We start from the raw sequence: 98,727 nt of genomic DNA, 5'->3' as shown, positions 1-98,727 counted from the left end.
GGTGTCCCGGCCGGGTGTGGTGTCCCCGTCGGTCGCCCCGGGACTTCGGCTACATGGCACTCACGGCGGTGCTCCTCTGCACGCTCTACTTCGCGTTCCCCGCCGTCCTGGGCATCGGCGGGTTCGGCTCGCGGGACGTGCTCAACCCGTTCACGCTGCTGCTGTTCTTCGTCGCGCTGTTCGTCGCGCGGTGGCTCGGGCAGTTCGAGAAGCTCCGGATGAGCTGGGCGGACCCGCGACCGATCCGGCCGGTGGACTGGACGCCCCGCTGGCAGCAGAACTGGTGGACGCGCACCGGGTCGGCGGTCGCGAACCCGCACTACTGGCTGTACCTGCTGCACGCGGTCGTCGTCTACCCGATGGCCGCGGTGGTGACGGTCGGTGCCGGGCTGCTCCTGGCGGTCGGGTTCCTCTGGCCGGTCGTCGCGGTCCTCGCCTACGTCGTGGCCGGGACGTACCTGGTCGACCCGAACGGGATCGGGTCGATCGCCGGCCTCGGCACCCTGGCGCTGCTCTCGATGGCCGCGAGCGTCCTGCTGTTCCCGCTGTGGCTGCGCGGCTCCGTGCTCGCCCACTACTGGATCGACCACGGCCTGCTCGGCGGGTTCCGGGCCGAGGTCCTCGAGCAGCGCGTTGCGGGCCTCCAGGCGTCCCGCGCCGGTGCCGTCACCGCGGAGGGGCAGGCGCTCCGCCAGATCGAGCGCGACCTGCACGACGGCCCGCAGCAGCGACTTGTCCGACTCCGCATGGACCTGGCCTCGGCCGAGCGGTCGTTCGAGAAGGACCCGGAGCGCGCGAAGCGGCTCATCGCCGAGGCCTCGGGGCACGCGCAGGACGCGCTCGACGAACTCCGGGCGCTGTCCCGCGGGTTCGCGCCGCCGATCCTGCTCGACCGCGGGCTCGTCGCGGCCCTCGAAGCACTGTGCGCGCGGTCGCCGATCCCCGTCGGGCTCGACGTCCGTCTGCCGGACGGGCTCGAGCTCGCGTCCGAGATCCAGCGGAACGTGTACTTCACCGTGAGTGAGCTCCTGACGAACACGGCGAAGCACGCCGGCGCCTCCGCCGCGGGGGTCTACCTCGGGCTGCTCGTCGACGCGTCCGGTACCTGGTTCCTCACAGTCAGCGTCACCGACGACGGCCGCGGCGGCGCCAGCCCGCGCGAGGGGCACGGCATCCAGGGGCTGATGGGCCGGATGCGCGCCCTCGACGGCGAGCTGACGGTGAACAGCCCCGCCGGCGGCCCGACCGAGGCGACGGCGCGGATCCCGCTCGGCGCACTGAACGGCGTCCCCACGCACCGCGCGTGACCGGCGTCCGGTCGCCACTAGGCTGACCGCATGACCGACGGCCCGGATGCAGCGCGCATCCGGGCCGTCGTCGTCGACGACGCCGTGCTGCTGCGCGAGGGGCTGGCCCGTGTGCTCGACGAAGCCGGCATCGACGTCGTCGGGCAGTTCGGCGACCCGGCCTCGTTCCTGGCGGCGCTCCCCGCACTCGCGCCAGACGTCGTCGTCATGGACGTCCGGATGCCACCGACGTTCACCGACGAGGGCGTCCGCGCCGCCGTCCAGGCCCGTCGGATCGCACCCCGGACCGGGATCCTGCTGCTCTCGCAGTACGTCGAGGCCACCTACGCCGAGGACGTCCTCGCCGCGGGCAGCTCGGGCATCGGCTACCTGCTGAAGGACCGCGTCACCCGGCTCGACGAGATCGACGACGCCGTCCGCCGCGTGGCCTCCGGCGGGACGGTGCTCGACCCCGAGGTCGTCACACAGCTCATGAGCCGTCGCCGCGACCCCCTCGCGGCCCTGACCCCCCGCGAGCGCGAGGTCCTCGGGCTGATGGCCGAGGGTCGCACGAACGCCGCCATCGCCCGCGCCCTGGTGATCGGGACCGGCGCGGTCGAGAAGCACGTCTCGAGCATCTTCGCGAAGCTCGCGCTCGAGGACACGGGTGAGGACCACCGCCGCGTCCTGGCCGTCCTGGCGTACCTCGGATGACCCGCGTCCCGGCACCGCTGCTGGCGCTCGCCGCGATGGTGTCGGTCCAGATCGGGGCCGCGGTCGCGAAGACCCGCTTCGAGGAGGTCGGCTCGCTCGGCGCGGTCATGCTCCGCCTGGTCATCGGTGCGCTCGTCCTGGCGCTGCTCGTCCGCCCGCGCGTGCGGCACTGGACCCGGCTGCAGTGGCGCGGAGCCGTCGTGCTCGGCCTCGCCCTCGGCGGCATGAACGTCTTCATCTACCTCGCGTTCGCGACGATCCCGATCGGCGTCGCCGTGACCATCGAGTTCCTCGGCCCGCTGGCGCTCTCCCTCGTGCACACCCGGCGGTGGCGGGACGCGTTCTGGGCCGTCCTGGCGCTGGTCGGGGTGGTGCTCCTCGGCGTCGGGCCGTCCGTGGTCGGTGACCTCGGGGGAGTCGCCGCGGCGGTGCTCGCAGCCGGGTGCTGGGCGGCGTACATCGTCATGAACCGGCACGTCGGTGCGGCCATCCCGGGCATCGACGGCCTGAGCGTCTCGATGCTCGTCGCGATGGTCGTGGCGCTGCCGTTCGGGCTCCGTCCTGCGGCCGAGGGCGTCGTCGCGGACCCGGTGCTCCTGCTCGTCTTCGGCGCCGTGGCGGTCCTGTCGAGCGTGCTGCCCTACTCCCTCGAGATGGCGGCCCTCCGACGCATGCCCACCCGGGTCTTCGGCGTGCTGCAGAGTCTCGGCCCGGCGCTCGCCGCGCTCGCCGGGCTCGTCGTCCTCCGCGAGGCCCTGTCACCCGTCGAGGTCGTCGCCCTCGCGTGCGTCACGGCGGCGAGTGCCGGCGTGACGCTGACCGCTCGCCGCGGAGCGGCGCCGCGCTGACCCCCGGTGGGGCACGACGCGCGCTCGGCGGTGCTGGGACGCGCGGCGGGCCTCCCGGCCGGCCAGGAGGCCCGCCACACGTCCGCCGTGCGACCGTCGTCGGTCGCGCCGGACGATCCGTCTACTCGCCGCGGAGGAAGTCCGCGTACGTGGGTTCCGCCTGCACGTCCGACAGGAGTGCCGGGTCGTTGACCCGCCGGTCGACGTAGGCCGCGATGACCTCGGGAGGGGTGAGCAGGTGGGCGACCCAGGACGGCACCTCGGTCTTCTTCACGGTGCCTCCTTCCGATCTCCGGTCCGGGCGGATGTCTCGAATCTCGAGCATCTTCTCGAACCGGTGTGTCGGAAACGATCCTCGTGCTCGTCCGCGAAGTCAACGCAGTGCGCCATGCGGACTCCACTCAGCGCTGTCGGACCGGCCGCGGATCGGAGCGCGCCCCGTTCGTCGGCGCGTGCCCGGTCCGTGGATCGGCAGCGCGCAGGGTGCGGTGCTTGACCGCCGACCGCCAGATCCAGGCGTCGGCCTGCTGCCCGAACTGCGCCCACTCGACGAGCACCGCGTCCCGCGTCCAGCTCCGGGCGAACGCCTTCACCCGGACGTGGAACGTCGGGAACTGCACCCACGCCCAGACCGGCATCGGGGTGACGGCGTGGCACACGTCCCCGCCGCGGGCCTCCTCGGACAGGGAGAAGGCGCGCGGGCGTTCGACCTCCGGGTGTTCCGGGGGCTGCCACCGGTTCTCGCGACGCCGTCCCACTCCCGTATTCGAACGTGCGTTCGAATCCCGCGTCAAGTCCGAGGCATGGCCCGGCGTGTCCGGGGCGGGGACGGCGGACGACCATTAGCACGCTGGCTGCTCCTCGTCCACCCCCATGACGCGGGCCGGTCCCGCTCGTACCCTGGCATGACTGGCCCAGCCCCTGCCAGCCGCGTCGCGCACTCCCGGATCTGACTCCGGTCCGACGCGGACACCGCCTCAGGAAGGCAACCATGCAGCACGTCACAGCCGCCCCCCGACTCCGCACCGGAACGTCGACCCGATCGCAGCACCTCCGGCAGCGCTCCGTCCGCCTCCACCGCCACTGCGTCGCTCCCTCACTCACCTCAGCGGCGCTCAGTCAGGACCTCGGCGGGTCGTGGGCGCCAGGAGCGGACAAGTGGGGTCTCCCGACGATCGGTGAGTGGGCGTAGCCGTGGGCGAGAACGCGATCAGTGCCCGGTTCACCGGGGCGCAGTGGTTGTTGTCGGTCGGCCGGACCCCGCTGGTCCGTGTCGACACGCGAGCGGAAGCCGAGGCCTCCGGGCGACAGCTCGCGACGGCGCTCGGTCTCCGGTTCGAGCCGTCCGGGGTCGTCGACTGACCGGCATGTGACTCCGAGCGGCGGACGACGCTCCGGCACAGCACCTACCCTGAACGGATGCTCTCCCGACGTGACGCCGCCATCCGGCTCGACATCCCCCTGGAGATGGCGACCCACCACGGGATCCCGTCCCGCCTCAGCGAAGCCGAACTCACCGCGATCGAGCAGGACCCGCCCGCGTGGCTGGTGCAGTCGCGGGCGAACCGCACGGGCAAGAAGGTGTGGGTGCACCTCGAGTGCGTCGTCTGCGGGTACGCGGAAGCGGCCCGGCCGAAGAAGTGGTGGCCCGACTGGGACCACCTGATGTGCGACTACCACGCGCCGTACCAGGCGCCGGAAGCCCCGGCGGGCTTCACCCGGCGCGAGGTCGAGGGCATCGGCAGCCGGTTCGTCGCCCTCGTCGACGAGCGGTCGTAGTCCGCGTCGTCAGTCGGCGTCGTCAGTCGGCGACGCGGGCCGTGGACTCGCGCACGCTCAGCGTCAACTCCGGCCCCGGCCGTGACGGCAGGGGAGCGTCGGCCTCGATCTGCTCGCGGAGCAGGACCGCCGCCCGCTGCCCGAGTTCGACGGTGTCGCGCGTCAGCGAGGTGATCGCGGGGCGGACGAGCCGGATCATCGCGGAGTCGTCGAACGACACGATGGAGACGTCCTGCGGCACGCGGACGCCCATCTCGCTCGCGACGCCGAGTCCCGCGACGGCGAGCACGTCGTTGTCGAACACGATCGCGGTGGGGCGTCGGGCGCCGGACAGCAGGCGTCGGGCGGCTGCGGACCCGGCCTCGGCGGAGTAGTCGGTGGGGATGGACTCCGTGCGGTCGTCCTCGGTGGCGTCGGGGAACGTGCCCCCGAACGCCCGGACACGCTCGATCCGCAGCGCGGTGTGCTCGAACTCGGGCGGCCCGGACACGTGCGCGATGCGGCGGTGCCCGAGTGCGCGGAGGTACCGGAGGACGGTGTCGGTCGCGTCCGAGTCGTCGATCCAGACGCTCGGGGCCGACCCGGCGGGGCTGGGGTGTGATCCCACGACGACCGACGGCATGCCGAGCTGGGCGAGCAGGCGGAGGCGGTCGTCGTCCCGCCGCGGGTCGATCACGATGACACCGTCGACCCGGTGCCCGCGCCACCAGTCGCGGTAGGTCGCGAGCTCCTCGTCGGCATCGCGGGCGACGAGCAGGGTCATGCCGATGTGCGTACCGGTGAGGCCGAGCTGGATCCCCGAGATGAGGTCGCCGAAGAACGACTCGGTCCCGAGTGTGCGTGCCGGACGGTTCAGCACGAAACCGATCGACCCGGCCTTCGCACCGCCGAGGGCACGCGCCGCGGTGTGCGGTTGCCAGTCGAGTTCGCGCGCCGCCTGTCGCACACGTTCGCGGGTCGCCTCCGACACGCCGGGGCGCCCGTTGAGGGCGAACGAGACGGCGCTGATCGACACGCCGGCGCGCGCTGCGATGTCGGCGATCGTCGTCCGGCGTCCTGTGGCCACGGGGTTGACTATAGCGCTTTAGTCGGGCATCGTCGCCGTCACGCAGCGGTTCAGCGCAGACGACTGAACCGGTTCAGTAGCTCGACGAAGGAGTCAGCAACGATGAGAACCACCCCACGCAAGACGTCGGGCCGAGTGGCCGCGATCCTCGCCGGTGCTGCCGCCGCAGCGCTCGTCCTCACCGGGTGCTCGAGCGGCAGCGGGGCGGCCACCGGTGGAGGTGGCGACGGAGAGGTCAGCGGGTCGATCACCCTGCAGACCTGGGCCCTCACGCCGACGTACACGGACTACCTCAACGGCGTCGTGAAGGCGTTCGAGAAGAAGTACCCGGACGCGGAGGTCGAGCTCGTCGACCAGCCCGGCGACGGCTACGCCGAGAAGGTGCTCAGCCAGGCGTCGTCGAACTCCCTGCCCGACGTCGTCAACCTGCCGCCGGACATCGCGCTGCCCCTCGCGAAGCGCGGGTTCCTGCAGGACGTCGCGAAGGACGACTCCACGCTCGGGAAGACCTACGTCGAGGGCGCACTCGCGGCGTACCGGTACAAGGGCGTCGACGGGACGTTCGGCTACCCCTGGTACCTCAACACCGACATCGACTACTGGAACAAGACGATGTTCGAGGAGTGCGGCCTCGACCCGGAGAACCCGCCGGCGACCACCGACGAGCTCTTCGACCAGGCCGCGACCATGCACGAGCAGTGCCCGGACGACTACCTGATGAGCCGCAAGCCCGGCCTGTCCGACTTCTCGCTGGCCGGCGTGAAGATCCTCAACGCGGACGGCACGAAGTTCACGTTCGCGGACTCCTCGAAGGCCGCGGACCTGATCAGCAAGTACGCGAAGGCCTACCAGGACGGGCTCATGCCGTCGTCGGTCCTCAACACCGACTACCTCGGCAACTCCACCCTGTTCACGCAGGGCAAGGTCGCCTGGACCACCGGTGGTGCGACCGCGATCAGCGACTTCGAGAAGAACAACCCGTCGCTCAAGGGCAACATCATCGTGTCGCCGGCCCTGGACAACCCGCCGCTGTACGTGCAGGGCCTCAGCGTCTCGGCGAAGAGCAAGCACCTCGCCACCGCCGAAGCGCTCGCCGCGTTCATGACGAACGCCGAGAACCAGGAGGAGTTCGCCCACCTCGTGAACATCTTCCCGTCGACGAAGTCCTCGCAGTCCGACCCGTTCTTCTCGGAGGACGACGGCACCGTGCAGGCGAAGGCCCGCGTCCTCGCGAACGACGCCCTGAAGACCGCGAAGAACCTCAACCCGGTCGAGGCGAACTCGGCGATGACGGACTTCCTCGACCAGCAGATCGCGCTGGCGATGAAGGGCGGCACGACGCCCGAGAAGGCGCTGCAGACCGCCCAGACCAAGATGAACACCCTGCTCGCCAACGGCTGATCCAGCCCGGTACCCGAAGGAAGAGGGAGGATCGTCATGCGTGCGAACCGCTGGTTCACGCCCTGGCTGCTGGTGCTGCCCGCACTGGTCTGGCTGCTCGCGTTCAGTCTCTGGCCGTCGATCAACACCGTGCGGCTGTCGTTCACGAACGCCAGCCCGCTCGGCGGGGTCAGCGCCTGGGTGGGGACGGCGAACTTCCGGACCCTGCTCGCCGACCCGCAGGTGTGGGAGGCGCTGCTCAACAGCGTCATCTACATGGTGGTGTGCCTGCCGCTGCTGACGGTCCTCCCGCTCCTGATGGCCGTGCTCGTGCAGCACAAGATGCCCGGCATCGCGTTCTTCCGGACCGCGTACTACACGCCGGTGATCGCGAGCGCGGTCGTCGTCGGGCTCATCTGGAACTGGATCCTCGACGACCGCGGTGTCGTCAACGAGATGGCGCAGTCGCTCGGCGTCGTGCAGGGCGCGATCCCGTTCCTGTCCGACCGGTGGCTGCTGCTGTTCAGCGCGATCAGCCTGACCGTGTGGAAGGGCCTCGGCTACTACATGATCATCTTCCTGGCGGCCCTCGGGAACGTCGGCAAGGACCTGCACGAGGCGGCCGCACTCGACGGCGCCGGGGCGGTGCGCCGGTTCTGGTCGGTCACGATGCCCGGTGTGCGGGGCACCATGACGCTCGTCGGCATCCTGGTGTGCGTCAGCGCCCTCCGGGTCTTCAGCGAGCTCTACATCCTGACGAACGGGACGGGTGGCCCCGGCGGCCAGGACAACTCCCTCGTCATGCTCATCCAGCAGTACGCCCGCGGCTTCACCGGCAACCTCGGCTACGCATCCGCCCTGAGCCTCCTGCTCTTCGCCGTGACGCTGATCCCGATGCTCGCCCTCGCGCGGATGAACAGCAAGGCGGACAAGTGACGAACACGACCAGCACCAGCGAACCGGTCATCGGCGGCAACGCCGGCGTGGCCGCACCGGCACCGGACGTGGCCGGCGCGACCGCCGGGAGCCGCGCCTCCAGGCAGTCCCCGCCCGGCGGACGCAAGCGCCGTCGCGCCGTGTGGGGCGTCATGTCGACCCGCGAGAAGGTGCTCCGCTACGTCCTGCTCGTCGTGGTCCTCTTCATCACGATCGGCCCGTTCCTGTGGCAGCTCTCGACCTCGCTGAAGGGCACGGGCGAGGACATCTACACCGCGAACCCGTCGTTCATCCCGGCGCAGCCGACGTTCGGCAACTACCTCCGCGTGGGCGACGCCATCCCGGTGTTCGGGTACATCGGGAACTCGCTCATCGTCGCCGCGATCGACGTGATCGGGAACATCGTGTTCGCCACACTCGCGGGCTTCGCGATCGCCCGACTGCAGTGGAAGGGTCGCAAGGTCGTCCTCGGCCTGTTCCTCGCCACCCTCGTGCTGCCGGGCGAGGCGACGATCATCTCCCAGTTCGTCACGATCAAGGACCTCGGGCTCGCCGACTCCCTGGTCGGTGTCGCCCTGCCCGGCATGATCGCCGCGCTCAACGTGCTGCTCATGTACAACGCCTTCCGGCAGGTGCCCGAGGAGATCGACCAGGCGGCCGTCATGGACGGTGCGAACGCGATGCAGCGCCTCCGCTACATCTCCCTGCCCGCGGTGCAGGGGACGATCGCCGTGATCGCGATCTTCTCGTTCATCGGCGCATGGGACGACTTCCTCTGGCCGCTCATCGTGCTGCAGTCGCCGGACAAACTCACCCTGACGGTGGGCCTGCAGTACCTGCAGGGCACGTTCGCGACCGACCAGCGGATGATCGCGGCCGGCACGATGATCGCGTTCATCCCGATCGCCGTGATCTTCGCCGTGCTGCAGCGCTTCTTCTTCAAGGGCGTGGAAGAGGGCGGGGTGAAGGGCTGATGCGCTTCGGTGTCAACCACACGCCGTCGAACGGCTGGTTCCACTCCTGGCTCGACTTCTCGCCGTCGGACACGGCGCGGGACCTCGAGGCGATCGCCGGCCTCGGCGCCGACCACGTCCGGGTGTTCCCGCTCTGGCCGGTCGTGCAGCCGAACCGGACGCTCATCCGGCAGCGGGCGCTCGACGACGTCGCCACCGTCGTGGACATCGCCGGGTCGTTCGGGCTCGACGTCACGGTCGACGCACTCCAGGGACACCTGTCGAGCTTCGACTTCCTGCCGTCGTGGCTCGACTCGTGGCACCGCCGGAACATGTTCACCGACCCGGACGTCGTCACCTCGACCGCGGACTACGTCCGGGCGCTCGCCGCCGCCGTCGGGGACCGCCCGAACCTGCTCGGCGTCACGGTGGGCAACGAGGTCAACCAGTTCGCGCACGCCCCGCACCCGTCGCCCTTCCCGACGACGCCCGAGCAGGGGCACGCCTGGACTGCGGCGATGGTCGCGGCGGCGCGCGAGGGGCTCGCCGGCACGGAGGCGCGGCCGGGCCCCCACACGCAGCCCGCCCCCGCCGTCGGCCGGCGTCCGGCACCCCTCGTGACCCTCGCCCAGTACGACGCGGCCTGGTACGACGACGCGCAACCGTTCGGCCCGGAGCACGCGGCCGAGCACGGGGACGCGACCATCACGCACTCGTGGGTCTTCAACGGCTCGGCGCGGCTGCACGGTGCGCTCGGGCCCGGGTCGGTCCGGCACGGCGAGTACCTGCTCCAGCTCGCGGCCGCCTGGAACACCCGGGCGGACCGGCCGAACTGGTTGCAGGAGGTCGGCGCACCGACCAACGTGGTGGACGTGGCCGACGCCCCGACGTTCACCGAGCAGACCATCCGGCACGCCCTCGACGTGCAGGGCCTGTTCGGCATCACGTGGTGGTGCTCGCACGACGTGTCCCGGTCGCTCGCCGACTTCCCCGAGCTCGAGTACGACCTCGGCCTGCTCACCAACGACGGTCGGGTGAAGCCGACGGGGGAGCGGTTCCGCGAGCTGGCCCTGGCGTTCGGCGACGGCCGGTACCAGGCCCCGACCCCGCCGTCGACGGCGCTCGTGCTCGACGACGTGGCCCCGGACGGGACGCCGCTCGGCGGGACCCGGGCGGACTCGGCGCCGGGCGGTCGCTTCGCCGCGGCCTGGCTCGCGATCGCCGAGCAGGACGGCCGCGGCCCCCAGGTCGTGCTGCGCTCCCGCCTCGGTGATCCCGCGCTCCTCGCCGCGCGCGGGATCACCGCCTGCGTCGACGTCCCGAACGACACGGCGTCCGCCACCGTCTCCGTCGCACACCCCGCGACGATGCCCTGACCCCCGATCAGCACCTCCGAACGACCAGCACGACCCGCACCACGCCCCACGCCCCGACGACCCGGACGGACACCGCCGTCCCGGAGGACCCATGCACGACGACATCCCGCTCACCATCGGCCGCGCACGCCGCGTCCTCGACGAGCGCATCCTGCCCGCGGTGCACGCCACCGCCGTCCCGCTCGACACCGCCTGGCACGAGCTGCCCGGCGAGCCGATCGCCCCCACCGAGGGGCTCGCGCTGACGTTCGAGCCGTACGAGGTCGGGACGCCGTGGGGCGCTGCCTGGGGCACGACGTGGTTCCGCCTGTCCGGGACGGTCCCGACGGCGTGGGCCGGCCAGCGGGTGGAGGCTGTCGTCGACCTCGGCTTCGACAAGAACATGCCCGGGTTCCAGTGCGAGGGGCTCGTGTACCTGGCGGACGGCACCCCGGTGAAGTCGATCAACCCGCGCAACCAGTGGGTGCTCATCGCGGAGGCAGCCGTCGGCGGCGAGACCGTCGAGTTCTTCGTCGAGGCAGCGTCGAACCCGGTGCTGCTCGACTACCACCCCTTCCTCGTCACGCAGGAGGGCGACATCCGCACGTCCTCCCCGAAGCGGCTCTACACGAGCCGACGGATGGACCTCGCGGTGTTCGCGTCCGAGGTGCACGAGCTCGCGCTCGACATCGACGTCCTGCTCGAACTGCAGGAGGAGCTGCCGCAGGGCCCCCGCCGGATGCGGATCCTGCAGGCGCTCGACGACGCCCTCGACGCGCTCGACCTGCAGCACATCCCGGAGACCGCCCCCGACGCCCGGGCGGCGCTCGCCGAGGTGCTCGCCGCGCCCGCCGAGGCCTCCGCGCACCGGATATCCGCCGTCGGCCACGCCCACATCGACTCCGCCTGGCTCTGGCCGGTGCGCGAGACGATCCGGAAGGTCGCCCGCACCACGTCGAGCATGACCGAGCTCATCGGCCAGACCGACGACTTCCTCTACGGCATGTCCAGCGCCCAGCAGTACGCGTGGATCAAGGAGCACCGCCCCGAGGTCTACGCGAAGGTCAAGGACGCCGTCGCCGCCGGCCGGTTCCTGCCCCTCGGCGGCATGTGGGTCGAGTCCGACACCGTGATGCCGACCGGCGAGAGCATCGTCCGGCAGTTCTCGCAGGGCCAGCGGTTCTTCGAGCGCGAGTTCGGCATCCGGCCGAAGGGCGTCTGGCTGCCGGACAGCTTCGGGTACTCGCCGGCGCTCCCGCAGCTCATGCGCCGCGCGGGCTTCGAGTGGTTCTTCACGCAGAAGATCTCGTGGAACCAGGTGAACAAGTTCCCGCACCACACGTTCCTCTGGGAGGGCATCGACGGGTCGCGGGTCTTCTCGCACTTCCCGTCGATGGACACCTACAACTCGCGGCTGTCCGGGTCCGAGGTCGCGAAGGCCTCCCGCCAGTTCCGGGAGAACCGGCTCGCGACCGGGTCGATCGCGCCGGTCGGCTGGGGCGACGGCGGCGGCGGCACCACCCGCGAGATGACCGGCACGGCGGCACGTCTGGCCGACCTCGAGGGCAGCGCCCGCGTCACGTGGGAGCACCCCGACGCGTTCTTCGACCGGGCCAAGAGCGAGTTGGCGAACCCGCCCGTGTGGGTCGGCGAGCTGTACCTGGAGCTGCACCGCGCGACGCTGACGAGCCAGCACCAGACGAAGCAGGGCAACCGCCGCAGCGAGCACCTGCTCGTCGAGGCCGAGCTGTGGTGCGCCACGGCCGCCGCCCGCACCGACTTCGCCTACCCCTACGACGAGCTCGACGCGCTCTGGCAGCAGGTGCTCCTGCAGCAGTTCCACGACATCCTGCCGGGCACGTCGATCGCGTGGGTGCACCGCGAGGCCGTCGAGCGGTACGCGGAGATCGCGGCCCGCCTGGAGGCCCTCATCGCCGCCGCCCTGTCGGCGCTCGCCGGTGACGGGGACGCGACGGTCGTCGTGAACCCGGCCCCGAGCCTCCAGGGCGGCGCCCTCGCGCAGAGCGCGATCCTCACCACCGACGTCGAGGCGACCACCCCGGTCCGCCTCGAGGAGGCCGACGGCGGCTTCGTGCTCACGAACGACCTCGTCCGGGTCGTCGTCGACGGCCGCGGGCTCGTTCCGAGCGCCGTCGACCTGGCCACCGGCCGTGATGCCATCGCCCCGGGCCAGGTCGCGAACCTGCTCCAACTGCACCAGGACTTCCCGAACATGTGGGATGCGTGGGACGTCGACCGGTACTACCGGAACCGCGTCGACGACCTGGTCGACGTGACCGTCCTGCGCGGGGCGGTCGACGAGGACGGCACCGCCCGCGTGACGGTGTCCCGGTCGTTCAGCGAGTCGACCGTGACGCAGGAGGTCACCCTCGCGCCCGGCGCCCGCACGCTCGAGTTCGCCCAGGTGACGGACTGGCACGAGACCGAGAAGTTCCTCAAGGTCGCGTTCCCGCTCGACGTCCGCGCCGAGCACACCATCGCGGAGACGCAGTTCGGCGCGCAGAAGCGGGTGACGCACACGAACACCTCGTGGGAGGCCGCGAAGTTCGAGACGTCCATGCACCGGTACGTGCTCGTCGAGGAGCCCGGGTTCGGCGTGGCGCTCGTCAACGACTCGATCCACGGGTTCGACGTCACGCGCGACGCGGTCGACGGGCACGTCACGACGACGGTCCGGCTCTCGCTGCTCCGCGCACCGCGGTTCCCCGACCCCGAGACGGACCAGGGCGTGCAGACGCACCGGTACGGCCTGGTGATCGGGACGGACGTCGTCGGGGCCACCGCCGCCGGCACCGTGATGAACACCGCGGCACGGACGGTCACCGGTGCCCACGGGTTCGGATCGCTCGTGCAGGCGTCCGGCGACGTGGTCGTGTCGGCCGTGAAGCTCGCCGACGACCGCTCCGGCGACCTCGTCGTCCGCGTGTACGAGCCGGCGGGCCGACGCGGGACCGGGGGCCTGGCGGTCGACGGACCGTTCGGCGAGCCGTCCGAGGTCACGCTGCTCGAGGAGTCGGACCCGGCGCTGCCCGGCGTCACTGCGGTCACCGACGGGGTGGCGGCCTTCCCGGTCGACGCCTTCGAGGTCCGCACCTTCCGCTTCCCGCGAACGAGCGAGGAGCGCTGACGGCGGTGCACTCAGACCCCCGCCGCCGGGACTTCGGGTGTCCCGGCGGCGGGTCCCACGGCCGATCGGTCGTGGGCCCGCGGCGGCACCTCGTCGCCGCGGACACCACTCGAAGAGGAGTGTCATGCAGAAGACCATGAAGATCGGGATCGTGGCGGCGCTCGCCGCCATGGTGGCCGCACCGATGGTGCCCGCAGCCGCGTCGGCAGCACCGGGCGGGCCGGCAGCGGCATCGCAGGGCCACGGACACGGACACGGACACGGCAACGGGCACGGCCACGGGCGGCCGGGGCACGCCGCCCCGACGAAGTCCGGACCGACGAGCATCGCGTACGTCGAGGTGAACAACGACGAACTCCGGAACGTCGGCCGCTACACGCTCGAGAACGGCGCGAACGCCTTCGACGTGGCGATCATCTTCGCCGCGAACATCAACCGCGACGCGGACGGCGACGCGGTCCTGTACGCCAACGAGAACGTGCAGCGCACGCTCGACCAGGCGGCCACGCAGATCCGGCCGCTCCAGGCCAAGGGCATCAAGGTGACGCTCTCCGTGCTCGGCAACCACAAGGGCACGGGCCTGGCCAACTTCACGTCGAAGGCGGACGCGCGGGACTTCGCGGCGCAGGTGTCGGCGACGGTGGAGAAGTACGGGCTCGACGGCGTCGACCTCGACGACGAGTACTCGGACTACGGCGTGGACGGCACGCCGCAGCCGAACGACCAGTCGATCGGGTGGCTCATCTCGGCGCTCCGGGCGGACATGCCGGGCAAGATCATCTCGTTCTACGACATCGGCCCGTCGTCGACGTCCCTGCAGCACGAGAAGCCGTCGATCGGCAAGAAGCTCGACTACGCCTGGAACCCCTACTACGGCACCTACACGGCGCCGAGCATCCCCGGCGTGCCGAAGTCGAAGCTCTCGGCCGCGGCGGTCGACATCCAGAACACCCCGGTGGACCTGGCCGTCACGCTCGCACAGCGCACCAAGGCCGACGGGTACGGCGTCTTCATGACGTACAACCTGCCGGACGGCGACGTCAGCCCGTACGTGTCGCAGTTCACGAAGGTGCTCTACGGCCAGTCGGCCGTCTACCAGTAGGAGGACGATCCATCCATGAGTGACGTGCGCCGTGGTGGCCCGACCACTGACAGCCCGACGAGCACCGGTCCCGTGACCGCGGTCGCGGCCCGGAACGGGGTCGGGTTCGTCTCGCAGGAGGCCACCCTGATCGAACAGACCGACCCGAGGGGCACCGTGCAGGTCCTCCCCGGGTCCGCCGGGCGGGAGGTCGGTCCCACCGACGTCCTGACCTGGGTCTGGTTCCCGGAGCGGTCCCTCCCCGAGGGGCAGACCGAACCGGCCGTCGACGACCTCGACGGGTTCTGGGCCGCCACGGCTTTCGCACTCGACATCGTCTTCACCGACGGCACCCGACTCAGCGACGGCGGCGCTCGCGACCAGTACGGGGACGCCGTCACTCCGGCCGCGCAGGACGACGCGCGCAAGCAGTGGGTCGACCAGTGGAACCGGCGCGCGGTCGACCTGTCGACGCACGCCGGCAGAGTGGTGGACCGCCTGGAGGCCCGGCTCGGCCGGGCAGATCGGTTCACCGCCGACGACGGGCTCAGCCCGAGGGCGGACGCGCCCGCCGCGGCCCTCGGCGAGTCGGTTCCGGTCGCCTCTGACACCGCGCCGGACGCCGACCCGCCGGCCGGCCACGGGAGGGCGGACACGCCGACCCGCGCCGTACGCGGCTGGCTGGACGACGTGCGGATCGAGCCGGCCGGTCTCAGGACCGGTGCCGTGCCTCCCGGCGGTCGCCCACTCGACCACGTCCGCACGACCCGCGGTACGCACTCGTCGGGTACGTTCTCGCGCGGGAACAACGCCCCGCTCGTCGGACTCCCGCACGGGGGCGTGTTCGGGCTGCCGATGACGAACGCGTCCGACAACCGGTGGCCGTACGCCTACCAGGAGCACAACCGGCCGAGCGACAACCGGCCCGCGATCCAGGCGTTCGCGACGAGCCACCTGCCCTCGCCGTGGATGGCCGACCGCGGGGTGTTCCAGGTCATGCCCTCCCCGCTCGCCGCGCCCGACGTCGACCGGACCGCCCGCGCGCTCGGGTTCGACCACGTCGACGAGCTCGACGGCCCGCACCGCTACCGGGTCGCCCTCGACGAGGGCGTCACCGCCGAGATGACCGCGGGTGAGTTCGCCCTGGCGTGGCGCTTCACCGGCACCCGGAGCGTCGTGCTCGACCACCACGGAGTGCTCCGCTCGTGTTCGGTCCGGCTCGAGGACGGCGCGGTGGTCGTCGACGCCCTGCTCGACGACCGCCCCGAGACCCCGCCGCACCACGTCCACCTCCGGATCGCGAACGCGGTCGCGGAGCACACCACGGTCGTCGACGGGGAGCTCCGCGGCTGGGTCGAGGTCACCGGGGACACCGACGTGCTGCTCGGTATCTCCACCGTCTCCGCCGAGGACGCCGTCGCGAACCTGCGTGCAGCGGGCGACTTCACCGCGATGCGCGAGCACGCCGAGGACCGGTGGGTCGCCGAACTCGACGTGCTCCAGGTCGAGGGTGCCACCGAGGACCAGCTCGTCTCGGTGTACTCCGGGCTGTACCGGGCGTTCCTCTACCCGACGCGCGCGGGGGAGACCGCCTTGGACGGGACACCACGCCACCGTTCCCCGTACGGCGACGTCCTGTCCGAGCCGATCCGCGACGAGCCCGGCCCCGAGGTCGTCGACGGCCCGCTCACCACCACGAACGGGTTCTGGGACACCTACCGCACGGCCTGGCCACTCCTCGCGCTCCTCACCCCGGACACGGCGGCCGACCTCGCCGAGGGCGTCGTCGGACACTTCGCCGACGGCGGCTGGACCCCGCGCTGGAGTGCCCCCGGCGCCGAGGACGTCATGACCGGCACCACGAGCGACACGGTCTTCGCCGACCTCGTCGCGAAGGGCGTCGACGGGTTCGACGTCGAGCATGCCTACCGGTCGGCGCTGCGGAACGCGACCGTCCCGGCGCGGGACCGGCGGGTGGGACGGAAGGGGAGCCTCCCGGGCCTGTTCCGCGGGTACGTCGACACGGCGACCGGCGAGGGGATGTCGTGGACGCTCGACGCGGCCATCAACGACTGGGGTGTCGCCGTCCTGGCGCGGACCCTGGCGGCGCGCGCCGCGGCCGACGGCGAGGCGGCCGCCGAGGCGCGGTACCGGGCCGAGCACGAGTGGTTCGCCCGTCGGTCCCTGCAGTACCGGAACGTCTTCGACCGGGAGCGCGGGTTCTTCATCGGCCGGACGCCCGACGGCGGCTGGCGCGGGGACTTCGACCCCGACGTGTGGGGGAGCGACTACACCGAGACGAACGCCTGGGGCACGATGTTCACCGCGCCGCACGACGGTGCCGGGGTCGTCGACCTGCACGGTGGACCGGCCGCGTTCGACGAGGCCTTCGCCCGCTTCTCCGAGCGCCGCGAGACCGGTGCCACCGACCGCTCCGGGTCGTACGGGTTCGCGATCCACGAGATGACCGAGGCCCGCGACATCCGGATGGGCATGCTCGGACTGTCGAACCAGCCCGCGCACCACATCCCGTTCTTCCCCATGTTCGCCGGCCGACACGACGACGCGCACCGCATCGTCCGGGAGTGCCTCGACCGGCTGTTCGTCGGCTCCGACCTCGGCCAGGGGTACCCCGGCGACGAGGACAACGGCGAGATGAGCGCCTGGTACGTCTTCGCGACGGTCGGCCTCTACCCGCTGGCACCGTCGACCGGCACCTACGTGCTCGTGCCGCCGGCGGTCCGGCGGACGGTGCTGCGTCCGCCGGGGAGTGGTTCGCCCACCGTCATCGAGACCACCGGTACCGGCCGGTTCATCGGCGCCGTCACGGTCGACGACGAGCCGTGGGGGTCGATCAGCATCCCGCATGCGGTCGTGGTCGGGGCGTCGCGGATCGTCGTCGCACTGTCGGAGACGCCGGTCGGGTGGGCTGCGGACACGCGCCCGGCCTCGGCGTCCGAGCAGCACGGGTACCGGGACACCCCGGACGACGTCCTGCCCGTGGATGCGTCGCCGCTGACCGACGACACCGGGCTGACCCGGGTGGCGCTCGGCGTGGGGGAGTCCGTCGTGGTGCCGGTCACGGTCGCGGCGACCTCGCTCGTCACGGTGACGGCGGCCGAGGCCGGACGGTCGTCGTGGCGGATCACCCTGCGGGACGCCGACGATCGCGTGGTCCATCAGTTGGACGCGCAGGACGAGGAGTTCGTGTGGGCCGGCCAGACGCGGGTCTTCCCGTTCGCCGGCGGGGTCAGGGCGGGGACGCTCTCGTTCGAGGCCGTGACGCCCGTCACCCTGACGCAGCTGCAGCTCGTCGCCGCCGACGGGAGTGCGCCCTGACCGGGCATCGACCAAGAGCGTGCGATTCCTACCGGGGCGGTACCGGCCGTAGATTCCCGCCGTCGGCAACGTGCCGGCTCCGGCGAGGAAGGAGAACCATGCGGTCGGGAATCAGGAAGGCAACGACCATCATCGCGGCGGCGATCGTGATGATGGCGACGTTCGGCGCGGCGCCTGTGCCGGGTGCCACGATCAATGGCCCGCTGACGGACACGCCCCCTGCTGCGAAGGTCCTCGTGTGGTCGCCGTACGACGGGTCCCGCATCACATCAGCCGCCAACTGCAGCCGTCGCATGACCTACCTCAAGGCGAAGCGTCCGGACATCCGGCACTGGCGCTGCAGCAGGTACACCTACAACCAGTGCCCGGTCAGGTACTACTGGCTCGTCGAGGTGGCCACGAACGGCGTCCGCGCCGCAGCAGAAGGTGGGGCGCGTCGCGACCGAGACGGCTTCGGAGCAACGGCGTCACGGTGTGGATGATCATCGACGGACAGGTAGTGCACTCCGGCGACCACGTCGAAGCCTTTGGTGTGCTTTCTGCTGTTGGGGATGCCTGGTTCCTCGGTCTGTCCGTCGACGCTGCCTCCGCTCGGCCCGACGGATCGGTCCCGATGTCCGTCCGCCTCCGTCCGAAGGTCGGTCAGACGCTCGCTGACCAGACCGCGGTCCGCATTGCGGGTCGGTGGCGGGACGGAACGGTCGTGGACGCTGTGCTGGCTCCCCTCCCTGCCTCTGAGGCTCCGCCTGCCCGGGCGACGGCATCGGCGGAGCCGCCGAGCGGTCCCCAGGCGGACCTCACTCCGGTGCTGCTGGACCTGGTACAGGGTGGCGTCGTCGTCTCATGGTGGGTGGACAGCGGCTCGGGAGTCCTGTGGGTCACCGGGAGTGCCGAACGGCAGGTCCGGCTCCGTCTGGCAGCGGTGTTCTCGGGGGTCATCCGCTTCACGCCCTCCCGGTGGTCGAGCCCTGCGGTCTCCTCCGCCCGCAGGGCCATCCTCGCGTTGCCGGACGAACTGCTCCTGTCGTTCGAGGAGGAACACACATCCGATCACCAGCTCCGTCTGACGGTCATGGTCAGTGTCGTCACTCCGGAGGTGGCGGCCGTGCTGCGGGACGTCGATCCGGCGCTCGTCGAGGTCCGACCACTCATCCGGCGCGTCGACGTCGGGGGGAGCGACCTTCCTCACTGAGAGCAACTCGTTGACACTTCCGGCTACGGGTATTAGCTTGTAGCTAACACTCGTAGCCAGGAGGCGCTCATGCTCGAACACATCGAACTCGACGGCGGCACCATCGCCGTCGACGTCAGCGGCACCGGTCCGCTCGTCGTCCTCGCCCACGGCATGGGTGACAGCCGCCACTCGTACCGGTTCCTCGTCCCGGAGCTCGTCGCCGCCGGCCACCGGGTCGCGAACGTCGACATCCGCGGCTGCGGGGACTCGAGCACCGGTTGGTCCGGTTACGAGCGCGGCGACATCGCCGCGGACCTCGTGGCCGTCGTGCGGCACCTCGGTGGCCCCGCCGTCATCGTCGGGCAGTCGATCAGCGGCGGTGCCGCGACCATCGCGGCCGCGGACGCACCCGACGTCATCGCCGGCATCGTCGAGCTCGCCCCCTTCACCCGCGCGCAGTCGTTCGACCTCGGCGGCTTCCTCCGCAACCGGAACCAGCACCGGTCCGGGACCGTCCAGCTCGCCAAGGTGATGACGACGGGGAGCCTGACCGGCTGGCTCGCCTACCTCGACATCGCCGTGCCCACCAAGCCCAAGGACTGGACGGCGGAGCGTCGTCGCATCGAGGACGCTCTCCGACAGCCCGAGCGCATGGCTGTCCTCCGCGCCATGACGAAGACCTCGCCCGCCGACGCCGGCGCGCGGCTCGCCGACCTCCGGTGCCCGGTCCTCGTCGTCGAGGGCAGCGCCGACCCGGACTGGGCCGACCCCGTGGCGGAGGGTCGTCGGGTCCTCGCCGACCTGCCGACCGGACTCGGCGAGCTCGCCGTGATCGAGGGAGCCGGGCACTACCCGCACACCGAGACCCCGGCCGAGGTCCTGGCGCTCCTGCTCCCGTTCCTCCGCCGCACCCTCGCCGCGATGCCGATCGGGGACGATCGTGCCTAGGGCCGGACTCGACGCGACGGTCGTCACCGAGGCCGCCGCCGCGCTCGCCGACGAGAACGGGCTCGCGCAGGTGAGCATGAGCACCGTCGCAGAACGGCTCGGCGTCAAGGCGCCGTCGCTCTACAAGCACGTCGACGGTCTCACCGACCTCACCCGACGGATCGCGGTCGTCGCGGTCGCGGAACTCAGCGAAGCGCTGCGGGACGCGACGCAGGGGCGGGCCGGGAGGGACGCCCTGGCCGCCGCCGCCGGTGCGGTCCGCCGGTACGTGCGTGAGCACCCCGGTCGCTACGCGGCCACGACCGGCGCCCGTCCCGCGGACGCCGACGACCCGCTCACCCTCGCGCTCGACCGGACGCTGTCGTCGTTCTCCGCGGTCCTCCGCGACTACGGGCTCGACCCGGCGGACGAGGTCCACGCGCTCCGGATGCTCCGGAGCGTGCTGCACGGCTTCGCGACGCTCGAGGTGTCGGGCGGATTCCAGATGGGGACCGACGTCGACGAAAGCTTCGCCTGGTTGATCGACTTCCTCGATCGCGGCCTGCGCGCCGGCCCACGATGAGCGTCGGACACGACCCCGTCCGCGGCGGCCTTCGCGCCGGCGCGGAACTCGTCGCCTGGGTGGTCGTACCGTGGGCACTCTGGCCGCACTCGATCCCGCTCGCGATCGGGGCCGTGCTCCTGCTGCTCGTCCCGCCCGCCGTGTTCTCGACGCCCGGTGACCGGCCGGGAGGCGATGCACCGATCGCGTCGCACGGCGTCGTCACGATCGTGTCGGTCCTGGCGCACCTCGTCGGCGCGGTCATCGCCGCATGGGCGATCTGGCCCTCCTCGCTGGCCGTCGTCGTCACCGCCCTGTGCGTGACCGTCGTGGGCACCGAGAACCCGCGATGGCGGTCCCTGCTCACCTGGCGACGGACACCGCGTCCCGCTGCGTCCTGACCGTCGTGCCCCGTCCCCGGTAGCCTTCTCGCGGAGGGGGATCATGAGCGACACGATCGACACCTGGGGTGGGAAGCCCGCGGCCGCGACGACGGAGCCGCTGTTCACCACGAGTCGTCCGACCTGGCAGTGGGCCGCGGTGGCTGTGTTCGGCTGGGCCGTCGTCCTCATGGGCGTCGTGGCGGCGCTGGAGGAAGGACTGTCCGGGGAACCGGATGCACTGACGATGGCAGGGCTCTCCGTCTTCTTCTTCTGCGGCTTCGGGTTGCTGTGTGTCCTCGCCGCCGCCGCGATCCGTCGATCCGGCGTCCGTGGCTTCGACGACCACCTCGAAGTCCGCTTCGGCTTCCGCAAGCCACGGCTCGTGCAGCCGGCCGACATCGGACGGCTGCGGCTCGAGGTCCAGTCCCGGAACAGCGTCACGCTGCGGACCCTCGTGGCACTCGACCAGCGGGGGAAGAAGCGGCTGTTCTGGGCCATCCTGGGGTACCCGGGTTCCAGCGACCTCGACACGTGGCTCGCGGAGCACTGCCCGAAGGAGTGGGCCGCCTACACGACCGCTCCGACTGGACCGCGGCCCTGACGTGATGCGCGCCCCACTCGTGCCGTGCGGGATGGCTCCGAGGTCGTGATCGAGCCGCGCTCGCCCGACTCCGCCGTCTTCGTCGCGCCCGACGGTGACGTCTACGTGGACCGCGACGGCCCAGGGGTCACCACCCTCCGGCGATGGCGTGACCAGTACGACCCCGTGGCCGTCCGTCGGCGACAGCGACGGGCGGCATGGGGATGGACGCTGCTCGCACTCCTGACTGTGGGAACGGTGGCGGCAGCGGGCTTCGGGGTCGGGCTCCTGGTGTCGGGCTCGTTCCTGCGCGGCACGGTGTTCGGTGGAGGTGGGGCCGTGATCGGGATCTGGGTCTGTTACGGGGCTGCGTCGGTGCTCACTTCGGGTGACCGGCCGAGCGCGGCCGTCCCCGTCGTGCCCGTGCCGGCCGAGGTGCTCGCCGCAGCGCCAGCAGCCGCGAGCGCTGCTGATGTGTGGCGGTGGAGCGTCGCCGTGGCGACCGAGGCGGACCGACGTCGGACGATCGGGTACGAGACGTACGTCGAGCGTCCGCACATGCAGAAGCAGGCCGACGATGCTCGGGAGCGGTACGCGGCGGTGTACCGGGCGTACCTCGAGGCTGCGCGGGAGTTGGGCATCCCGCCCCGCGAACCGGACATCCCGCTCGACGTCGCCGGCTGATGCGGAACGGGCTCTCCGGACGACTCGGGGTCGCCGTGGCACCGGTACCGTGACGGCATGAGCACAGTGTTCTCGATCCGCCGGACCGTCGAGGACGACTGGCCGCTCGTCCACGAACTCAGGATCGAGAACGCGACCGACAACCCGATCTCGTACGGAGCGACCCTCGAGACGACCCTCGCCATGACGGAGGACGACTGGCGCCTCCGCGCTCGCCGCGGCCAGGGCGTCGACACGACCAGCCTCGCTGCGGTCGACGACCGGTCCGGACGGTGGGTCGGGATGATGAGCGCCCAGATCGGGGACGAGGACGGTCCTGGTCCGGTCCTGACCGGGGTCTTCGTCTCGCCGACGTTCCGCGGACGGACGCACGGTGTCGCTGATGCCCTCCTCGGGGGCATCGTGGACTGGGCGAGTCGCCACGCGGACCACCTCCGGTTGTACGTGTACGAGCAGGGGGTGCCGGCGCGACGCTTCTACGCCCGCCACGGGTTCGTCGAGACCGGCCGGAGCCGACCGGTGGGCTTCACGGACGGGTCGACGCTGGAGATGGTCCGGGCACTCGAGCAGGCCGGTCGGCCGGAAGGCGTTGCCCGTTGAGCCCGATCCGACTCGTCACGCCCGAGGACAGCACGGCGCTCGCCGACCTGCTCGTCCGCAACCGGGAGTTCCTGGCACCGTGGAGCCCGATCCGTGCCGACGGTCACGAGACCGTCGAGGGCCAGCGCTCGGACATCGCGTCCGTGCTCGACCGGCATCAGCGGGGCGAAGCCGCTCCGTTCGTGATCCTCGACGACGACGGCCGGGTCGCCGGCCGGCTGACGTTGAGCGGCATCGTGCGCGGACCCTTCCGGTCGTGCGCGTTGGGGTACTGGCTGTCGGCGGACCGGACCGGGCGCGGGCTGGCGAGCCGAGCCGTCGCCGAGGCACTCCACCACGCGTTCGACGAGCTCGCCCTCCACCGGGTCCAGGCCGAGACGCTGGTCCACAACACCGCCTCGCAGCGTGTCCTGGCCCGCAACGGCTTCCTGCAGTACGGCCTGGCGCCGCGGTACCTCGAGATCGCGGGCCGATGGCAGGACCACCGGATGTTCCAACGCCTCCGCGACGACCCTCCGCCGGTGTCGGGTCGTTGACTTTCCGAACTGGCAAGTGGTTCACTTGCCGACATGGAAAACGAATCGGACCTGGACCGAGCACGTGCGGCGCTCGCCGCGGTCGACGCCACCCGCGCCTCGGTCGCCGACCGCCTCGTCACGCCCTGGTGGTACCACCCGACGCTCGGCCTGCTGGTCGCCGCCTACCTCGTCGGCTACGCGGTCGGTGACACGATCGTCCGGATGACGGTCCTCGTCGCCTTCTTCGTGGGGATCGGCGTCCTCACCACCGTCTACCGGCGCCGGACCGGGGTCTGGGTCTCCGGACACCGCGCCGGTGCCGCGACGCGCTGGGCTGTGGCGATGGGTGTGGCGGCCGTCGTCCTGGTGCTGACGGCCCTGGGAGTGCACGCCGCCACGGACCTCCTCTGGCCGGTGTGGGTGTGCGCGGCGATCGTGTTCGTCGTGATCGTCGTCCTCGGCCGACGGTTCGACGCGCGCCTGCGGTCGGAGCTGCGCAACGGCCACGTGGTCGCCTCCTGATGGACGTCCCGCACAGCACCCCGGACACCGCGCCCCCGACCTTCGACGAGGTCGTGCACGCACCGAACCGCCTCCAGATCTGTGCCTTCCTCGACCCGCTCGACCAGGCCGAGTTCTCGGTCGTTCGCGACACACTCGGGGCGAGCGACTCGGTGACGAGCAAGCACGTGAAGGTGCTCCAGTCCGCCGGTTACCTCACGGTGAGCAAACCCACGGGGAACGGCCGCGTCCGGACGTGGCTCGCCCTCACCCCGGAGGGCCGGCGCGCGTACCGAGCGCACGTCGCCGCCCTGCGTGCGCTGCTGGGCTGAAGCGGACCCGTCTCGCGGCTACCGGCCGGCGGGATCCGCGGCGCCCGGCAGCCGGACCGTCGCGACGAGCCCGCCGCTCGTGCGCGGGTCGAGGCGGAGTGTGCCGTCGTGGGCGCGGACGACGGCGTCCACGATCGCCAGCCCGAGCCCGGCGCCCGCCTGGTCCTGGTGTACCCGGGCGGTCCCGCGCTGGAACGGCTCGGTCAGGGTCGCGACGAGCTCGGGCGTGAGGACCGGTCCGGTGTTCTCCACGACGACCGTCGCCACGGGCCCGTTGTCGAGGACCTCGGTCGCCGTCGTCACACGGACGAGACGCGCGTCCCCGGACGTCGGCTCGACGTTGTGCACGATCGCGTTGTGGACGAGGTTCGTGACGAGCTGCAGGAGCAGGGCCGGGACCCCGGAGGCGGAGGCTGCGCTGCCCGTCACCTCGAGGACGATCCCGCGTGCCTCGGCGAGCGGCAGCAGTTCCTCCGTGGCCTCCTCGGCCGTGAGGGACAGGTCGACCGGCTCGCGCAGCGACGGCCGACGACCCGCGCGGCTGAGCAGCAGCAGCGCCTCGGTCAGATCCACCGCGCGCGTGTTCACCGACAGCAGTCTGCCGATGAGTGCTGCCTGGTCGTGGTCCGGGTCGTCCCGCGCGACCTCGAGCACCGTCCGCGTGATCGCCAGGGGAGTGCGCAGTTCGTGGGAGGCGTTCGCCGCGAACCGCTCCTGGGCCTCGACGTGCGCTCCGAGGCGGTCGAGCATCGCGTCGAACGCGTCCGCCAGCTGCCGGAACTCGTCGTCGCGGCCGGGCAGGTGCACCCGGTGCGCCAGGGACCCGGTCCCGACGAGCCGGGCTGCGGTCCGCAGCCTGGTGAGCGGCGCGAGCACCCGCCCGGCGAGCAGCCATCCGCCCGCCAGGCCCGCCACCAGCAGGACGACGAGCGCGGCGACCGCGCGCGGGACGAAGGCGCGCACGAGGTCCGTCCGGTTCGGGACCGACCCCGACTGCATCGAGATCTGTTCCGCGGGGACGTACCGCAGGAGGAACACCCAGACGACGCCGAGCAGGACGACGCCGGTCACGACGACGACCGCCGCGTAGCTGAGGGTGAGCCGCACGCGCACGCTCGTGCCGGCGGGTCGCGTCACGATGGGCGGGCCTTCTCGGCCGTGGAGGCGGCGATCCGGTACCCGACGCCGGGGACCGTCACGATGACCTCCGGCTCACCGAGCCGCTTCCGCAGGGTGGAGACGGTGATGCGGACGGCGTTCGTGAACGGGTCGGCGTTCTCGTCCCACGCCCGCTCGAGCAGGTCCTCCGCGCTGACGACACCGCCGGCGGCGGCGACGAGGACCTCGAGCACCGCGAACTGCTTCCGGGTGAGGGCGACGAAGTGGCCGTCCCGGACCACCTCGCGACGGAACGGATCGATGCGCACGCCCCCGAACTCCAGGACCGGCGGACGATGGGGTGTCCGGCGCCGGGCCAACGCACGGAGTCGCAGCACGAGCTCGCGGAGGTCGAACGGCTTCGTCAGGTAGTCGTCCGCACCCACGGCGAACCCCGAGGCCTTGTCGTCGAACCGGTCGGCGGCCGTCAGCATGAGGATCGGCGTCCCGCTGCCCGAGGCGACCACGTGCGCGGCGACCTCGTCCCCGGACGGCCCGGGCACGTCCCGGTCGAGCACCGCGACGTCGTACGTGTTGAGACCGAGCAGTTCGAGGGCGGTGTCGCCGTCACCGGCCACGTCGCTCGCGATCGCCTCGAGCCGGAGCCCGGCGCGGACCGCTTCGGCCAGCAACGGTTCGTCCTCGAGGATCAACACGCGCACGGGTCGATGGTACGAGCATCGACGTATCGGGAGCGTATGCGGGAACGCATACGCGGTGGCAACACGCGGCGCTCGAGCATCGTCCCCATGACCTCCCCCGATCGTCGTCACCGTCCGGCCCTCGTACCGGGGCTCACCCTCGTCGTCCTCCTCGTGCTCGCCGTCCTGCTGGCGGGGTGCGCGGTGCGGTCCACCGTCGCGGCGAGTCCCGGTGCCGGCGACGGCGTCGACGTCTCGTCGGCGACGGGCCGCGCCGGTGGCGAGACCCCGTCCGACGCCTCGGTGTTCGACGACACGCTGCCCGCCGTGACCCGTCTCGACCCCGCGCTGCTCGCTGCCGTCCGGGCGGCGGCTCGGGAGGCCGCCGGCGACGACGTCACCTTCGTCCTGAACAGCGGCTGGCGCTCGGCCGCGTACCAGGAACAGCTCCTCCGGGATGCGGTCGACGAGTACGGCTCGATCGACGAGGCCGCCCGCTGGGTCGCGACCCCGGCCACGTCGGCGCACGTCCGCGGCGACGCGGTGGACATCGGCTCGTGGGACGCGGCGACCTGGCTGTCCGACCACGGGGCCGCCCACGGCCTGTGCCAGGTCTACGCCAACGAGGGCTGGCACTTCGAGCTGCGACCGGCGGCGCCGGGGTCCGGGTGTCCGCGGATGTACGTCGACCCCACGCAGGACCCGCGGATGCAGCCGTGACGGGCCACCCGGTGTCCGAGTTGGTCGTCCACCAGGACGCCGTCCGCGCGAACACCGCGTTCTTCGCCGAGCGGACTGGTGGGCGGCTCATGGCCGTGCTCAAGGCCGACGCCTTCGGCCACGGTCCGCTCGCCCGGGCCGTGGTCGCGGCCGGCGCCGGGTCGATCGGGGTGACCGCGATCGCGGAGGCGCTCGCCGTCCGGAGCGAGGGCGTCGACGTGCCGGTGCTCAGCTGGCTCAACCCCGTGGACGCCGACTTCGGCGCGGCGGTGCTCGCGGATGTCGACCTCGCCGTGCCGAGCGCCGCCGTGCTGCACGCCGTCGTCCGGGCCGCGCACGCCGTCGGTCGCCGGGCACGCGTGCACCTGCACGTCGACGTCGGGATGGCCCGAGACGGGTGCCCGCCCGCCGAATGGCCCGCACTGTGCGCGCTCGCCCGCGAGGCCGAGGGGACCGGCGACGTCCGGGTCGTCGGTGTCATGGGCCACATGTCCTGCGCCGAGCGCCCCGACGACCCCCAGAACGCCCGGGAGCGCCTGGTGTTCGCGGCTGCGCTCCGGACCGCACGGCGCCGCGCGCTCGGTCCAGCCGTGGCGCACCTCGCCGCGACGGCCGCGACCCTGACCGGGGCCGGCGACGGGTACGGCGTCTCCCGGATCGGCGCCGGCCTCTTCGGCATCGACCCGTCCGGGACGACCGACGTCCTCCGGCCCGCACTCACGCTCCGGACGCGGGTCGTCGCCACCCGCGCGGTCCGGGCGGGCACCGGCGTCGGCTACGGCCACGAGTACGTCGCACCCGGCGACACCACCCTCGCGCTCCTCCCGCTCGGCTACGGCGACGGACTGCCCCGGGCGGCGGGCCACCGGGCCGAGGTCCTGCTCGCCGGCCACCGACGCCCCGTCGTCGGCCGCTTCTCGATGGACACGGTCGTCGTCGACACCGGCGGCCAGGCCGTCCCACCCGGGACGGTGGCGACCGTGTTCGGACCGGGCCAGGACGGCGAACCGACGGTGGCGGAGTGGGCGCGCTGGGCGTCGACCATCCCGCACGAGATCGTCACCCACATCGGCAGCCGCGTCGCGCGGGTCCACCGGACCACGCGCGACGGCTCGACCCAGGAGGAGCACCGTGGCTGAGCACACCAGGAGACGGATCGCGGTCATCGGCGGTGGCCGCAGCGACGAGCACGACGTCTCGCTCGCGTCCGCCGCCGCGGCGGTCCGAGCGGTGAGCGCGAACGGCGACGAGGTCGTCGCGCTGACCGTCGGCCGGGACGGCCGCTGGCGCGGCACCGGACGGGAGGCCCTGCCCACCGCCGTCGCGGTCCGTCACCTCACCGCGTGCGACGTCGCTCTGCCGCTGCTGCACGGGGTCGACGGAGAGGACGGCGCCGTCGCGGGCCTGCTGACGATGCTCGGTCTGCCCTTCGTCGGTTCGCCGGTCCGGGCCGGCGCCCTGGCCATGGACAAGTGGGCGACGAAGTTGCTCGCGGAGGCCGCGGGCATCGCGACCGCCCCGGCGGTCCTCGTCCGGCGCGGCGACGACGTGGGCGCGCCGCCGCTCGCGCCGCCGCTCGTGGTGAAGCCGACGACGGGCGGGTCGAGCAACGGCGTGACTCGTGTCGCGACCGGTGCCGACTTCCGGACCGCGGTCGCCGCGGCCCGGGCAGCGGGCGAGGACGTCCTCGTCGAGTCCTTCGTCGCCGGGCGCGAGGTCGACATCGCCCTCTTCCGCGACCGCGACGGGCTCCTCCGTGCGGGGGCGACGCTCGAGGTCGGGGTCGCCGCCGACGGCGTGTTCGACCGGGACCGCAAGTACGACGGCACCGCGGAGTTCACCGTGCCGGCACGCGTGTCCCCGGTCGAACACGCCGCCGTGGACCGGGCGGCACGGCTCCTGTACGCGGCACTCGGCTGCTCCGGGGTCGCCCGGTTCGACTTCTTCGTCACGGCGGACGGGATCGTGCTGAACGAGGTGAACACGACCCCGGGGTTCACCGAGCAGTCGCAGGTGCCCCGCATGTACGCGGCGGTCGGCCTGCCGTACGGAGACCTCGTCACGGAGCTCGTCGAGGCGGCGCTGGCCGAGCGCGGCGCGGCCGGGAGCGACGGGACGGTGTCCTGACCGCGGGGTCAGACGTGGTCGGCCAGGTGCGCGCCCCACACGGCGTAGGTGTCCCGGTACCGGTGCTCCTCCGCCTCCGGACGCCACACCGACCGCGTCAGCTCCTCGGGGAAGCCGACGACGTCGACGCGCGCGTGGTCCGCTGCCACCGCCGACGTCCGGCGGTTCAGCTCACGGCCGTGCACACCGGCGGCGATCCGTGCCGGCCGAGACAGGCTGCCCGCGTTGTCGAGCGGCGGGATCGCCCCGACGAGGACCCGGGCCCCGGGCGGGAGCGCGTCGAGGAGCGCGGCCAGGGTGTCGCGGAGGTGCCCCTCCCAGGCGAGCGGCGACATGACCCGCAGGGCGTCGCTGATGCCGACCATCACGACGACGAGTTCGCACGCCCGCAGGAGTTCCCGGTGCCCCTGCACCACGGCGGGCAGCTCCCGGACGCTCGACGACGGCGTGCTCACGATCGACCACGACGTCCCGCGTCCGTGGCGGGCTGCGCGGCGCCGGGCGAAGAACGCCGGCAGGGACAACTCGTGCGTGCGTACGCCGAGGGAGAGCTCGCCGCGCTCGCCGAGGAACAGCACCCGCCCGACGTCGGGTCCGGCCACCGTCCCCTCGGCGGGGTCGTCCGGGTACACGTCGAAGGCAGCGTCGGAGCGGCGGAAGAGGAACTCGCTCACGCGTCCGACGCGCGCGGGGAGCGTGACGGCGGAGCGGACGGCCGTGCGGAGTCGTGACATGGGTGCGCCGCCGCCGATCCTGCGGCGACGGGATGCACCGCGCGGTCGACGTCCTTCCGGCCATCGCCACGCTAGTCCCCGGGAGTGTGGACAACCGGGGTACACCGCCTGCCGCACGTCTGCAGTGGAGGGGATGACGGGAATCGAACCCGCGTAGCCAGTTTGGAAGACTGGGGCTCTACCATTGAGCTACATCCCCGCGGCCGCGCACGAGTCGCAGCCCCACCACCATACCGGACGAACGACCCCGCCATGATCCTGCCGCCGCCCGACGAGTCGTCGCAGCGCACGATCAAGCGCTCCCGGGTGCTCTCGTACGTGCTCGTCGCGATCGCCGCGGTGGTGCTGTCCCTGCGCCCGGAGCTGCTCGGCGACCCGCAGGCGCAGCCGTGGCACGCACTCCTGCACGTGTGGCGCATCGTCGTCGGGCTGCTGCTCGGTGTCGCCGCGCTGGCGGTGCAGGTCGTCGTCGGCGTCCGGTGGCGCCAGGGGCTCCGGGAGTCCGCGGACGACTGACTTCCCACAACCGAGGGTCCTGCCGGGGATCGTGCATCGCGAGCCCGCTAGACTCATCGAGGTCGTGGGGCCGGACTCGTCCTGCCCGCGCGTCATCAGGCGCACACGACGATCCTGGCCCTCGTACCGGGGCGTAGCTCAGCTTGGTAGAGCGCCCGCTTTGGGAGCGGGAGGTCGCAGGTTCAAATCCTGTCGCCCCGACCAGGTCACATCGAACGTCAACCAACAGGAGAACATCCCTTGGCCACCAGCACCGTCGACAAGGTGAGCGACACCCGCGTCAAGCTCACCGTGAACGTGACGCCGGAAGATCTCAAGCCGAGCATCGACCACGCGTACAAGCACATCGCCGAGCAGATCAACATCCCCGGCTTCCGCAAGGGCAAGGTCCCGCCGGCGATCGTCGACCAGCGTGTCGGCCGCGGCGAGGTCCTGAACCACGCCGTCGGTGACGCCATCGACACCTTCTACCGCCAGGCGGTGGACGAGCAGGAGCTGCGCATCCTCGGCCGTGCCGAGGCCGACGTCGCCGAGCTCCCGAACGTCAAGGACTTCTCCGGCGACCTCGTCCTCACCTTCGAGGTGGACGTGCGTCCCGAGTTCGACCTGCCCGACTACGGCTCCATGGAGATCGAGGTCGACGCGGTCGAGGTCTCCGACGAGGAGATCGACGAGGAGCTGCAGAACCTCCGCACGCGCTTCGGCACGCTCGTGACCGTCGACCGTCCGGCCAAGGTCGGCGACTTCGCGCAGCTCGACCTCACCGCCACCATCGGTGACGACGAGGTCGACTCGGCCACCGGCGTCTCCTACGAGATCGGCTCGGGCGACCTGCTCGAGGGCATCGACGAGGCGCTCGAGTCGCTCACCGCCGGCGAGTCCACCACCTTCGAGTCGAAGCTCGTCGGTGGCGACCGCGAGGGCGAGACCGCCCAGATCGCCGTCACCGTCACCGCCGTCAAGGAGCGCGAGCTCCCCGAGGCCGACGACGAGTTCGCGCAGATCGCCAGCCAGTTCGACACGCTCGACGAGCTCAAGGTCGACCTCAAGGAGCAGATCGCCAAGTCGAAGACCTTCGGCCAGGGCGCTGCCGCTCGCGACAAGCTCGTCGAGCAGCTCCTCGAGTCGGTGGAGATCCCGATCTCGGAGAAGCTCATCGAGGACGAGGTGCACCGTCACCTCGAGCAGGAGAACCGTCTGGAGGACGACGAGCACCGCAAGGAGGTCGCCGAGTCCAGCGAGAAGGCGTTCCGCTCGCAGATCCTGCTCGACTCCATCGCCGAGAAGGAGCAGATCCAGGTCTCGCAGGAGGAGCTCACGCAGTACCTCATCCAGGCCGCCGCGCAGTACGGCATGGAGCCCGCCGAGTTCATCAAGGTGATCGACCAGAACGGCCAGATCCCCGGCATGGTCGGCGAGGTCGCCCGCTCGAAGGCCGTCGCGACGGTCCTCTCGAAGGTCACCGTGAAGGACACCGCCGGCAACCCGGTCGACCTCTCCGCGTTCACCGCGGGTGTCGCCCAGAGCGACGACGTCGACGCGGACGAGACCGACGACGAGTCGGCCGAGGCCGACGCGAAGTAGTCTCGACCCCTCACGGACAGGAGGCGCGGTGCCAGCTGGCACCGCGCCTCCTGTCCGTTCCCGCACCGGCTGACCGCCGACAGCGAACAGACGAGACCGAGTGCGTTGCAACCGATAAGTTCGACAACAAGCGACAACTGAACGGGAGCTTTTCCATGGCCGAAGCAACACTGAACCCCAGTGTTTTTGACCGCCTTCTGAGAGACCGGATCGTGTGGCTCGGCTCCGAGGTCCGCGACGACAACTCGAACGAGATCGCAGCCAAGCTGCTGCTCCTCGCCGCCGAGGACCCTGAGAAGGACATCTACCTCTACATCAACTCGCCCGGCGGCTCGATCACCGCCGGCATGGCGATCTACGACACGATGCAGTTCGTGCCGAACGACATCGTCACGGTGGGCATCGGCCTCGCCGCCTCGATGGGGCAGTTCCTGCTCTCGTCCGGCACGCCCGGCAAGCGCTACATCACGCCGAACGCGCGCGTGCTCCTGCACCAGCCGTCCGGTGGGTTCGGTGGGACCGCCGCCGACATCCAGACGCAGGCGAAGGTCATCCTCGACATGAAGCAGCGGATGGCCGAGCTCACGGCTGAGCAGACCGGCAAGTCGATCGAGCAGATCCTCAAGGACAACGACCGCGACAACTGGTTCTCGGCGCAGGAAGCCCTCGAGTACGGCTTCGTCGACCACCTGCGCGCCTCGTCCGCCGAGGTCGTCGGTGGCGGCGGTACCTCGGGCGACGGCGAGACCCCCACGCCGGCCGCCGAGCCCGACGCCCAGTCCTGATCCCCACCGAAGAAAAGGAAACGAGAATGCATCTTCCCATGCTCGGTGGCGCCCAGAACGTCCCGGCTCCCACCGACCGGTACATCCTCCCGAGCTTCGAGGAGCGCACGGCCTACGGCTACAAGCGGCAGGACCCGTACGCGAAGCTCTTCGAGGACCGCATCGTGTTCCTCGGCGTCCAGGTCGACGACGCGTCGGCCGACGACGTCATGGCTCAGCTGCTCGTGCTCGAGTCGATGGACCCGGACCGCGACATCGTCATGTACATCAACTCGCCCGGTGGCTCGTTCACCGCGATGACGGCGATCTACGACACGATGCAGTACATCCGTCCGCAGATCCAGACGGTCTGCCTCGGGCAGGCCGCCTCGGCCGCGTCGGTGCTCCTCGCCGGTGGTACCCCGGGCAAGCGGCTCGCGCTCCCGAACGCCCGCGTGCTCATCCACCAGCCCGCCGTCCAGCAGGGTGGCGGCCAGGCGTCCGACATCGAGATCCAGGCGGCGGAGATCCTCCGCATGCGCACCTGGCTCGAGGAGACGCTGTCGAAGCACTCCAACAAGACGCCGGAGCAGATCAACCACGACATCGAGCGCGACAAGATCATGTCCGCGCAGGAAGCGGTGGAGTACGGCCTGATCGACCAGGTCCTCACCAGCCGCAAGAACCTGCCGGCGCTGGTCAAGTAGCGCGACACGACGACGGCCCCGTACCGAGCTCGGTACGGGGCCGTCGTCGTGTCTGGAGGCGGTGCGGCTCAGCCCTCGTCGGTGTCGTCGGCAGCGGGTGCCGGGCGACGACGGACGAGCAGGAGCACGGCGACCACCGCGGCGACGACCACGAGGCCGCCGGCACCGATCCACAGCGCGTCGGACGTCGTCGACGCGGTCCCGCCCGACTCGGTGCCGGTCGTGGTCGCGGCAGCGGTGGACCCGTCGCCGTCGGCCGCGCAGCTCGGCGGTGTCGCGGAGCCCGACGCGGGGGAGAAGCCGGCCGGCGCGTCCCACGTGAAGTCGTACGAGTCGGAGACGGTGTGCCCGTCGGCCGAGATGATCTGCCACTCGACGGTGTACTGCCCGGAGTCGCCGAGCGCTGCCGCGGTGGTCATCGTCGGGCCGTCGACGTCGACACAGCCGTCCTCGAAGTACGTGCCGTCCGGACCGACGACGCGGAAGGCGAACCCGGAGTCCGTGTCGCCGATGTCGAGCAGCCGGTCGTTCGTCGTGATCGCGAACGACTCCGGCAGCTCGGTGAGCGTGCTGTCGGCCGCCGGGGTGGCGGAGACGAGGTAGTTGTGCGCGCTGGCGGGGGCGGCGATCCCGAGGAGTGCACCGCACGCGATCGTGAGCGCCGCGGCGGACGCGGCCACGAGCCTCCCGGCCCGGCCGCGCCCACCCGCAGGACGCGAGCCGGCCGGAGCGCCGGACGTCACTTGCTGCTGCCGCGACGGCGCGAGGCGGCGACCGAGACGACGAGCGCGACGGCGCCGAGGAGCAGGCCGCCGAGGCCGAGGAACCGCCCGACCAGGTCGGGGTCCGCGGGGCTGGTGGAGGATGCACTGGAGGCGGTGGTCGCGACCGAGTCGTCGGACCCGGTCGACTCGGCGGCACCGTGGGCGTGCTCGTCCTCGGCTGCGTCGGCAGCGGTCAGGGTGATCGTGGGCGCCGGGTGCTCCGGCTCGGCCTCACCGGCCTTCGTCGTCTGGTCCCACTCGGTGGAGCCCTTCTCGCAGGTCTGCGAGACGGGCATCGCGACGGTGTCGCCCGCCGCGCCGTCCGGGAGCGCGAAGGACAGCGCGAACGTGTCGCGCTCGTCGGCGGGGAGCGGCGTCTTCGCGGTGTACGTGACGCTCGTGACCCGCTCGGCCGCTGCTTCGGACTCGTCCTCGTCCGCCGCGGCGCTGGGGGCGGTGTACGGCTCGGTGTCCTTCGTGATGGTCCAGTTCGGGTTGACCGTCGGCGTGACCTCGATCACGGACTCGGGGACGTGGAACTGCAGCTTCGTGGTGGGGGAGCCGTCGCAGCCGTGCGGGACGGAGAACGTGACCGTGGTGTACGAGTTCGCCGCCGTCGAGGTGGCTTCCGCGCCGACGTGCGCGCTGGCCGAGGCCGCGGAGCCGAGGACGATCGCGGCGGCGACACCGAGGGTCGCGACGCCGCCGGTGGCGAGGCGCTTGTGCATGGTTCCTCCAGGAGCCGTTCTCTACAACTTGTAGAGCAACGGCGTCCACGCTACCAGGCCCGCGACGCCGTGGGCGAACGCGGCCGGGGGTCCCCGACGGTGTCACCGGATGCGGTTAGGCTCGGTGACACGACGACCTCGTGCACCGCACTGGCGGCGCGCGTCGACCAGGGAAGGCCGAGAGCATGGCACGCATCGGAGAGAGCGCCGACCTCCTGAAGTGCTCCTTCTGTGGGAAGAGCCAGAAGCAGGTACAGCAGCTGATCGCCGGTCCCGGCGTGTACATCTGCGACGAATGCGTCGAACTCTGCAACGAGATCATCGAGGAGCGCCTCGCCGAAGCGGGCGAGGACACCGGCAGCGGCGAGTTCGACCTGCCCAAGCCCCGCGAGATCTTCGACTTCCTGCAGGAGTACGTCATCGGGCAGGACCCGGCGAAGCGCGCGCTCGCGGTCGCCGTCTACAACCACTACAAGCGCGTCCGGGCGCAGGGGCAGATCACCGCTGCCGAAGACCGCGACGACGTCGAGATCGCCAAGTCGAACATCCTGCTCATCGGGCCGACCGGCTGCGGCAAGACCTACCTGGCGCAGACGCTCGCGAAGCGCCTCAACGTGCCCTTCGCCGTCGCCGACGCCACAGCACTGACCGAAGCCGGGTACGTCGGCGAGGACGTCGAGAACATCCTGCTCAAGCTCATCCAGGCCGCCGACTACGACGTCAAGCGCGCCGAGACCGGCATCATCTACATCGACGAGGTCGACAAGATCGCGCGGAAGGCCGAGAACCCCTCGATCACGCGCGACGTCTCGGGCGAGGGCGTGCAGCAGGCGCTGCTCAAGATCCTCGAGGGCACGGTCGCCTCGGTGCCGCCGCAGGGCGGTCGGAAGCACCCGCACCAGGAGTTCATCCAGATCGACACGACGAACGTCCTGTTCATCGTGGCCGGGGCCTTCGCCGGGCTCGAGGAGATCGTCTCGTCCCGCGTCGGCAAGCACGGCATCGGCTTCGGTGCACAGCTGCACAGCCCGCTCGACCAGCAGGACCTGTACGCCGACGTCCTGCCGGAGGACCTGCACAAGTTCGGGCTCATCCCGGAGTTCATCGGTCGTCTGCCCGTCGTGACCACGGTGTCGAAGCTCGACCAGGCCGCGCTCATGCAGATCCTCACCGAGCCGAAGAACGCCCTCGTCCGGCAGTACCAGCGGATGTTCCAGATCGACGGTGTCGAGCTCGAGTTCGACCAGGGTGCGCTCGAGGCCATCGCGGACCTCGCCGTCCTGCGGCAGACGGGTGCCCGCGGGCTCCGGGCGATCATGGAAGAGGTCCTCGGGCCGATCATGTTCGACATCCCGTCGGACGACGACGTCGCCCGCGTGGTCATCAACCGTGCGACCGTGCTCGAGAACGCGGCGCCGACGATCGTCCCGCGGTCGCAGCCGAAGCGCGTCGAGAAGTCCGCGTAGCGACGCCGCGCCGGGGACGGCGCCGCCGCCGGTGCCCCGGCGCGCTGGTTCGCCGGTGCCTACTCGAGCCCGCGGCGACGCAGCAGTGGCCCGACCTCGGCGTCCCGGCCGCGGAACGCGCGGTACGCCTCGAGCGGGTCCTGCGCTCCGCCGACGCCGAGCAGGAGTCGCGCGAACCGCTCGCCGGCCTCCCGGGACAGGCCGCCGTTGTCGCGGAACCACTCCACGGTGTCGGCGTCGAGCACCTCGCTCCAGATGTACCCGTAGTACCCGGCGTCGTACCCGCCCGAGAACGTGTGCGCGAAGTACGTCGACGAGTAGCGGGGCGGGACGGCCGGGGCGTCGATGCCCGCGTCCGCCAGGGCCTGCCGCTCGAAGGCCTCGACGTCGGTGACGGCTGCGGCCTCGGCGGCGGTCAGCCGGTGCCACGCCTGGTCGAGGAGCGCGGCGGCGAGGTACTCGGTCGTGCCGAAGCCCTCGTTGAAGCCCTCGGCGTCACCGAGCCCGAGGACGAGCTCCGGCGGCATCGGCTCGCCGGTCTCGTGGTGCTTCGCGTAGTTCGCCAGCACCGACGGCCAGGTCACCCACATCTCGTTGACCTGCGACGGGAACTCGACGAAGTCACGCTCCACGTTCGTGCCGGAGAACCGGGGGTAGGTCGTGCGGGCGATCAAGCCGTGCAGCGCGTGCCCGAACTCGTGGAACAGCGTCTCGACCTCGTCCTGGGTCAGGAGCGTGACCGAACCGGTGGCCGGCTTCGGCACGTTGAGGTTGTTGACGACGACGGGGAGCGTGCCGAGCAGGTGCGACTGCTCGACCACGGGGTTCATCCACGCCCCGCCGCGCTTGCCGTCCCGTGTGTACAGGTCGAGCAGGTACAGCCCGACGGGCTCGTCCTCCTCGTCGGTGACCTCGAAGACGCGGACCTCGTCGTTGTAGCCCCGCAGGTCGGGCCGTTCCGTGAAGTGCAGGCCGTACAGCGCGGTGGCCGCGTGGAAGACGCCGTCGACGAGGACCCGGTCGGCCGCCAGGTAGGGGCGGAGTGCCCCGCTGTCCGCGGCGAACTGCTCACCGCGCAGGACCTCGGTGGCGTACCCCCAGTCCCACGACTCGACTTCGTACCCGACGGTCCGCGACCGCACGGCCCGCTCGTCGCGGGCGTTCGCGGTCGCGGCCGGCACGAGCGACGACAGCAGCCCGGCGACCGCGTCGGGGTCGCCGGCGGTCTCGTCGGCGGTGACGACCGAGGCGTGGTCGCGGAAGCCGAGCAGTTCGGCGCGTTCGGCGCGGAGGCGCACGATCCGCAGCAGGACCTCCCGGTTGTCGAAGGCGTTCCCGCGTCGCCCGCGCGAGAGCGACGCCTCCATGATCCGCCGCCGGAGCCCGCGGTCGGTGAGCGCGGCGAGCCAGGGGTGGCCGGTGTAGAGCGGCAGGGTGACGAGCCAGCCGTCCAGACCCCGGTCGGCCGCGGCGCCGGCGGCCGCGGACACCGCACCGTCGTCGAGCCCGGCGAGTTCGGACGCGTCGGTGACGTGCACGGCGGCGTCGTTCGTGTCCTCGAGCAGGTTCCGCTCGAACGTCGTCGTCAACGAGGAGAGCTCCTGGTTGACGGCGGTCAGTCGTTCCTTGCCCGCGTCGTCGAGACCGGCGCCGGCGAGCGTCATCTCGGTCAGGGTCCGGGCGACGAGGCGTCGGTCCTCGTCCGACAGGCCGGGAGCGCCGTCGAGGTCGTCGTGCACGGCCCGCACGCGTGCGTACAGGCGGGCGTCGAGCACGATGGCGTCACGGTGGGCGGCCAGGAGCGGGGAGAGCTCCGCCTCGAGGTCGCGGAGCTCGTCGGTGGAGTCCGCCGAGGTGACGGTGGAGAAGACCATCTCGACCCGCTGCAGCAGCTGCCCGGACCGTTCGAGTGCCACGAGCGTGTTCTCGAACGTCGGCGGGTGCGGGTCGGTGGCGATCGCCTCGACCTCGGCGCGGTGCTCGGCCATCCCGGCGGCGAAGGCCGGGCGGTAGTGCTCCGTCCGGACGTCGTCGAACGGGGGCAGGGCGTAGGGGAGCGTGCTCGGTTCGTCGAACGGAGTGGCCATCCCCACAACCTATCCGCCGGCCCGTGTCAGGGCGTGGCGGCGTCGATGAGGACCGCGGCGGCGCGACGCGCGTGCACGGCGGCGTCCGTCGTGCCGGCGATCGCCGCGGTGGTCTGCGCCCCCTCGGCGAGGAGCGCGAGCTGGGCGGCGAGTTCCTCGGCGCGGTCGACGTCAGGGACGGCCTGGAGGGCGAGGCCGCTGACGAAGCGCTGGAACGACTCCTTGTGCTCGCGTGCGATGGCGGCGACGGTCGGCGAGGTCGCACCGAGCTCGCCGAAGGCGTTGATGAACCCGCAGCCCCGGAACGTGTCGTCGCCGAACCACGACTCGAGGAAGTCGTAGACGGCGAGCATCTTCGCGCGCGGCCCGGCGGCGTCGTCGACGGCCGCACGGATGCCCTGCTCCCAGAGCGCGTGACGCCCGGTCAGGACGGCTGCGACGAGCTGCTCCTTGCCGGGGAACGCGGCGTAGAGCTTCTTGAGCGAGACGCCGGCGGCCGATCGGATCTCGTCCATGCCGACGGCCTGGATGCCGCGCGCGTAGAACAGTGCGTCGGCGGTGTCGACGATGCGCGCCGTCGTCTCCGGCTCGACCGTGCTCGTGGCCATGTCCGCCCTCCGTCCACCCGGTTGTCCGCCGGCAGGGCACCACGCCGGGAACGTTCGTTCTCCACTCTAGGCCGCGGAGCGGGAGCGGTCAGTCCTCGGTGCCGGCGTCGTCCGGGTCCGTCACCTGCGCGTGGCCGAGCGGATCGAGGTGGATCGACGTCCCGTCGTCCAGCTCGACCATCGGCTTGCCCTCCAGGAAGGTGAGCGTCCAGCGCCAGGTCGACGCGTCGACCGACTGCGCTGTCAGGTCGTCCTCGACAGCGCGCACCGCGACCACCATCGTCTCGGGCAGCCGTGCGGGCGGTTCCGCTCCGACGTTCCATCTCGTGCCCAACTGCATGCGTGCCTCCAGTACGTCGCCGGCGGGGACGCAGGACGCCCCGCCCGTGTCTCCACGGTAACGGGGCGTCCTCGGTGTCCGGGTCGCGGCCCGGGTGCTCCGACTAGGCCGAGGGCTGCTCGGCCAGCTCGATCTCGGTCACCGCGAACTCGTCGCCGTCCACGAAGGCGAGGTCCTGGATGCGGCCGACGGCCGCCAGGTCCACGGCCGCGCGCTCCACGAGCTCGCGCACGGCGGCCGGCGCCTGCACGACCGCCCGGGTGACGGGCGTCTTCTGGGACGCCTTCGCCGCGGTCTTCGCACCGCGGATGCCGATGAGCGCCTGCCCGACGGCGGCGAGCAGACCGGTCTCCGCCTGGTCGACCGGCAGGTCGGTCCGCGTCGGCCAGGAGGCCCGGTGCACGCTCGTCTCGTGGGTCCAGGCCCAGACCTCCTCCGTCGCGTACGGGAGGAACGGGGCGAGCAGACGGAGCAGGACGTCGATCGCGCCCCGGAGCGCGAGCACCGCGCTCGCCTGGGTCTCGTGGCTCGCGTCCGCCGCGGTGCCGTAGGCACGCTCCTTGACGAGCTCGAGGTAGTCGTCGCAGAAGGTCCAGAAGAAGCGCTCGGTGATCTCGAGCGCACGGGCGTGGTCGTACGCCTCGAACGCGGCCGTGGCCTGGTCGACGACCGTGCCCAGAGCGGCGAGCATGTCGACGTCGAGCGCCTCCGTCACCCGGTGGGCGCCGGTGGGCAGCTCGAAGCCGTAGACGAACTTCGCCGCGTTGAGGACCTTGATCGCGAGACGACGGCCGACCTTGATCTGCTTCGGGTTCTGCGGGTCGAACGCGGCGTCGGTCCCGAGCTTCGACGAGGCCGCCCAGTACCGGACCGCGTCCGCACCGTGCTGCTCGAGGATCGACAGCGGCGTGACGACGTTGCCCTTCGACTTCGACATCTTCTTGCGGTCGGGATCGACGATGAAGCCGGAGATCGAGGCGTTCTTCCACGGCACCACGTCGGCCTCGAGCTGGCTGCGGAGCACGGTCGTGAACAGCCACGTCCGGATGATGTCCTGCGCCTGCGGGCGGACGTCGTACGGGTACACCAGGCCGTAGAGCTCCGGGTCGGTCTCCCACTTTCCGGCGAGCTGCGGGGTGAGGGACGAGGTCGCCCAGGTGTCCATCACGTCGAGCTCGCCCTGGAAGCCGCCGGCGACACCGCGCTGCGACTCGTCGTACCCGGGAGCCGGGTCGGACGACGGGTCGACGGGCAGCTGCGCCTCGGTCGGGACGATCGGCTGGTCGAAGACCGGGTTCCCGTCGGCGTCGAGCGGGTACCAGACCGGGATCGGCACACCGAAGAAGCGCTGGCGGGAGATGAGCCAGTCGCCGGACAGGCCGCCGACCCAGTTCTCGTACCGGACCTTCATGAAGTCGGGGTGGAACGCGATCTGGTCCCCGCGGTCGAGGAGCGTCTGCTTCAGCTCTTCGTCGCGGGCACCGTTGACGATGTACCACTGGCGGGTGGAGACGATCTCGAGCGGCTTGTCGCCCTTCTCGAAGAACTTGACCGGGTGGTTGATCGTCTTGACGTCGCCGACGAGCTCGCCGGACGCGGTGAGGGCGTCCACGACGACCTTCTTGGCGGAGAACACCGTCTTGCCGGCCATCTCGGCGTAGAGCGCCCGACCCTCGGCGGACTCGATCCACGCCGGCTCCTCCGAGCGGATGCGGCCGTCGAACCCGATCACCGAGCGGTTCGGCAGCTGCAGCTCGCGCCACCAGACGACGTCGGTGGTGTCACCGAACGTGCAGATCATCGCGATGCCGGCGCCCTTGTCCTTCTGCGCGAGGTGGTGCGCGAGCACCGGGACCTCGACGTCGAACAGCGGGGAGCGGACGGTCGTGCCGAACAGGTCCTGGTAGCGCTCGTCGTCCGGGTGTGCGACGAGGGCCACGCACGCCGGCAGGAGCTCGGGGCGGGTGGTCTGGATGACGACGTCACCGCTGCCGTCCGTCTTGTGGAAGGCGAGACCGTGGTACGCGCCCGGCATCTCCTTGTCCTCGAGCTCGGCCTGGGCGACCGCGGTGCGGAACGTCACGTCCCACAGCGTCGGGGCGTCGGCCTGGTACGCCTCGCCACGCTCGAGGTTGCGGAGGAAGGCGCGCTGGGCGCTCGCGCGGGAGGTCGCGTCGATGGTGCGGTACGACTGCGTCCAGTCGACCGACAGCCCGAGGGTGCGGAAGAGCTCCTCGAACTGCTGCTCGTCCTGGACGGTCAGCTGGTCGCAGAGCTCGATGAAGTTGCGACGGGAGATCGGCAGCTGGTCGGCGGCCTTGCTCGACTTGCCGTCGCCGCCCTCGAACGGCGGCGTGAAGTCGGGGTCGTAGGGGAGCGACGGGTCGCAGCGGACGCCGTAGTAGTTCTGCACGCGGCGCTCGGTGGGGAGACCGTTGTCGTCCCAGCCCATCGGGTAGAAGACGTGCTTGCCGCGCATGCGCTCGTACCGGGCCTTGAGGTCGGTGTGCGTGTACGAGAACACGTGTCCGATGTGCAGCGAGCCGGAGGCGGTCGGCGGCGGGGTGTCGATCGAGTAGACGGCGGACCGGTCACCGGCGGCGGCGCGGTCGAACCGGTAGGTGCCGTCCTGCTCCCACTGCGGTCCCCAGACCTGCTCGAGTCCGTCCACCGATGGCTTGTCGGGCATGGGCTTGGTCATGGCTGCGCCTTCCGTTCGTATGTGCGGCACCGAGTCCGTGATGAGGTGCCTGAGTGTCCCCGCGCTCGACGGGTCCTGCCCAGCGTAGCGGTCACCCCGCTGCGCCGAGCCTGCCGAGCGGCACTGACATGCCACCCGTCCGGGTCCGCCTGGTAGGCTTCCGGGGTTTGTCCGGCGAGCGCGGCTCGCAGGTCGCCAGTGTCGCCGTCTCGTCGGACGCCCGAAGGACGTACAGCACACCGGAGGAACGACGTGCCAGCCAACACACCGAAGGAGACGCACGGGGACCGCCCGCTGCGGACGAAGGCCGCCGCCAAGCGCGCCCGGCGCAAGCTCACCGAGGACGACGTCACCGTCGTCGAGGAGTCGCTGCTCAAGCGTGCCGTCGCCGCAGCAGCACTCGGCAACGCCATGGAGTGGTTCGACTTCGGCATCTTCGCCTACCTGACGGTCACCATCTCGAAGGTGTTCCTGCCGGCAGGCGACCCGACCTCGAACCTCGTGGCGACGTTCGGCTTCTTCGCCGCCGCGTTCGTCGTCCGTCCGATCGGCGGCGCGGTGTTCGGCCCGATCGGCGACAAGATCGGCCGGCAGAAGGTCCTCGCGCTGACGATGATCCTGATGGCCGCGGGCACGCTGATGATCGGCCTCATCCCGTCGTACGACACGATCGGCTTCTGGGCGCCGGTGCTGCTGCTCGTCGCACGCTTCGTGCAGGGCTTCTCGACCGGCGGCGAGTACGGCGGGGCGGCGACGTTCATCGCGGAGTACTCGCCCGACAAGCGGCGCGGGTTCATGGGCTCGTGGCTCGAGTTCGGCACGCTCGCCGGCTACGTGCTCGGTGCGTCGATCGTCACGGTGCTGCAGTACGCGATGCCGGAGGACGCCCTGCTCAGCTGGGGCTGGCGCATCCCGTTCATCGTGGCGGGCCCGCTCGGCCTCATCGGGCTCTACCTGCGGCTCAAGCTGGAGGAGACACCTGCGTTCCAGAAGCAGCAGGAGCAGGCGGCCGAGCGCGAGTCGCAGAAGACGCCGTTCCTCAAGCTGTTCGCCGAGAACTGGCGCTCGCTCATCGTCTGCATCGGCCTGGTCCTCGTGTTCAACGTGACCGACTACATGCTCCTGTCGTACATGCCGACCTACCTCGAGACGAACCTCGGGCAGAACGCCACGTTCGGCCTCATCCTCATCGTCATCGTGATGATCCTCATGATGGTCGTCATCACGTTCGGCGGGCGGCTGTCGGACCGGTTCGGTCGTCGCCCGGTGCTCGCCGCGGGCTGCTTCGGGTTCATCGTGCTGTCCTGGCCGGCGCTGAAGCTCGTGCAGACCGGCACCGGCCCCGGCGTCTTCGCCGGGCTGCTCCTCCTCGGTCTGGTGCTCGTGACGTTCACGTCGACCATGCCGTCGACGCTCCCGGCCCTGTTCCCGACGATCATCCGCTACGGCGCGCTGGCGATCGCGTTCAACGTGTCGGTGTCCCTGTTCGGCGGCACGACGCCGCTCGCGACGCAGGCGCTCATCGCCGGTGCGAAGGACGCCGGCTACGGCTGGGCCGAGGACATCCCGGCGTTCTACCTCATGCTCGCCGCCCTGATCGGGCTCGTCGCGGTGTACTTCACCAAGGAGACCGCGAGCTCGCCCCTGATGGGCTCGGGCCCGACGGTCGCGCACGAGGACGAGGTCGCCGACGTGATCGCGGAGTACGACGACCCGACGTCGGAGCTCGCGCAGTCCGACTGGGCGAAGGACTTCTCGACGAGCCAGATCCCCGTCGTGTCGGCCGACGGGTCGCAGGACAAGGCCTCCGCCGGCTCCTGACCCCGTCCGACCACCTGCCTGGAGGCCCGCCCTGCGACACGCAGGTCGGGCCTCCGTCGCGTCCGGGCGCGCCGTCAGACGGCGGGGCCAGCGGCGAGTCGCTCGGCAGCACGGACCAGCTGCGCGGTGACCGCGTGCTGCGGTCGGTCGAACACCTCCGTTGCCGGGCCGTGCTCGACGACGACGCCCGCGTGCACCACGAGGACCTCGTCGGCCAGGCGGCGGACGGCGCGGAGGTCGTGCGACACGAAGACCATCGCGACCCCGGTGTCGTCGCGGAGCCGTTCGAGGAGCCCGAGCACGGCGTCCTGCACGGTCGCGTCGAGAGCGGTCACCGGCTCGTCGAGCACGAGCACCTCGGGGTCGGTGGCCAGCGCGCGGGCGATCGCGAGACGCTGCCGTTGCCCGCCGGAGAGGGTGCGCGGGGACCGGAGGCGGACCGCCGGGTCGAGGTCCACCTGCCGCAGGGCGTCGTCGACCCGGGCCGCGAGCGCTCCGGTCGCCCGTCGGGCCCGTCCGGCGGTGAGCGCGTCGGCGAGGACCCGCTCCACGTCCCATCGCTCGTCGAACGTCGCGCCGGGGTCCTGCACGACGGCGGCGACCCGGTGTCGGCGGGCGCGGCGTGCGCGTTCCGGCAGCGGCGCCCACGGCTGTCCGCTGAGCTGCACGGTGCCGGCGTCCGGCGTCTCGAGACCGAGCAGCATCCGGGCCACGGTGGTCTTGCCGGAGCCGGATGCGCCGATCAGCCCGAGGACCCGACCCGGGCGCACGGCCAGGGACACGTCCGCGACCGCTGGGACGGTGCCGTAGCTGCGCGTGAGTCCGACCGCGGCGAGGGCCGGCTCCGTCTGCGCCCTCTGCGCCGTCTGCGCCGTCTGCGCCGTCTCCTCCGGCCGTGCAGCGGTGGACATGACCGGGCGCTCGGTGGGTCGGGCCGCGCGCACGAGGGACTGCGTCGCGGGGTGTGCCGGCGCACGGAGGACGGAAGCGGTCGGGCCCTCCTCGACGATGCGTCCCGCGTCCATCACCGCCACCCGGTCGGCCCACCCGGCGACGAGGCCGAGGTCGTGCGTCACGACGAGCACTCCGGTACCGCGCTCCTGGGCGGCGCGCAGTTGCTCCATCACCCGCAACGCGACCCCCGCGTCGAGGGCGGTGGTCGGCTCGTCCGCGACCAGGAGGCCCGGACGACCGATCGTCGCGGCCGCGATGAGCGCACGCTGCCGCATCCCGCCGGAGAGGGACTCGGCGGTGCGTCCGTCGGTGGCCAGGTCGGGGTCGAGCCCCACGGCCTCGAGTTCGGCGCGGACCGCCTCGATGCGCTCGCGCGCCGAGAGCGCGGTGTGCAGGCGGAGGGCGTCGGCGACCTCGCGCCCGACCGGACGGAGCGGGTCCAGCGCGCCCAGGGCCTCCTGGCCGACGTAGCCGACGGATCGACCACGCACGGCGCGCCACCGTCGCTCCGACAGGTCACGGACGTCCTGTCCGCCCACCTGCAGCCGGTCAGCCGCGACCACCGCGCCCGGAGCGGACAGCCCCAGCGCAGCCCGGATCGTGACGGACTTGCCGGAGCCCGACGCACCGACCAGGGCGACACACTCGCCGCCGCGCACGCGCAGGGTGACGGCGTCGACCAGCGGCGTGCCGCCGATCGTGACGGACAGTCCCGCGACGTCGAGGACGACGGTGCCTGACGTGGCGTGCTCGTCCGCCGTCATCGTGCGGCCCCGGTACGGCGGAGTGCCCGGCCGAGCACCGTCACCGCGGTCGCGAGGACGACGATGGCGAGCCCGGGGAACGTGCTCATCCACGGGGCGGTCTGCAGGTAGGTCCGGCCGTCGGCGAGCATGGCCCCCCATTCCGGTGCGGGCGGTGGTGTCCCGACACCGAGGTAGCTCAGCGCGGACGCCCACACGACCGCCTGACCGATGCCGAGCGTCCCGACGGCGACGACCGGCCAGAGCGCGGCGGGCAGCACGTGCCGGACGACGATCGCGACGGGTGACCGCCCGAGCAGCACGGCCGTCTCCACCACCTGCGACGCCCGCGCGGTCCGGACCAGGCCGCGCACGATCCGGGCGTACCCGGGAGCGGTCGCGAACCCGACGGCGAGCATGGCCGGCACCGGCCCGGGACCGGTCACCGCGATCACGACGAGTGCGACGAGCAGCAGCGGCAACGCGAACGCCACCTCGGTCACGCGGCCGACCACCGCGTCGACCACCCGTCCGCCGAGCCCGGCAAGCACGCCGAGCGCCACGCCGGTCCCGCCGCCGACCAGGGTGGCGACGACGCCGACCAGGAGCGACGCCCGTGTCCCGGCGACCACCCGCGCCAGGACGTCCCGGCCCGACTCGTCGGTGCCGAACGGGTGGCCGGCGCCGGGTGGCAGGAGGGCCTCGGCCGGGTGGACCGCCAGTGGGTGTGCACCGCCGAGCAGTGCCGGCCACAGGGCGGCGACCACCGCGACCGCCACCACGGCGGCCGCGATGGTGCCTGCCGGCCCGAGCGTCCCCCCACGGAATCGCTCGGACCGGCGTCCGGCGCGCCGGCCGGACGTCTCGGACGGACCGGTCGGCGTCGCGCCGGTCCTGCCGTCGGGGTCGGTGCCGGACGGGAGGCCCGGGTCGACGATGCCGCTCACCACGCCTCCGCCTGGTCCGACGTCGCCGGGCGGTCGCCCCGGTCGTTCCCGCGCGGGTCGACCGCACGCTCCACGAGGTCGGCGACGGCGAGCACGACGACGTACGCCGCCGCCGACACGAGCGCGATCCCCGCGACGAGGGGCATGTCCCGCTGCGTCACCGCGGTCACGAGCGCCCGGCCGATCCCGGGGAGCGCGAACACCGACTCGACGACGACGGCTCCGGACACGAGCGACCCGAAGGCCCAGGCGGACAGGGCGATCCCGGGGAGTGCGGCGTGCCGGAGCAGGTGCCGACCGAACAGCCCCGCGCGGGACTCGCCCCGACCGCGGGCGGCGAGCGCGAAGGCGGACCGTTGCGCGTCCACCACACCGTCACGGATCGTCTCGGCCAGGTACCCGGCGACCGGCACCGCGACGACGAGCACGGGCAGGACCCAACCGCGCAGTGTGCCGTCGCTCACAGCGGGCACCCATCCCAGCGCGCTCGCGAACACGACGATGAGCACGCTGCCGAGCCAGAAGTGCGGCATCACGCTGGCGGTGACGGCCAGGCCGGTGGTCAGCAGCGCCGCCGTCCGGCCGCGCTGCGTCGACCACCACGCGGCGACGACCGCCAGCAGCCACGCGACCCCGAGCCCGGCGACCGCCAGGGTCAGCGTCACGGGCAGCTCCTGCGCGAGGAGCGTCGACACCGGCGTCCGGAAGGCGTACGAGTCCCCGAGCTGCCCCGTCGCCAGGCGACCGAGGAACACCAGGTACTGGACGAGGACCGGCCGGTCGAGCCCGTACTCGGAGCGCACCTGCGCGACCGCCTCGGCCGACGCCTGCGACCCCGGCCCGCCGAGGATCGCGAGGGCGGGGTCCCCGGGGATGAGGCGGATCGCGACGAACACGATCGTCGCCACCGCCCAGAGGACCCCGACGCCGCCCAGGACCCGGCGCACCGCCCAGCGCGCCCAGCCCGCCCGGGCTGGGCGGCGTGCCGGACGAGTGCCGGGTCCCTGCAGCGTCACCGGGGGATCAGCGTGCGACCCACGCCGTGCCGAACCACGGCGTGGAGACCGACGTGGTCGAGATGCCGTGGACGGCCGAGCGGTACAGGAAGTGGTTCTGCTGGTCGTAGAGCGGCAGGACCGTCCGGCTCTCGAGGATCGCCTTCTGCGCCTGCTCGACGAGGTCGGCACGCTCGCTCGCGTCCGAGGTCTGCGACGCCTTCTCGAGCAGCTCGTCGAGGGCCGGGTCATCGAGCTGCGCCAGGTTCGCGAAGTAGCCCGACGGTGCCGGGGTGATCGAGGCGGAGTCGTACAGGATGCGGAGGACGTCCGGTCCGACCTTCGTGTACGGGGCGCTCACGACGTCGTACTGGTTCTTCGCGAGTGCCGCGTACCAGCTCGACAGGTCGAGCTCCTGCAGCCGGACCTGGATGCCGACCTCCGCCTCGGACGCCTGGATCTGCTGGAACAGGCTGCGCTCTGCCGGGACGGACTGGTTCGTCGACACCGGGAACGTGACGGTGAGGGTCTTCCCGTCCTTCTCGCGGACGCCGTCGCTGTTCGTCTTCCAGCCGGCCTCGTCGAGCAGGCGCTCCGCCTCCGACGGGTCGTAGGCGAACAACGACTCGTCGGCGTACGACGTCGGCTCGACGCTCGACAGCACCGAGTACGAGCGCTTCGCGGTGCCGAGGAAGAGCGACTGCAACCCGGGATCGATCTCGGCGGCGGCGATGAAGGCCGTGCGGACGGCCTCGTCACGGAAGACCCCGTGGCCCGAGTTCAGCTCGAGTCGGTTGGACGCACCCGGACGTGGGGCATCGAGGTCACGGATGCTGCCCTTCGCCGAGGCAGCCTTCAGCTGGTCGGGCTGGGCGTTGTCGATCACGTCCACCTGACCGGACTGCAGGGCTGCGTAGCGCGAGGTCGAGTCGGGGAGGAACCGCCAGGTGAGCCCGTCCAGGCGCGGCTTCGTGGTCGACCCGGCGAGCGGGGTGTACGCGGTGTTCCGTTCGAGCGTGACGCGGTCGCCGTGCTTCCACCCGGTGACGGCGAAGGGGCCGGTGCCGACGGGGGACTCGCAGTTCGTCGCCTGCTCCCGCTCGAGCGCCTTCGGGGACTCCATGCCGACCCACGGCTGCGAGAACGACTCGAGCAGTGCGGCGTCGGGGCGGCTGAGGGACAGCGTCACCGTGTGGTCGTCGGTGGCGGTCGCCCGCTCGATCGACTGCAGGGCGAGGTACCCCGTGCTCGACGCGGTCGCGGGGTCCTGCACGTGCTCGATGTTCGCGACGACGGCCGCCGCGTCGAAGGGGGTGCCGTCGGTGAACCTGACGTCGTCGCGGAGCGTGAAGGTGAGGGTCTTCCCGTCGTCGCTCGTCGTCCACTCCGTCGCGAGCTCGGGGGTCGGACGGCCGTCGTCGTCGAGACCGACCAGCTCCTCGATGTACTGGGTCGCCAGGAGCGCCTGCGGGTAGTTGCCACCGACGTGCGGGTCCAGGCAGGTCGGCTCGGCGTCACCGGAGGCGTAGGTGAGCGTGCCACCGCGGACGGGGCTGCTGCTGTCCGCGGGTGTCCCGGATCCGGTACACGCGGTGACGGCCAGGAGGATCGTGGCCGCGCCGGCGACCCCGGTCACGATGCGCCGCAGCGCCGGGCTTTTCTGTACTGGGTCCAAGATCATGGCTGGCCGAGTCTAGCGCTTTACTGGGGGCATGGACGAACCGATCCGCCGCGGCGGGCGACCGCGCCGCTCGAGCGCCGAGGTGCTCGCGGACGCCGCCGCCGAGCTCTTCCTCGAGCAGGGCTACGGACGGACCACGGTGGACCAGATCGCCGCCCGCGCCGGGGTCAGCCGAGCCACGTTCTTCAACTACTTCACCGCCAAGTCCGACGTCATGTGGCTCGACCTCGACGCGGCAGTCGCCGCCCTTCCGCAGCACCTGGCGTCGTCGACGGAGTCGAGTGCCGTCCGCGCCGTCGAGGACGCACTGCTCGCCGCCGCCCGGGCGCACGATCCCGAGCGGGTGCCGTGGGCGATCGCGCAGGCCGAGGTCATGGACGTGGGGGACGGTCTCGTCGCCAGCGTCGCGACGCGGGTGACCGCGCAGCACCGGGCGGTCGCGTCCTTCGTCGCCGCCCGCACCGGGGAACACGCGCAGTCGCTCTGGCCGCAGACCGTGGCCGGGGCGATGCTCGGTGCCGCGGCCGCCGCGTTCGGGGTGTGGGTGACGGACGGGGTCGCCCGGCGGCCGCTCGTCGAGTACGTCGCCGCCGCGCTGACGCCCGTGGTCGCGGGGCTCGACGCGCGCTGACGCCGACCGCAGGGGCTGACGGGGCCGCTGGTAGGTTCTGGGTGCGCCGTCCGAGGGGGACGGCCACCGACACCAGGGGGACCCTTGTCCGACACACCCGATCAGCAGCCGTCGTCGTCCGGGCGGGGCCCGGAACCGGACCACACCGGCGGACCGGACGGCCGCACGGGACCGGGCCAGGGCCTCCCCGTCGAGCACGGCCAGGGCCTGTCCGCCGACGACGGCCAGGGCCTCCCCGCCGCGCACGGCCAGGGCCTCCCCGCCGACCATGGCCAGGTGCCCCCGGCGCCGCAGTGGACCGGCGGGTGGGACGCGGGCACCGGCGCGCCGCGGGACCCCGCTGGTCCGACGCCGCAGGTGCCCGGACAGCAGCACGCCCCGGGTGGCCCCCAGCAGCAGGTCCCCGGCCAGCAGCAGGTCCCCGGCGGTCCGCAGCAGCCCTGGCAGGGTCCGGGTGCCCCGGTCGCGCAGCCCGGCGGTACCGCGGCGTTCGGGACCCAGCCCCCGCAGCAGTCCCGGGGTCGCCGAGCGCTCGTCACCATCGCCGGCATCCTGGCGTTCGTCATCGCCGCCGCGCTGGTCCGCTGGGGATTCGCCTCGTTCGGCGGTCCGTCCAAGCAGGAGCTCGTCGACGAGGGCGTGGCGAAGATCTCCGAGCAGACGACCTTCCCGCGACAGGTCGACGAGATCACGACGTGGACCGGGGTCGAGGCCGAGGACGGGGCGATCCACTACCGCTACCGCGTGGACGCCGACCCCGCCACCGTCTCCGAAGGGACGATCCGCGACTCGGTGCTGTCGAACCTCTGCTCGACGGACGCGACCCGCGACATCCTCGAGGAGGACATCGCGATGCGGTACTCCTACGTCTTCACCGGCTCGGACCAGACCGTCGACCTGGAGTTCACGAACGACGACTGCTGACCGTCCCGGGGGTCAGGCGCGGAGCGTGCCGGCGCCGCCGGACGCCACGTCCTCGACCGTGCCGTCCCGGACCACGTCCGGGATGTCGTCGCTCGTCGGCCGCAGGACCGGGGCGCCCGGTACGGACAGCGTGAGCACCGCCTCCTCGACGTACTGGCTCTGCTCCAGCGACTCCTCGATCCGGCGGAGCCGACCGGCCACGTGCTCCTCGGTGTCGTTGCCGACGAGGTCGACCGCGGCGACGAGGTAGACGCGGGACGGTCCGACGAACTCGAGGTGCAGGTAGCTCACACTCTCCACCTGCTCGCGGGCGAGCAGTTCGACGAGCACGGCGTTCTCGAGCTCCGGGGACGTGCTCTCCCCGAGCAGGAACCGGCGGTTGCGGTCGATGAGGACGATCGCCACGACCCCGAGCAGCAGCCCGACGGCGATGGACCCGATCGCGTCGAACACCGCGAGTCCGGTCACCTGGTGCAGGAAGACCCCGAGGAACGCGATGACCAGGCCGACCAGGGCGGCGGCGTCCTCGGCGAACACGGCCCGGAGCGTCGGGTTCGAGGACTGCAGCACGTGGCGGAGGACCGGCACCCGTCGCTTCGTCGCGGCGCCGCGGGCCTGCCGGAACGCCTGCAGGAAGCTCGTGCCCTCGAGACAGAACGAGACCGCGAGCACGATGTAGTTGAGGGTGACGTCCTCGGCCGGGCCGGTGTCCCCGAGCTCGCCGATGCCGTGGGTGATGGAGACGATGGCACCCGCGGTGAAGAGCCCGAACGCGGCGAACATCGACCAGATGTACGTCTCCCGGCCGTAGCCGAGCGGGTGTCGTGCGTCGCGCTTCCGAGCCCCCCGCCGTTCCGCGACGAGCAGGAAGACCTCGTTGCCGGTGTCCGCCCACGAGTGCGCGGCCTCGGCGACCATCGACGCCGAGCCCGACACGAGGGCGGCGACGGACTTCGCGATGGCGACGAGGAGGTTCGCCCCGAAGGCGATGAGGACGGTGAGCAGCGACTCGGGCTTCTGCTGCGAGGACGAGGCGTCCGGGGCGGTTCCCGGAGCCTCGGGGGACGACGACGAGGGCATCGCTCCAGCATGCTCCCGTCCGGTAGAGTCGGACCCACAGGCATCGATCCGGCCATCACCGGGGAGCCTCCCGGAAGAACGCGGCACCCGGCGGGGGTCGTCACTAGAACCGGGCGGGTTCGGGACCGTCACCACCCCGACGCAGAGTGGTCACGAGCAGGCGTTGCGCGCCGGTCCGTGGCAAGCGAGGTGGTACCGCGGAGCGCAGGCTCCGTCCTCGTGGTCCAGTTCCACCGACCTCCAGGAGCCTCCCGTGCGGTACCCGCTGAACTCCGACTCCGACGGCGTGACCCCGTCCCCGTCCTTCCCCGCGGTCGAGGACGGCATCCTCGCCTTCTGGAAGGGCGACGACACCTTCCGTGCCTCCATCGCCCAGCGCGAGGGCTGCGACGAGTGGACGTTCTACGACGGTCCGCCGTTCGCCAACGGCCTCCCGCACTACGGCCACCTCCTGACCGGGTACGCGAAGGACGTCTTCCCGCGCTACCAGACCATGCGCGGCAAGCAGGTGCACCGCCGCTTCGGGTGGGACACGCACGGCCTGCCCGCCGAGCTCGAGGCGATGCGGCAGCTCGGCATCACGGAGAAGCACGAGATCGACGCCATGGGCATCGACGTCTTCAACGCAGCCGCCAAGCGGTCCGTCCTGCAGTACACCGACGAGTGGCAGCAGTACGTGACCCGCCAGGCGCGCTGGGTCGACTTCGAGGACGACTACAAGACCCTCGACGTCACGTACATGGAGAGCGTCCTGTGGGCATGGAAGACGCTGTGGGACAAGGGCCTGGCGTACGAGGGCTTCCGGGTCCTGCCGTACTGCTGGAACGACCAGACCCCGCTGTCGAACCACGAGCTCCGCATGGACGACGACGTCTACAAGATGCGTCAGGACCAGTCCGTCACGGTCGCGTTCCCGCTGACCGGTGCGCGTGCGGAGGAGCTCGGGCTGACCGGCGTCCGCGCCCTCGCCTGGACGACCACCCCCTGGACGCTGCCGACCAACGCTGCGCTCGCGGTCGGTCCGGCGATCGCGTACGCGGTCCTGCCGGCCGGGCCGGGAGGCGCGGCTGACGGTGGCGCCGCCGGTTCCGCGACGTACCTGCTCGCGTCCGACACGGTCGCCGCGCACGCGAAGGACCTCGGCTACGCCTCGGTTGAGGAGGCCGTCGACGCCGTCAGCCGGACGATCGAGGGCCGGGAGCTCGACGGCGTGACCTACGAGCGCCTGTTCGACTTCCTGTCGGACACCGAGGGCATGGAGAACGGCTGGAAGGTCCTCGTCGCCGAGTACGTCGAGACGGGCGAGGGCACCGGCATCGTGCACCAGGCCCCGGCCTACGGTGCCGACGACCAGGAGGTCTGCGCGGCCGCGGGCATCCCCGTGGTGCTCTCCCTCGACGAGGGCGGCCTGTTCACGTCGCAGTTCGGCGAGGTCGCCGGGATGCTCTGGTCCGACGCGAACAAGCCGCTGACGAAGGCCGTCCGTGACGCCGGCCGGCTCCTCCGCCAGGCGTCGTACGAGCACAGCTACCCGCACTGCTGGCGCTGCCGCAAGCCCCTCATCTACAAGGCCGTCTCGTCGTGGTTCGTCCGCGTCACCGAGTTCCGCGACCGCATGGGCGAGCTGAACCAGGACATCACCTGGGTGCCGGACAACGTGAAGGACGGCCAGTTCGGCAAGTGGGTCGGCAACGCCATCGACTGGTCGGTCTCCCGCAACCGCTACTTCGGTACGCCCATCCCGGTGTGGGTCTCCGACGACCCGGAGTACCCGCGTCAGGACGTCTACGGCTCGCTCGAGGAGATCGAGCGCGACTTCGGCCGCCTGCCCCGCAACGCCGAGGGCGAGGTCGACCTGCACCGGCCGTTCATCGACGAGCTGACGCGGCCGAACCCGGACGACCCCACGGGGCGGTCGACCATGCGCCGGATCACCGACGTGTTCGACGTCTGGTTCGACTCCGGCTCGATGCCGTACGCCCAGGTGCACTACCCGTTCGAGAACCGGGAGTGGTTCGACACCCACAGCCCGGCCGACTTCATCGTCGAGTACATCGGGCAGACCCGCGGCTGGTTCTACGTCATGCACGCGCTGTCGACCGCGCTGTTCGACCGCCCGGCGTTCACGAACGTGATCAGCCACGGCATCGTCCTCGGCTCCGACGGCCAGAAGATGTCGAAGTCGCTCCGGAACTACCCGGACGTGTCCGAGGTGTTCGACCGCGACGGTGCCGACGCGATGCGCTGGTTCCTCATGTCGTCGTCGGTGATCCGCGGCGGCAACCTCGTCGTCACCGAGGAGGGCATCCGACAGGGCGTCCGCGAGTTCCTCCTGCCGCTGTGGTCGACGTACTACTTCTTCACCCTCTACGCGAACGCCTCCGGCGATCAGGGGTACCGAGCCACCCGCAGCACCGCGAGCACCGACGTGCTCGACCGGTACCTCCTCGCGAAGACCCGCGTGCTCGTCGCCGACGTCACGACGCACCTCGACGCGCTCGACACCCCGCTGGCCGCGCAGGCGATCCGCGACTTCGCCGACGTGCTCACCAACTGGTACGTCCGGCGGTCGCGGGACAAGTTCTGGGCCGGCGCGGAGTCCTCCCCGGAGGCCCGTGCCGCGTTCGACACGCTGTTCACGGTCCTCGAGACGCTCGCCCGGGTGGCGGCGCCGCTGGCACCGCTCGTGACCGAGGAGGTCTGGAAGGGCCTGACCGGTGACCGCAGCGTGCACCTGACCGACTGGCCGTCGCCCGACGAGTTCCCCGCCGACGACGCCCTGGTCGCGGCCATGGACCGCGTGCGGGACGTCGCGTCGAAGGGCCTCGCGCTCCGCAAGGCGACCGGCAAGCGCGTCCGTCTGCCCCTCGCCACGCTGACGCTCGTCGTGCCGGACACCGCGGCCGTCGAGCCGTTCGCGGACATCCTCCGCGACGAGCTCAACGTCAAGCGCGTCGTGCTCGAGCAGCAGGCCGAGGAGTCCCTGGCGCAGTACGGCATCGAGCGGAAGCTCACCGTCAACGCCCGCGCTGCCGGCCCCCGCATCGGCAAGGCCGTGCAGCAGGTCATCCCGGCCGCCAAGCGGGGCGACTGGACCGCGACCGAGACCGGCGTGACCGTCGGCGGCATCGACCTCGTCGAGGGCGAGTTCACGCTCGACCTCACCGTGGCCGACACGTCCAAGGCCGTGGCGTTCCTCGACGGCGGCGGGTTCGTTGTCCTCGACACCGTCACCACGCCGGAGCTCGAAGCCGAGGGCATCGCCCGCGACGTCGTCCGTGCCGTGCAGCAGGCCCGACGCGACGCCGGTCTCGACGTCGGTGACCGCATCGTCCTGACGCTCCGTGCGGACGAGACGGCAGCAGCCGCGATCGGCGTGCACGAGACGCTCATCGCGAACGAGACCCTCGCCGGCGGAGTACAGGTCGTGCCCACGACGTTCGGTCAGGACGAGGACACCGTCGCGGTCGGCGACGGAGCGAAGGTGACCGTGGAGGTCCAGCGCGCATGAGCGACAGCAACGAGTACGAGATCCCCGCGGAGGACGCAGACGGAATCGAGATCCCCGTCGGTCCGGCGGGCGACACCGCTCCCGGCGAGGAACTGCCGTACGGCGGGGACGACGACGAGGTCCGGCGGGTCGAAGCGGCGCTCATGGCCCGGATCGGGGAGCAGGCACCCGAACGGCGTCTGACCGCGACCCGTCGTGCCGTCGAGCTCCTGGGCGACCCGCACCTGGCGTACCCGGTCATCCACATCACCGGCACGAACGGCAAGACGTCGACCGCCCGGATGACCGAGAGCATCGTCCGCGCCCACGGGCTCCGCACCGGACTCATGACCAGCCCGCACCTGGTGTCGATCCGGGAGCGCATCGTCATCGACGGCGAGCCCATCGAGCCGAGCCGGTTCGTCGAGAACTGGGACGACATCACCCCGATCCTCGAGATGACCGACGCCGAGCTCACCGCGAAGGGTGAGCAGCCGCTGACGTTCTTCGAGGCGCTGACCGTGCTGGCGCTCGCGTGCTTCGCCGAGGCACCCGTCGACGTGGCCGTGATCGAGGTCGGCATGGGCGGCGAGTGGGACTCCACCAACATCGTGCAGAGCCAGGTGCAGGTGTTCACCCCGATCGCCATCGACCACGCGAAGCAGCTCGGCAGCACCGTCGCCGAGATCGCCCGGACGAAGTCGGGCATCGTCAAGCCGTCCTCGTCCGTGGTCACGAGCGCGCAGACGCCCGAGGCCCTCGCGGAGCTCGAGCGCGCGGCCGAACTCACCGAGTCGGCCCTCGCGGTGGAGGGGTCGGCGTTCCGGGTCACGAGCGACACCCCGGCCGTCGGCGGGCAGCTCGTCAGCGTGCAGGGCATCGCGGGCGCGTACGACGACCTGTTCGTGCCGCTGTTCGGCGCGCACCAGGCGCACAACGCGGCCGTCGCGATCGCCGCGGTCGAGTCGTTCCTCGGCCGCGGCAGCCAGGCACTCGACGAGGACGTCCTCAGCGAGGGCCTCGCGAACGCGACGAGCCCGGGCCGTCTGCAGCCGATCGCGACCGGACCGACCGTCGTGGTCGACGCCGCGCACAACCCGCACGGAGCCAAGGCCCTCGCCGACGCGCTGCCGGTGGCGTTCCCGTCGGAGCACGTCGTCGGCGTCGTCGGGATCCTCCGCGACAAGGACGCCCGCGGGTTCGTCCGTGCGCTCAAGGACACCGTCGCGACCTTCGTCGTGACGCAGCCGCCGGGGGAGCGTGCACTGGACGCGGACGAGTTCGCCCGGGTCGTCGTCGACGAGGTCGGCAACGACCGGGTCGTCGTCGAGCCGTCGCTCGCCGGCGCCCTGCAGGAGGCCCGCGACCTGGCCGACGACGCCGACGCCGAGGACGCCATGGTCCTCGTCGCCGGGTCGATCGTCATGGTCGGCGCGGTCATGGACCTGGTGCACCGGGAAGGCGGGACGAAGTGACGGACGCGGGGCGTGCCTCCCGGCCGCCGCGTGCACCCCGGGTCCGACGCCCGCGTCGTGACCGTGGCGCCCGCGAGAGTCTGCTCTCGATCACGCTGGGCCTCGAGGCGTTCATGTTCTTCTTCCCGATGCTCGTCGTCTACGGCAAGCACACGCTGCCGGCCGCCGTCGCCTTCGGCGGGGGCATCGCGGCGATCATCGTGCTCCTCCTCGCGTCCCGGATGACCGGTTCCCGGGCCGGTGTATGGTTCGGGTGGCTGCTGCAGGCGGCCATCCTCGCCACCGGGTTCATCGAGCCCTTCATGGTCGTGGTGGGCCTGGTGTTCCTGGCGTTGTGGGTCTTCTGCTTCGTCAAGGGCGGTCAGCTCGACCGGCAGAACGCCGCCCGTCGCGTCGCGCTCGGCGAGGACTGATCCATCCCACCTCGAACCGCAGGGAGTCCCGCTGTGTCCGAACTCGAAGAGACCCTCGTCCTCGTCAAGCCCGACGGCGTCGCCCGCCAGCTCACCGGTGAGATCCTCCGCCGCATCGAGGCGAAGGGCTACGAGATCGTCGACCTGAAGATGCTGACCGCGCCGCGCGAGCTGCTCGACAGCCACTACGAGGAGCACCAGGGCAAGCCGTTTTTCGAGCCGCTCGTCGAGTTCATGCAGTCCGGCCCGGTCGTCGCCGTCCGAGTCGCGGGCAACGGCGTCATCGCCGGGTTCCGCTCGCTCGCCGGCACCACCGACCCGACCTCGGCCGCGCCCGGCACCATCCGCGGTGACCTCGGTCGCGACTGGGGCCTCAAGGTCCAGCAGAACCTCGTGCACGGCTCCGACTCGGCCGAGTCCGCCGCCCGCGAGCTCGGGCTCTGGTTCGCCTGATCCGACTGCCCTGTCCCGGTCCGACGGTGTCCGACCGGGACGACGACGGCCCCCGCACTCCGAGGAGTGCGGGGGCCGTCCTCGTACCGGCGCTCGGGTTACTTGCCGGACGCGCCGTTCGCCTCGACGAAGGCGGCGAACGCCTGGGCGTCGGCCCACGAGTTCGTGCCCTGACCGTTGTACTGCTCGCCGTTGACGATGACGGTCGGCGTACCGGTCAGCTTCGGCAGGTCGGAGTTCGGCAGCGGCTCGGTGAGCGCGCGGTTCGTGGCGTCGGCGACCCAGCCGGCGAACTCCTGGTCCGTGATGCAGGGTTCGACCTTCTCGTTCGTCGCACCGGCCTTCTCCGCGATGTCGGCCAGCTCGTCGTTGCTCAGCCCGCGGGTGTTCTCCGACGGCTGGTTCTCGTAGAACGCGCTGTTGACGTCGAGGAACGCCTCGGGGTCGTAGTTCGCGACGCACGCGGCCGCGTTGGCCGAGCGGGTCGAGTACTTCGACCCGAGCGAGGCGCGGTCGAGCAGGTTGAACGGGTGCACCTCGAGCGTCGCGGTGCCGTCCTGGACCCACTGCTTGATCTGGTCCATGTTGCCGGTCTCGAACTGGTTGCAGATCGGGCACATGTAGTCCTCGTACACGGTGATGTTCGTGACCGAGTCGTCCTGCTTCGTCGGCGTCGGCTCCCCGCCCTCGGGGACGCCCTTCGTCTCGACGGGGACGATCTTGCCGCTCTCACCGGTGAGCACGATACCGTCGCTCGCCATGTTCTTCGGTCCGGGCCCCACGGGCTGGATCGAGTTCGCGATCACGAGCACGACGACCGCGACGAGCGCGAGCGACCCGACGATGATCCCGCTGATCGTGAGCGTCCTGTTCCGACGCCGACGGGCCTGCTCCTTCTGGCGAGCCTCGCGGGCACGCTCGCGCGCAGCGTTCCGGCGCGCCTTCTTGCTCTCGTTGTCGCTCATCGGGAACGAGCGTAATGCCCGCGGGCGTCGCGTCCGGGCCCTGGCGCTGGGAAGCACCCCGGAATCCGGTGACACGTCATCTCATCGACCGCTGCTGACAGCCTTCCACCAACTCGTCGGGTCACGAAGAAGTCAGACGCGGGGCACGGAACGGCGGCACGATCGACAACGGTCCTGTGAAGCGAGGCAAGATCGTGTGGGGTGGCGGGCTCGGCGCTCGTCTCGTGATGCAGATGCAGGGGGACCGATGACGATCGAGATGTTGTGGGAGCAGGACGATCCGGATGCGGTGCTCCGGGACCGTTTCGGCTTCGCGAGCGCTGAGGCCGTGGCCGACTGGGTCACCTCAGCGGTCGAGCGCCAGTGGGGTCTTCGTGTCGGGTCGCCCGAGCGGGTCGTGATGAGCGACCGCAACGCCCTCGCGTGGGTGCGCAGAGGCGACGATCGCTTCCTGCTGAAGTGGTCGGTCGCACCTGACCGGTTCGAACGGCTCACGTTCGCCGCCGAGCTCACTGCGTGGCTCGGAACACTCGGATTGCCCGTGTCGGCGCCGGTCCCGACACTCGCGGGTGAGGCGCAGGTGACGAGCGCTGGCATCTCGATGGGATTGCAACGCGTCATCGACGGCGGCCACCTCGACGTCGACGACGCCGATCAGGTCCGTGCAGCGGGAGCGACGCTCGCGCGGCTGCACGATGCGCTGCGCGAGTGCCCACTGCGCAGCTCGCGACCGGAGGTCCTGTCCGCGCCGGCACCCCTCACCGAGCAGATCGCGGGCTGGGTCACTTCCGACCCGTCGACGCTGTCCCCGGAGGCCCGAGACGTCCTCGGGCAGCTGCTCGAACGAGCACCTGCAGACCTGCCGCCCGTACAGATCGTGCAGGGTGACTACCGCGCCGCGAACATCCTGTGCGCAGGCACCGCTGTCGTCGGCGTCCTCGACTTCGAGGAGCTCCGACTCGACCATCGGATCGGCGAGCTCGCTCGTTCAGCGGTCATGCTCGGGACGCTCTTCCGCGACTGGGAGCCCGTTTCCGAGTCCGTCCGACAGCAGTTCCTGGATGGCTACCAGTCGGTCCGAGCCCTGACGGACGAGGAACTCCACTGGTGGCCGGTCCTCGTGCTCTGGTACTCCCTGGCACTCGTGCCTCCCGGGGACGACCCCGACGGCTGGGGTCGAGCAGCGACCGAGGTACTCGAGCACACAGCGAGGTAGCAGCACACCATCTCGTCAACGTGACGACAGTTCACGTACGGTGCAGGCATGCGCCTCGGTGTCGTGACCGTGCTCTGCCTCGTCCAGTTCGTCGACGTGCTGGGCGTGACGAGCGTGGTCACCGCGATCCCCGCGATCCTGGACGGTCTCGGTGCTGATCCGGCGGCCGCTGGCCCCCTCGCGACGACGTACGCGATGTTCTTCGCCGCGATGCTGATCCTCGGCGCGCGGCTCGGGGACCGTTACGGCCATCGGGAGGTTCTCCTCATCGGGGTCGTCGTGTTCGGCCTGGTGTCGATCATCGGAGGCACCGCGGAGGCACTTCCGCAGGTGCTCGTCGCTCGTGCTGTGCAAGGGGCCGCGGCAGCGGTGTCCGCTCCGTCCGCGCTCCGGCTGATCCTGCACGCGACTGCTCCTGGTTCCGTCCGGGCACGAGCTCTCGCCGCGTGGAGCGCCGTGGGCGCTGCTGCCGGCGCGACTGGGTTCCTCATCGGCGGACTGCTCACCACGATGCTCGGATGGCCATCGGTGTTCTGGGTCAATGCACCGGTCGCGGCGCTCCTGTTCATCGCGATCGTCACCGTCGTGCGTGAGCAGCCAGAGCCAAGCCGATCCGCACGACTGGATGTCCTCGGCGCCGTCCTGCTCGTCGCGGCGGTGATGCCGGTCATCGCCGGCACGGCCCTGCTCGAGGCGCGGGCCACGCAGCCGCAAGGCGTCGGGTTGATCCTCCTGGGCATGGCGGGTGCGGGCCTGTTGGTTTGGCGACTCCGTCGCGCACGTCATCCGCTCGTGCCACCGGGCACCTTCCGTAGCAGCAACCTCCGCCGCGGGTCGGTGCAGTCCTTCGTCAACACCGCGACCACCAGCTCGTCGTCGGTGCTGGCGACACTCGTGTTGCAGGACCGGCTCGGCATCCCGGCCCTGCTGTCCGGACTGGTCCTCATGGCGTTCAGCCTTGCCGTCATCGGCGGGGCCGTCGTGACCGGCCGCTTCGCTCCCCGGCTCGGACAGGACCGGTTGGCCGCCGCGGGCGCTGTGACCATCGCCTGCGGCAACGTCGTCCTCGCGGTCCTCGGTGATTCGTGTCCGTGGATCGCTGCCGCTGTCGCCGTGATCGGCTTCGGCCTGGCAGCGGCGTCGGTCGCGGCGACCGGACTGGGGACCAGCGTCCCAGCAACGTTGGCCGGTAGCGCAGCGGGCATCGTGAACACCGGAGCGCAACTCGGGACAGCGATCGGGACCGCCGTCGTCATCCTCATCGCAACCGCCGCGTCGCCTCCGATGGGATGGGCGTTCTCCGCGGCTACGGCGTTCCTCTGCGCGGGCTGGTGTCGACTCCGCGGGCAAGCCGACACTGAGCGCTGACCGCCCTCACTGAACACGTCCTACGGCCGATCGCTGATGAGAGGAGGCGAGACGGGGCTACCTCGTTCGATCTTGTTCCGCGTCCTGCCACATGCAACACGTCTCACCGAGTTGGGCTGGGCCGATAGCGTCACCGCATGGATCTCGAGGAACTGTGGCCGCTGTTCGCACTCGAACTCCGGACCCCGCGGCTGGTGCTGCGTCCTGTTCAGGATGGTGACCTTCCTGCGCTGGCGGAGGCTGCTCTCGACGGCATCCACGAGCCGGACCGGATGCCGTTCGGGTTCCCGTGGACGGATGCTGCTCCTGCCGACCTTCCTCGGAATCTCGCGATGCATCAGTGGAGCCTGCGCCAGGTCTCTCCGCAGAGCTGGCGAATCCAGTTCGCTGTCATCCTCGACGGCACGGTGATCGGAGCGCAGGACCTCGCCGCCCAGGACTTCGCTCACCGCAAGACCGTCGATTCCGGCTCGTGGTTGACGAAGACCGCACAGGGTCAGGGGCTGGGCACCGAGATGCGGGCCGCGTTGCTGCTGTTCGCCTTCGACGTCCTGGGTGCAGAGTGGGCGGAGTCGAGCGCTGCTGCGTGGAACACCGCATCGCTGCGGGTGTCGTACAGGCTCGGCTACGAGCCGAACGGCGTCACGCGGGTGGTTCCGCGGTCAGAGCAACCAGACGACGAGCAGCGAGTGCGCCTGTCCCGGGAGACGTTCAACCGCCCGAACTGGGGCATCACGACCAAGGGGGAGCGAGCTGTGCTCGCTCAGCTCGGCATCTCCGGGCCGCAGACCAGCGCGAAGCGAGCAATGCGCTCTCAGTAGCCGCCAGCGCCCGATCCCCTATCGGCCGACGTCCAGCGCGTCATCCAACCTGCGCACTTCTGGAGAACGCGCAACCGGTTCTTGCCTTCCACCAGGTCCCGCAGAGGGACCGGCTACCGGGCGCATCGCATCATCGGTCAGGTGCGGTCAGAGGAACGGGAGCACGACGAGCATTCCGCCGACGAGGAGCGCGACACCACCAGCCACGATCACCCCCGCTGCGAGGACCGAGACCGTGCCGGTCAGGATCGCCAGCAGGCCGCTCAAGCCCGCGATCTGCCCGACCGCTGTGCTGGTCCGAACGCTCTGAGATCCACGGACGAAGAGCTCCTCCATGTCCCTGGGGCCGTCGTCGGTGTGCACTCGCCGAGCATCGCACACGTGCTCGAGCCGCGTTGCAGGACCGGCTCAGCCACACATCGGTAGCAGTCGGACGACGTGCCCGGCGGATGACCGCTGCGGGCGTCAGAGCGTCGTCAGCACCGTCGGGAACTTGACGAGGATCACCACGACGATGAACAGGTAGTTCGCCAGCGGGAACGCCCAGCAGAAGGGCAGCAGCGCGCGCCCGAGACGACGGGCACCGTTGCCGAAGGGCAGGTTCCCCTTCGCGAGGTTCCAGATCGTGAACACCCAGAACATCGGGATCGTCATCGCCCAGACGAGCATGCACCACGGGCAGAGGTACCCGATGAACCAGACGGTCTGCGTGAACAGCCAGGTGACGAACACCCAGGCCAGGAACACGCCGGCGTTGAAGAGCGACCAGAACCACCCCGTCCCGCGGAAGCCCGCGAGCAGCACCACACCGACGGCGATCGGGGCGACGAAGCCCATCAGCCCGAGCAACGGATTGGGGAACCCGAACAGGTGCCCCTGCGCGCTGGCCATGACGTTCGAGCAGTTCACGAAGGGGCTGACGTCACACGACAGCACGGCCTGCGGGTTCTCGTACTTCTCGAACTCGTCGAGGACCAGTCGGAACGCCGCGTAGAGCCCGACCACGCCGGTGACGAGCAGCAGGATCGCGACGGCGACGGGGCGGCGGGGAGCGACAGGCGTGGGAGTCACGGCGTCATCTTCGCACGGGGCTCCCGACGTTCTCCGTGACCGCGTGCGATGATGGGGGAGTCACCCGGCCGATCCGGGCGACGACGAGAACTTGCCGGGCCACCGCCCGGACGTGATGGTGCTGTGAGAGAGCACCGTGACCGGACGACGCGTCACCTCTGACGCCGAGCCGCCGTGAGCCGGGTGCCCACGACGACGGACGCGGAGACGACGGACCGGTCACGCAACAGCAGCGAGCGCGGGGGCGGAGTCGCCGCCCGCACCGAAACGAGAGAATTCCCGCCACCCACCGGGTGCGTGCGGGGTCGAGGAGTGCGCCAGTCCATGGTGGATCAGAACGAGAACCAGAACCAGAACACCGACGACGCGCCGAAGCGCCGGACCCGCCTCTTCGGCGGCCGACGCGCCCGGTCCGGCGGCCTGGAGGCCCAGGAACCGTCCGACACGTCGGCGGACACGGTCGAGACGGTCGGGTCGGACGCCGATCCGGTCGGAACCGGGAGCGACGACGTCGCCGGGACGGTCGATGCCGAGACGGTCGACGTCGTGGACGGCGCGGACGTCGTGGACACCGCTGACGTGACGGACACGGCCGAGGCGGACGTCGAGCAGGCCGCGGAGGCCGACGAGGTCGTCCTCGAGACCGCGACCGGTCCGGTGCCCGTCGCCGTCGACACGACCTCGGGTGCGAGCACCGCGCCCGAGGACGTCAGCACCGTCACCGGGGACGTCACGGCTGGTGACGTCGCGGACGCCGTCGCCGCGCAGGACGACGTCGCGCCGCAGGCCGACGCGGCCGCGCAGGACGACATCACGGGCCAGGACGAGACGGTGGGCCAGACCGAGACGGCAGGCCAGGACCAGACTGCCGCCCTGGTCGACACGGCCGGTCCCGACGGGACCGGCGTCGCACCGACCGCCGGTGCGTCGGACGTGGGTGCCGGGGCGGACGCGGAGCGGGCCTCCCGTCCGGTCGGGTCCGGCGAGTCGGCCGAGCTGGCGCCGGCCGAGCCGTTCGTCCCGAAGGCGACGAGCACGCTCAGCCTCATCTTCCACGCCCCGGTGCTGCCGGAGCTGCCGGCCCGCCCCGAGCGCGACCGCTCCGGCCGCGACCGGTACGAGCGCAGCGAGCGTCCGGAGCGTGGCGGCCGCGGTGACCGCTACGACCGCGCGGAGCGCTACGACCACGACGACCGCCCCGAGCGAGCCGACCGGTCCGACCGCTGGGACGACGACGACCGCGACGAGCAGGGTGGCGGCCGTCGTCGGACCCGCCGCCGGGGGAGCAGCAGCGACCGCGAGCAGGCCGAGCCGCGCCGCCGCGAGCCGGAACTCATCACCGAGCCGCAGCGCATCAAGGGTTCGACCCGCCTCGAGGCGAAGAAGCAGCGGCGTCGCGACGGCCGTGACGCCGGACGCCGCCGCCAGGTCGTGACCGAGGACGAGTTCCTCGCCCGCCGCGAGAGCGTCGACCGCCAGATGATCGTCCGGTCGAGCTCCTCCACGATCGAGATCGGCGTGCTCGAGGACAACGTCCTCGCCGAGCACTACGTCACCAAGTCGCAGAACGTCTCGCTCATCGGGAACGTCTACCTCGGCAAGGTGCAGAACGTCCTGCCGTCGATGGAGGCCGCCTTCGTCGACATCGGCCGCGGCCGCAACGCCGTGCTCTACGCCGGCGAGGTCGACTGGAACTCGGTCGACACGAGCCACGGTCGTCGCATCGAGGCCGCCCTCAAGCCGGGCGACAAGGTCCTCGTGCAGGTGACGAAGGACCCGGTCGGTCACAAGGGTGCCCGTCTCACCAGCCAGGTCTCGCTGCCGGGCCGTTACCTGGTCTACGTGCCGAACGGCTCGATGAACGGCATCTCGCGCAAGCTGCCGGACACCGAGCGTGCGCGCCTCAAGAAGATCCTCAAGGAGGTCCTCCCGGAGCACGCCGGCGTCATCGTGCGCACCGCAGCCGAGGGCGCGACCGAGGACCAGCTGACCCGCGACGTGCAGCGCCTCACCAGCCAGTGGGAGGCCATCGAGAAGAAGGTGCAGAACGGGCAGGCCCCGGTCATGCTGCACTCGGAGCCCGACCTGCTCGTCAAGATCGTGCGCGACGTCTTCAACGAGGACTTCACGAAGCTCATCATCGACGGGGAGTCCGCCCGCCAGACGATCGACGAGTACCTCACCGCCGTGGCGCCGGACCTGAAGGACCGCGTCGAGCTGTACGACGGACCGGACTCGTTCGAGGAGTACCGGCTCAACGAGCAGATCGAGAAGGCGCTCGACCGCAAGGTCTGGCTGCCCTCCGGTGGGTCGCTCGTGATCGACCGCACCGAGGCCATGACGGTCGTCGACGTCAACACGGGCAAGTTCGTCGGCTCCGGGGGCAACCTCGAGGAGACCGTCACGAAGAACAACCTCGAGGCAGCCGAGGAGATCGTCCGCCAGCTCCGCCTGCGCGACATCGGCGGGATCATCGTCGTGGACTTCATCGACATGGTGCTCGAGGAGAACCGGGACCTCGTGCTCCGTCGTCTCGTCGAGTGCCTGAGCCGTGACCGGACGAAGCACCAGGTGGCCGAGGTCACCTCGCTCGGCCTCGTGCAGATGACCCGCAAGAAGATCGGTGTCGGCCTGCGCGAGTCCCTCGACGAGGTCAACGCGAAGGTCAACGACAACAACGCCGACCCCGGCCCGACCAAGGGTCGTCGGAAGGCGCGCAGCGGCAACGGTGGCGGGTCGACCGGCGGCACCGGCGCGACCGAGCCGAAGTCGTCGGCGCACCAGATCACGGACGACGTGAAGCACGCACTGTCCCGCATCGCGGCGTCCACGATCACGCACGACGAGTCCGGTCAGCCGCTGACCGGTGTCGCCGCCACGGCGTCCCCGGTGTCGCCGGTGTCGGTGGCCACGCCCACCTCGCCGGTCGCCCCCGCGACGGAGACGCCTGCGGACTCCGCGGGCGGGTCGAAGCGTCGACGTCGTCGCGGGAGCCGGGCCGCCGGTGACCCGCAGCAGGCCACCGGCGCGCAGCAGGCACAGCAGACCCAGGCCGCGCAGTCGTCGACGCTCGAGACGCCCGCCGCCGACGCCGTCCTGCCGGGCGCGACGGCCGGCGCGGACACCGCCGACGCACGGCAGGAGGCCCCGGTCGCCGCGGCACCGGAGGTCGCCACCGCGCAGACGAGCACGGAGCAGGCGGTCGTGCCGCAGTCCGCCGAGCCCGAGCCGGCAGCCCCGGCTGCGGCGAAAGAGCGCCCTGCGGGTCGTCGACGGGTCAGCTCGTCGGCAGCGATCACGCCGGCCGACACCACGGTCGCCATCCTCGACATCCCGGTCGGCGTCGCGAAGCGCGAACCGCGACGGGTGAGCGAGGAGGCCGCGGAGTCGCTGCTCGACTCGGTGCTGCAGGCGCTCCCGGAGCCCAAGCAGCCGGGTCAGGGACGCTCGCGCTCCCGCCGTGTGTCCTCGGGCAGCATCAGCGCCCCGGCGACCCCCAGCGGAACCGACGGCACCGAGGACGACGGCACCGTCATCGTCGGGCGGTGAGGTGACGCACGAGCAGTCCCCGGCCGGTCCGGGCCCGTCGTCGGGCCAGGACCGGCCGGGTCCGGGGTGGCGTGCGGTGCCGCCGCCGGGCTCGCACGCCGACCGGATCCCGACCGCCGCGGTCCGGACGCCGGTCGTCGCGCCCGGGGCGTCCAGCCTCGCGACGACCGGTGCCGCCCTGACGGTGGTGAGCGTCGTCCTGGTGGAGTTCCTCGCGGGTCTGGTCGGGCTGATCGGCACGAGCACGATCGTCGGACCCTTCCGGAGCCACGGCGGCACGAGCCTGGTGGAGGCGTTCGTGCAGAGCGTCTTCGTCACGCGGTTCCCGTTCCACCTGGCGGCGTTCCTCGTGCTCGCCTTCCTCGCGCCCGTCGTGCCGAGGGCGCCGCTGCCCGTGGTCCTGCTCCGCGTCCTGCTCGCCGGTGCGGGCGGGACCCTCGCCCTCGCACTCGTGGGCCTCGTCCACGGGGTGGCCGAGGCCGCCGGGCAGGGGACCGTCGGGCAGGCCCTCGGGCGCCTGCTCGTCGACTCCGTCACCACGCCGGTGCAGATCGGGCTGCCGCTCGCGCTGATGTTGCTCGGCTCGTCGACGGTGGCGTGGCTGTGGCTCGGTCGCCCACGACGCCGGCGTCCCGGTCCGCCCCGGGTGCGAGGGCTCGTCCGCGGCGCTGCTGACGGCCGACGGTTCCCAGCGGTGCCCGGCGTCGGCCGAACCCGGTCCCTGCGTCCGCGCGCGGCCCCCGTCAGCGGCGCTTGTCGCGCTGGGGGACCCGGAGCCCGCTGGCGATGAGCCGCAGGACGAGTTCACGCCCGGTCACGGGGGCTGCCCCGGACGCGACGAGCTCGTCGTACCGGGCCTGCGGCACGTCGTAGTGGTCGTGGTCGAACGCCCGCCGTGGGACGCCCGCGCGGTCGGCGAAGGCGTGCAGCTCGTCGTAGGATGAGTCACTGACCAGGTGTGACCAGAGCGTGTCGTGTGCGGGCCAGGCCGGGGGATCGATCAGCACGGTCATCCCGCCATGGTACGTGTGTCGGCGTTTGACCCACCTGGTCGGATCGAGTATTCTCGATCCCTGGTGTCAGCGGGCCGTTCTGCCTGCGTCGCCGATCGGTTCGGGGTGACCCGGACGGATCGCGCAGAAGTGGGCACCCGAGACTTCCCTCAAGCAGAGTTACGTAAGGAATCCACGTGGTTTACGCAGTAGTGCGCGCCGGCGGCCGTCAGGAGAAGGTCGAGGTCGGCTCGATCATCACCATCGACCGCATCAAGGCCGACGACAATGGCAACATCGACCTCGCGCCGGTGCTCCTCGTGGACGGGGACAAGATCACCTCCGCCGCGGCCGAGCTCGCGAACGTGACGGTCACCGCCGAGGTCCTCGCCGACCTCCGCGGCCCGAAGGTCGTCATCCAGAAGTTCAAGAACAAGACCGGTTACAAGAAGCGCCAGGGCTTCCGCGCGGATCTCACGCGCGTCAAGGTCACCAAGATCGCATAAGGCGGAGGTAGAGACATGGCACACAAGAAGGGTGCGAGTTCCACTCGCAACGGTCGCGACTCGAACGCACAGCGCCTCGGCGTGAAGCGCTTCGGTGGCGAGGTCGTCAACGCCGGTGAGATCATCATCCGCCAGCGCGGCACGCACTTCCACCCCGGCGCGAACGTCGGCCGCGGTGGCGACGACACGCTGTTCGCCCTCTCGGCCGGTTCGGTCGAGTTCGGCACCAAGGGTGGCCGCAAGGTCATCAACATCGTCAGCGCGTAGTCACCGACGATCAGTTCAGCGGGAGGGGCGGGCCGTGTGCCTGCCCCTCCCGCTGTTTTCCCGTACGACAACCAGGAGTGAACCCATGGCGACGTTCGTCGACCGCGTGACCCTGCACCTGACGGCAGGCAACGGTGGCAACGGCTGTGTGTCCGTCCGTCGTGAGAAGTTCAAGCCCCTCGCGGGCCCCGACGGCGGCAACGGCGGGGACGGCGGCGACATCGTGCTCGTCTCCGACCCGCAGGTCACGACGCTCCTGGGCTACCACCGGTCGCCGCACCGCTCCAGCCGCAACGGCCAGCCGGGCATGGGCGACCACCGCAGCGGAGTCAGCGGGGAGACGCTCGAGCTCCCGGTCCCCGTCGGCACGGTCGTGTACGACGAGGACGGCGAGGTGCTCGCGGACCTCACCGAGCCGGGCATCCGCGTCGTCGTGGCCCCGGGCGGCCAGGGCGGTCTCGGCAACGCCGCGCTCGCGACCACGAAGCGCAAGGCCCCCGGGTTCGCGCTGCTCGGCACCGACGGCTGGAGCGGGGACGTCAGCCTCGAGCTGAAGACCATCGCCGACGTCGCCCTGGTCGGGTTCCCGAGCGCGGGCAAGTCGTCCCTCATCGCCGCGGTCTCGGCAGCGAAGCCGAAGATCGCCGACTACCCGTTCACGACCCTCACGCCGAACCTCGGAGTCGTCGAGTCCGGCACGACCCGCTTCACCGTCGCGGACGTCCCCGGGTTGATCGAGGGCGCGTCCGAGGGCAAGGGGCTCGGGCTCGAGTTCCTCCGGCACGTGGAGCGCTGTGAGGCCCTCCTGCACGTGATCGACTGTGCGACGCTCGACGCCGGTCGCGACCCGGTGAGCGACCTCGAGGTCATCCTCCGTGAGCTCGAGCAGTACCCGGTCCCCGACGGGCAGGTGCCGCTCCTCGAGCGCCCGCAGCTCATCGCCCTGAACAAGATCGACGTGCCGGACGCCGCCGAGCTCGCGGAGTTCGTGACCGCCGAGTTCGAGTCGCGCGGCTACCGCGTCTTCCCGATCTCGACCGCTTCGCACAAGGGGCTCCGCGAGCTCACCTTCGCCCTGGCCGACGTCGTCGAGCAGGCGCGGGCCGAGCGTGCCGCCGAGCCGGAGGTCGAGCGCATCGTCATCCGTCCGAAGGCCGTCGACGAGAAGCCCTTCACGGTCCGTGCCGAGGGCGGCGAGGAGCACCGCTTCTACCGCGTCCGGGGCGCGAAGCCGGAGCGCTGGGTGCAGCAGACGGACTTCACGAACGAGGAGGCGATCGGGTACCTGGCCGACCGCCTCGCGAAGCTCGGTGTCGAGGACGGTCTGTTCAAGGCCGGTGCCGTCGCCGGTTCGACCGTCGTGATCGGCGGCGACGGCGGGATGGTCTTCGACTGGGAGCCCACCCTGACGTCCACCGCGGAGCTCATCACGAGCGCGCGCGGCACGGACGCCCGCCTCGACCTCAACGCCCGACCCACGCGCAACGAGCGCCGCGCCGACTACTTCGAGCGGATGGACGCCAAGGCGGCCGCCCGTGCCGAGCTCGAGCAGGAGCGCCGCGCCGGGCTCTGGCAGGACGACGACGCGTCCGGTGACGCGGCCGACCCCGTCGGGCAGACCACAGCTGAGCGGGACTGACCCGGGAGCGACATGACCGACACGACCGAGCGCACCGCGGGACCCGTCACCGAGCGTGCGGACATCCCGCACGCGCGGCGGATCGTCGTGAAGGTCGGGTCGTCCTCGGTCAGCGGGGACAACGCGGCGCAGATCGGCCCGTTGGTCGACGCCCTGGTCGGCGCGTACCAGCGCGGGACCGAGGTCGTGCTCGTGTCCTCGGGTGCGATCGCGACGGGCTTCCCGTTCCTGGGTCTCGAGGGCCGTCCGGACGACCTCGCGACCCAGCAGGCTGCCGCGGCGACCGGTCAGGCCGTGCTCGTGTTCCGGTACCAGAAGGAACTCGACCGCCACGGGGTCACGGCGGCCCAGGTGCTGCTCACCGCCGGTGACCTGCAGAACCCGACGCACCGCGTGAACGCCCGCCGGGCGATGAACCGGCTGCTCGAACTCCGGGTGCTGCCGATCGTGAACGAGAACGACACGGTCGCCACCCACGAGATCCGGTTCGGCGACAACGACCGGCTCGCGGCCCTGGTCGCCCGGCAGCTCGAGGCCGACGCCCTGGTGCTCCTGTCGGACGTCGAGGCGCTGTACACGAAGCCACCGGAGCAGCCCGGTGCCGCCCGCATCGACGAGGTCCCCTTCGGCGACGAGCTCGCCGGCGTCACCTTCGGCTCGATCGGCGCGGCCGGGGTCGGCACCGGGGGAGCCGGCACGAAGGTCGCGGCCGCGCGTCTCGCCGCCGAGGCCGGCACCGCGGTCCTCGTCACGGCCACCGCGCTCGTCGAGCGAGCCCTCGGCGGCGAGCACGTCGGGACCTGGTTCCGGGCCGCACCGCGCGCCTGAGCGCGGGTCGTCGACGGCCTGGAGGCGCGCCTCCCGTCCGTGTCCACAGGTCGCGTCACGCGGGCGGTCGCCGGTCTACGATCGGTCCATGTCCCGCACCGCCCCCGCTCCGACCCTGGTCGACGTCCTGACCGCCGCACGCTCGGCGTCGACGGCGCTCGCGACCGCGACGACCGCCGTGAAGGACGCCGCCCTCCGGGCGATCGCGCACGAGCTGCGCGCCGGGACGGCCGACATCGTGACGGCGAACCACGAGGACCTCGTCGCGGGGGAGACCGCCGGTCTGTCGTCGGGGCTGCTCGACCGTCTGCGGCTCGACGTGACCCGGGTCGACGCCCTGGCCGACGCCGTCGACCACGTCGTCGGGCTCACCGACCCGGTCGGACAGCACGTCCGGGGGTCGGTCCTGTCGAACGGCCTGCAGCTCACGCAGGTCCGCGTGCCGTTCGGGGTCGTCGGCGCGATCTACGAGGCACGACCGAACGTGACCGTCGACATCGCCTCGCTGGCCCTGAAGTCCGGCAACGCCGTCGTCCTGCGCGGCGGGTCGGCAGCCCAGCGGACGAACGCGGTCCTGGTCGCACGGATCCAGGACGCCGTCGCCTCGGTCGGACTCCCGCGGGAACTCGTCCAGACCATCGACGAGTTCGGCCGGCAGGGCGCGACCGAGCTCATGCGCGCCCGCGGTCTCGTCGACGTGCTCATCCCGCGGGGGAGTGCGTCCCTCATCCAGACCGTCGTGACCGAGTCCCAGGTCCCGGTGATCGAGACGGGTGCCGGCGTCGTGCACGTGTTCCTCGACGAGTCCGCGCCGCTCGACCGGGCCGTGGACATCGTCCTCAACAGCAAGGTGCAGCGGCCGAGCGTGTGCAACGCCCTCGAGACACTGCTCGTGCACGAGCGTGCGGCGGAACGGCTGTTGCCCGTGCTCGCCGACCGCCTCCGGGCCGCGGGGGTCACCCTCCGTGGCGACGACACCACCCGGGCGATCGTGCCCGGGGTGTTGCGCGCGACCGAGGCCGACTGGGCGACCGAGTCCATGGACCTCGACCTGTCGATCCGCGTCGTGCCCGACGTCGACGCGGCGATGGCGCACATCGCGCGGTGGTCGACGCACCACACCGAGTCGATCGTGACGAACGACGTCGACACGGCGGAGTACTTCCTGGCCGGCGTCGACTCCGCGGTCGTCATGGTGAACGCCTCGACCCGGTTCACCGACGGCGGCGAGTTCGGCTTCGGCGCCGAGGTCGGGATCTCGACCCAGAAGCTCCACGCCCGGGGCCCGATGGGGCTGCCGGAGCTCACGAGCACCAAGTGGATCGTGCGCGGGCACGGACACATCCGCGGCTAGGATGGTCCGGAGTCTTCCTCGACCGATCGGAGCACCGCCAGATGTCACTCCTCGCTGAGGCCGCCGAGCACGCGGCCGGCGTCCCCGCGATCGTCTACCCGATCGTCGCCGCCTGCTTCTTCACCTTCCTGGGGTTCGTCACGTGGAGCTTCCGCGACGTCGCCTACCGTCACTCGCACAAGTTCCAGGCCACCCGGCAGCACGAGACCGGCGTGGACGAGTTCGGCCACTCGAAGATCTGACCAGCCCCCCGATGCTCGAGAGCACGGGTCGGCCGCGCATCGGGGTGATGGGCGGGACGTTCGACCCGATCCACCACGGTCACCTCGTGGCCGCATCGGAGGTCGCGAAGCACTTCGACCTGGACGAGGTCGTGTTCGTCCCGACCGGTCAGCCGTACATGAAGGCGGACGTCACCGACGCCGAACACCGGTACCTGATGACGGTCATCGCGACCGCGTCGAACCCGATGTTCACGGTCAGTCGGGTGGACATCGACCGCCCGGGCCCGACCTACACGGTGGACACCCTGCGCGACCTCCGCGAGCAGCGCCCCGACGCGCAGCTCGTGTTCATCTCGGGGGCGGACGCGGTCCAGCAGATCCTCGACTGGAAGGACCACGACGGTCTCTGGGACCTCGCGCACTTCGTCGCGGTGACCCGACCGGGACACGCGCTGAGCATCACCGGACTCCCAGAACGGGACGTTAGTGTGCTCGAGGTCCCCGCGCTGGCGATATCCTCGACCGATTGCCGCGACCGGGTGAGAGGCGGGTCCCCCGTCTGGTACCTCGTACCGGACGGCGTCGTCCAGTACATCTCGAAGCACCATCTGTATCGGAGCGTTGCATGAGTCCGTCCGACGCGCAGCCGCCCCTGTCGCGGCGCCAGTTGCGCGAGCGCGAGCGCGCCGCGAACGGCGGTGCCCAGCCCGTGACCCCACCGCCGACCGTCGCCGCCAGCACACCGGAGGCACGCCGTCGTCCCGGCTCGCACGTCGCGCCCGGAACCGCCGCACCCGCCCAGTCGTCCGCGCCGCGGTCCGCCGGCACAGCGTCGGGTGTCCCCGACCTGCCGCCGGCGTCGGCCACGGAGATCGTGCCCGGCACGGGCGGGATGTCCCGTCGACAGCTGCGGCTGCTCCGCGAGGCCCAGGAGCAGGGCGGTCGCCCGGTCCCGCTGCAGAACCCGACCCCGCACTCCTCGGACCGCACCGTGCAGGACGTGCTCGGCACCCTGTCCGGTCCGGCTGCCGTGCCGGCACCGGACGCGCAGGTGCCGTCCCTCCCGACCCCGGCCGAGACGGCTGCGTCCGACGGCGACGCCGAGCGCGCCCCGCTGGTGCCCTTCGGCTTCGCCGGCCCGACCGACCCCGCGGACCGGCAGGCGGACGGTCCCGATGCCGACGAGCGCGAGACCTCGCACTGGCAGGAGCCGAACCCCGAGGTGTCGCACCTCGAGCCGGCCGCCGTCGAGCAGGCCACGGCCGCCGACGGTTCCCCGGACGCGATCGAGCCCCTCGAGGCGGCGGCTGCACACGCGGAGGAACCGCGCCTGCACCGCACCACCTGGGCGCCGCACGACGCGGACCCGAGCGACCTCGAGACCGCCGCGCCCTCCGCGGCGCCGGTCGACGACGTCGTGGCCGGAGCCGCCCCGTCCTCCGCTGCCGCCGCCCCCGGGGTGTTCCCGCTCGACCTGGACGACGACGACACGAACGAGGTCCCGCTGCCCGTCGTGCCCGCCGACGCCCAGGCGGCAGGCCCGGCGTCCGCTGCCCGGCCCGGCTCGGCGTCGCAGCCCGGGTCCGCCTCCCGTCCGGCCTCGTCCGACGCCGCCCGGGAGCCGAAGCCCGTCACCACGGCGTTCGACGCGCCGAGCGGGCACTGGTCGACGTTCGCGCACGACTCGAACGACGCCGAGGTCCACGACGAGGAAACCGGCACCCGCCGGGTCGCCGAGGCACGGTCGAACGCGATCATCCTGCCGAACTCGGCGCTGGCGGACCCGACCGGTGCGTTGAACGCCACCGGCGAGGTCATCCTCACCGGGTCGATCGACCTGCCGTCCTCGCTGTCCTCGACCGGGTCGCACCGACCCATCGACGGTGCGGAGGTCGACCGCTTGCTCGACCAGCAGGACGAGCAGCCCGAGACCGACGCCAGCCCGGTGCGCGCGAGCCGTGCCGTGTCGAGCCACACCTCGACGCGGCAGGTCGTCCTCGCCGCGGCGAAGCCCAAGGACTCGAAGACCCCGGTGGTGCTCGCCGTCGCGGCCAGCGCGGTCGGGGTCGTCGCGGCCGGCGTGATCGTGGTCGCGCTCGTGGCCACCAACTTCTTCGGCTCGTAGTCGTCGACCGTCGAGTCGCGGGTCCGGGCCCCCTCGGCGTCGGCATGGCCGTCGTCGGCGGTCTGACCTATGATCGTGACCCATCATGAACATCGCGACGCCTTCGTCGGGATGACCACCGGAAGGAATCCGTGACCGCCTCCGCTCGCGCACTCGAACTCGTGCAGATCGCCGCTCAAGCGGCCGACTCCAAGCAGGCCGAGGACCTCGTCGCCCTCGACGTCACCCGACCGCTCCAGCTCACCGACGTCTTCCTGCTCGCCACCGGCCGCAACGAGCGCAACGTGCTCGCCATCGCCGACGAGATCGAGGACCGCATGCTCGAGGCCGGCTCGAAGCCGCTGCGTCGGGAAGGCCGGAGCGAAGGCCGGTGGGCACTGATCGACTTCGGTGACATCGTCGTGCACGTCTTCCACGAGGAAGAGCGCCAGTACTACTCCCTCGAGCGCCTCTGGTCGGACTGCCCGGTCATCCCGCTCGAGCTGTCGGTCGACCAGGCGCAGGCAGCGGAAAACACCGCGTAGCGGCGACGCGCCCGGGTGGCGGCGACGATTTCGTCCCCCCGTCCCCGCGTGGTGTACGCTGTACTGGTGCCTCCGGGGAACCGGGGGAACACCGACAGGCCGCTCGCGGCCGATGGGTCTGTGGCGCAGCTGGTAGCGCACCTGCATGGCATGCAGGGGGTCAGGGGTTCGAGTCCCCTCAGATCCACCACCGAAGCCCCGCTGCTCTCCGAGCAGCGGGGCTTCTCCCGTTCCGCAGTCGCCGACATCCGGGCACGTGCCGCGGCGGGGCACGCTCTCCACCGGTGCTCGTCCCGTCGCCCGTCGGGGTCTCCGCGGCCGATACGCTGACCGCATGAGCAGCGCAGCCCCCCGTTCCGGGTCCCAGACGTCGATCGCCTCCTCCGGCTACACCGCCGACATCGCGAGCGTCGGTGCGACCCTGCGGGCGCTCCGCCACGACGGCCGCGACCTCGTCACCACGTTCGACGCGGACGAGGTCCGACCGGTCTTCCGCGGAGCCGTCCTCGCCCCGTGGCCGAACCGTGTGGTGGACGGCCGGTACACCTTCGGCGGGACCGAGCACGAACTCGCCCTGACCGAGCCGAAGCGCTCCCACGCCCTGCACGGCCTGGTCGCCTGGACCGAGTTCGCGGTGCTCGAGCACGACGCCGACCGCGTGCTGCTCGCCACGACCGTGCAGCCGCAGGAGGGCTACCCCTACCGGGTCGAGGTCCGCGTGGAGTACCGCCTCGACGCCGACGGCCTGCACACCACCGTCACCGGCACGAACACCGGCGAGGACCGGGCACCGTGGGGCACCGGCCCGCACCCGTACCTCGTCGCCGGCGCCGGCACGGTCGACGACTGGACGCTGACGCTCCCGGCGGCCGAGGTGCTCGAGGTCACCGCGGACCGGCTCATCCCGACCGACCTCGTCCCGGTCCACGACGAGTTCGACCTGCGCACGCCGACACCGGTCGGCTCGCGGTTCATCGACCACGCCTTCACCGGGTTCGACCGCGACGCCGACGGGATCGCGGCGATCACCGTCACGGCGGCGGACGGGCACGGCGTCCGAGTGGCCTTCGGGCCGGAGTGCGGGTGGGCGCAGGTGCACACCGCCGACCACGTCGTGCCCGGGTACCACCGCGCGGGTCTGGCCGTCGAGCCGATGACCTGTGCGCCGAACGCCTTCAACGCGGACGCCTTCGCCGCCGACGTGGACGCCGGCCTCGTCGTGCTCGAGCCGGGCGCCTCGTCCGCCGCCGCATGGACGATCTCGGCGGTCTGACGCCCGGGTCCGCACGTGCGCCGTCGGCAGGGCACCCTGCGGGACGGACCGGCAACCCGCGGCTGGAGACCCGCAGGCTCGACGGTCCGGTCGACCTCGGCGTCCTCGCACGGCGGACCACCGGTGACCTGGTCTGGTTCGACTCGGCGCTGCCGGAGGGTGCTCCGACGGCAGCGGGGATCCGGGCTGCCTGGTCGGTCCTCGCCCTGACGGACGGGCCGTTCGCCGCGCGGTTCCGCCACCAGGACCGTCTCGCCCGGGTCGACGTGTCGGCGGTGGCCGGGCGGTGGTTCGGGTCGTCGCGGGTCGAGGAGCGTGCCGCGTTCGCCGTCCTCGACGAGTTGCTGCAGCGCACACCCGCACTGGACGCACCGGTGGAGGGCTGCGCGTTCGCGCTCGGGTGGGTGGGCTTCCTCGGCTACGAGCTCGGACGCGAGGTCGACGGGCCCGACCGGACCGCGGACGGACACGCGGACGCCGACCTCCGGTTCGTGGACCGCGCGGTCCTCGTGCGGGACGACGGTGCGGCCTGGGCGGTGACCCTGGTCGACGACGCCGACCCGTCGGCGTCCGCGGACAACCGGGCGTGGGCGGCCGGGCTGCACGGCGCTGACCCCGACGACCAGGCTCCGGTCGACGGCGTCCCGGTCCGCTCGGAGCCGGTCCGCTCGGAGCCGGGCCCGCGGGAGCCGGGCCGGCGGGAGCCGGACGTCCAGGGGGCGGGCGCCCCGGGTCCGGCCGACGACGCGGCGGGCGCGGCCACGGGCCTCCCGAACGGTGGTCCGGATCCCGGCGGACGCGTCCAGGAGGCCCGAGGGCGCGTCCTGGAGGCCCGGGGGCGCGTCGACCGCGCCACCTACGAACGTGCCGTGGACGCGTGCCGGGACGAGATCCGCGAGGGGAACGCGTTCCAGGTGTGCCTGACGACGGCGTTCGCCGTCCCGGACGGTCCGGACGCCCCGGACAGCGCGGACAGCGCGGACGGCGCGGACGGCGCGGACGGCGCGGACGGCACGGTCCGTCCGGACGTCACGGTCCGTCCGGACGTCACGGGGGCCGCCGACGACCGCCACCTGGCCGAGTACCTGCGGATCCGCCGCGGTGACCCGGTACCGTTCGGGGCGTACCTGCGGACGGGGGACCTGCGGATCGCCAGCCGCTCACCGGAGCGGTTCCTCCGGATCGACGCCGACGGAGGTGTGCTGGCCGAGCCGATCAAGGGCACCCGGCCGCGTCACGTCGATCCGGTCGAGGACGCCGTGGTGCGCGCCGACCTGTCGACCAGCGCCAAGGACCGGGCCGAGAACGTGATGATCGTGGACCTGCTGCGGAACGACCTGCAGCGGACGGCGCGCCCGGGGTCGGTGCGCGTCGAACGGCTCTGTGACGTCGAGACGTACGCGAGCGTCCACCAGATGGTGTCGACGATCGCCGGTGTCCTGCCGCCCGGGGCCTCCCGGGCCGCGGTCGTGCGGGCGGCTTTCCCGCCGGGGTCGATGACGGGTGCGCCGAAGCGCAGTGCGACGGCGATCGCGGACCGGCTGGAGGGTGCCCCGCGCGGGGTGTACGCCGGGGCGATCGGGTACTTCTCGGCCAGCGGTGCGGTCGATCTGTCGGTGGCCATCCGGACACTGGTGACGGTCCTCCATCCGGACGGGTCCGTGCGGCGCAGGACGCTCGGGGCGGGCGGCGCGGTGACGTGGTCGTCCTCGCCGGCCGACGAGGCCGACGAGGTCGAGGCGAAGACGGTGTCCGTGCTCCGCGGGGTGGGTGCAGCGGCGCATTGGTAGTCCTCGAACGGGTGTTCGAGCAGCTGTCCACCGGATGTCGGTGCCGGTTGACATCATCGAACACATGTTCGAACATGAGGGCATGCAGACGGCGACGGCACTCCGGTCGTCCGATGAGCGCAGCGACCGCGGACGCGGTGACCGCGAGCACATCGGGCGGAGCGGTGCTGCTCGCGGTGACGCCGACGGGGTCCGCGGGGCCGACCACGTCGGAGCAGCGCGGGCGGCGCTCGACCGGATCACGTCACTGCGCTCCCGGGTGGCCGACATGGAGTCCACCCGGGTGGACACCGAGGGGTTGCCCACCGCCGACGCCCTCGCCCCGCTGCTGCCGGGCGGCGCGATCCGCGCGGGTGGGACCTACGCCGTGCCGGAGTCGGTGCTGCTCGCCCAGACCATGCTGCAGGCGGCTTCGGCGGCCGGTGCGTGGTGCGCGGTGGTGGGTGTGCCGTCGTTCGGGGTGGAGGCGGCGGCAGCGGCGGGGATCGACCTGGAACGGCTCGTGCTGGTGCCGGACCCGGGCGACCAGTGGCTCGCGGTGACCGCGGCCCTCGCCGACGTCGCACAGATCGTCCTCACCCGCCCCCTCGGCCGCGTGGTGCCCGGTGACGTCGCCCGGCTCTCCGCGCGCCTCCGGCAGCGTGGGGCCGCACTCGTCGCGCTCGGGTCCTGGCCCGGGGCGGACGTCACCCTGCGCGTCACCGAGTCCCGGTGGAGCGGGATCGGCCACGGTCACGGGTACCTCACCGAGCGACGGGTGACCGTCACCGCGTCGGGGCGCGCCGGTGCGGTCCGACCGACGAGTGCCGAACTGCTCCTGCCCGCGGCGGACGGCTCGGTCCGCGCGGCCGTCCCGACGACCGCGGTCGCCGCGGTGCCCGTCGACGGACGGGTCCTGCGTCCCGTCGCGGTGGCGTCGTGAGCCCCCGCGGACGCCGCGCGCTGGTGGGCACACCGAAGGGCGCGGCACTGACCGGTGCCGGGCTGACCGGTGCTGGGGTGCCCGGTGTCGGGCTGCCGAACGCGGGAGCCGTCCGTGCGGACGCGCTCAGCAGGGGAGCGGGGCTGCCGGAGCCCCCGCCGACCCGCACGATCGTCCTCTGGTGTCCGGACTGGCCCGTCATCGCGGCCGCCCGGGCAGCGGGAGCGCCCCCGGAACAGCCGTTCGCGCTCATCGCGAAGGGCCTGGTCTTCGCCAGCTCCGCCTCGGCCCGGCAGGTCGGGGTGGTCCGTGGGCTGCGGGTGCGGGAAGCGCAGGCGCGCTGCACCGACCTCGTCACCCAGCCGTACGACGACGCGCTCGACCACCGTGCGTTCGAGCCGGTCATCCGCGCGATCGAAGAGGCTGCGCCGGGTGTGGAGGTCCTGCGCCCCGGGACGATCGCGCTGCGGGCCCGGGGTCCGGCGCGCTACCACGGTGGAGAACGGGCAGCGGCGACCGTCCTGGCGGGCATCGCGGCCGACCACGGCGCACCGGGCGTCCGGGCCGGGGTCGCCGACACCCCGTTCGCCGCCGAGCAGGCCGCACGGGCACGACCGCGGCGGCCCGGGGAGCGCGTCCGCATGGTGCCGGTCGGCGGGTCGGCGGAGTTCCTCGCCCCGCTGCCGCTCGGCGTGCTCGGCGACCCCGACCTCGCGATGGTGCTCGGCCGGCTCGGGATCGCGACGCTCGGGGACTTCGCCGCGCTCACCGACGAACAGGTGCGCGACCGGTTCGGCGTCCCGGGGGCCTTCCTGCACCGCCTCGCCGGCGGGCGCGACCCGCGGGAGGTCTCCGCGCGCGAGGTCCCGCCCGACCTCGAGGTCCAGGCGTCCTTCGAACCACCCCTCGACCGCGCCGACCAGATCGCCTTCGCCTTCCGCCGCTCCGCCGACGACTTCGCCGCCAAGCTCCGCGCCGCCGGCCTCGTCGCGACGACGATCCGGGTCGGCATCGTCGACGAGCGGGACGTCCTGCTCGAACGGGTGTGGGCACACCCCCGGTGGTTCGACGCCGCCGACGTGGTGGACCGGGTGCGCTGGCAGCTCGCCGGCGGGGTCGACCCGACCGGGCTCGAGGCGCCGGTCACCTCGGTCGTGCTCGAGCCCGTCGCGGTGGACGACCTCGCGAACCACGAGCGTGGACTCTGGGGCTCCGGGCCCGACGAGCGGGTGCACCACGGCCTGGCCCGCGTGCAGGGCATGGTCGGCCACGACGGTGTCGTCACGCCCCGGATCGGCGGCGGCCGGACGCTGGCCGAACGCATCGTGCTCGTGCCGTGGGGGGACGCTCCGGTCGGGGGCGAGCGCGCCCTCGCGGTGGTCCGTGACCGTCCGTGGCCGGGCAAGCTGCCCGGACCGCCACCGGCGACGGTCCTCGAACGGCCACGACCGGTGGACGTCGTCACGGCGGACGGCGGCCCGGTGGACGTCGACGACCGGGGCACCCTGACCGGTGAACCCGGACGCTTCCGGTCCGACGGTGACCGCGGTGGGCGGTTCGCACCCGTCACGGCGTGGGCGGGGCCGTGGCCGCTCGTCGTGCGGTGGTGGGAGTCGGGCGGACGGCGACTGCACCGCCTGCAGCTCGTCGACGCCGAGGGGCGGGCGTGGTACCTGGTCCTCGCCGACCACCGCTGGTGGGCAGAGGCGATCGCGACGTGAAGGACGGACGCTGATGGGGTACAACAACCCGCCGATCCCGTGGTCGCAGTTCGAGCGCGCCCTCTCCGACAAGCGGAGCCCGGGGACGACCCCCGAGGGCGACGGCGGCGACAGTCCGGCCTGGTCGCGGAAGCGTGCGCCGTACCGTCCGGCGGACGTCGCTTCGCCGGACGCGCCACCCGCGGTGCCGTACGCGGAACTCCACGCGCACTCGACCTTCAGCTTCCTGGACGGGGCGAGCGCGCCCGAGCACCTGCTCGAGGAAGCCGCACGCCTCGGCCTGCACGGGTTGGCGATCACCGACCACGACGGCTTCTACGGTGCCGCGCGGATGGCCGAGGTCGCCGAGACGTACCCGAGCGTGACCACGGTCTACGGTGCCGAGCTGTCCCTCGGACTGACCGAGCCGCAGAACGGCGTGCCCGACCCGGAGGGCTCCCACCTGCTGCTCCTCGCCGACGGGCAGGACGGGTACCACCGGATGGCCGGCGCGGTGACGGCCGCGCACCTCGCCGCGGGCTCCGAGAAGGGGCGCCCCCGGTACGACCTCGACGACCTGGCGGAACGGTCGGGTGGCCGGTGGCGGGTGCTCACGGGCTGTCGGAAGGGCACCGTCCGGCAGGCCCTCGAACGCGGCGGTGAGGGCGCCGCCGACCAGGCGCTCCGGGCGCTGCTGGACCGGTTCGGGACGGGGTCCGTCGTCGTGGAGCTCTCCGACCACGGCGATCCGCTCGACAGCGCCCGGAACGACGTCCTCGCGGCGCTCGCCGCCCGGCACACGCTGCCCGTCGTCGCGACCGGGAACGTGCACTACGCCACCCCGGACCGGTTCCCGGTGGCGACCGCCCTGGCAGCCGTCCGCGCCCGCCGCAGTCTGGACGAGATCGACGGATGGCTGCCGGCCGCCGACACCGCGCACCTCCGCTCCGGCGCCGAGATGGCCCGGCGGTTCGCCCGGTGGCCGGGTGCCGTGGAACGGAGCGTGGTCCTCGCCGACGAACTCGGCTTCCAGCTGAAGACCGCGAAGCCCGGGTTGCCCGACCTCGACGTGCCGGACGGCCACACCGCGATGAGCTGGCTGCGCGAGCTGACCTGGCGCGGGGCCCGTCGGTTCTACCCCGGGGACGCGGACGGCGTCGACGCACACAAGCGGGAACGCATCGAACGCGAGTTGTCGGTCATCGAGGACAAGGGCTTCCCCGGGTACTTCCTCATCGTGCGCGACATGGTGCAGTTCGCCCGCGGACGGGGGATCCTCTGCCAGGGACGTGGATCGGCTGCGAACTCGGCCGTCTGCTACCTGCTCGAGATCACCGCCGTCGACTCGATCCGGTACGGCCTGCCGTTCGAGCGGTTCCTGTCGGCCATGCGTGACGAGGAACCGGACATCGACGTCGACTTCGACTCCGACCGGCGCGAGGAGGTCATCCAGTACGTCTACGACAAGTACGGACGGTTCAACGCCGCGCAGGTCGCGAACGTCATCACCTACCGGCCGAAGGGCGCCGTGCGGGACATGGCGAAGGCGCTCGGGCACAGCCCCGGACAACAGGACGCCTGGTCGAAGCAGGTCGAGCGGTGGGGGTCCGTCACCGAGAGCCAGGACCACGACATCCCGGAGCCGGTGGTCGACCTGGCCCAGCAGGTCCTCGGGTTCCCGCGGCACCTCGGCATCCACTCGGGCGGGATGGTCCTGACCGACCGGCCCGTGGGCGAGGTCGTGCCGATCGAGCACGCCCGGATGGACGGCCGGACCGTGCTGCAGTGGGACAAGGACGACTGCGCGTACATGGGGCTCGTGAAGTTCGACATGCTCGGGCTCGGCATGCTCGCCGCGCTGCAGTACTCCTTCGACCTGGCCGCCGAGCACTGCGGGGAGCGGTGGGACATGCACTCCATCCCGAAGGAGGAGCAGGGCGTCTACGACCAACTCTGTCGGGCGGACACGATCGGGGTGTTCCAGGTGGAGTCCCGCGCGCAGATGGGCACGCTGCCCCGGTTGCTGCCCCGTCGGTTCTACGACCTCGTGATCGAGGTCGCCCTCGTGCGCCCCGGGCCGATCCAGGGCGGTGCGGTGCACCCGTACATCCGTCGACGCACGGGCGAGGAGCCCGTGACCTACATCCACCCCGCGCTGGAACCGGTGCTCGAGCGCACGCTCGGGGTGCCGCTGTTCCAGGAGCAGCTCATGCAGATGGCGATCGCGGTCGGCAACTGCTCCGGGGACGATGCCGACCTGCTCCGTCGGGCGATGGGCTCGAAGCGCGGCCTCGAGAAGATCGACCGGCTCCGGGACAAGCTCTACCGGGGCATGGCGGAGAACGACATCCACGGCGAGGACGCCGACGCCATCTACGCCAAGATCCAGGCGTTCGCGAACTTCGGCTTCGCGGAGAGCCACTCGATCAGCTTCGCGCTCATCGTCTACGCGAGTGCGTGGATGCGGCTGCACTACCCGGGGGCGTTCCTGGCGGCGCTGCTCCGGGCGCAGCCGATGGGGTTCTACTCGCCGCAGACCCTCGTCGCCGACGCCCGGCGGCACGGCGTGCGGGTGCTCCGGCCGGACATCCTACGGTCCGAGGTCGACGCGACGCTCGAGCCACTCGGCGGACACGACGGGCACGGGCACGACGGGCGCGGGCACGACTCCTGCCTGGCGACGGAGCAGCCGCCGGTGCTGCCCTTCGACCGGGACGCCGCCGACGACACCGCCGCACACCGCCGGGACGGTGCGTTCGCGGTCCGGCTCGGCCTCGCCGAGGTCGCGTCGCTCGGCCGCCGGAGTGCCGAGCGGATCATCGCCGAACGGCGGGCGAACGGACCGTTCTCGGACATGTCCGACCTCGCGCGCCGCGTGGGCCTGTCGACCGCGCAGCTCGAGGCGCTCGCGGCCGCGGACGCGTTCGAGTCGCTCGGGGTCGATCGTCGTGGTGGCATGTGGTCGGCGGCGCAGGCGGCGGCGGAGCGCCCCGACCAGCTGCCGGACACCCAGGTCGTCGTGCAGCCGCCGCTGTTCGGGCAGATGACGAGCGGGGACGTCCTCATCGCGGACATGTGGTCGACGGGGATGTCCACGGACGACCACCCCGTCGGGCACCTCCGCGAGCGGTTGTCGGCGCGCGGGGTGCTCAGCGTCGAGGACACCAGGACGGCGGAGACCGGCCGGCGCGTGGAGGTCGGCGGGATCGTGACGCACCGGCAGCGCCCGGCGACGGCGTCGGGGATCACGTTCCTCAACGTCGAGGACGAGTCCGGCCTGGTGAACGTCATCTGCAGCGTCGGGGTGTGGGGCCGGTACCGCCGGGTGGCGCGGGAGTCACCTGCGGTCATCGTGCGGGGGATCCTCGAGCGGTCACCGGACGGGGTGGTCAACCTCGTCGCGGACCGCATCGAGCACCTCCCGCTCGCCGTCCGGACACGGTCGCGGGACTTCCAGTGAGCGCGTCAGCGGGCCGTCCGCGCCGCCGGTGCGTCCCGCACCTCGGGCACCCGCACGGTCACCTCGAGCCCACCCGTCGGCAGGTTGCGGAGGGACGCCGTACCGCCCGCCCGCTCCGCCACCGCCCGCACGATCGCGAGCCCGAGGCCGGACCCGCCCGGCATCGGGACCGCGCCGGTCACCGGGTCCGGATCCCGGCGTGAGGTGCGTGCCTCGTCGGGGCGGGTGAAGCGGTCGAACGCGACCGGCACGAACGACTCCGGGACGCCGGGGCCGTCGTCCGTGACCTGCAGCACCCCCTCGCCGGAGGCGGCCCGCCAGCTGACGAGCACGGTGCCGCCACGGGGGAGCGCGGCGACGGCGTTGCCGGCGGTGTTCGTGACGAGCTGTGCCATGCCCCCGGTGTCGAGCCGGTACCGCGGCTCGTCGGACCCGTCGGCCACGGTCGGCGGCTCGAGTTCGAAGTCGACGGTGACGTCCTTCGCGCTGGCGATGAGCCGGACCCGGTCGACGGCGGCCATCACCTCGTCCCCGAGGTCGGACCAGGCGGTGGCGGACTGCGGTGCGCCGTCGGCGGCCCGGCGTTCCGACTCCTCGATGCGGGACAGCGTGAGCAGGTCGTTCGCCAATCGGGAGAGCCGGGCGACGCTGTTCTTCGCCCGTTCGATGTGGGCGGCGAGGGCGCGGGCGTCGTCCCGGTCGAGCGCGGCGAGGTCGAGTTGCGTCGTCAGGATCGCCAGCGGCGTGCGGAGTTCGTGACTCGCATCGGAGACCATCTGTCGTTCGCGCTCGGTCGCCTGCCGGGTGCGCGCGAGGAAGGCGTTCAGGGTCGTCGCGAGTTCGGCGAGTTCGTCCTGCGCGGGGCCGACCGGCAGTTCGGCACGTTCCGGCGCGACCGAGAGCCGTTCGGCCTCGCGGCGCATCCGGTTGACCGGGCGGAGCGCGGTGGTGGCGAGCACCCACGACGCGACGCCGAACGCGAGCAGGATCGCCAGCCCGGTGACGGACAGCGTGGTGGTGAGCTCGTCGACGACGATCGCCTCGGCCTGGGAGTTGCGGGCGGCGACGACGGTCCACCGTCCGGCCTGGTTCACCGGGTGCTCGACGACCACGCGGTACTGGGAACCGCCGAGCTCGACGACCGAGGTGCCCGCCGGGGTCGTCCGCAGGCTGCCGAGCGACTGTTCGAGACGGCGCGGCATCGAGGACAGTGTGATGTCCCCGGTCGGGGAGACCACGGCGACGAACTGCGCGTTGCCGGGCGGTGAGAGGTTCGGGTCGCTGTCGACCTCGAGCGTCGCCACGTAGGGATCGGTGTCGGCGTCGAGCAAGGTCTCGGTGGCGCTCGCCACGACGTTGACCACCTGCAGGCGCATCACGAGCACGAGCAGGGCGATGACGACGGCCGCGATGACGGTCGACCCGATCGTGATCCGGGCGCGCAGCGAGAGCGAGCGCAGCGACGGCGGAGGCAGCCTCGACGGCCGTCGCCCCTGCGCCCGCCCCGCGCCCACACCGCCGTCCGACCGCACCACGCGGTCGTCAGGCCGTGACGAGGTCGAGCCGGTAGCCCCGACCGCGCACGGTGCTGATGGCCACGGTGGCCTCCTGCGCGACGAGCTTCTTCCGCAGGTACGAGATGTACTGCTCGACGACGTTCGGGTCCACGTGCTGCGACCCGTCCCAGACCTCCTCGAGGATCTTGGGCCGGTCGACGACGGTGCCGACCGAGCGGGCGAGGAGCCGCAGCAGGGCGAACTCGGTGGGGCTCATCGCGACCCGCTGTCCCTTGACGGAGACGCGCCGGGCCTCGGAGTCGATGGAGACGTCCCCGACCTCGATGGTGCGCGGGGCACCGCTCGGCTCGCGGCGCCCGAGGGCGCGCAGGCGTGCGGTGAGTTCGGCGAAGGCGAACGGCTTGGTGAGGTAGTCGTCCGCGCCGGCGTCGAGCCCGAACACCCGGTCGTCGACGGCGTCCCGCGCGGTGACGAGCAGGATCCGGACCGGGTCCTCGCGTTCACGGACGCGTCGCGCCAGCTCGAAGCCGGACATGCCGGGCATCATCACGTCGACCACGGCGATGTCGTAGGGCTGCTCGCCCAGCGCGATGAGTGCCTCCACACCGTTCTCGACCGCGGTGACGCGGTACCCCTCGGCGGCGAGCCCGCGCTCCATGAGCGCGCGCATCTCGTCGTCGTCCTCGACCACCAACAAGCGCATCTGGACCTCCTGCGACCATCGTGGCACCGAACGCGGACCGTGTGGGCGGTTCCGCCGGGACGGCGCCTGAGCAGCGACACAGCCCGCCGCTGCGGGCTGCGGTCAGTGGACACCCGAGACTGACGGGTACTGACGGTACCCCCTTCGTTGCTATGCTCCGGCTCGGACGCTGCACCCGACAGACCGTCCTGTACCAGGGGGAACCATGCACGACCCGGACCGTCCGGAGATCGTCCGCCTGCGCGCCGAACTCGACTCCGCCTGGAAGGGCGTCGTCAGTCTCGGGACGCTCGACGGACCGCACCGCGACCGCGTCGTCGCCGACATGCGCACAGTCGTGCCCGACAGCGCCGCCCGTGCCGCGCGGGCGGTCGGGCCGGAGGCGGTGGTCGCCGAGATCGGCCGCTTCGCCGACGTCGAGGTGGTCACCTCGGACCCGACGTGGCCGGCCGCCGACGTCTGGGGCGAGGTGCTGTCCACGGCCGCCGAGGCCGCGCGGGGGTCGGGCGAACGCGTCCGCTGACCCGGCGTCAGTCGTCCTCGCCGAGGAGCTCCTCACGCACGCGTCGGACGTCCTCGAGCAGGGCCCCGATGAGCACCCAGTGCTGCGAGTTCGGTCGGACCACCGCGAGCGGGGCGGTCAAGGCGTGCTCGACCGAGGTCTCCTCCGGTCCGTCGTCGAGTTCGCCCGGCGTCAGCCGCGTCGACTCGACCTGCGCGCCGAGGCGTCGGACGTCGGCGCCGACCCGCGCGACCTCGGTGGCGATCCGACCGACCATCGGGTCGGCGCGGAGGTCCGGGGCGGTGTTGTCGCGCACGGCGCGGGTCATGCCGGTCACCCGGGTGACGAGGACACGGAGGTGCTCCGCGACCGCGACGTCGCGCTCGAGGACCGTGCGGTGCCGGCCGCCCCGCGGGTTCATCGTCAGCGAGTCCCGGGCCGACGTCAGCGCCGCCTCGGCCCGGCCGTGCTGCTGGCGGAGCGCCCGGGCCTGGCGCAGGGCCTCGTCCCACCGCGCGGCGTCCCACCCCTCGGTCAGCCCGACGGCGATCCGCTCGAATGCGGCTGCGGTGTCCCGCGCGAGCCGCGCGACGGCCAGGTGCGCGGGTTCGAGGAGCACCGGCGGGACGATGACGGCGTTCACCGCGAGGGCGACGACCGCCCCGATCACGGTCTCGAGGATCCGGTCGGCCGAGTAGTTCGGCGTGACGACACCCGCGGTGAGCACGAGCATGCCGCTGATGCCGACCTGCGTCGCCGAGGTCGGTGTGAGGCGCAGTGCCCAGGCGAGCAGGATCGCGAGGACGACGACGAGCAGGACGACCGCCACGGCGTCGCCGAGGAGCAGGTGCACCCCGGTCGCGAGCACCACCCCGAGCAGGACGCCGGCGCTCCGCTCGAGGCCCTTGACGAACGACTGGTTGATGCTCGGTTGCACGACGAGCAGGGCGGCGATCGCGGCGAAGGTCGGGAAGGGCCCGCGGATGAGCAGTTCGCACAGGAGCACCGCCGCGACCACCGCCACCGCGGTCTTCACGACCTGCAGGAAGGGTGTGCGACTCGAGCTGCGGAGGGGCGCGACCGGGTTCACGCTCCCACGGTAACCACGAGCCGCGCGCCGAGCCGGGCACGAACGCGACGGATCCCCGGTGACACGGTTGACTGTGGACGTGTGGCCGAACCATGAGCGAGTCATCCCCGAGGCCTTCGCGGGGTCCGGGACGACGGTCGTCGCCGCGCGCGCCCACTCGGTCGAGCCGTCCGGCAACGGCTACCTGTACGGCTACGAGGTGGACACCGTCGACCGGGCCGGCCAGCGCGCCACCGTCCTGACCTACGTCGACACCGGTGGCACCCACGACCAGAACAGCGCCATCGTCACCGACCCGACGACCGGCGACCCGGTCTCGGTGTGGGCCTACCCGAACGATCCGGGCCTCCCGGTCCTGCCGCAGGTGACGTACCGTGACGCCGTCGCGGAGCTCCTCACCACGCTCGGGCTGCCGGTGACGAACCCGACGCTGACGGTCGCCGCGTACCGACCGGGGAAGCGCGCCGTCGTCCGGGTGGACGCCCCGGAACGGACCCTGTTCATCAAGATCGTCCGTCCGCACCGGGTCGCCCCGATCGTCCGGACCCACGAGCAGTTCGCCGCCGCGGGCCTGCCCGTGCCACGGGTGCTGGCGAGCCGCGGTGACGGACTGCTCGTCCTCGAACTCGTCCGCGGCGTGCCCGCCGGCAGCCGCATCACCGACATCGCCGACGACCCGCGGTTCGTGGCGTCCCTCGCCGCGCTCACCGGGCGGATCGCCACGGTGCCGATGACGCAGCAGGCCCGGGCCGACGCGATGGACCACGCCGACTGGCACCGTCGGACGCTGACGACCGCGCTCCCCGGCGACGCCGAGGAGATCGACCGGCTGTACGACGCCATCGGCCGCCGCTCCATCGGGTGGGCCGCGGGTCAGAAGCAGGTCGTGCACGGGGACCTGCACCTCGAGCAGGTGTTCGTCGACGAGGACGAGCCCTGGCGCATCTCCGGCCTGCTCGACATCGACACCGCCGGGTGGGGACACCCGGTGCGGGACATCGGCGCCGTGGTCGCACACCTCGTCGTCACCGGGCTCTGGCACCGGTCGCGCGGGGACGCTGAGCGTGGGGCCGCCGCCGAGCGTCTCGCGGACGCCGTCGCCCGCGACTGGGTCGCCCGCAACCCGCAGGAGGCCGAGCGCATCGGACCCGCCATCGGCGCGCAGCTCCTCGCCCACGCCGGCGGCCAGGCCACCACCGGGTCGGCGAACGGCATCGCGACGGCGGAGCAGCTGCTCGCCGCTACGCGGGCCGCCCTGGCGGAGCCGGCCCCGAGCCTCCCGTCCGGCAGCGGCCGTCCGCGGTCCGCACCGCGCGTCTGACCAGCAGTCCCGACGAGGACGGCTCCGGCTGCGGTCCGGCAGGCAGCGTCGCCGCAGGTCGACGGCGACCGGCCGGGAGGCCCGCCACGCGCGGCGCGGGGAGAGTCGCCTCCGGCGTCGGCTGGGGAGTAAACTGACCGCGCACGCACCGCGTGCTCGCATGTCGCGTCGATTCCTGCCGCGACGGCCGGTCACCTGACCGGTGCGGGTGCCGGATCCGCGTCGTCCGGGTTCGGACCTCCTGGGGCGGCCTCTCATCGAGGCGTGTCCTTCCGGAGGTCGGGGCTCTCCGGGGGCACTGCTCGGGGACGACGCGTGCGTGCGACGGCGCCGGACCTCCCGCGCAGACCGGTCCATCGACCTCCGGCCCTCACCCCGGGTCGTGCGATGCGGTCAGCCGGACGATCCGGTGCGCTCCGGGCCACGGCGGCCCGGGGTGGACCCGGGTGCGACGGACGCACCGACACGACTTCCGCCCGTACCGGGTGGCTCGCCCCGACGAGGGCGGAACAGGAGGAGCCTTGGCTCGATCAGGTACCCGCCGCGCTGCCGGTGGCACGCGGACGGCGTCGCGCCGGACCCGGCCGCTCGACAACGACGGCCTCATCCCCGTCCTCGCCCGAGCCGTCCGCGAGGTCGAGGCCGCCGCGCAGCGCGGAGCCCTCAAGGCCACGAACCGGACGAAGTTCCAGGCGGTCGCCCTGCTCATGCGTGAGGAGCGTGCCCGTGTGAAGGCGGACACGACGCTCACCGACGCACAGCGCGCCGAGCAGCTCAAGCGCCTGGACGGCGTCGCGACGATCCTGGCGAAGACCGCCGCCCGGGACACCAGCGTCATCCAGCTCCTGACCGAGGAGGCCGCGGTCTCCGAGGCCACCCGCACCGTGAAGCGCGACATGATGATCGCCGCCGGTATGGAGCTCCAGCCCGAGGACCTCGTCATCGCGGCCGAACCCACCGCGGCGGTGGAGACCCCCGAGCGTGCCGTCGTGCCGCAGGCGGTCGTGCAGCGCCAGCTCGCGAACCCGTTCCTGCCGCCGGACTTCGCGCTCGCCGACCAGCCCGTCGCCCATCCCCGCCGGCTGGCGAACTGGGAGCTCTTCGGTCCGCTGTTCAAGTCGTTCGAGTACGGCGCCGGTGGGGGAGCAGCGTCCATGCCGCTGCCCGAGCCCGCGTCGCTGCACACCCCCTCCGGTGTGACGCTGATGAAGCACCAGGCCGAGCTCGTCACCTCCGCCGCGCAGGGACACCGCACCTTCCTGCTCGCCGACGAACCGGGGCTCGGCAAGACCGCGCAGTCGCTCCTCGCGGCGGACGCGGCAAAGGCCTTCCCGCTGCTCGTCGTCGTCCCGAACGTCGTCAAGACGAACTGGGCGCGCGAGGCCGAGCGCTGGGTGCCGAACCACCGCGCGACCGTCATCCACGGTGACGGGCAGGACCTCGACGGCTTCGCCGACATCCTCATCGTCAACTACGAGATCCTCGACCGGCACGTCGGCTGGCTCGGCACGTTCGGGTTCAAGGGCATGGTCGTCGACGAGGCGCACTTCATCAAGAACAAGGAGTCGCAGCGCTCGAAGTACGTGCTGCAGCTCGCCGAGAAGATCCGCGAGCGGACGGCGAACCCGCTGCTCATGGCCCTGACCGGTACCCCGCTCATCAACTCCGTCGAGGACTTCCGCACCATCTGGGAGTTCCTCGGCTGGATCGACGACAAGAAGCCCCGCGCGCAGCTCATGAACGAGCTCGAGGAGATCGGGCTCACGCCCGCCGACCAGGGCTTCTTCACCGAGGCGCGGAAGGCCGTGATCGACCTCGGCATCGTCCGACGGCGCAAGGTCGACGTCGCGGCGGACATCCCTGCCCGCCGGATCGCCGACATCCCCGTCGAGCTCGACGGCGACGAGGGCCGCTCCATCCGCGACGCCGAGCGCGAGCTCACCGCGAAGCTCGTCAAGCGGTACCACCAGGCGCTCGCCGCCCGGACCGGTCAGGACCCGGTCGTCGGCATCGACGAGAAGCTCGTCCGTCAGGTCGCCCGGTGGGAGCTCGAGGACCAGGACGCCTCGTCCACCGGCGAGAACGTGTTCTCCATGGTGCGGCGCATCGGCCGGGCCAAGGCACAGCTCGCGGCGGACTACGCGGCGCAGCTCGCCTCGAACGTCGGCAAGGTCGTGTTCTTCGCGAAGCACCTCGACGTCATGGACCAGGCGGAGGAGGTCTTCGCCCGCCGACACCTGCGCACGGCGACGATCCGCGGCGACCAGACCCCGGCGCAGCGCACGGCCGAGATCGACTCGTTCGTGAACGACCCGGACGTGGCCGTCATCGTCTGCTCGCTCACCGCGGCGGGTGTCGGGCTCAACCTGCAGGTGGCGTCCAACGTCGTCCTCGCCGAGCTGTCCTGGACGAGCGCCGAGCAGACCCAGGCGATCGACCGCGTGCACCGCATCGGGCAGGAGGAGCCCGTCACCGCGTGGCGCATCATCGCCGCACAGACGATCGACACGAAGATCGCCGAGCTCATCGACAGCAAGGCCGGACTCGCTGCGCGGGCGCTCGACGGCTCCGACGAGGAGGTCGTGGACTCCGGCGACATCCAGCTCGACGCCATGGCCGCGCTGCTCATGGACGCCCTCAGCCGCTAGCGCCCGGCGCCGTTCGGCACCGCACAACAGGAACCCGCTCGAACCACGGACGTCCGTGGTTCGAGCGGGTTCCTGCTGTGCCGGGCCGGCTCGCACCGCGGGCGGGCCCGGAGCGCGGACCCGGCCGGCGGGCGACCGCGCGTCAGAGGCGCGACTGGACCTCCGCCAGGGACGGGTTCGTCGCGGTGCTGCCGTCCGGGAACACCAGGGTCGGCACGGTCTGGTTGCCGCCGTTGACCTCCGCGACCAGCTCGGCGGTGCCCGGCGTCTGCTCGATGTCGACCTCGCGGAAGGGCACACCGGCCTTCGTCATCTGGTTCTTCAGCCGGGCGCAGTAGCCGCACCAGCTCGTGGTGAACATGGTGACGCCGCCGGCCTCGGGCACGAACGCGTCACGGGTGATCGTCTCGCTCATGTCCTCATTCTCGTCCCGCTCCCCGGGAGGCGCTTGACCGGCTTGTCCTACATAGCTAGGTTACGAGCATGGAACCGCTGCTCCGCGTCACCGCCCCGACGCTCGACGTCCTCGCCGCCCTGCTCGCGGCCGAGGGGCCGGCATGGGGGCTGCAACTCATCAAGGTGATCGGACGGCCGTCCGGCACCGTCTACCCGATCCTCGAGCGACTCGAGCGACATGGGTGGATCGACTCCAGCTGGGACGACGACGCCGACCGTTCCGGCCCCCGCCGCCGCCTCTACGAGTTCACCGCCGACGGGCGACAGGCCGCGGCCGAGCTCGTCGACGCTCGACGAGCAGCCGCAGCCACAGCCACCCGTCCCGCGGGCCGCCCGAGCACGCGCCCGGTGACGTCGTGACCGCGCTCAGTCGCGCCCTCGTCGACACCGCCGTTGCCATCTCGCCCGCCGAGCACCGCGTGGTCCGTCGCGAGCAGTGGTACGCGGACCTCCGCGACGCGGCCGACCTCGGGCTCTCACCGACGGGGTTGGCCTTCGGCGCTCTCACCACCGCACTGTTCCATCGCCGAGGGGTTCGGCGCACCACCTGGGGAGACACCATGACCACCGCACCGTTCTCGACAGCCGCGGCACCGCACACCATCCGCACCGTTCCGGTGCTGGTCACGGTCGCCGCCCTCGCGATCCTGATGACCGGACCGTGGCTGATCCTGCAGCCCAACTACGGGTACGAGAGCGACCTCGACCGCACCGTCGGTCTGGTCGGCATCTGGCTCCTGTCGTACCTGGTGCCGGGCGCAGCGGTGACCGCGGCGGCCCTGCTCCTGCCCGGGTCGGGTCCTGGTCGCCGTCGCCTCGGCGCCGCACTGGTCGCCGCCGCTGCAGTCGGTGCGGTCGTCACCCCGCTCGTTCTCCCGGTCTCCGGATGGCCCGTCAGCATCCTGCCGACGGTGCTGCCGTTCCTCCTCGCGCTCGCCGGCTGGCTCGTCGCGACCGATGCACCGCGACGCGCATGGCTGTTCCTGCTGCTCCCGCTCGGAGCGGCCACCCTGGTCGAGAGCGGCATGCTGTGGGTGGTCGTCCCGATCCGGCTGCAGCCGTGCATCGTGTCCCTGCCAGGGCTCTCCGTGGTCGTCGCCGGACTCCTCGCCTGGGGGACCGCCCGGTCCAGCCGTCCCACCCGTGACGAGGCGCACCCTCCCGCCCTGGTAGACAAGACACCGTGACCGACACCCACCTCGAGATCGAGCGCACCTACGACCTGCCCGACGGAGCCCCGCTCCCCGACCTGATCGGGGTCGGCGGCATCATGCGGGCCGACCACCGGGAACCGTTCGGACTCGACGCCACCTACTGGGACACGCAGCGGTACGACCTCGTCGCCGCACACGTCACCGTCCGCCGACGCACCGGTGGCCACGACGCCGGCTGGCACATCAAGCGCGCCGAGTCCGACACCGTCCGGCACGAGCAGCACTTCCCGCTCACCGAGGACCCGGACACCGTGCCCGCCGAGGTCCTCGCCGCCCTGTTCACCGAGCGCCGAGGCCGCGGTCTGCACCCGGTCGTCCGGATCACCACCACCCGCACCGTCACCCGGCTGCTCGACGAGGACGGCGACCAGATCGCCGAACTCGCGGACGACCGGGTCGTCGCCGAACGCCTCGACGACGACGCACCGGCCGACCCGCGCACATGGCGGGAGGTTGAGGTCGAGACCGTCGACGGCGTCGACGCGCAGGTCGCCCACGAACTGTTCGCCGCACTCGACGGCCGGTTCGCCGCCGCCGGCGCCGGCCCCGCCGCCGTCGCGTCCAAGCTGGCACGCGGGCTCGCCGGAGCACCGGCACCGCGCCTCCAGACTGCCGACCGACCCGAGAAGGGGACGACCGCCCGCATCCTCACGAAGCGCCTGAAGAAGCTGCGCTCCGCGCTGCTCGGCCAGGAGGCCCGGCTGCGGTCCGGCGAGAACGCCGAACTCCGCGACGTGGCCGCGACGACGCTGGAGATCGCGGCGATCCTGCAGACGTACCGACCCGCGTTCGCCGCCGGCGCGGCCGTCGACCGCGCCGTGGCCGGTGCGGACGCCCTCGCCGACGTGACCGCCCGCGCCGCGCTCGCCGAGTACCTGGTCGAGCGGCTGCCGCGCGCGTCGACGCCCGCGCAGGACGCCCTCGTCGACGCGATGACCCGCGAGCGCATCCTCGCGGCCACGCGGGAGCGCCGCGACGCAGCGGTGCGGGACGTCGTCGCGGCCCTGCACGGGGAGCCGTTCCTCGAGCTCCTCGACGCCCTCGACGACGCCGTCGAACGACCCGCCCCGACGGCGTGGGCGCTCCGCTCGCCGAAGCAGGTGGCGCAGGACGTCACCGCCACGGTGAAGCCGCGCGTCCGCGAACTCGTGCGCGACGCGGTGGCCGACGACACCTCCGACACGGCCGCCCTCCGCGAAGCGGCCGACCGGGCCGCGACCGAGCTGGCCTGGCAGGGGACGATGCGGGCACGACTCGCGATGGACGTGCTCGGGGACGACGCGTTCCCGCACGCGCTCTGGAAGCGCATCGGGACCGCCGCCGACGTCCTCACCGAGCGGGTGCGGTCGCTGTACGCACTCGACGCGCTCCGCACGCACTCCGGCATCGCCGACCGCGGAGGCGAAGGGACGTTCGGGTACGGCGTGCTCGCCGGCGACCGGGTCCGGCTGGCGGAGGAGTCCTACGACGAGGCGGTGCACGCGCTGAACCGCGTGTGACCGGCGGGCACGACGACGGCGCGCACCCGGGTCGGGTGCGCGCCGTCGTCGTGTCGGTCGCGGGGTCCGCTCAGCCGGCCGCGATCGGGTTCGCCGTCGCGGCGGCGGGGGAGACGTCGGCCAGCCCGAGGACGTCGAGCAGCCACGCCAGTTCGAACGCCCGCTCCTTCCACGAGTCGTACCGTCCGCTGACGCCACCGTGGCCGGCGGCCATCTCCGTCTTGAGCAGGACCGGGGCTCCGACCTCGCGGAGCTTCGCGGTCCACTTCGCTGGCTCGACGTACAGCACGCGGGTGTCGTTGATCGAGGTCACGGCGAGGATGCGCGGGTACTGCACGTCGTCCCGGACGTTCTCGTACGGGCTGTACTCGCTCATGTAGCGGTACACCTCGGGGTCGTGCAGCGGGTCGCCCCACTCGTCCCACTCGATCACCGTGAGCGGCAGGTCGGGGTCGAGGATGCTCGTCAGCGCATCGACGAACGGCACCGCGGCGAGGATGCCCGCGAACCGCTCGGGGGCGAGGTTCGCCACCGCGCCCATCAGGAGCCCACCGGCGCTGCCGCCCTCGGCCGCGAGCTGGTCGGCGCTCGTCCGACCGCTGTCGATCAGGTGCTCGGCGACCGCGACGAAGTCCGTGAAGGTGTTCTTCTTCGTCAGGGTCTTGCCGTCCTCGTACCAGTGCCGGCCCATCTCGCCACCACCGCGGACGTGCGCCACCGCGAAGACCACCCCGCGGTCGAGCATCGACAGGCGCATGACGCTGAAGCCGGGATCGATCGAGTGCTCGTACGACCCGTAGCCGTACAGGTGCAGCGGCGCCGGGGCGTCCGCGTCGACGGCGTCCTTGCGCCACACCAGCGAGATCGGGACGCGGGTGCCGTCGGCAGCGGTCGCCCAGTCCCGCTCCTGCACGTAGTCGGACGGGTCGTACCCGCCGAGGACCGGCTGTCGCTTCAGGACGGTCACCTGCCCGGTCGCCAGGTCGAGGTCGCTCACCTCGGACGGCGTCACGAAGGACGTGTACCCGAGGCGGAGGGTCGGCTGGTCCCACTCGGGGTTGCCGCCGAGTCCTGCCGAGAACAGCGCCTCCTCGAAGGGGACCTCGTGGGGTTCGCCGTAGCCGTCGCCCTCGATCGGGATGACGGCGATCCGGGGCAGTGCCTCGGATCGGTACTCGAGCGCGAGGTGCCCGGCGAAGGCGTCCACGGACTCGATGCGCCGCTGCTCGTGGTGCGGGACGACCACGCGACGGTCGGAGGTCGAGGTCGGGTCGTCCGCGGGCACGTCGACGAGTTCGAAGTTCTCCGCGCCGTCGTTGTGCAGGACGAGCAGACGGTCGCTGCCCCCGACGACGGCGTGCTCGATCTCGTACTCCACGCCCTCGCGACGCGGCCACACGACGTGGAACTCACCGGTCGGGTCGGATGCGTCGAGGACGAGCGCCTCGGACGTGATCTTCGACCCGAGCTCGATGACGATGTACTGCGACGAACGGGTGACGCCGACCCCGACCCAGTACCGGTCGTCCGGCTCCTCGAACACGACCACGTCGGCGTCCGCTCCGGTGCCGACCTCGTGCCGCCAGATGCGGTCCGGGCGCCAGGACTCGTCCACCGTCGGGTAGAAGACGTACCGCCCGGACGGGTCGAACGTCGCGCCGGCCCCGGTGTTCGGGATGGTGTCGGCGAGGTCCTGCCCGGTCTCGAGGTCGCGCACCGCGAGCGTGTACCGCTCGTCGCCCTCGACGTCGACGCCGTACACCAGGCGGCGGCCGTCGTCACTGATGTCGTACGTGCCGAGCGAGAAGAAGTCGTGCCCGTCGGCGAGGGCGTTGCCGTCGAGGACGACCTCCTCGCCCGGGAGCGTGTCGGCACCCTCGTCGAGGGACGGCGGCGTCCAGTCGTCCGGACCGCTGATCGGGGCGCGGCACTGCACGCCGTACTGGCTGCCCTCGCTGGTGCGGGTGAAGTACCACCACTGGCCCATCCGCACCGGCACCGAGAGGTCGGTCTCCTGCACGCGGCTCTTCACCTCGTCGAACAGGCGGTCCCGCAACGCACCGAGGTGTTCGGTCTGCGCTTCGGTGTACCGGTTCTCGGCCTCGAGGTACGCGACGGTGTCCGGGGACTCCTTGTCCCGCAGCCATTCGTAGTCGTCGACGAAGTCGATGCCGTGGTGGGTCCGCGTCTGAGGCCGCTTGGCGGCGGTCGGCGGGGTGGTCACGTCGTGCTCGCTGGTCACCCGGCCACCCTATGCGCTCGGGGTGGAGGCCCCACCCGGCTCGGTCCGGCGGCGGCGGCGCTCCGGCGCGCCCCGTCCTGCAGCTCGGGGACCACCGTTCGCTCCGGCAGGACGTCAGTTCCGGTCCTGCCGGCCGCCGCTCACACTGCTGTCGCCGTCGGGTGGGCGACGTCCGGTGCCGCCGCCCGGATCCGCTCGGCGAGAGCGTCCAGCTCGGCCAGGACGTCGGACGCGACCCACGCGCGGTCGCGACGACGTGCTGTGACGGGGCGGAGGACGCCGGCGTCGACGAGGTCGTCGATCACCGCCTCCGTCCACGGCAGGTCCGCCGGGAGCGCTGCGGTGACCGCGGCCTCGGTCAGGACCGGGTCGGCCAGGAGGGCGCGGAGCAGGTCGGAGTGGTGCTCGACCCGTGGTCCGGGATCGGTCGGGCGGAGCGCACTCCGGTCGAGCTCGATCTCCTCGAGCCGGAGCGCGGCGAACTCGACCTCGTCGCAGACGACCCCGACCGTCCGCGCGGTCAGGGCGACGATGCCGTCCACGTGGCCGTCCCGGTAGCGCTCGAGCTCGGCGAAGTAGCCGGCTCGGTCCGCGACGAGGGCAGCGGCCACGGGCACGACGAGTGTGGTCGTCACGCCGCGGCGTCGCAGGACCGCGTTGACCAGCGCCCGCCCGATCCGGCCGTTGCCGTCGGTGAACGGGTGCACGGACTCGAACTGGGCGTGGGCGATGGCGGCCTGCGCCAGCGCATCGACGTCGTCCCGTGCCAGGAAGGCGAAGAGGTCGGCCATCGCGTCGGGGACGTCCTCAGCCGGAGGCGGCACGTACGCGGCGTCACGCGGCGAGGCCCCGCCGCCGATCCAGTTCTGCACCCGGCGCCACTGCCCGGCGACGGGGCCGTCCACGGGGTCGTCCCGCATGAGCACCGCGTGGGCGTCGAGCACGGACCGTTCGGTGATGCTGCCCCGACCGGCGGCGGTGATCATCCCGCGCAGGGCGGTGGTCGCGCCGACCATCGCCGTGGCACTGCCGTTCGCACGGATGCCGACGAGCGCCCGGGCGTAGTCGTCGAGCGTGGCGTGCTCCTCCTCGATCCGGGACGACGAGACCGCCTCGGTACGGGCGAGGAGCAGGTCGAACGCAGCCGTGCGGTCGCCGAGTCGGCGGTCGAGGTCCACCAGGCGGTCGGTCGTGCGCGCCAGCAGGTCGGCGAGGTCCGGGGGCGCGACGTACGGGTGGTCCGCGATCGTGGGCGGCAGCGAGCACCGCACCGACCGCGTCATCCGGTCGGCGCGGGGCGGACGACCGCTGCTCCGCCACGGACGATCGGTCGATCCGTGCCGGGGCCAGGCGGACCCGCCAGACCCGCCAGACCCTCGCCCGATCGCCGTCGGCGCGACGCCGTCCCGCCCGTGCCCGACCGCCGCCGTGTCGCCCGTCATGCTGCCTCCCGTCCTCAGCGTCCGTCGACGGTAGTGGCGGGGTAGGCCCCACGGCGAGGAATCCGGATGTCGTATGCCTGTCTCTTATACACATCTGACGC

General features: G+C 72.0%; 90 protein-coding genes and 3 tRNA genes. 65 read left to right on the top strand and 28 right to left on the bottom strand.

Annotated elements, in window-relative coordinates; translation table 11 throughout:
* The 3 genes from DEI91_RS12275 to DEI91_RS12265 all read left to right on the top strand — a co-directional run.
* A partial coding sequence (locus DEI91_RS12275) for a sensor histidine kinase (protein WP_111052574.1) occupies window positions 1-1,307 on the top strand: 1,307 nt, incomplete at its 5' end.
* Between the two features lie 30 nt (window positions 1,308-1,337).
* Complete coding sequence (locus DEI91_RS12270; RefSeq protein WP_111052564.1) at window positions 1,338-2,000, top strand: response regulator transcription factor; 663 nt, start codon at window positions 1,338-1,340, stop codon at window positions 1,998-2,000.
* Window positions 1,997-2,848, top strand: a complete 852-nt coding sequence (locus tag DEI91_RS12265) for a DMT family transporter (protein WP_111052563.1) — start codon at window positions 1,997-1,999, stop codon at window positions 2,846-2,848. Before DEI91_RS12270 ends, DEI91_RS12265 begins: the two co-directional genes overlap by 4 nt.
* Window positions 2,849-2,969: 121 nt before the next feature.
* On the opposite strand, the gene DEI91_RS16315 is transcribed toward DEI91_RS12265, so the two are convergent.
* Together DEI91_RS16315 and DEI91_RS12260 are read right to left on the bottom strand one after the other, a co-directional pair.
* On the bottom strand, window positions 2,970-3,122 hold the full coding sequence (locus tag DEI91_RS16315) for a hypothetical protein (RefSeq protein ID WP_181439590.1): 153 nt from the start codon (window positions 3,120-3,122) through the stop codon (window positions 2,970-2,972).
* A 127-nt stretch (window positions 3,123-3,249) separates the two neighbouring features.
* A complete protein-coding gene (locus tag DEI91_RS12260; RefSeq protein ID WP_111052562.1) occupies window positions 3,250-3,606 on the bottom strand; it encodes a hypothetical protein in 357 nt (118 codons plus the stop codon).
* 424 nt (window positions 3,607-4,030) lie between these two features.
* On the opposite strand from DEI91_RS12260, the gene DEI91_RS16030 reads away from it, so the two are divergent.
* Window positions 4,031-4,210, top strand: a complete 180-nt coding sequence (locus DEI91_RS16030; RefSeq protein WP_146244288.1) for a hypothetical protein — start codon at window positions 4,031-4,033, stop codon at window positions 4,208-4,210.
* A gap of 57 nt (window positions 4,211-4,267) precedes the next feature.
* Window positions 4,268-4,627 carry a hypothetical protein gene (locus DEI91_RS12250; RefSeq protein ID WP_111052560.1) on the top strand — a complete coding sequence of 120 codons (360 nt, stop codon included), beginning with the start codon at window positions 4,268-4,270 and terminating at the stop codon, window positions 4,625-4,627.
* Window positions 4,628-4,649: 22 nt separating this feature from the next.
* On the opposite strand, the gene DEI91_RS12245 is transcribed toward DEI91_RS12250, so the two are convergent.
* The gene (locus DEI91_RS12245; RefSeq protein ID WP_111052559.1) at window positions 4,650-5,693 is read right to left on the bottom strand and encodes a LacI family DNA-binding transcriptional regulator; all 1,044 of its coding nucleotides are present in this window, start codon (window positions 5,691-5,693) and stop codon (window positions 4,650-4,652) included.
* Window positions 5,694-5,795: 102 nt separating this feature from the next.
* Here DEI91_RS12245 and DEI91_RS12240 point away from each other — a divergent pair, with 102 nt between their 5' ends.
* From DEI91_RS12240 to DEI91_RS12155, 18 genes are all read left to right on the top strand, one after another.
* Window positions 5,796-7,094: a sugar ABC transporter substrate-binding protein gene (locus DEI91_RS12240; RefSeq protein ID WP_111052558.1), complete on the top strand. Its 1,299-nt coding sequence runs from the start codon at window positions 5,796-5,798 to the stop codon at window positions 7,092-7,094.
* Window positions 7,095-7,130: 36 nt separating this feature from the next.
* On the top strand, window positions 7,131-8,009 hold the full coding sequence (locus DEI91_RS12235) for a carbohydrate ABC transporter permease (protein ID WP_110823792.1): 879 nt from the start codon (window positions 7,131-7,133) through the stop codon (window positions 8,007-8,009).
* A complete protein-coding gene (locus DEI91_RS12230; protein WP_220038087.1) occupies window positions 8,006-8,983 on the top strand; it encodes a carbohydrate ABC transporter permease in 978 nt (325 codons plus the stop codon). The genes DEI91_RS12235 and DEI91_RS12230 overlap by 4 nt, the downstream gene beginning before the upstream one ends.
* A complete protein-coding gene (locus tag DEI91_RS12225; RefSeq protein ID WP_111052557.1) occupies window positions 8,983-10,338 on the top strand; it encodes a glycosyl hydrolase in 1,356 nt (451 codons plus the stop codon). Before DEI91_RS12230 ends, DEI91_RS12225 begins: the two co-directional genes overlap by 1 nt.
* Before the next feature lie 91 nt (window positions 10,339-10,429).
* Window positions 10,430-13,465 carry a glycoside hydrolase family 38 C-terminal domain-containing protein gene (locus DEI91_RS12220; protein ID WP_111052556.1) on the top strand — a complete coding sequence of 1,012 codons (3,036 nt, stop codon included), beginning with the start codon at window positions 10,430-10,432 and terminating at the stop codon, window positions 13,463-13,465.
* Window positions 13,466-13,589: 124 nt separating this feature from the next.
* Window positions 13,590-14,567 (top strand): endo-beta-N-acetylglucosaminidase H, encoded by a 978-nt coding sequence (locus DEI91_RS12215; protein WP_111052555.1) that lies wholly within the window; start codon window positions 13,590-13,592, stop codon window positions 14,565-14,567.
* Window positions 14,568-14,582: 15 nt separating this feature from the next.
* Window positions 14,583-17,885, top strand: coding sequence for a GH92 family glycosyl hydrolase (locus DEI91_RS12210; RefSeq protein ID WP_111052554.1), 3,303 nt, complete (start codon window positions 14,583-14,585; stop codon window positions 17,883-17,885).
* 98 nt (window positions 17,886-17,983) lie between these two features.
* Window positions 17,984-18,367 (top strand): hypothetical protein, encoded by a 384-nt coding sequence (locus DEI91_RS16025; RefSeq protein ID WP_146244287.1) that lies wholly within the window; start codon window positions 17,984-17,986, stop codon window positions 18,365-18,367.
* Between the two features lie 323 nt (window positions 18,368-18,690).
* On the top strand, window positions 18,691-19,077 hold the full coding sequence (locus DEI91_RS16020; RefSeq protein WP_146244286.1) for a hypothetical protein: 387 nt from the start codon (window positions 18,691-18,693) through the stop codon (window positions 19,075-19,077).
* A gap of 69 nt (window positions 19,078-19,146) precedes the next feature.
* Complete coding sequence (locus tag DEI91_RS12195) at window positions 19,147-20,007, top strand: alpha/beta fold hydrolase (RefSeq protein WP_111052551.1); 861 nt, start codon at window positions 19,147-19,149, stop codon at window positions 20,005-20,007.
* Entirely contained in the window at window positions 20,000-20,569 is a 570-nt protein-coding gene (locus DEI91_RS12190) for a TetR/AcrR family transcriptional regulator (protein WP_111052550.1), read from the top strand. Before DEI91_RS12195 ends, DEI91_RS12190 begins: the two co-directional genes overlap by 8 nt.
* Window positions 20,566-20,949, top strand: coding sequence for a hypothetical protein (locus DEI91_RS12185; RefSeq protein WP_111052549.1), 384 nt, complete (start codon window positions 20,566-20,568; stop codon window positions 20,947-20,949). The genes DEI91_RS12190 and DEI91_RS12185 overlap by 4 nt, the downstream gene beginning before the upstream one ends.
* Before the next feature lie 43 nt (window positions 20,950-20,992).
* Entirely contained in the window at window positions 20,993-21,532 is a 540-nt protein-coding gene (locus DEI91_RS12180) for a hypothetical protein (RefSeq protein WP_111052548.1), read from the top strand.
* 45 nt (window positions 21,533-21,577) lie between these two features.
* The gene (locus DEI91_RS12175) at window positions 21,578-22,195 is read left to right on the top strand and encodes a hypothetical protein (protein ID WP_181439589.1); all 618 of its coding nucleotides are present in this window, start codon (window positions 21,578-21,580) and stop codon (window positions 22,193-22,195) included.
* 57 nt (window positions 22,196-22,252) lie between these two features.
* The gene (locus tag DEI91_RS12170) at window positions 22,253-22,795 is read left to right on the top strand and encodes a GNAT family N-acetyltransferase (RefSeq protein WP_111052546.1); all 543 of its coding nucleotides are present in this window, start codon (window positions 22,253-22,255) and stop codon (window positions 22,793-22,795) included.
* Window positions 22,792-23,331 (top strand): GNAT family N-acetyltransferase, encoded by a 540-nt coding sequence (locus DEI91_RS12165; RefSeq protein ID WP_111052545.1) that lies wholly within the window; start codon window positions 22,792-22,794, stop codon window positions 23,329-23,331. The genes DEI91_RS12170 and DEI91_RS12165 overlap by 4 nt, the downstream gene beginning before the upstream one ends.
* Before the next feature lie 33 nt (window positions 23,332-23,364).
* The gene (locus DEI91_RS12160; RefSeq protein WP_111052544.1) at window positions 23,365-23,835 is read left to right on the top strand and encodes a hypothetical protein; all 471 of its coding nucleotides are present in this window, start codon (window positions 23,365-23,367) and stop codon (window positions 23,833-23,835) included.
* Window positions 23,835-24,146, top strand: a complete 312-nt coding sequence (locus DEI91_RS12155) for a transcriptional regulator (RefSeq protein WP_111052543.1) — start codon at window positions 23,835-23,837, stop codon at window positions 24,144-24,146. The genes DEI91_RS12160 and DEI91_RS12155 overlap by 1 nt, the downstream gene beginning before the upstream one ends.
* 18 nt (window positions 24,147-24,164) lie before the next feature.
* Here DEI91_RS12155 and DEI91_RS12150 read toward each other — a convergent pair whose 3' ends face one another.
* Window positions 24,165-25,283, bottom strand: a complete 1,119-nt coding sequence (locus tag DEI91_RS12150; RefSeq protein WP_111052542.1) for a HAMP domain-containing sensor histidine kinase — start codon at window positions 25,281-25,283, stop codon at window positions 24,165-24,167.
* Window positions 25,280-25,966, bottom strand: a complete 687-nt coding sequence (locus DEI91_RS12145; RefSeq protein WP_111052541.1) for a response regulator transcription factor — start codon at window positions 25,964-25,966, stop codon at window positions 25,280-25,282. The genes DEI91_RS12150 and DEI91_RS12145 overlap by 4 nt, the downstream gene beginning before the upstream one ends.
* 87 nt (window positions 25,967-26,053) lie before the next feature.
* Here DEI91_RS12145 and DEI91_RS12140 point away from each other — a divergent pair, with 87 nt between their 5' ends.
* Genes DEI91_RS12140 through DEI91_RS12130 form a run of 3 tightly spaced genes read left to right on the top strand, consistent with a single transcriptional unit; the run spans window position 26,054 to window position 28,792 of the window.
* Window positions 26,054-26,665: a M15 family metallopeptidase gene (locus DEI91_RS12140; protein WP_111052540.1), complete on the top strand. Its 612-nt coding sequence runs from the start codon at window positions 26,054-26,056 to the stop codon at window positions 26,663-26,665.
* A complete protein-coding gene (alr, locus tag DEI91_RS12135; protein WP_111052539.1) occupies window positions 26,662-27,804 on the top strand; it encodes an alanine racemase in 1,143 nt (380 codons plus the stop codon). The genes DEI91_RS12140 and alr overlap by 4 nt, the downstream gene beginning before the upstream one ends.
* The gene (locus DEI91_RS12130; protein WP_111052538.1) at window positions 27,797-28,792 is read left to right on the top strand and encodes an ATP-grasp domain-containing protein; all 996 of its coding nucleotides are present in this window, start codon (window positions 27,797-27,799) and stop codon (window positions 28,790-28,792) included. Before alr ends, DEI91_RS12130 begins: the two co-directional genes overlap by 8 nt.
* Window positions 28,793-28,800: 8 nt before the next feature.
* On the opposite strand, the gene DEI91_RS12125 is transcribed toward DEI91_RS12130, so the two are convergent.
* Complete coding sequence (locus DEI91_RS12125; protein WP_111052537.1) at window positions 28,801-29,526, bottom strand: hypothetical protein; 726 nt, start codon at window positions 29,524-29,526, stop codon at window positions 28,801-28,803.
* 125 nt (window positions 29,527-29,651) lie between these two features.
* Window positions 29,652-29,725: transfer RNA gene (locus DEI91_RS12120), tRNA-Gly, on the bottom strand.
* A 53-nt stretch (window positions 29,726-29,778) separates the two neighbouring features.
* Here DEI91_RS12120 and DEI91_RS12115 point away from each other — a divergent pair.
* The 5 genes from DEI91_RS12115 to DEI91_RS12095 all read left to right on the top strand — a co-directional run bounded on the left by DEI91_RS12115 (window position 29,779) and on the right by DEI91_RS12095 (window position 33,097).
* On the top strand, window positions 29,779-30,042 hold the full coding sequence (locus DEI91_RS12115; protein ID WP_111052536.1) for a hypothetical protein: 264 nt from the start codon (window positions 29,779-29,781) through the stop codon (window positions 30,040-30,042).
* A 127-nt stretch (window positions 30,043-30,169) separates the two neighbouring features.
* Window positions 30,170-30,246: transfer RNA gene (locus tag DEI91_RS12110), tRNA-Pro, on the top strand.
* A 36-nt stretch (window positions 30,247-30,282) separates the two neighbouring features.
* Window positions 30,283-31,626 (top strand): trigger factor, encoded by a 1,344-nt coding sequence (tig, locus tag DEI91_RS12105; RefSeq protein ID WP_111052535.1) that lies wholly within the window; start codon window positions 30,283-30,285, stop codon window positions 31,624-31,626.
* A gap of 155 nt (window positions 31,627-31,781) precedes the next feature.
* A complete protein-coding gene (locus DEI91_RS12100) occupies window positions 31,782-32,411 on the top strand; it encodes an ATP-dependent Clp protease proteolytic subunit (RefSeq protein WP_111052534.1) in 630 nt (209 codons plus the stop codon).
* A gap of 26 nt (window positions 32,412-32,437) precedes the next feature.
* Window positions 32,438-33,097: an ATP-dependent Clp protease proteolytic subunit gene (locus DEI91_RS12095; RefSeq protein ID WP_110823813.1), complete on the top strand. Its 660-nt coding sequence runs from the start codon at window positions 32,438-32,440 to the stop codon at window positions 33,095-33,097.
* 68 nt (window positions 33,098-33,165) lie between these two features.
* Here DEI91_RS12095 and DEI91_RS12090 read toward each other — a convergent pair whose 3' ends face one another.
* Window positions 33,166-33,777, bottom strand: a complete 612-nt coding sequence (locus tag DEI91_RS12090) for a copper resistance CopC family protein (RefSeq protein ID WP_258374413.1) — start codon at window positions 33,775-33,777, stop codon at window positions 33,166-33,168.
* Between the two features lie 59 nt (window positions 33,778-33,836).
* Window positions 33,837-34,589 (bottom strand): YcnI family protein, encoded by a 753-nt coding sequence (locus DEI91_RS12085; protein WP_111052532.1) that lies wholly within the window; start codon window positions 34,587-34,589, stop codon window positions 33,837-33,839.
* Window positions 34,590-34,774: 185 nt separating this feature from the next.
* On the opposite strand from DEI91_RS12085, the gene clpX reads away from it, so the two are divergent.
* Window positions 34,775-36,055 (top strand): ATP-dependent Clp protease ATP-binding subunit ClpX, encoded by a 1,281-nt coding sequence (gene clpX, locus DEI91_RS12080; protein ID WP_110823815.1) that lies wholly within the window; start codon window positions 34,775-34,777, stop codon window positions 36,053-36,055.
* A 59-nt stretch (window positions 36,056-36,114) separates the two neighbouring features.
* Here clpX and DEI91_RS12075 read toward each other — a convergent pair whose 3' ends face one another.
* The 4 genes from DEI91_RS12075 to valS form a co-directional block, all read right to left on the bottom strand.
* Entirely contained in the window at window positions 36,115-38,142 is a 2,028-nt protein-coding gene (locus DEI91_RS12075; RefSeq protein ID WP_111052531.1) for a M3 family metallopeptidase, read from the bottom strand.
* Between the two features lie 26 nt (window positions 38,143-38,168).
* Window positions 38,169-38,750 carry a TetR/AcrR family transcriptional regulator gene (locus DEI91_RS12070; RefSeq protein WP_111052530.1) on the bottom strand — a complete coding sequence of 194 codons (582 nt, stop codon included), beginning with the start codon at window positions 38,748-38,750 and terminating at the stop codon, window positions 38,169-38,171.
* A gap of 88 nt (window positions 38,751-38,838) precedes the next feature.
* The gene (locus DEI91_RS12065) at window positions 38,839-39,090 is read right to left on the bottom strand and encodes a hypothetical protein (RefSeq protein WP_111052529.1); all 252 of its coding nucleotides are present in this window, start codon (window positions 39,088-39,090) and stop codon (window positions 38,839-38,841) included.
* A 103-nt stretch (window positions 39,091-39,193) separates the two neighbouring features.
* Window positions 39,194-41,791 carry a valine--tRNA ligase gene (valS, locus tag DEI91_RS12060; RefSeq protein WP_258374412.1) on the bottom strand — a complete coding sequence of 866 codons (2,598 nt, stop codon included), beginning with the start codon at window positions 41,789-41,791 and terminating at the stop codon, window positions 39,194-39,196.
* Between the two features lie 252 nt (window positions 41,792-42,043).
* On the opposite strand from valS, the gene proP reads away from it, so the two are divergent.
* Complete coding sequence (proP, locus tag DEI91_RS12055; protein ID WP_258374411.1) at window positions 42,044-43,612, top strand: glycine betaine/L-proline transporter ProP; 1,569 nt, start codon at window positions 42,044-42,046, stop codon at window positions 43,610-43,612.
* Window positions 43,613-43,686: 74 nt separating this feature from the next.
* Here proP and DEI91_RS12050 read toward each other — a convergent pair whose 3' ends face one another.
* The 4 genes from DEI91_RS12050 to DEI91_RS12035 are packed head-to-tail and all read right to left on the bottom strand — an operon-like array spanning window position 43,687 to window position 48,932.
* Window positions 43,687-45,330 carry an ABC transporter ATP-binding protein gene (locus tag DEI91_RS12050; protein ID WP_111052528.1) on the bottom strand — a complete coding sequence of 548 codons (1,644 nt, stop codon included), beginning with the start codon at window positions 45,328-45,330 and terminating at the stop codon, window positions 43,687-43,689.
* Window positions 45,327-46,256: an ABC transporter permease gene (locus DEI91_RS12045; protein WP_258374410.1), complete on the bottom strand. Its 930-nt coding sequence runs from the start codon at window positions 46,254-46,256 to the stop codon at window positions 45,327-45,329. The genes DEI91_RS12050 and DEI91_RS12045 overlap by 4 nt, the downstream gene beginning before the upstream one ends.
* Window positions 46,253-47,272, bottom strand: coding sequence for an ABC transporter permease (locus DEI91_RS12040; protein WP_309148057.1), 1,020 nt, complete (start codon window positions 47,270-47,272; stop codon window positions 46,253-46,255). The genes DEI91_RS12045 and DEI91_RS12040 overlap by 4 nt, the downstream gene beginning before the upstream one ends.
* 7 nt (window positions 47,273-47,279) lie before the next feature.
* Window positions 47,280-48,932 (bottom strand): ABC transporter substrate-binding protein, encoded by a 1,653-nt coding sequence (locus DEI91_RS12035; RefSeq protein ID WP_111052527.1) that lies wholly within the window; start codon window positions 48,930-48,932, stop codon window positions 47,280-47,282.
* Between the two features lie 31 nt (window positions 48,933-48,963).
* Here DEI91_RS12035 and DEI91_RS12030 point away from each other — a divergent pair, with 31 nt between their 5' ends.
* Both DEI91_RS12030 and DEI91_RS12025 read left to right on the top strand, forming a co-directional pair.
* Complete coding sequence (locus DEI91_RS12030) at window positions 48,964-49,563, top strand: TetR/AcrR family transcriptional regulator (protein WP_111052526.1); 600 nt, start codon at window positions 48,964-48,966, stop codon at window positions 49,561-49,563.
* 84 nt (window positions 49,564-49,647) lie between these two features.
* A complete protein-coding gene (locus tag DEI91_RS12025) occupies window positions 49,648-50,487 on the top strand; it encodes a hypothetical protein (RefSeq protein WP_111052525.1) in 840 nt (279 codons plus the stop codon).
* 12 nt (window positions 50,488-50,499) lie between these two features.
* On the opposite strand, the gene DEI91_RS12020 is transcribed toward DEI91_RS12025, so the two are convergent.
* Window positions 50,500-51,567, bottom strand: a complete 1,068-nt coding sequence (locus tag DEI91_RS12020; protein ID WP_111052524.1) for a cation diffusion facilitator family transporter — start codon at window positions 51,565-51,567, stop codon at window positions 50,500-50,502.
* A 253-nt stretch (window positions 51,568-51,820) separates the two neighbouring features.
* Here DEI91_RS12020 and ileS point away from each other — a divergent pair, with 253 nt between their 5' ends.
* Genes ileS through ndk form a run of 4 tightly spaced genes read left to right on the top strand, consistent with a single transcriptional unit; the run spans window position 51,821 to window position 57,398 of the window.
* Entirely contained in the window at window positions 51,821-55,078 is a 3,258-nt protein-coding gene (gene ileS, locus DEI91_RS12015; protein ID WP_111052523.1) for an isoleucine--tRNA ligase, read from the top strand.
* A complete protein-coding gene (locus tag DEI91_RS12010; protein ID WP_111052522.1) occupies window positions 55,075-56,532 on the top strand; it encodes a folylpolyglutamate synthase/dihydrofolate synthase family protein in 1,458 nt (485 codons plus the stop codon). Before ileS ends, DEI91_RS12010 begins: the two co-directional genes overlap by 4 nt.
* Complete coding sequence (locus DEI91_RS12005; protein ID WP_111052521.1) at window positions 56,529-56,945, top strand: DUF4233 domain-containing protein; 417 nt, start codon at window positions 56,529-56,531, stop codon at window positions 56,943-56,945. Before DEI91_RS12010 ends, DEI91_RS12005 begins: the two co-directional genes overlap by 4 nt.
* Before the next feature lie 33 nt (window positions 56,946-56,978).
* Complete coding sequence (ndk, locus tag DEI91_RS12000; protein ID WP_111052520.1) at window positions 56,979-57,398, top strand: nucleoside-diphosphate kinase; 420 nt, start codon at window positions 56,979-56,981, stop codon at window positions 57,396-57,398.
* A 98-nt stretch (window positions 57,399-57,496) separates the two neighbouring features.
* On the opposite strand, the gene DEI91_RS11995 is transcribed toward ndk, so the two are convergent.
* Window positions 57,497-58,363 (bottom strand): thioredoxin domain-containing protein, encoded by an 867-nt coding sequence (locus tag DEI91_RS11995; protein WP_111052519.1) that lies wholly within the window; start codon window positions 58,361-58,363, stop codon window positions 57,497-57,499.
* A gap of 247 nt (window positions 58,364-58,610) precedes the next feature.
* Here DEI91_RS11995 and DEI91_RS11990 point away from each other — a divergent pair, with 247 nt between their 5' ends.
* The 3 genes from DEI91_RS11990 to DEI91_RS11980 all read left to right on the top strand — a co-directional run bounded on the left by DEI91_RS11990 (window position 58,611) and on the right by DEI91_RS11980 (window position 61,768).
* Window positions 58,611-59,579 (top strand): phosphotransferase, encoded by a 969-nt coding sequence (locus tag DEI91_RS11990; protein WP_111052518.1) that lies wholly within the window; start codon window positions 58,611-58,613, stop codon window positions 59,577-59,579.
* Between the two features lie 48 nt (window positions 59,580-59,627).
* The gene (locus DEI91_RS11985) at window positions 59,628-60,947 is read left to right on the top strand and encodes an MFS transporter (RefSeq protein WP_111052517.1); all 1,320 of its coding nucleotides are present in this window, start codon (window positions 59,628-59,630) and stop codon (window positions 60,945-60,947) included.
* Window positions 60,948-61,084: 137 nt separating this feature from the next.
* The gene (locus tag DEI91_RS11980; protein ID WP_111052516.1) at window positions 61,085-61,768 is read left to right on the top strand and encodes a GNAT family N-acetyltransferase; all 684 of its coding nucleotides are present in this window, start codon (window positions 61,085-61,087) and stop codon (window positions 61,766-61,768) included.
* Between the two features lie 147 nt (window positions 61,769-61,915).
* On the opposite strand, the gene DEI91_RS11975 is transcribed toward DEI91_RS11980, so the two are convergent.
* Together DEI91_RS11975 and DEI91_RS11970 are read right to left on the bottom strand one after the other, a co-directional pair.
* Window positions 61,916-62,131, bottom strand: coding sequence for a hypothetical protein (locus DEI91_RS11975; RefSeq protein ID WP_111052515.1), 216 nt, complete (start codon window positions 62,129-62,131; stop codon window positions 61,916-61,918).
* Window positions 62,132-62,233: 102 nt separating this feature from the next.
* Window positions 62,234-62,839, bottom strand: a complete 606-nt coding sequence (locus DEI91_RS11970) for a vitamin K epoxide reductase family protein (protein ID WP_111052514.1) — start codon at window positions 62,837-62,839, stop codon at window positions 62,234-62,236.
* A gap of 324 nt (window positions 62,840-63,163) precedes the next feature.
* Here DEI91_RS11970 and DEI91_RS11965 point away from each other — a divergent pair, with 324 nt between their 5' ends.
* Window positions 63,164-66,388: an Rne/Rng family ribonuclease gene (locus DEI91_RS11965; protein ID WP_258374409.1), complete on the top strand. Its 3,225-nt coding sequence runs from the start codon at window positions 63,164-63,166 to the stop codon at window positions 66,386-66,388.
* Between the two features lies 1 nt (window position 66,389).
* The gene (locus DEI91_RS11960) at window positions 66,390-67,178 is read left to right on the top strand and encodes a hypothetical protein (RefSeq protein ID WP_111052513.1); all 789 of its coding nucleotides are present in this window, start codon (window positions 66,390-66,392) and stop codon (window positions 67,176-67,178) included.
* Here DEI91_RS11960 and DEI91_RS11955 read toward each other — a convergent pair.
* On the bottom strand, window positions 67,132-67,401 hold the full coding sequence (locus tag DEI91_RS11955; protein WP_111052512.1) for a DUF4031 domain-containing protein: 270 nt from the start codon (window positions 67,399-67,401) through the stop codon (window positions 67,132-67,134). The two genes, DEI91_RS11960 and DEI91_RS11955, sit on opposite strands and share 47 nt — an antisense overlap.
* Before the next feature lie 176 nt (window positions 67,402-67,577).
* On the opposite strand from DEI91_RS11955, the gene rplU reads away from it, so the two are divergent.
* From rplU to DEI91_RS11880, 15 genes are all read left to right on the top strand, one after another.
* The gene (rplU, locus tag DEI91_RS11950; protein WP_111052511.1) at window positions 67,578-67,886 is read left to right on the top strand and encodes a 50S ribosomal protein L21; all 309 of its coding nucleotides are present in this window, start codon (window positions 67,578-67,580) and stop codon (window positions 67,884-67,886) included.
* Between the two features lie 15 nt (window positions 67,887-67,901).
* Complete coding sequence (rpmA, locus tag DEI91_RS11945; protein ID WP_111052510.1) at window positions 67,902-68,153, top strand: 50S ribosomal protein L27; 252 nt, start codon at window positions 67,902-67,904, stop codon at window positions 68,151-68,153.
* Window positions 68,154-68,238: 85 nt separating this feature from the next.
* A complete protein-coding gene (obgE, locus tag DEI91_RS11940; protein WP_111052509.1) occupies window positions 68,239-69,792 on the top strand; it encodes a GTPase ObgE in 1,554 nt (517 codons plus the stop codon).
* A 12-nt stretch (window positions 69,793-69,804) separates the two neighbouring features.
* Window positions 69,805-70,620, top strand: a complete 816-nt coding sequence (gene proB / locus DEI91_RS11935; RefSeq protein ID WP_111052508.1) for a glutamate 5-kinase — start codon at window positions 69,805-69,807, stop codon at window positions 70,618-70,620.
* An 88-nt stretch (window positions 70,621-70,708) separates the two neighbouring features.
* On the top strand, window positions 70,709-71,974 hold the full coding sequence (locus DEI91_RS11930) for a glutamate-5-semialdehyde dehydrogenase (RefSeq protein WP_111052507.1): 1,266 nt from the start codon (window positions 70,709-70,711) through the stop codon (window positions 71,972-71,974).
* A gap of 41 nt (window positions 71,975-72,015) precedes the next feature.
* On the top strand, window positions 72,016-72,216 hold the full coding sequence (locus DEI91_RS11925) for a hypothetical protein (RefSeq protein WP_110823838.1): 201 nt from the start codon (window positions 72,016-72,018) through the stop codon (window positions 72,214-72,216).
* An 11-nt stretch (window positions 72,217-72,227) separates the two neighbouring features.
* Window positions 72,228-72,827, top strand: coding sequence for a nicotinate-nucleotide adenylyltransferase (gene nadD / locus DEI91_RS11920; RefSeq protein WP_110823839.1), 600 nt, complete (start codon window positions 72,228-72,230; stop codon window positions 72,825-72,827).
* The gene (locus tag DEI91_RS11915; protein WP_111052506.1) at window positions 72,824-74,323 is read left to right on the top strand and encodes a hypothetical protein; all 1,500 of its coding nucleotides are present in this window, start codon (window positions 72,824-72,826) and stop codon (window positions 74,321-74,323) included. The genes nadD and DEI91_RS11915 overlap by 4 nt, the downstream gene beginning before the upstream one ends.
* 131 nt (window positions 74,324-74,454) lie before the next feature.
* A complete protein-coding gene (rsfS, locus tag DEI91_RS11910; protein ID WP_111052505.1) occupies window positions 74,455-74,847 on the top strand; it encodes a ribosome silencing factor in 393 nt (130 codons plus the stop codon).
* A gap of 114 nt (window positions 74,848-74,961) precedes the next feature.
* Window positions 74,962-75,037 (top strand) — tRNA-Ala (locus DEI91_RS11905).
* 144 nt (window positions 75,038-75,181) lie between these two features.
* Window positions 75,182-76,120 (top strand): aldose 1-epimerase family protein, encoded by a 939-nt coding sequence (locus DEI91_RS11900; protein ID WP_111052504.1) that lies wholly within the window; start codon window positions 75,182-75,184, stop codon window positions 76,118-76,120.
* Window positions 76,099-77,910, top strand: coding sequence for an anthranilate synthase component I family protein (locus DEI91_RS11895; RefSeq protein ID WP_111052503.1), 1,812 nt, complete (start codon window positions 76,099-76,101; stop codon window positions 77,908-77,910). The genes DEI91_RS11900 and DEI91_RS11895 overlap by 22 nt, the downstream gene beginning before the upstream one ends.
* 64 nt (window positions 77,911-77,974) lie before the next feature.
* Window positions 77,975-78,832, top strand: a complete 858-nt coding sequence (locus tag DEI91_RS11890) for a hypothetical protein (RefSeq protein WP_181439588.1) — start codon at window positions 77,975-77,977, stop codon at window positions 78,830-78,832.
* A gap of 143 nt (window positions 78,833-78,975) precedes the next feature.
* Window positions 78,976-80,553 carry a DNA polymerase Y family protein gene (locus tag DEI91_RS11885; RefSeq protein ID WP_375537687.1) on the top strand — a complete coding sequence of 526 codons (1,578 nt, stop codon included), beginning with the start codon at window positions 78,976-78,978 and terminating at the stop codon, window positions 80,551-80,553.
* 13 nt (window positions 80,554-80,566) lie between these two features.
* A complete protein-coding gene (locus DEI91_RS11880) occupies window positions 80,567-83,992 on the top strand; it encodes an error-prone DNA polymerase (protein ID WP_111052502.1) in 3,426 nt (1,141 codons plus the stop codon).
* A gap of 5 nt (window positions 83,993-83,997) precedes the next feature.
* On the opposite strand, the gene DEI91_RS11875 is transcribed toward DEI91_RS11880, so the two are convergent.
* A complete protein-coding gene (locus DEI91_RS11875; protein WP_111052566.1) occupies window positions 83,998-85,506 on the bottom strand; it encodes a cell wall metabolism sensor histidine kinase WalK in 1,509 nt (502 codons plus the stop codon).
* Between the two features lie 28 nt (window positions 85,507-85,534).
* Entirely contained in the window at window positions 85,535-86,212 is a 678-nt protein-coding gene (locus tag DEI91_RS11870) for a response regulator transcription factor (protein WP_111052501.1), read from the bottom strand.
* 205 nt (window positions 86,213-86,417) lie between these two features.
* Here DEI91_RS11870 and DEI91_RS11865 point away from each other — a divergent pair, with 205 nt between their 5' ends.
* Window positions 86,418-86,735, top strand: a complete 318-nt coding sequence (locus tag DEI91_RS11865) for a hypothetical protein (RefSeq protein ID WP_111052500.1) — start codon at window positions 86,418-86,420, stop codon at window positions 86,733-86,735.
* Window positions 86,736-86,742: 7 nt separating this feature from the next.
* Here the strand turns inward: DEI91_RS11865 and DEI91_RS11860 are convergent, their stop codons facing one another.
* On the bottom strand, window positions 86,743-87,804 hold the full coding sequence (locus DEI91_RS11860; protein ID WP_258374407.1) for an aromatic acid exporter family protein: 1,062 nt from the start codon (window positions 87,802-87,804) through the stop codon (window positions 86,743-86,745).
* 79 nt (window positions 87,805-87,883) lie between these two features.
* On the opposite strand from DEI91_RS11860, the gene DEI91_RS11855 reads away from it, so the two are divergent.
* Both DEI91_RS11855 and DEI91_RS11850 read left to right on the top strand, forming a co-directional pair.
* The gene (locus tag DEI91_RS11855; RefSeq protein ID WP_146244285.1) at window positions 87,884-89,125 is read left to right on the top strand and encodes an aminoglycoside phosphotransferase family protein; all 1,242 of its coding nucleotides are present in this window, start codon (window positions 87,884-87,886) and stop codon (window positions 89,123-89,125) included.
* 521 nt (window positions 89,126-89,646) lie between these two features.
* Window positions 89,647-91,773, top strand: a complete 2,127-nt coding sequence (locus DEI91_RS11850; RefSeq protein WP_110823848.1) for a DEAD/DEAH box helicase — start codon at window positions 89,647-89,649, stop codon at window positions 91,771-91,773.
* A gap of 142 nt (window positions 91,774-91,915) precedes the next feature.
* On the opposite strand, the gene DEI91_RS11845 is transcribed toward DEI91_RS11850, so the two are convergent.
* Entirely contained in the window at window positions 91,916-92,188 is a 273-nt protein-coding gene (locus tag DEI91_RS11845; RefSeq protein WP_111052498.1) for a mycoredoxin, read from the bottom strand.
* A gap of 68 nt (window positions 92,189-92,256) precedes the next feature.
* On the opposite strand from DEI91_RS11845, the gene DEI91_RS11840 reads away from it, so the two are divergent.
* Genes DEI91_RS11840 through DEI91_RS11830 form a run of 3 tightly spaced genes read left to right on the top strand, consistent with a single transcriptional unit; the run spans window position 92,257 to window position 94,942 of the window.
* Window positions 92,257-92,589, top strand: coding sequence for a PadR family transcriptional regulator (locus tag DEI91_RS11840; RefSeq protein WP_111052497.1), 333 nt, complete (start codon window positions 92,257-92,259; stop codon window positions 92,587-92,589).
* Window positions 92,586-93,416, top strand: coding sequence for a hypothetical protein (locus DEI91_RS11835; RefSeq protein WP_111052496.1), 831 nt, complete (start codon window positions 92,586-92,588; stop codon window positions 93,414-93,416). The genes DEI91_RS11840 and DEI91_RS11835 overlap by 4 nt, the downstream gene beginning before the upstream one ends.
* On the top strand, window positions 93,413-94,942 hold the full coding sequence (locus DEI91_RS11830) for a CYTH domain-containing protein (RefSeq protein WP_111052495.1): 1,530 nt from the start codon (window positions 93,413-93,415) through the stop codon (window positions 94,940-94,942). The genes DEI91_RS11835 and DEI91_RS11830 overlap by 4 nt, the downstream gene beginning before the upstream one ends.
* Before the next feature lie 70 nt (window positions 94,943-95,012).
* Here DEI91_RS11830 and DEI91_RS11825 read toward each other — a convergent pair whose 3' ends face one another.
* Together DEI91_RS11825 and DEI91_RS16860 are read right to left on the bottom strand one after the other, a co-directional pair.
* Window positions 95,013-97,184 (bottom strand): S9 family peptidase, encoded by a 2,172-nt coding sequence (locus tag DEI91_RS11825; protein WP_111052494.1) that lies wholly within the window; start codon window positions 97,182-97,184, stop codon window positions 95,013-95,015.
* Between the two features lie 140 nt (window positions 97,185-97,324).
* Window positions 97,325-98,626, bottom strand: a complete 1,302-nt coding sequence (locus DEI91_RS16860; protein WP_111052493.1) for a Fic family protein — start codon at window positions 98,624-98,626, stop codon at window positions 97,325-97,327.
* Window positions 98,627-98,727 lie beyond the last annotated feature (101 nt).

It is taken from the genome of Curtobacterium sp. MCBD17_032 (assembly GCF_003234855.1).
Classification (GTDB): Bacteria; Actinomycetota; Actinomycetes; order Actinomycetales; family Microbacteriaceae; genus Curtobacterium.
Note: the sequence above shows the minus strand (reverse complement) of the source record. Positions and strands in the feature narration are given on the sequence as shown.

Excerpts from the sequence above, each read along its gene's own strand:
- DEI91_RS12270 (WP_111052564.1), top strand. The coding sequence starts at position 1,338 with ATGACCGACGGCCCGGATGCAGCGCGCATCCGGGCCGTCGTCGTCGAC.
- DEI91_RS12265 (WP_111052563.1), top strand. The coding sequence starts at position 1,997 with ATGACCCGCGTCCCGGCACCGCTGCTGGCGCTCGCCGCGATGGTGTCG.
- DEI91_RS12250 (WP_111052560.1), top strand. The coding sequence starts at position 4,268 with ATGCTCTCCCGACGTGACGCCGCCATCCGGCTCGACATCCCCCTGGAG.
- DEI91_RS12240 (WP_111052558.1), top strand. The coding sequence starts at position 5,796 with ATGAGAACCACCCCACGCAAGACGTCGGGCCGAGTGGCCGCGATCCTC.
- DEI91_RS12235 (WP_110823792.1), top strand. The coding sequence starts at position 7,131 with ATGCGTGCGAACCGCTGGTTCACGCCCTGGCTGCTGGTGCTGCCCGCA.
- DEI91_RS12225 (WP_111052557.1), top strand. The coding sequence starts at position 8,983 with ATGCGCTTCGGTGTCAACCACACGCCGTCGAACGGCTGGTTCCACTCC.
- DEI91_RS12220 (WP_111052556.1), top strand. The coding sequence starts at position 10,430 with ATGCACGACGACATCCCGCTCACCATCGGCCGCGCACGCCGCGTCCTC.
- DEI91_RS12215 (WP_111052555.1), top strand. The coding sequence starts at position 13,590 with ATGCAGAAGACCATGAAGATCGGGATCGTGGCGGCGCTCGCCGCCATG.
- DEI91_RS12210 (WP_111052554.1), top strand. The coding sequence starts at position 14,583 with ATGAGTGACGTGCGCCGTGGTGGCCCGACCACTGACAGCCCGACGAGC.
- DEI91_RS16025 (WP_146244287.1), top strand. The coding sequence starts at position 17,984 with ATGCGGTCGGGAATCAGGAAGGCAACGACCATCATCGCGGCGGCGATC.
- DEI91_RS12195 (WP_111052551.1), top strand. The coding sequence starts at position 19,147 with ATGCTCGAACACATCGAACTCGACGGCGGCACCATCGCCGTCGACGTC.
- DEI91_RS12185 (WP_111052549.1), top strand. The coding sequence starts at position 20,566 with ATGAGCGTCGGACACGACCCCGTCCGCGGCGGCCTTCGCGCCGGCGCG.
- DEI91_RS12180 (WP_111052548.1), top strand. The coding sequence starts at position 20,993 with ATGAGCGACACGATCGACACCTGGGGTGGGAAGCCCGCGGCCGCGACG.
- DEI91_RS12170 (WP_111052546.1), top strand. The coding sequence starts at position 22,253 with ATGAGCACAGTGTTCTCGATCCGCCGGACCGTCGAGGACGACTGGCCG.
- DEI91_RS12160 (WP_111052544.1), top strand. The coding sequence starts at position 23,365 with ATGGAAAACGAATCGGACCTGGACCGAGCACGTGCGGCGCTCGCCGCG.
- DEI91_RS12155 (WP_111052543.1), top strand. The coding sequence starts at position 23,835 with ATGGACGTCCCGCACAGCACCCCGGACACCGCGCCCCCGACCTTCGAC.
- DEI91_RS12140 (WP_111052540.1), top strand. The coding sequence starts at position 26,054 with ATGACCTCCCCCGATCGTCGTCACCGTCCGGCCCTCGTACCGGGGCTC.
- DEI91_RS12125 (WP_111052537.1), bottom strand. The coding sequence starts at position 29,526 with ATGTCACGACTCCGCACGGCCGTCCGCTCCGCCGTCACGCTCCCCGCG.
- DEI91_RS12115 (WP_111052536.1), top strand. The coding sequence starts at position 29,779 with ATGATCCTGCCGCCGCCCGACGAGTCGTCGCAGCGCACGATCAAGCGC.
- DEI91_RS12100 (WP_111052534.1), top strand. The coding sequence starts at position 31,782 with ATGGCCGAAGCAACACTGAACCCCAGTGTTTTTGACCGCCTTCTGAGA.
- DEI91_RS12095 (WP_110823813.1), top strand. The coding sequence starts at position 32,438 with ATGCATCTTCCCATGCTCGGTGGCGCCCAGAACGTCCCGGCTCCCACC.
- DEI91_RS12085 (WP_111052532.1), bottom strand. The coding sequence starts at position 34,589 with ATGCACAAGCGCCTCGCCACCGGCGGCGTCGCGACCCTCGGTGTCGCC.
- clpX (WP_110823815.1), top strand. The coding sequence starts at position 34,775 with ATGGCACGCATCGGAGAGAGCGCCGACCTCCTGAAGTGCTCCTTCTGT.
- DEI91_RS12075 (WP_111052531.1), bottom strand. The coding sequence starts at position 38,142 with ATGGCCACTCCGTTCGACGAACCGAGCACGCTCCCCTACGCCCTGCCC.
- DEI91_RS12070 (WP_111052530.1), bottom strand. The coding sequence starts at position 38,750 with ATGGCCACGAGCACGGTCGAGCCGGAGACGACGGCGCGCATCGTCGAC.
- DEI91_RS12065 (WP_111052529.1), bottom strand. The coding sequence starts at position 39,090 with ATGCAGTTGGGCACGAGATGGAACGTCGGAGCGGAACCGCCCGCACGG.
- valS (WP_258374412.1), bottom strand. The coding sequence starts at position 41,791 with ATGACCAAGCCCATGCCCGACAAGCCATCGGTGGACGGACTCGAGCAG.
- DEI91_RS12050 (WP_111052528.1), bottom strand. The coding sequence starts at position 45,330 with ATGACGGCGGACGAGCACGCCACGTCAGGCACCGTCGTCCTCGACGTC.
- DEI91_RS12035 (WP_111052527.1), bottom strand. The coding sequence starts at position 48,932 with ATGATCTTGGACCCAGTACAGAAAAGCCCGGCGCTGCGGCGCATCGTG.
- DEI91_RS12030 (WP_111052526.1), top strand. The coding sequence starts at position 48,964 with ATGGACGAACCGATCCGCCGCGGCGGGCGACCGCGCCGCTCGAGCGCC.
- DEI91_RS12020 (WP_111052524.1), bottom strand. The coding sequence starts at position 51,567 with ATGCCCTCGTCGTCGTCCCCCGAGGCTCCGGGAACCGCCCCGGACGCC.
- DEI91_RS12010 (WP_111052522.1), top strand. The coding sequence starts at position 55,075 with ATGAGCGACAGCAACGAGTACGAGATCCCCGCGGAGGACGCAGACGGA.
- DEI91_RS11995 (WP_111052519.1), bottom strand. The coding sequence starts at position 58,363 with ATGAGCGACAACGAGAGCAAGAAGGCGCGCCGGAACGCTGCGCGCGAG.
- DEI91_RS11990 (WP_111052518.1), top strand. The coding sequence starts at position 58,611 with ATGACGATCGAGATGTTGTGGGAGCAGGACGATCCGGATGCGGTGCTC.
- DEI91_RS11985 (WP_111052517.1), top strand. The coding sequence starts at position 59,628 with ATGCGCCTCGGTGTCGTGACCGTGCTCTGCCTCGTCCAGTTCGTCGAC.
- DEI91_RS11980 (WP_111052516.1), top strand. The coding sequence starts at position 61,085 with ATGGATCTCGAGGAACTGTGGCCGCTGTTCGCACTCGAACTCCGGACC.
- DEI91_RS11965 (WP_258374409.1), top strand. The coding sequence starts at position 63,164 with ATGGTGGATCAGAACGAGAACCAGAACCAGAACACCGACGACGCGCCG.
- DEI91_RS11955 (WP_111052512.1), bottom strand. The coding sequence starts at position 67,401 with ATGACCGTGCTGATCGATCCCCCGGCCTGGCCCGCACACGACACGCTC.
- rpmA (WP_111052510.1), top strand. The coding sequence starts at position 67,902 with ATGGCACACAAGAAGGGTGCGAGTTCCACTCGCAACGGTCGCGACTCG.
- obgE (WP_111052509.1), top strand. The coding sequence starts at position 68,239 with ATGGCGACGTTCGTCGACCGCGTGACCCTGCACCTGACGGCAGGCAAC.
- proB (WP_111052508.1), top strand. The coding sequence starts at position 69,805 with ATGACCGACACGACCGAGCGCACCGCGGGACCCGTCACCGAGCGTGCG.
- DEI91_RS11930 (WP_111052507.1), top strand. The coding sequence starts at position 70,709 with ATGTCCCGCACCGCCCCCGCTCCGACCCTGGTCGACGTCCTGACCGCC.
- DEI91_RS11925 (WP_110823838.1), top strand. The coding sequence starts at position 72,016 with ATGTCACTCCTCGCTGAGGCCGCCGAGCACGCGGCCGGCGTCCCCGCG.
- nadD (WP_110823839.1), top strand. The coding sequence starts at position 72,228 with ATGCTCGAGAGCACGGGTCGGCCGCGCATCGGGGTGATGGGCGGGACG.
- DEI91_RS11915 (WP_111052506.1), top strand. The coding sequence starts at position 72,824 with ATGAGTCCGTCCGACGCGCAGCCGCCCCTGTCGCGGCGCCAGTTGCGC.
- DEI91_RS11900 (WP_111052504.1), top strand. The coding sequence starts at position 75,182 with ATGAGCAGCGCAGCCCCCCGTTCCGGGTCCCAGACGTCGATCGCCTCC.
- DEI91_RS11895 (WP_111052503.1), top strand. The coding sequence starts at position 76,099 with ATGGACGATCTCGGCGGTCTGACGCCCGGGTCCGCACGTGCGCCGTCG.
- DEI91_RS11890 (WP_181439588.1), top strand. The coding sequence starts at position 77,975 with ATGTTCGAACATGAGGGCATGCAGACGGCGACGGCACTCCGGTCGTCC.
- DEI91_RS11880 (WP_111052502.1), top strand. The coding sequence starts at position 80,567 with ATGGGGTACAACAACCCGCCGATCCCGTGGTCGCAGTTCGAGCGCGCC.
- DEI91_RS11870 (WP_111052501.1), bottom strand. The coding sequence starts at position 86,212 with ATGCGCTTGTTGGTGGTCGAGGACGACGACGAGATGCGCGCGCTCATG.
- DEI91_RS11865 (WP_111052500.1), top strand. The coding sequence starts at position 86,418 with ATGCACGACCCGGACCGTCCGGAGATCGTCCGCCTGCGCGCCGAACTC.
- DEI91_RS11845 (WP_111052498.1), bottom strand. The coding sequence starts at position 92,188 with ATGAGCGAGACGATCACCCGTGACGCGTTCGTGCCCGAGGCCGGCGGC.
- DEI91_RS11840 (WP_111052497.1), top strand. The coding sequence starts at position 92,257 with ATGGAACCGCTGCTCCGCGTCACCGCCCCGACGCTCGACGTCCTCGCC.
- DEI91_RS16860 (WP_111052493.1), bottom strand. The coding sequence starts at position 98,626 with ATGACGGGCGACACGGCGGCGGTCGGGCACGGGCGGGACGGCGTCGCG.